At 40.3% G+C, this 115343-nt stretch carries 94 protein-coding genes, 1 tRNA gene and 1 pseudogene (1 of these 96 running past the window's edge); 41 read left to right on the forward strand and 55 right to left on the reverse strand.

Going from position 1 to position 115343, the window contains the following annotated elements; all coding sequences use genetic code 11:
- Positions 1-761: the 5' portion of a DUF3810 domain-containing protein gene (locus BUE31_RS09410; protein WP_073402700.1), read on the reverse strand. The gene continues 331 nt to the left of window position 1, outside the view; only the first 761 of its 1092 coding nucleotides appear in the window; its start codon is at positions 759-761; its stop codon lies beyond the left edge, outside the window.
- A 97-nt stretch (positions 762-858) separates the two neighbouring features.
- Complete coding sequence (locus BUE31_RS09415; RefSeq protein WP_073402701.1) at positions 859-1377, reverse strand: DUF2911 domain-containing protein; 519 nt, start codon at positions 1375-1377, stop codon at positions 859-861.
- Between the two features lie 403 nt (positions 1378-1780).
- On the opposite strand from BUE31_RS09415, the gene BUE31_RS09420 reads away from it, so the two are divergent.
- Positions 1781-3445: an ArnT family glycosyltransferase gene (locus BUE31_RS09420; protein ID WP_073402702.1), complete on the forward strand. Its 1665-nt coding sequence runs from the start codon at positions 1781-1783 to the stop codon at positions 3443-3445.
- Positions 3446-3566: 121 nt separating this feature from the next.
- Here BUE31_RS09420 and BUE31_RS09425 read toward each other — a convergent pair whose 3' ends face one another.
- The 14 genes and pseudogenes from BUE31_RS09425 to BUE31_RS09475 form a co-directional block, all read right to left on the reverse strand.
- The gene (locus BUE31_RS09425; RefSeq protein WP_073403133.1) at positions 3567-4871 is read right to left on the reverse strand and encodes an HlyD family secretion protein; all 1305 of its coding nucleotides are present in this window, start codon (positions 4869-4871) and stop codon (positions 3567-3569) included.
- Between the two features lie 104 nt (positions 4872-4975).
- Positions 4976-7153, reverse strand: coding sequence for a peptidase domain-containing ABC transporter (locus BUE31_RS09430; RefSeq protein ID WP_073402703.1), 2178 nt, complete (start codon positions 7151-7153; stop codon positions 4976-4978).
- A gap of 184 nt (positions 7154-7337) precedes the next feature.
- Positions 7338-7520, reverse strand: a pseudogene (locus BUE31_RS31665) (bacteriocin-like protein); the annotation flags it as partial.
- A 241-nt stretch (positions 7521-7761) separates the two neighbouring features.
- A complete protein-coding gene (locus BUE31_RS30660; protein ID WP_143167070.1) occupies positions 7762-7944 on the reverse strand; it encodes a hypothetical protein in 183 nt (60 codons plus the stop codon).
- Positions 7945-8138: 194 nt separating this feature from the next.
- Positions 8139-8345 (reverse strand): bacteriocin-like protein, encoded by a 207-nt coding sequence (locus tag BUE31_RS30665; RefSeq protein WP_143167071.1) that lies wholly within the window; start codon positions 8343-8345, stop codon positions 8139-8141.
- A gap of 97 nt (positions 8346-8442) precedes the next feature.
- A complete protein-coding gene (locus tag BUE31_RS31670) occupies positions 8443-8658 on the reverse strand; it encodes a hypothetical protein (protein ID WP_073402704.1) in 216 nt (71 codons plus the stop codon).
- A gap of 113 nt (positions 8659-8771) precedes the next feature.
- Positions 8772-10370, reverse strand: coding sequence for a cysteine peptidase family C39 domain-containing protein (locus BUE31_RS09440; RefSeq protein WP_073402705.1), 1599 nt, complete (start codon positions 10368-10370; stop codon positions 8772-8774).
- A 1363-nt stretch (positions 10371-11733) separates the two neighbouring features.
- A complete protein-coding gene (locus BUE31_RS09445; RefSeq protein ID WP_073402707.1) occupies positions 11734-12396 on the reverse strand; it encodes an ATP-binding cassette domain-containing protein in 663 nt (220 codons plus the stop codon).
- The gene (locus tag BUE31_RS31395; RefSeq protein WP_234997781.1) at positions 12393-12578 is read right to left on the reverse strand and encodes a hypothetical protein; all 186 of its coding nucleotides are present in this window, start codon (positions 12576-12578) and stop codon (positions 12393-12395) included. The genes BUE31_RS09445 and BUE31_RS31395 overlap by 4 nt, the downstream gene beginning before the upstream one ends.
- 164 nt (positions 12579-12742) lie before the next feature.
- Entirely contained in the window at positions 12743-13939 is a 1197-nt protein-coding gene (locus BUE31_RS09455; RefSeq protein WP_073402712.1) for an MFS transporter, read from the reverse strand.
- A 318-nt stretch (positions 13940-14257) separates the two neighbouring features.
- The gene (locus BUE31_RS09460) at positions 14258-15292 is read right to left on the reverse strand and encodes a YncE family protein (protein WP_073402719.1); all 1035 of its coding nucleotides are present in this window, start codon (positions 15290-15292) and stop codon (positions 14258-14260) included.
- A 73-nt stretch (positions 15293-15365) separates the two neighbouring features.
- Positions 15366-17846, reverse strand: a complete 2481-nt coding sequence (locus BUE31_RS09465) for a TonB-dependent receptor (RefSeq protein WP_073403135.1) — start codon at positions 17844-17846, stop codon at positions 15366-15368.
- A gap of 155 nt (positions 17847-18001) precedes the next feature.
- Positions 18002-18589 carry a C40 family peptidase gene (locus BUE31_RS09470; protein ID WP_073402721.1) on the reverse strand — a complete coding sequence of 196 codons (588 nt, stop codon included), beginning with the start codon at positions 18587-18589 and terminating at the stop codon, positions 18002-18004.
- Between the two features lie 142 nt (positions 18590-18731).
- Positions 18732-19148 carry an EamA family transporter gene (locus tag BUE31_RS09475; protein ID WP_073402722.1) on the reverse strand — a complete coding sequence of 139 codons (417 nt, stop codon included), beginning with the start codon at positions 19146-19148 and terminating at the stop codon, positions 18732-18734.
- 199 nt (positions 19149-19347) lie between these two features.
- On the opposite strand from BUE31_RS09475, the gene BUE31_RS09480 reads away from it, so the two are divergent.
- Both BUE31_RS09480 and BUE31_RS09485 read left to right on the forward strand, forming a co-directional pair.
- Positions 19348-20025 (forward strand): response regulator transcription factor, encoded by a 678-nt coding sequence (locus tag BUE31_RS09480; protein WP_073402724.1) that lies wholly within the window; start codon positions 19348-19350, stop codon positions 20023-20025.
- Positions 20022-21311, forward strand: coding sequence for a sensor histidine kinase (locus tag BUE31_RS09485; RefSeq protein ID WP_073402726.1), 1290 nt, complete (start codon positions 20022-20024; stop codon positions 21309-21311). The genes BUE31_RS09480 and BUE31_RS09485 overlap by 4 nt, the downstream gene beginning before the upstream one ends.
- A 19-nt stretch (positions 21312-21330) precedes the next feature.
- On the opposite strand, the gene BUE31_RS09490 is transcribed toward BUE31_RS09485, so the two are convergent.
- Both BUE31_RS09490 and BUE31_RS09495 read right to left on the reverse strand, forming a co-directional pair.
- Positions 21331-21687 carry a type II toxin-antitoxin system RelE/ParE family toxin gene (locus BUE31_RS09490; RefSeq protein WP_073402728.1) on the reverse strand — a complete coding sequence of 119 codons (357 nt, stop codon included), beginning with the start codon at positions 21685-21687 and terminating at the stop codon, positions 21331-21333.
- Positions 21680-21895 carry a hypothetical protein gene (locus BUE31_RS09495; protein WP_073402733.1) on the reverse strand — a complete coding sequence of 72 codons (216 nt, stop codon included), beginning with the start codon at positions 21893-21895 and terminating at the stop codon, positions 21680-21682. Before BUE31_RS09495 ends, BUE31_RS09490 begins: the two co-directional genes overlap by 8 nt.
- Before the next feature lie 205 nt (positions 21896-22100).
- On the opposite strand from BUE31_RS09495, the gene BUE31_RS09500 reads away from it, so the two are divergent.
- The 3 genes from BUE31_RS09500 to BUE31_RS09510 are packed head-to-tail and all read left to right on the forward strand — an operon-like array spanning position 22101 to position 27380.
- Positions 22101-23336 carry a TolC family protein gene (locus tag BUE31_RS09500; RefSeq protein WP_073403137.1) on the forward strand — a complete coding sequence of 412 codons (1236 nt, stop codon included), beginning with the start codon at positions 22101-22103 and terminating at the stop codon, positions 23334-23336.
- A 1-nt stretch (position 23337) separates the two neighbouring features.
- Complete coding sequence (locus tag BUE31_RS09505) at positions 23338-24291, forward strand: efflux RND transporter periplasmic adaptor subunit (RefSeq protein ID WP_083619587.1); 954 nt, start codon at positions 23338-23340, stop codon at positions 24289-24291.
- A complete protein-coding gene (locus BUE31_RS09510) occupies positions 24291-27380 on the forward strand; it encodes an efflux RND transporter permease subunit (RefSeq protein ID WP_073402736.1) in 3090 nt (1029 codons plus the stop codon). The genes BUE31_RS09505 and BUE31_RS09510 overlap by 1 nt, the downstream gene beginning before the upstream one ends.
- Positions 27381-27452: 72 nt before the next feature.
- On the opposite strand, the gene BUE31_RS09515 is transcribed toward BUE31_RS09510, so the two are convergent.
- A complete protein-coding gene (locus BUE31_RS09515) occupies positions 27453-28052 on the reverse strand; it encodes a GIN domain-containing protein (RefSeq protein WP_073402738.1) in 600 nt (199 codons plus the stop codon).
- Between the two features lie 250 nt (positions 28053-28302).
- On the opposite strand from BUE31_RS09515, the gene BUE31_RS09520 reads away from it, so the two are divergent.
- A complete protein-coding gene (locus BUE31_RS09520; RefSeq protein WP_073402740.1) occupies positions 28303-29295 on the forward strand; it encodes a YncE family protein in 993 nt (330 codons plus the stop codon).
- Between the two features lie 151 nt (positions 29296-29446).
- Positions 29447-30469, forward strand: a complete 1023-nt coding sequence (locus BUE31_RS09525; RefSeq protein ID WP_073402742.1) for a fatty acid desaturase — start codon at positions 29447-29449, stop codon at positions 30467-30469.
- A gap of 70 nt (positions 30470-30539) precedes the next feature.
- Here BUE31_RS09525 and BUE31_RS09530 read toward each other — a convergent pair whose 3' ends face one another.
- The 4 genes from BUE31_RS09530 to BUE31_RS09545 all read right to left on the reverse strand — a co-directional run bounded on the left by BUE31_RS09530 (position 30540) and on the right by BUE31_RS09545 (position 32540).
- Positions 30540-30908, reverse strand: a complete 369-nt coding sequence (locus BUE31_RS09530; RefSeq protein WP_073402745.1) for a hypothetical protein — start codon at positions 30906-30908, stop codon at positions 30540-30542.
- Between the two features lie 280 nt (positions 30909-31188).
- A complete protein-coding gene (locus BUE31_RS09535) occupies positions 31189-31551 on the reverse strand; it encodes a hypothetical protein (RefSeq protein WP_073402748.1) in 363 nt (120 codons plus the stop codon).
- Between the two features lie 21 nt (positions 31552-31572).
- Entirely contained in the window at positions 31573-31932 is a 360-nt protein-coding gene (locus BUE31_RS09540) for a glycoside hydrolase (protein WP_073402750.1), read from the reverse strand.
- Between the two features lie 242 nt (positions 31933-32174).
- A complete protein-coding gene (locus BUE31_RS09545; RefSeq protein WP_073402751.1) occupies positions 32175-32540 on the reverse strand; it encodes a hypothetical protein in 366 nt (121 codons plus the stop codon).
- Positions 32541-33061: 521 nt separating this feature from the next.
- Here BUE31_RS09545 and BUE31_RS09550 point away from each other — a divergent pair.
- The 6 genes from BUE31_RS09550 to BUE31_RS09575 all read left to right on the forward strand — a co-directional run bounded on the left by BUE31_RS09550 (position 33062) and on the right by BUE31_RS09575 (position 43032).
- On the forward strand, positions 33062-35071 hold the full coding sequence (locus BUE31_RS09550; protein WP_073402753.1) for a glycoside hydrolase family 127 protein: 2010 nt from the start codon (positions 33062-33064) through the stop codon (positions 35069-35071).
- A gap of 81 nt (positions 35072-35152) precedes the next feature.
- Entirely contained in the window at positions 35153-37375 is a 2223-nt protein-coding gene (locus tag BUE31_RS09555) for a putative Ig domain-containing protein (protein ID WP_073402755.1), read from the forward strand.
- Positions 37376-37843: 468 nt separating this feature from the next.
- On the forward strand, positions 37844-38791 hold the full coding sequence (locus BUE31_RS09560) for a dihydrodipicolinate synthase family protein (protein WP_073403141.1): 948 nt from the start codon (positions 37844-37846) through the stop codon (positions 38789-38791).
- Between the two features lie 134 nt (positions 38792-38925).
- Positions 38926-40500 (forward strand): aldehyde dehydrogenase (NADP(+)), encoded by a 1575-nt coding sequence (locus BUE31_RS09565; RefSeq protein ID WP_073402757.1) that lies wholly within the window; start codon positions 38926-38928, stop codon positions 40498-40500.
- Between the two features lie 93 nt (positions 40501-40593).
- A complete protein-coding gene (locus tag BUE31_RS09570; RefSeq protein ID WP_073402759.1) occupies positions 40594-41592 on the forward strand; it encodes a 4-hydroxyproline epimerase in 999 nt (332 codons plus the stop codon).
- 192 nt (positions 41593-41784) lie between these two features.
- Complete coding sequence (locus BUE31_RS09575; RefSeq protein ID WP_073402761.1) at positions 41785-43032, forward strand: NAD(P)/FAD-dependent oxidoreductase; 1248 nt, start codon at positions 41785-41787, stop codon at positions 43030-43032.
- A gap of 125 nt (positions 43033-43157) precedes the next feature.
- Here BUE31_RS09575 and BUE31_RS09580 read toward each other — a convergent pair whose 3' ends face one another.
- Positions 43158-43679 carry an O-acetyl-ADP-ribose deacetylase gene (locus BUE31_RS09580; RefSeq protein ID WP_143167072.1) on the reverse strand — a complete coding sequence of 174 codons (522 nt, stop codon included), beginning with the start codon at positions 43677-43679 and terminating at the stop codon, positions 43158-43160.
- Positions 43680-44010: 331 nt separating this feature from the next.
- Here BUE31_RS09580 and BUE31_RS09585 point away from each other — a divergent pair, with 331 nt between their 5' ends.
- Entirely contained in the window at positions 44011-44889 is an 879-nt protein-coding gene (locus tag BUE31_RS09585) for an AraC family transcriptional regulator (RefSeq protein WP_073402763.1), read from the forward strand.
- Between the two features lie 133 nt (positions 44890-45022).
- On the opposite strand, the gene BUE31_RS09590 is transcribed toward BUE31_RS09585, so the two are convergent.
- Positions 45023-45931, reverse strand: coding sequence for a hypothetical protein (locus tag BUE31_RS09590; protein ID WP_073402764.1), 909 nt, complete (start codon positions 45929-45931; stop codon positions 45023-45025).
- Between the two features lie 166 nt (positions 45932-46097).
- Between BUE31_RS09590 and BUE31_RS09595 the strand changes: the two genes are divergently transcribed.
- The 4 genes from BUE31_RS09595 to BUE31_RS09610 all read left to right on the forward strand — a co-directional run bounded on the left by BUE31_RS09595 (position 46098) and on the right by BUE31_RS09610 (position 52032).
- The gene (locus BUE31_RS09595) at positions 46098-47057 is read left to right on the forward strand and encodes an acyltransferase family protein (RefSeq protein WP_073402766.1); all 960 of its coding nucleotides are present in this window, start codon (positions 46098-46100) and stop codon (positions 47055-47057) included.
- Positions 47058-47262: 205 nt separating this feature from the next.
- Positions 47263-48597, forward strand: a complete 1335-nt coding sequence (locus tag BUE31_RS09600; protein WP_073402768.1) for a M16 family metallopeptidase — start codon at positions 47263-47265, stop codon at positions 48595-48597.
- A 24-nt stretch (positions 48598-48621) separates the two neighbouring features.
- The gene (locus BUE31_RS09605; RefSeq protein WP_073402770.1) at positions 48622-50709 is read left to right on the forward strand and encodes a M16 family metallopeptidase; all 2088 of its coding nucleotides are present in this window, start codon (positions 48622-48624) and stop codon (positions 50707-50709) included.
- A 135-nt stretch (positions 50710-50844) separates the two neighbouring features.
- Positions 50845-52032, forward strand: coding sequence for a threonine aldolase family protein (locus BUE31_RS09610; protein ID WP_073402772.1), 1188 nt, complete (start codon positions 50845-50847; stop codon positions 52030-52032).
- A gap of 199 nt (positions 52033-52231) precedes the next feature.
- Here the strand turns inward: BUE31_RS09610 and BUE31_RS09615 are convergent, their stop codons facing one another.
- Together BUE31_RS09615 and budA are read right to left on the reverse strand one after the other, a co-directional pair.
- Complete coding sequence (locus tag BUE31_RS09615) at positions 52232-53566, reverse strand: outer membrane protein assembly factor BamB family protein (RefSeq protein ID WP_083619592.1); 1335 nt, start codon at positions 53564-53566, stop codon at positions 52232-52234.
- Between the two features lie 620 nt (positions 53567-54186).
- Positions 54187-54996, reverse strand: coding sequence for an acetolactate decarboxylase (gene budA, locus BUE31_RS09620; protein ID WP_073402774.1), 810 nt, complete (start codon positions 54994-54996; stop codon positions 54187-54189).
- An 88-nt stretch (positions 54997-55084) separates the two neighbouring features.
- Between budA and BUE31_RS09625 the strand changes: the two genes are divergently transcribed.
- The 3 genes from BUE31_RS09625 (at position 55085) to BUE31_RS09635 (ending at position 57958) form a co-directional block, all read left to right on the forward strand.
- Positions 55085-55792, forward strand: coding sequence for a DsbA family oxidoreductase (locus tag BUE31_RS09625; protein ID WP_073402776.1), 708 nt, complete (start codon positions 55085-55087; stop codon positions 55790-55792).
- 164 nt (positions 55793-55956) lie between these two features.
- A complete protein-coding gene (locus BUE31_RS30675) occupies positions 55957-56649 on the forward strand; it encodes a hypothetical protein (protein ID WP_143167073.1) in 693 nt (230 codons plus the stop codon).
- Between the two features lie 130 nt (positions 56650-56779).
- A complete protein-coding gene (locus tag BUE31_RS09635; protein ID WP_073402778.1) occupies positions 56780-57958 on the forward strand; it encodes an MFS transporter in 1179 nt (392 codons plus the stop codon).
- 57 nt (positions 57959-58015) lie between these two features.
- Here BUE31_RS09635 and BUE31_RS09640 read toward each other — a convergent pair whose 3' ends face one another.
- Entirely contained in the window at positions 58016-58339 is a 324-nt protein-coding gene (locus tag BUE31_RS09640; RefSeq protein WP_234997783.1) for a hypothetical protein, read from the reverse strand.
- Between the two features lie 62 nt (positions 58340-58401).
- Positions 58402-59637: a cation:proton antiporter gene (locus BUE31_RS09645; RefSeq protein WP_073402782.1), complete on the reverse strand. Its 1236-nt coding sequence runs from the start codon at positions 59635-59637 to the stop codon at positions 58402-58404.
- Positions 59638-59822: 185 nt separating this feature from the next.
- On the opposite strand from BUE31_RS09645, the gene BUE31_RS09650 reads away from it, so the two are divergent.
- Positions 59823-61364, forward strand: a complete 1542-nt coding sequence (locus BUE31_RS09650) for an acyl-CoA carboxylase subunit beta (RefSeq protein WP_073402784.1) — start codon at positions 59823-59825, stop codon at positions 61362-61364.
- A gap of 142 nt (positions 61365-61506) precedes the next feature.
- The gene (locus BUE31_RS09655) at positions 61507-61944 is read left to right on the forward strand and encodes a GNAT family N-acetyltransferase (RefSeq protein WP_073402786.1); all 438 of its coding nucleotides are present in this window, start codon (positions 61507-61509) and stop codon (positions 61942-61944) included.
- Here BUE31_RS09655 and BUE31_RS09660 read toward each other — a convergent pair.
- The gene (locus tag BUE31_RS09660) at positions 61910-62815 is read right to left on the reverse strand and encodes a DUF6340 family protein (RefSeq protein WP_073402787.1); all 906 of its coding nucleotides are present in this window, start codon (positions 62813-62815) and stop codon (positions 61910-61912) included. The genes BUE31_RS09655 and BUE31_RS09660 overlap by 35 nt on opposite strands.
- 277 nt (positions 62816-63092) lie before the next feature.
- Here BUE31_RS09660 and BUE31_RS09665 point away from each other — a divergent pair, with 277 nt between their 5' ends.
- The gene (locus BUE31_RS09665) at positions 63093-63863 is read left to right on the forward strand and encodes a non-homologous end joining protein Ku (protein WP_073402789.1); all 771 of its coding nucleotides are present in this window, start codon (positions 63093-63095) and stop codon (positions 63861-63863) included.
- 84 nt (positions 63864-63947) lie between these two features.
- Here BUE31_RS09665 and BUE31_RS30680 read toward each other — a convergent pair whose 3' ends face one another.
- Complete coding sequence (locus tag BUE31_RS30680) at positions 63948-64103, reverse strand: lmo0937 family membrane protein (protein ID WP_143167075.1); 156 nt, start codon at positions 64101-64103, stop codon at positions 63948-63950.
- A gap of 189 nt (positions 64104-64292) precedes the next feature.
- Entirely contained in the window at positions 64293-66098 is a 1806-nt protein-coding gene (locus tag BUE31_RS09670) for a M61 family metallopeptidase (protein WP_073402791.1), read from the reverse strand.
- 122 nt (positions 66099-66220) lie between these two features.
- Here BUE31_RS09670 and BUE31_RS09675 point away from each other — a divergent pair, with 122 nt between their 5' ends.
- The 6 genes from BUE31_RS09675 to BUE31_RS09700 all read left to right on the forward strand — a co-directional run bounded on the left by BUE31_RS09675 (position 66221) and on the right by BUE31_RS09700 (position 73792).
- Positions 66221-66733 carry a MarR family winged helix-turn-helix transcriptional regulator gene (locus BUE31_RS09675; RefSeq protein WP_234997784.1) on the forward strand — a complete coding sequence of 171 codons (513 nt, stop codon included), beginning with the start codon at positions 66221-66223 and terminating at the stop codon, positions 66731-66733.
- A 14-nt stretch (positions 66734-66747) separates the two neighbouring features.
- The gene (locus BUE31_RS09680) at positions 66748-67824 is read left to right on the forward strand and encodes an efflux RND transporter periplasmic adaptor subunit (RefSeq protein ID WP_073402795.1); all 1077 of its coding nucleotides are present in this window, start codon (positions 66748-66750) and stop codon (positions 67822-67824) included.
- A gap of 9 nt (positions 67825-67833) precedes the next feature.
- Positions 67834-70977, forward strand: coding sequence for an efflux RND transporter permease subunit (locus tag BUE31_RS09685; RefSeq protein WP_073402797.1), 3144 nt, complete (start codon positions 67834-67836; stop codon positions 70975-70977).
- Positions 70978-70983: 6 nt separating this feature from the next.
- Positions 70984-72303: a TolC family protein gene (locus BUE31_RS09690; protein WP_073402799.1), complete on the forward strand. Its 1320-nt coding sequence runs from the start codon at positions 70984-70986 to the stop codon at positions 72301-72303.
- Positions 72304-72563: 260 nt separating this feature from the next.
- Positions 72564-72944, forward strand: coding sequence for a response regulator (locus BUE31_RS09695; protein WP_073402801.1), 381 nt, complete (start codon positions 72564-72566; stop codon positions 72942-72944).
- Entirely contained in the window at positions 72941-73792 is an 852-nt protein-coding gene (locus tag BUE31_RS09700) for an N-acetylglucosamine kinase (protein ID WP_073402803.1), read from the forward strand. The genes BUE31_RS09695 and BUE31_RS09700 overlap by 4 nt, the downstream gene beginning before the upstream one ends.
- A gap of 165 nt (positions 73793-73957) precedes the next feature.
- Here BUE31_RS09700 and lnt read toward each other — a convergent pair whose 3' ends face one another.
- Positions 73958-75568, reverse strand: coding sequence for an apolipoprotein N-acyltransferase (gene lnt, locus BUE31_RS09705; RefSeq protein ID WP_073402805.1), 1611 nt, complete (start codon positions 75566-75568; stop codon positions 73958-73960).
- Between the two features lie 189 nt (positions 75569-75757).
- Complete coding sequence (gene rsmI, locus BUE31_RS09710) at positions 75758-76462, reverse strand: 16S rRNA (cytidine(1402)-2'-O)-methyltransferase (RefSeq protein WP_073402807.1); 705 nt, start codon at positions 76460-76462, stop codon at positions 75758-75760.
- Between the two features lie 165 nt (positions 76463-76627).
- On the opposite strand from rsmI, the gene serS reads away from it, so the two are divergent.
- Entirely contained in the window at positions 76628-77899 is a 1272-nt protein-coding gene (gene serS / locus BUE31_RS09715; protein ID WP_073402809.1) for a serine--tRNA ligase, read from the forward strand.
- A gap of 178 nt (positions 77900-78077) precedes the next feature.
- On the opposite strand, the gene BUE31_RS09720 is transcribed toward serS, so the two are convergent.
- The 4 genes from BUE31_RS09720 to BUE31_RS09735 form a co-directional block, all read right to left on the reverse strand.
- On the reverse strand, positions 78078-78491 hold the full coding sequence (locus tag BUE31_RS09720; RefSeq protein ID WP_073402811.1) for a hypothetical protein: 414 nt from the start codon (positions 78489-78491) through the stop codon (positions 78078-78080).
- 366 nt (positions 78492-78857) lie between these two features.
- A complete protein-coding gene (locus BUE31_RS09725; protein WP_073402812.1) occupies positions 78858-79550 on the reverse strand; it encodes an SIMPL domain-containing protein in 693 nt (230 codons plus the stop codon).
- A 169-nt stretch (positions 79551-79719) separates the two neighbouring features.
- A complete protein-coding gene (locus BUE31_RS09730) occupies positions 79720-80070 on the reverse strand; it encodes a hypothetical protein (RefSeq protein WP_073402814.1) in 351 nt (116 codons plus the stop codon).
- A gap of 198 nt (positions 80071-80268) precedes the next feature.
- Complete coding sequence (locus BUE31_RS09735; protein ID WP_073402815.1) at positions 80269-80979, reverse strand: exonuclease/endonuclease/phosphatase family protein; 711 nt, start codon at positions 80977-80979, stop codon at positions 80269-80271.
- Positions 80980-81250: 271 nt separating this feature from the next.
- Here BUE31_RS09735 and BUE31_RS09740 point away from each other — a divergent pair, with 271 nt between their 5' ends.
- On the forward strand, positions 81251-82891 hold the full coding sequence (locus tag BUE31_RS09740; protein ID WP_073402817.1) for a M28 family metallopeptidase: 1641 nt from the start codon (positions 81251-81253) through the stop codon (positions 82889-82891).
- Positions 82892-83047: 156 nt separating this feature from the next.
- On the opposite strand, the gene BUE31_RS09745 is transcribed toward BUE31_RS09740, so the two are convergent.
- The 3 genes from BUE31_RS09745 to BUE31_RS09755 form a co-directional block, all read right to left on the reverse strand.
- A complete protein-coding gene (locus BUE31_RS09745) occupies positions 83048-83434 on the reverse strand; it encodes a TM2 domain-containing protein (RefSeq protein ID WP_083619596.1) in 387 nt (128 codons plus the stop codon).
- Between the two features lie 279 nt (positions 83435-83713).
- Positions 83714-84616 (reverse strand): nucleotidyltransferase family protein, encoded by a 903-nt coding sequence (locus BUE31_RS09750; protein ID WP_073402819.1) that lies wholly within the window; start codon positions 84614-84616, stop codon positions 83714-83716.
- A gap of 111 nt (positions 84617-84727) precedes the next feature.
- Positions 84728-85852 (reverse strand): M42 family metallopeptidase, encoded by a 1125-nt coding sequence (locus BUE31_RS09755; protein WP_073402822.1) that lies wholly within the window; start codon positions 85850-85852, stop codon positions 84728-84730.
- A 262-nt stretch (positions 85853-86114) separates the two neighbouring features.
- On the opposite strand from BUE31_RS09755, the gene BUE31_RS09760 reads away from it, so the two are divergent.
- The gene (locus tag BUE31_RS09760) at positions 86115-87887 is read left to right on the forward strand and encodes a glycoside hydrolase family 9 protein (RefSeq protein WP_073402824.1); all 1773 of its coding nucleotides are present in this window, start codon (positions 86115-86117) and stop codon (positions 87885-87887) included.
- Between the two features lie 104 nt (positions 87888-87991).
- On the opposite strand, the gene BUE31_RS09765 is transcribed toward BUE31_RS09760, so the two are convergent.
- The 12 genes from BUE31_RS09765 to BUE31_RS30990 all read right to left on the reverse strand — a co-directional run bounded on the left by BUE31_RS09765 (position 87992) and on the right by BUE31_RS30990 (position 103316).
- A complete protein-coding gene (locus tag BUE31_RS09765) occupies positions 87992-89344 on the reverse strand; it encodes a sigma-54-dependent transcriptional regulator (protein WP_073402826.1) in 1353 nt (450 codons plus the stop codon).
- Positions 89345-89555: 211 nt separating this feature from the next.
- The gene (locus BUE31_RS09770) at positions 89556-90245 is read right to left on the reverse strand and encodes a hypothetical protein (RefSeq protein WP_073402828.1); all 690 of its coding nucleotides are present in this window, start codon (positions 90243-90245) and stop codon (positions 89556-89558) included.
- A 218-nt stretch (positions 90246-90463) separates the two neighbouring features.
- The gene (locus BUE31_RS09775) at positions 90464-92482 is read right to left on the reverse strand and encodes a M1 family metallopeptidase (RefSeq protein WP_073402830.1); all 2019 of its coding nucleotides are present in this window, start codon (positions 92480-92482) and stop codon (positions 90464-90466) included.
- A 179-nt stretch (positions 92483-92661) separates the two neighbouring features.
- A complete protein-coding gene (locus BUE31_RS09780; RefSeq protein ID WP_073402832.1) occupies positions 92662-93009 on the reverse strand; it encodes a Spx/MgsR family RNA polymerase-binding regulatory protein in 348 nt (115 codons plus the stop codon).
- Between the two features lie 11 nt (positions 93010-93020).
- Complete coding sequence (locus BUE31_RS09785; protein ID WP_073403149.1) at positions 93021-95453, reverse strand: outer membrane beta-barrel family protein; 2433 nt, start codon at positions 95451-95453, stop codon at positions 93021-93023.
- 145 nt (positions 95454-95598) lie between these two features.
- Positions 95599-98064 (reverse strand): TonB-dependent receptor, encoded by a 2466-nt coding sequence (locus tag BUE31_RS09790; protein WP_073403151.1) that lies wholly within the window; start codon positions 98062-98064, stop codon positions 95599-95601.
- 130 nt (positions 98065-98194) lie between these two features.
- A complete protein-coding gene (gene pth, locus BUE31_RS09795) occupies positions 98195-98755 on the reverse strand; it encodes an aminoacyl-tRNA hydrolase (RefSeq protein ID WP_073402834.1) in 561 nt (186 codons plus the stop codon).
- Between the two features lie 188 nt (positions 98756-98943).
- On the reverse strand, positions 98944-99528 hold the full coding sequence (locus tag BUE31_RS09800) for a 50S ribosomal protein L25/general stress protein Ctc (RefSeq protein WP_073402836.1): 585 nt from the start codon (positions 99526-99528) through the stop codon (positions 98944-98946).
- Between the two features lie 143 nt (positions 99529-99671).
- Positions 99672-100616, reverse strand: a complete 945-nt coding sequence (locus BUE31_RS09805; RefSeq protein ID WP_073402838.1) for a ribose-phosphate pyrophosphokinase — start codon at positions 100614-100616, stop codon at positions 99672-99674.
- 126 nt (positions 100617-100742) lie between these two features.
- A tRNA-Gln gene (locus tag BUE31_RS09810) sits at positions 100743-100813 on the reverse strand.
- A 232-nt stretch (positions 100814-101045) separates the two neighbouring features.
- A complete protein-coding gene (locus BUE31_RS09815) occupies positions 101046-103016 on the reverse strand; it encodes a tetratricopeptide repeat-containing sensor histidine kinase (protein ID WP_073402839.1) in 1971 nt (656 codons plus the stop codon).
- 126 nt (positions 103017-103142) lie between these two features.
- A complete protein-coding gene (locus BUE31_RS30990; protein WP_159440653.1) occupies positions 103143-103316 on the reverse strand; it encodes a hypothetical protein in 174 nt (57 codons plus the stop codon).
- A 561-nt stretch (positions 103317-103877) separates the two neighbouring features.
- Between BUE31_RS30990 and BUE31_RS09820 the strand changes: the two genes are divergently transcribed.
- The 3 genes from BUE31_RS09820 (at position 103878) to BUE31_RS09830 (ending at position 106751) form a co-directional block, all read left to right on the forward strand.
- Entirely contained in the window at positions 103878-104618 is a 741-nt protein-coding gene (locus BUE31_RS09820) for a LytR/AlgR family response regulator transcription factor (protein ID WP_073402841.1), read from the forward strand.
- Between the two features lie 245 nt (positions 104619-104863).
- Positions 104864-106018, forward strand: a complete 1155-nt coding sequence (locus BUE31_RS09825) for a helix-turn-helix domain-containing protein (RefSeq protein WP_073402843.1) — start codon at positions 104864-104866, stop codon at positions 106016-106018.
- A 76-nt stretch (positions 106019-106094) separates the two neighbouring features.
- Positions 106095-106751, forward strand: a complete 657-nt coding sequence (locus BUE31_RS09830; RefSeq protein WP_073402845.1) for a DUF3471 domain-containing protein — start codon at positions 106095-106097, stop codon at positions 106749-106751.
- A 124-nt stretch (positions 106752-106875) separates the two neighbouring features.
- Here BUE31_RS09830 and BUE31_RS09835 read toward each other — a convergent pair whose 3' ends face one another.
- Entirely contained in the window at positions 106876-107241 is a 366-nt protein-coding gene (locus BUE31_RS09835; RefSeq protein ID WP_073402847.1) for a VOC family protein, read from the reverse strand.
- Between the two features lie 678 nt (positions 107242-107919).
- Here BUE31_RS09835 and BUE31_RS09845 point away from each other — a divergent pair.
- From BUE31_RS09845 to BUE31_RS09855, 3 genes are all read left to right on the forward strand, one after another.
- On the forward strand, positions 107920-109017 hold the full coding sequence (locus BUE31_RS09845) for an acyltransferase family protein (RefSeq protein WP_073402851.1): 1098 nt from the start codon (positions 107920-107922) through the stop codon (positions 109015-109017).
- 59 nt (positions 109018-109076) lie between these two features.
- A complete protein-coding gene (locus BUE31_RS09850) occupies positions 109077-109583 on the forward strand; it encodes a hypothetical protein (protein ID WP_073402853.1) in 507 nt (168 codons plus the stop codon).
- Positions 109584-109716: 133 nt separating this feature from the next.
- A complete protein-coding gene (locus BUE31_RS09855) occupies positions 109717-110673 on the forward strand; it encodes an acetyl-CoA carboxylase carboxyltransferase subunit alpha (RefSeq protein ID WP_073402855.1) in 957 nt (318 codons plus the stop codon).
- Positions 110674-110842: 169 nt separating this feature from the next.
- Here BUE31_RS09855 and BUE31_RS09860 read toward each other — a convergent pair whose 3' ends face one another.
- Positions 110843-112309 carry a glycoside hydrolase family 30 protein gene (locus BUE31_RS09860; protein WP_073402856.1) on the reverse strand — a complete coding sequence of 489 codons (1467 nt, stop codon included), beginning with the start codon at positions 112307-112309 and terminating at the stop codon, positions 110843-110845.
- A 535-nt stretch (positions 112310-112844) separates the two neighbouring features.
- Between BUE31_RS09860 and BUE31_RS09865 the strand changes: the two genes are divergently transcribed.
- Positions 112845-115235: an ABC transporter permease gene (locus BUE31_RS09865; protein WP_073402858.1), complete on the forward strand. Its 2391-nt coding sequence runs from the start codon at positions 112845-112847 to the stop codon at positions 115233-115235.
- Positions 115236-115343: the final 108 nt, after the last annotated feature.

The following is a 115343-nucleotide window of genomic DNA, read 5'->3' on the forward strand; positions in this document are numbered from 1 at the left end:
TCGGCCTCATCCTCAGGACCATAGCCCATCTGGTGCGACATTTCATGACAGGCAACTACGGGCCTGTTAAAAACCGGCATCTGGTAATTTATTTGCGCTTCGCCGGTAAACGGATTAAAGTAACCTGAAGTGCCGATATAATTAAGCAGGGGCGTTAATATGGATGGTTTAACCCCCGGATGATAAGTACGAAAATTGACAGAATCATTTGATAATTTGCCAACCGCCAGCATAGCTGTCCGGTATATTACATTGTTGCCCTGCGCCAGGTCGGCCGGGGTTAAACGGGCACGACAGGCGTTGGCGCTATCAATAAGCATAGCTGTAACTGCTTTAAGGTTGGTCGTTGTATAATTGGTATCTCTTAGGTTTAACCGCTCGCCTGCCGACGGGCGGAAGTAATTCATCCCCCAAAACAAATAAAAAACCAATATGGCTGCCTGCACTTTTATTATCATCCCACCCGCTAAAAAAGCGGCTGCTATAAACTCCTTTTTAAAAAGAAGTTTTATAAATCTAAAGAGCGTATAAATAAGGTAGCCAATAGTAAAAATGTATAGTATATCGCCAACACTAAATGGAAAGATATTTAAAACAGGATGCAGCAGGTAGCAAATAACGGGGTAAAAACCTTTAGAAAAATAACGCTCAATGGCTTTTGGATAATCCGCAAATACCATCAGTAAATAAATAGAAACAGCAAGTGCGGCTATGGTTATGGCTTTCACCTTTAATTTTCTTCTGTTGCTTTGGTTTACCATTTGGGGTAAATATAGCAATATGCGGGTATTGGCAAATAAAAAAGCCCCCTGCAAATACAGAAGGCTCTAATTGTAATCAGGTATAAGTGCAGGGCTATTATTTTATAGAAACAGGGATGCTTATTTTATCCCAATCCATGCTGAAACCTTTTTTGGTAATTACATAAGTAAGAGACTCACTCATGGCATGTTTTTTAGGCGTTACCATTACACGTAACTGATCCTGGGCTTCTTTGTATTCAAATGCTCCCCATTGTTCGGCAGTTTTGTTAAAAATAACGGTCCATTGTCCTTTTTCAACAGGGATAACAAAAAATGAATATTTCCCTGCCGGTAATGCTTTGCCTTCAACGGTAATGGCTTTGTCAGTAGTAAATGTAGTTGCAGAGTCTGCACCTGCGCGGTAAACTTTACCATAAGGCTCTAAACCACCCCATATTTTACGGCCTTTTACATAAGGGCTTCCGTAACGGATGCTGATATTGGCGCCAGCTACCGTACCTTTTACGCCTAAGTGCGGGCTTGCCGGTTTCTCTTTTTGTGCCATTAACATTGACGACATTAAAATGGCGTATACAAAAACCGAAAGTGTTTTTAATTGAAATAATGCTTTCATAATAAATATTTTTATTGGTTATAATTATGAGATAAAGATAAACCGAAATTTGGATTTTCACCTCCATAATAACCGTTAATTATTTTTTGGTGATATTCACATATAAACGAGATTAATGCCGCTATAACTTTGCGCTCCTAAATAAGTAAAAGCGCCGTTAAAATAATTTCAATATCCATGCCTTATTATAAAATAAAAAATAACATTGTAACGTTCTAAATATCAGAATCATATTGCAGTTAGGAATTGACCGAAAGGTTAAACAATTGTTGTGATTTTTGGCCTCATGCCGCAAGGTGTGAGGTTTTTTTATTTTGAAAGCCAGTCACTTTGTCCGTTTGCAAATTTATTTAACTGCTTAAGCTATATTTGCCGGTATATTTAAAATTGCTCACACCATTAAATGAAGGATACAAATAAAATATTTTACCTTTTATTATTTGTATTAGCGCTTGCGGTTAACCTTGCAGGGATAAACGTTAAATTTTTTACGGACGACCCTGGCCTGTATGCCTCATTAGCGAAAAACCTGGTTTACAAAAAAGATTTTTTTGAGCTTTTTACCTATACCAATGTCGATTGGCTTGATAAGCCGCATTTTCCTTTTTGGGCTATAATGTTAAGCTTTAAAATGTTTGGCATCTGTACCTGGGCTTACAGGTTGCCAGCATTGATATTCTTCCTTATCAGCCTTTTATACACTTACCTGTTTACCCGGAAATATTATAACCAGGAGATAGCGTTTATAGCGGTATTAATAGTGATGACAGCCCAGCATATACTGCTGTCAAATACTGATCTGCGGGCCGAGCCTTACCTTATGGGTTTAATTATTGGCGCAATCTACCATGTTTCCAGGCTACAGGAACGTTACACAGTTGCCGACCTGCTATTAGCAGCCCTGCTTACCGCATGCGCTATTATGACAAAAGGATTGTTTGTAATAGTTGCCATTGGCGGTGCGTTACTTGGGGAGCTCATCTTTAAAAAAAGGTTTACCGATCTGCTTAAAATTAAATGGTTAGTACTGATAGTACTTACTATTATATTCACGCTGCCCGAGCTTTATGCTTTATACATTCAGTTTGATCTGCATCCCGAAAAAACAGTTTTTGGCATGCATCATGTTTCGGGTATTAAATGGTTTTTGTGGGATAGTCAGTTTGGCCGTTTTATAAATACAGGGCCAATTAATCGTAAGGCGGCATCAGGCAGTATATTTTTTTATATGCATACCCTGCTGTGGGCATTTGCACCTTGGTGCCTGCTGTTTTATTATGCCATATTTAAAAATATAAAAAACATCATTCAGCACAAAAAACTGGCGGAGTATTATTCCTTAAGCGGAGGCTTGTTGTTGTTATTGCTTTTTTCGTTTTCAGGCTTTCAACTTCCTTTTTATACCAATGCAATTTTTCCGCTGTTCGCTATTATTACAGCGCCAATTTGCTTTGATCAATTAAGCCGGTTTGGAACAAAACTGAGGGTTATTTCTCAATGGATCTTTATCATAGCATTGCCGCTTGTTATTGTTGTGCTAAACTATTTTTTGAAGCCGGATAGCAATTTGTTTTTTATTGCTGATTGTTTCCTTTTCGGCATCGTAATCTTGCTTGTAGCATTGCGAGTTAAAGAAGCGCCTAAAAAGCTCTTCTTTTTCAGCTGTGCGGCTGCTTTATTTGTCGGTTTTTACCTCAATACCGTTTTTTTTAAAGTGATCGCAAATTACCAGGGCGAAACTACTGCTGCTGAATACATCAATCAAGAACCATTTGACAGCTTCCCGCTCTATTCGTTAAAAACCGAAAACAATATTTTCCAATTCTATTGCAAAAGGCCGGTTAATTTTTTGCCAATAGAACAGTTCGATAAATTTACATCGCACAAAGCAACTGTATTTTATGTAAACCAGCGCTCAATGGATTACCTCCTACAAAACCATGCAAAATTTACTATTATATGCTCCTTTATAACTTACCCGCAGGAAAACATTATGCCTGCGTTTATAAATAAACCCACCCGGCACAGCGTTTTGGGCTATGTGTATTTAATTACCAAACCACTGTGATAGTCATAAAAAAGAAGCAAGAAGTCAAGAGACAAGAATCAAGATAAGAAGGCGCAAGTAATATATTTCATTCATGTTGCTCTTTCTTGATTCTTGTCTCTTGAAATCTTGTCTCTTGCTTTTACTTATTGCCTACAATTTTGAAAAAGCTCCGGCCAATGCGCTGCAAAATAGTTGCATCCTGCGTAATGATCTCGGCATCGGCCATCATACCTTGTTTCAGATGGATAGGCTTTTTAAGATCAGATGAGTTCATGATCTTAAAATCCACCTTCGAAATAAAAACGCTGTCTTTATAGGGCACATCGGCAATGTATCTTATCCTTCCGCGGATCATTCCATATTCTTCAAAAGGGTAGCTTCTGAGCTTTACCAGCACCTGCTGCCCTTCTTTTACCTTGCCCATGTTGTTTTGCGATATGGTCATCTCCCCAAAAAAAGCTTCATTACCCGGATCTATGTAAAATACCTCCTGGTTTGGTGCAAGCACCTGGTTTTGCTGGATAATACCGGCATATGAAAGCTTACCTGCTTGCGATGCGCTCAGTATATATTTACTTTTCCAATCTTCGGCAGTACTTATCAGGCTGTTAAGCGCCTGCAAAAATTTCGACCGCTCTTCCTGCACCTGGTTATCCAGCTCCAGGATCTCTTTTTGCTTGGCTGCATAATTATTATCACCGGTTATTAATGCCGATTCTGTTTGTAAAAGAGTGGTTTTTTTTGCCAGGTATTTGCTTTCCTCCTGCCTGAACTCAGCCTTGGTTTCCACTTTTTGCGATGCCAGCTTTTTATGCATTTCATATTCCTCATCTGCCAGCGAAAAGTCGTTTTGCTCAATGGCTTTTTCTGCCTTAAGCTGCTGCTGCTGTTTAGTTAAATCGGTAAGGTCTCTTTGCAGGTAGGTCTTCTTTTTTACCAAAAAACCATTAGCCACGGTTGACCTGTATAGCAAATATTCCTGGAAAAATACCTGGTAACCTGCCTGCAGCTCACCAAATTGTATATTATCAGCCTGGTTAAAAAGCGCTCCGTTTAAAGGTTTATTTTGCAGTACCTGCTGCTGCAATTCTTTCAGATTTGCGATAAGCGCCAGCACTTTAGTGTGGCTGGCGGTGCTTTCCAAATAGGCTAAGGGCTCATTTGCCTTAACAGTTTCATTTTCTTTCACCAACAGCTGAACTAATTTCCCTGATATTTTTGACACAACCGGTTTTGGCGAGTTTGGCGAATCTATTTTTAATTGGGCATTTACAATATCAGGATACCTTATCAATGCTGCCAACGCCACAATCAAAACCAGGATCCCAAAAAAGAGGGAAATCCCCCACCGTAATAACCACCCAGGCACTGCGGTAATAATATCCTGCATGTCGTCTGTATGGCGGGTTTCTGTGTTATTGTTATTAGCGTATATTGTAGGCATGATCACTGATTTAAATGATTTTATGATTTCGCAGATTTCTTTTTTAATCTGCATTACAAAATATGATGAAACTAATCTCTAACCTCTGGTCTCTAATCACTAAACTACGTTCCCAGCTCCAATTGATTTTTTACAAGCTTGTAATAATCTCCCTTAAGCGCAGTTAATTCGTGGTGAGTGCCCTGCTCAATAATATGCCCTTTATCAAGTAAAATAATATTGTCGGCATTACTTACCGTGCTTAACCTGTGCGCAACGATAACTACTGTGCGTCCTTTAAAAAATTCGGCCAGGTTATCCATTATTACCCTTTCGTTATTAGCGTCAAGTGCATTGGTAGCTTCATCAAAAAATATGTATTGCGGGTTTTTATAAACCGCACGGGCTATCAGCATGCGCTGGCGCTGGCCCTGGCTTATTCCGTTTCCTTCTGCCCCTATTTTGGTATTTAATCCTAGTGGCAGGCCGTCAATAAAATCCTGTATATTGGCTACTTTAATGGCGTGCCGCAGTTTTTCCTTATCCGGGTAATCATCGCCAACGGCTATATTTCTTTCTATTGAGTCTGAAAAAATAAAACCATCCTGCATTACCACCCCACACTGACCCCGCCAGGTTTTAAAGCCAATGTTATGGATGGATTGGTCACCTACTTTTATCTCTCCCTTTTGAGGTTCGTAAAACCTGAGCAAAAGTTTCAAAATAGTGGTCTTCCCGCTGCCGCTCATCCCTACTATTGCTGTGGTTTTTCCCTGGGGTATGTTCAGGTCTATATTTTCCAATACCGGCTCATTGCCTGCGCCGGGATAGCGGAAGGTAAGCTTATTAAGGCTAAGGCTTTTATCTTCGGGAAGGTTATGGTTCCATTCTTTAGTTACCGGTTCTTCGTCTTCCATCTGGTGAATTTCGTTCAGCCTCTCCAAACTGATCTTTGCATCCTGGAAACCCTGCATAAAGCCAAGCAATTGCTCAATGGGGCTGCTTAGCTGGCCAACAATATATTGCACCGCAACCATGGCACCTAAAGTTAAATTACCGTTTATAACAGCCTGGGCGCTTAAAAATGTGATCAGGATATTTTTACCCTCGTTTATAAAAGTGGCGCCGCCCTGCTGATACTGGCTAAGCGCAAGGCTTTTTACATTAAATTTAAATAGGCGCGCCTGGATATGTTCCCACTCCCAGCGCTTTTGCTGCTCGCAGTTGTTAAGTTTTATTTCCTGCATCCCCCCTATCAGCTGCACTATGCTGCTTTGGTTTTTTGCCGAAACTTCAAAGCTTTTATAGTTTAATACCCGGCGCTGTTTTAAAAAGATCACTATCCAGGCAATGTACAAAGCGCTGCTTACTGCAAATACAAAAAATACACCTGTGTTGTAATAAGCCAGCACTACCGAAAAAACCAGCAGGTTAAACATAGAGAATACAGTGCTCAGCGTTGACCCGGTTAAAAATGTTTGAATATTTTTTTGATCGTTCATGCGCTGCATTATATCGCCCGTCATTTTGGTATCGAAGAAGCTCATGGGCAGCTTCATCAGCTTGATCAAAAAGTCCGTAAGGATAGAAATATTTATGCGGGTACTGATGTGCAACAAGATCCATGATCGGATAAATTCCACACTTACCCGTCCAATTATTAACGCGGTTTGGGCAATAAGGATAATGTAGATAAAGTTAAGGTTGCGGGTATTGATCCCTATATCAACTACTGATTGTGTTAAAAAAGGTGTGATCAGCTGTAATAAACTGCCTATCCCTAAACCGAAAAGCAACTGTATGATTAGCTTACGATAGGCTATCAGGTAACGAAACAAAAACGACCAGCTAATTCCGCTGCCTTTTTCATCATCCTGCTCATAAAACTGAGGAGTGGGGGATATAAGCAAGGCAATGCCTTCAAAGTTTTCTGTATCGCTGAGCCAGCTGCGGGTAAAATCAGCTTCACTAAGGGTTACCAACCCGGCAGCGGGATCAGCCAGGTAATATTTGTGATTTTTTATTTTATACAGCACCACAAAATGGTTTTGCCGCCAGTGCAAAATACAAGGCAACTCGGCTTCTTTTAACTGTTGCGGATTAAGCTTAACGCCCAAAGAGCGAAAGCCTATTTTCTCTGAAGCGTCGCTGATGCCCAGCAAAGAAACACCTTCCCGGTTTATTTCGCAAAATTTGCGGAGCGTTTGAACCGTAAAATTACGTCCATAATGCTTTGCCACCATGCGCAGGCAGGTGGGGCCGCAGTCCATTTGATCAGGTTGTTTATAGTGGGTGAAGGGCATAGGTAATAATTTTTTAACTTATACAACAAGTATACTTATTTTCATGAATAAACACTGGTGTCCCTTCCACATTTATTATTTTACATTCTCACTGTGCATGAGTAAACTATTGAGCCTCCGGCGTAAAATTTAATACTTATCCCGGTATAAAGTATATGCCGGGATAAATAGGGTTTTAAACTAATTATGTGCAATATGCATAAGTAGGATAATAGCCACTAGCATGGCATAGTGCAAGCCCGCCGTCAGCGGGGCAGATATCGGCTCCTACAATGTGATCGTCAGGAGGAGTAACACAATGTACTCTATGACCAACGATACCACCGGTTACATTTTTCATCTCGTCTTTGCTTAACTTTTTAAAGTTTTACATAAAATCTATTTATTTAATTGTTTGGTTGCCGTATTCCGCTCCGGCGTTTAGGCTTGCATGTATTTTAAAGGGCATGCCATTAAATAAAATAAAAAATCAATTTCAATCGCTACTAATATTAAAGCTGATTATCATGTAAATTGCCGGTTAGCAATTATTAAATTGATAACCAGCAATTAGAATAAATTGTACAGGGGCTTTAAATCCAAATTTATGATTTAAGTTTTAAAGCCGCTTAAGAATCACAGGTGGTTGAGCAAGTGCTGCTAATAAAACCTCCGGTAGTACAATGCGGGCATGGGTAGCAGGAAACAAGTTCCTGTTTTATAGTCCCATTTACATTGCACTGTGACCAGCCATAATCCGGCGGGATTCCACCAGTTACATTTTTCATTTCCTCTCTTTTTAACTTTTCCATGATTTTCATTTTTAGCTTTTCCCATAATCGCTATGGTCTACGGCATGTTTTAAAAAGTGCATGCTCCTTTACTTTTTTTGTGAAGGCGGCCTATTGTTTTAGCAGCATCACTTACCGGTTGATATTCAAAACAACTCATTGAGGTATATTGGCAGTTAGTAAATACTAATTGCCAGTATTGTAGAAGGCCTGATTTATAACAGGCAAGGACAACGGGTCTCATCTCCTGAATAGGCATATCTTACGAAAGTACCTGTTGTGCAATAAGGGCATGGGGCGCACGGACTTAATTCCTGGGTTTGAGTACCATTTACATTACAAATAACCCAAACCTGGTCCTGCCTGATCCCGCCTGTAACGTTTTTCATTTCATCTCTGCTTAATCTTTGTTGCTTTTTCATATAAGAATATTTTAGTTTTTACCAGTAACACCCCGGCTGGTGGCATGTACTTTAAAGGGCATGCTCTTTTACTTTTGTGCACAAAGTATGATGATACTTAATCAGGCAAATTACGGTCATAGTCACAGGTTGCTCCAGTTGTGTAACCTGAAGGACAGCCGTAACTCGGCGAAGTAAAGCAATATGTACATGGCTGAAATGGAATCACCAGCAACTGCCCCCCTGGTCCGGGACATTGGTAAGTACAGGTAGCGAAGTCCCCGCCTGTCACATTTCTCATCTCAGCTCTGCTGAGTTTGTTAAACTTTGACATAAACTTAAATTATTATAATTTGATTAATTATACCGAATCCACGCCCCGGTATTCAGGCTGCATGTATTGTAAAGTGCATGCTCCTTTACTTTTCGGGAAGTATCTTTATATGCCTATTCAAGCATGTATTTTAAATCGGGGAGCTGGTACAGATCTGGCAGGCGGTAACCGTTAAGCAGCATCGTTGGCGTAAAGGTTACCTCTGCCATTTCACACCATGTTTTTTGTTTATCAAGTTTGTGAAAATCAGCCTCAACTAATTGTACGGGGTAAACCTTTGCCCAGGCTTCGTAGCTCTTTTGTTTTTGTTCGTACCAATCGTGCAGGGCTTGTTTTACTATTGTTTTATCAGGGTTTGCATTTAAGGCCATCAGGTGGCGGCTTACCGGCGTTTTTATATCTTCATCCGTATTATTGGCAGTAAAAACTATGCGGGCCTGTATATCATCGCGGTGCTCCAGCAATTCAGCCAGTTCATTATGAGCCTTTGCACATGGCCCGCAATAGGGATTACTTACCATGGTAATAATATTTTCAGCCTCAACGTTGCCTAAAACAATGCTCCACGCATCATCGGGCTGGGCGTACTTGGGTTGTGCTGTTAATGTATTATTAAACAGGTCGGTATTATATTTAAATTTACGCAGTTGCTGTTTTAAAGGCTGCAATTGCTGTAGTTTTAAGAACAGGGGCTTTAAAAGCAACCATAAAATAACAGGGATAAGGAGGCAGATAATCATTGTACTTATGGCCGCAACTAATGAAGCCTCGCCCCCGCCCTCTCCGGGAGAGAGTGTGTTAAAAAGTAATGGAATAAACTCCAGCCATAATAATGCCTGTACAGTACAGCATAGCACGCACCATTGTTTTGCTACCCGGGCCTGGTAGTAAATTGAATAAAAAGTATATGGCAAGCTTATAACGTTTAAAATTGCCAGTGCCCACCAAATAGTTACTGAACCACCGCCAAATAACAACAGCAGCCATGTACCTGCAAAATAAAAAAAGCCTACCTCGCTCCAGGTAAGCCCTTCAAATACTTTTGCCGCTTTTGATGATAATATGGCGTTACAATTGGTTTTGCTACCACCCCGACACAGCTTTTGCACCAGCGGATTGTTACTATCAATTGATTGTATCAGTAATAATATGGATGTGATTAACCCGGCTGTTTTAAAAACAGTTAAGAGCAGTGTTTGCCAGTTTAGGTTTGTAAAATAACCACTAACAAAAACCGCTGATGCAAAGATCAATAATAACCCTGCTGCTATTGCCGGAGTTTTTATTGCGGCTAATGTTGTTGAAAGCGTTTTAGTGGTTTTAAAATCGTCAGATGGTTCGGCGGTTAAAACTATGCCTTTGAATAATTTTTTAAATTCATCAAGGCTCAGTTTATGGTTGTTCCATTTTTCGCTGGATACGGTAACCTTATCGTCATCCATTTTATTTACCACTAAAAAATCACCGGCATTAATATTTGTGTGGGCAATAAAGGGGCAGGGTACATTTGCCAGGTTTTCGAGATCTACCCTGTAAGCGGCATTTTCAATATTAAATGCACTTAGTACATCACTTATTGCCAGCAGACTTGGGTAATCGGGATGTTTTTCTAACTCGGCATTGATAGTTTCCGCATCAATTGTTATCGAAAGTTCTTTTAATAACTTATTAACGGCAGCATCGGGATTTTGTAATCTGGAGAATAACAACATAGGTATAGGATAAAAAACAAGTTAAGGTTAAAAAATAAATATTAAGCCAATTTAAAATAAACTTTAGAGAAAATCAACATGTATCGGTAACCCCTGCTTTTTGTACGTTACATGATTTGAGAATCAGCAAATTGACAGGATCTGGCTTTGCACCTGATTGGTGGTTGATAGTTGCAGAATCAGCTATGTGAAATAAGTATTGTAATGATCTTTTTATTGAATTATCGGAATTTTGAGGTCTGTTATGTGATAGCATGCGGTCAGGTTAATATTTATTTATTGCCTTAAAGATATATCTCTTAAAGCAATAAATAAAAATTATTGATAAATTATTGGTATTAATTATGTCGTAAGAGCAATTTTCAGAATAATATTTTTCGTTTAACCCTATTCCACCTTATATCTGAATAACTGCCTGCCTAAATCAGCGTCAATATTATCAATAGCTACCCAATAAGACACTTTATATTTATCTGGCCTGTTACAGCTAAGGGTAGTAAAATAATTATTGGAGAAATGCTTTGAAAATAAGCAAACCAGGTTAGTTCTTTATTTAATAATTAATCAAACCCAACTATAATTAAGCCGGGTTTGACAGTATTATTATGCTGCTGGATTGCAGGTACATGTGGCACTAGTAGTACCATGATCTTTGTAAATTGCTTGACATTGCACCACTGGGTCTGGATTGCAGCTTGCTGTATAAAACTGATCAATTATCACTCCTGATGCCGAACAAACTATATGACAATTTGGGTTTTGATACCCGCCTGTTACATTTTTCATTTCAGCTCTGCTGAGCTTGTTAAATTTAGACATAAATCATTTATTAAATAATAGTTAATTTCACCGGCTCCAAGCCCCAGTATTTAGGCTGCATGTATTTTAAAAGTGCATGCTCCTTTACTTTCTCGAGAAGTATCTTTAAATGCTTTATTCAAGCATGTATTTTAAAACCGGTGGCCGGTGTAATTCCGGCAGGTGGTAACCGTCAAGCAGCAACTGTTGGCGTAGCGGTAATCCCTGCTATTTTTTTAATATGATTTGATAACCGGTAGATTGATAGCATCCGGATTTATCCCCGGTTCAGCGCTGATGGTTGCAGAATCAATCCTAATAAATAAGTATTGTAATGATCTTTTTAATGAATTATCGGAATTTTGACATCTGTTGCGCGATAACATGCGGTCAGGTTAATATTTTTTTATTGCATTAAGGATATATCCCCTAAAGCAATAAATAAAGATAGTAAATAAATTGTTTGCATTAATTATGCAATAAAAACAATTTTCAGAATAATATTTCTCGTTTAAGCAACTCCACCTTATACCTGTACACCTGTCTGCCCAAATTACCATCAGCGTCAATGCCCTATCCTTATATACCCCAGTTCTTCCAAATCTTCAACTGTTTTGGTGAGATGAGTGCGGCCATCTTTTAATAAATACACCGTATTGCTTATATCAAGCAGGTGGGTATACATGTGGTCGGTTATTAAAAAGCCTTTGTTTGCTTTTTCTTCCAGTAAAAACGCCTTTATATTTTCTATCTGGATAGGGTTCAGGTGCGTAAAAGGCTCATCCAGCATGGCAAACAGCGATGGTGTTTTTACTATAATGTACAGCTCCAGTGTGCGCCACTGGCCCCCGGAGAGCTGGTTTACTTTCAAATCACATCTTCCCTTAAACTCGGGGAAACGGGTTTCCAGGTCGGCGTTAGATAGTTCAAAATCGTCCAGTACTTTTTTAACGGTAAGCTCTTTTGGGATAAAATTAAATTGGGGGAGGTATAATAACAAGTCGGGGCGTTTGCTAACCTTACGGATCACATTCCCATCAAACCTGATCGAATTGCTGGATGAGTTTAGTGTACCCAATATAATATTCATTAAACAAGTTTTACCCTGCCCGTTGCGACCCAGCAGACCGGATATTTTACCGGTTTCGCACTTTAAATAAACATCAGACAGGATACGCCTCATGCCGAAATCAAGCTGGATGCCATCTGCTTCAAGGGTGTGGATCATCGGTAAGCATTTATAATTATAAAAAGCCAAAGCAAAAAATCAAACAATGAGGTTGTAACACCCAGCTTAAGCTTTGATACACCCAGGTTTTGGTAGTAATACATTTCCTTTTTTTGATAATAAATGGCTGTTGAAAATATCATGCCTATGGTAATAACCTTAAACCAAAATAAGAATCCCATTAGTTTATGAGCGTGGGTGCCATAATAGCTTATAATACCTATGCAACTAAGGGTAACCAAAAAGTTAGCTAAAAATACTCCGCGGTAAAACCTTGCGATAAGTTTAAGGGTGCGCATAAGGTGTGATAACGCAATAAATTTGAATAACTTATAATTTAGTTAAACTAATTTTCTGGTAAATAGGCTGATGCTTCTTCCTGTTGACTGCTGTCTTCTTTTATTTTTGATACCAGTAACACTATCATTGCGCCAAACAAAGCTATGATGCCAAACGACCAGCGGATACTTGAAGCGTGGGCAATATAACCCACAAACGGCGGTACAAGCAAAAAACCAATATAGCCAATAGTTGAAATTGAAGCCAAAGCGGATGAACTGCTCATACTTGTTGATTTACCTGCCAGGCTGAATATCATAGGTACAACGCAGGATACTCCAAGCCCTACCAGTATAAAGCCCAGCATAGCAGTAACGGTGTATGGCAATATTACGGCCAGCAGCAATCCGCAAAAAATAAAGATGCCGCTAAACCTTAGCACCGTTTTTATGCCCAGGCGGGTAACCAGCTTATCGCCCACAAAACGGCCTGTAGTCATGGCTACCATGTAAATTACAAAGGCTGCGGTGGCGGTGGCTTTTTCAGCGTGAACGGCTTTTTGAAAATAGATGGCGCTCCAATCGTACATGGCATTTTCGCAGGCCATGCTGGCAAAACAGATGAGCGAAAATTTGAGGAGGTATTTATCGGGTAAGGAGAATATGGGCCTACGGCTTTGCGGGATCGGTTTTTGATCAATAGTATCTTTAATAAAATAAAACGTAACCACAAAAAGGGCAATACTAACAAACAAAAAATGGTATGGCACCCCTATATTAAAGTACACCATTAAATAGCCAACAGCGGCGCCAGCAAACCCTGCCAAACTCCAGATACCGTGAAAAGTTGCCATTATAGACTTTGTATAAAGCTGTTGCACAGCAACGCCCTGTGTGTTTATTGAAAGCGTCATGAGGTTACGTGCCGAGCCAAAGAAAAACAGCACTACTATTAACTGCCACATATTACTTGTGATACCTATCAAAGCAAGCAGCACGCATAAAAATACCGAGCCAAAAAGCATAACGCTCCTGCTGGTGTATTTGCGTAATAAGGCATTGGTAACCGGCATGGTTAACATAAGCCCAACCGGTAAGGCAAACAATACGGTACCTAATTGTGCTTCGTTTAAATTTAGCTGATGCTTTATGGTTGGGATGCGCGATGCCCAGGTTGAATATCCAATTCCCGAAATAAAATAAAATATGGCACACCCAATCCGTAATTGCGCAGGTGTTTTTATGTTGATAGGTTGTTCGTCCACTTAAATATTTAGCAGGAGCTAAAATACAAGTTTGGTTTTATAGATAATTGAAAATGCAGATTATTAAAAAGAAACAAAGTCAATTGATACCCGGAGTTTAAATCTGGCGGTTCCCTGTCCTACGACGGGCTGTGAGGACACAGCTCGCGGAGAGTCTTTTGATCCCGGAGTTTAAATCCGGCGGTTCCATGTCCTATAGCGGGCTGTGTGGACACAGCCCGCGGGGAGTCTTTTGATACCCGGAGTTTAAATCCAGTGGTTCCATGTCCTTTAGCGGGCTGTGTGGACACAGCCCGCAGAGGGAGTCTTTTTTAAAGGTTATTTTCCAACCACAACTATATGAAAAGTACCCGGAATTTGCTGCGGTCTTGGATGCGCATTATCAGCTGTTGGCTCAACAGGTTTCGTTTGGGCTGTAGGTAAATATAGCTTATGGGTAAGTATATCAATACCAATTGTCCTTGCCCCTCTTTCAGTTGGAATATTCTCAACAAACTCAAATTTATCGGCGCTTAACTCCCGGATCACAGATATAGTACCCTCGCCGTTTGAGGCATAAGCTTGTTTTAATTCAGGGTCAAAGGCAACGCCATCACAACCGCCAATAGGGAATTTTCCTAGTATTTTACCATTGGTTGCATCCAGCACAATCATGGTTTTATTACCGCCGCAGCCTATAAAAAGACGGCTTGTTTTGCGGTCCATTGCCAGGCCTGAAGGCTCTTCACCGCCGTCAAGTTTCCATCTGTTTAATATTTTAAAGGTTGTGGCGTCAATTTCAACCTCTTCATTGGTATCTTCAATATTAACAAAAACCTTTCCCTTACCGTCAGATACACCCGTCTCCGGCTTTCCGCCTAAAGGGATAGTTGCAACCACTATATCACTTGCAGCGTCAATTACTGTAGCGTCTTTACTACGGCCATTAAAGGCATAAACTTTCCTGGAAAACTCGTCATAAAAAATAGCATCAGGATTAGTTCCTGCAGCAATTTGTTTTAAAACCTGGTTGGTTTTCAAATCAAAAACAGTAACTGTGTTTGCTCTGCCATTGCTTGTATAACCTTTATTCAGGTCTGAAGCTAAGGCTATCCCGTGTACGCCTTTAGTATCTGGGATCACACCAACAGAATCGCCTGTTGCTACATCTAAAATATTAACCTGCATACCATGCGATACATAAATACGCTTACTTGCACCATCAACGGTAATATAATCCCAGCCGCCGGTGCTTTTGATGGGAAAATCATTTAGAACTTTAAACCCGGTTTTCTTTTGGGCAAACAGATGAATTGGGGTGCCTATTGCCATGCTAATTAATAGCATGCAAAACGGTTTAAGGATTGGTTTCATAATAGTGCTTTTTAAATATGATTAATTAAAGGTTCTATATAAATCTGGTATAAAAATAAATAATCAGATGCCATTATTTACCCCCGCCACTACCTCCACCACCATCATCCGGCACATTATTATCATCTTTTTTATCCTTTTTAAATTCAAGTTTGCCAAATTTGTAACTAAAGGTAATGCCGAATGAACGGAACGGAATTTGCCTCATACTTGTCTGGTTAAATAAAGCGCCTGAGGTTGTTGAGGTTAAATTAACGTATGAGGTAAACGGATCGGCAGCAGTTAAGCCTAAGCTTAGCTTTTTATCCATAAATTGCTTACGCACAGCCAGGTTATAAAATACAAATGCAGGCCTGGTACCCTGTATAGTTCTTTGTGAGGAATTATAATTTCCAAATACTTCAGCAGTAAAGTCATGACCGAATTCGTAAGAAGCATTTAAATTGATACGGTAAGTAAAGCCACTAACAGTGGGATTACCCGGGTTGGTAGTTATCCTGTCGCCCAGCATTACATTTGAACGCAGGTTTAGTTTTTCAGTAACAGGTACCGAACCAAATAGGCTAATGCCCTCAGTAACCTCTGTTCCAATGTTAAAGCGTTGATTTAAATAAACATTTGAATATTTGGTACCCTGTATGGTTAAGGAATCATAGTACGTAGTGTAGGATTGCAGATCATTGGTGTTGTAACGGTAGAACGCAGCTACATACAAACTGCCTCCCTTTGCAAATGATTTGTTATAACCAAGCTCATAATTGTGGCCAACCTCGGGCCTTAAGTTAGGATTTCCGTTACTTATGTTATGAGGGTCACTTATATTATAAAATGGATTCAGATCACCGTAGTCCGGCCGTTCGATGCGATAGGTGTAGCTTAGCTTAACAGATTGTGTTTTATCAATTTTATGAGACAGCACAGCCGAAGGCGCGAGAATATTATAGCCGGGAATTTTAGCGCCCGGAAAGTTTGCAGTAGTTGAAGTGTACTCATCTCTAAGGCCTGCTTTACCGTCAATAAACTTATTGAATAAAGAGAATGACGCTGAAAGGTAATAGGCGTAAACTTTACGGTTATAGTTAAAACCGTAGGTTTGGTTTGCATTCGGTACAAAAACTCCGTTTGAAAGCGTATCTGTAACCACCGTATTATTAATATTTTCAAGCACGGCTTTTGCCCCGGTTTCTATTGTAAAATCTTCGCTCACAGGCTGGGTGTAATCAATAGAGATATCTGTTTCATGATCTTTCCCGGGGTTATTTCCACGGGATCCTGATGAAGGCTGCCCGTTCTGAAAATCCTGTCTTTGAAAAAACGTTGAACTGTTATTTCCATAACTTGATGTGAATAATATATCCAGTTCCTGGTTTTCTTTATTAAAGGTTTTTTTATAATCAACACTGTAATCAAAGTATTTTCCGCTAAAACGGCTATCTGAATTCCGGGTGCTAAGAAGATTAGATACTACGCTGTTGGTACTCAGCGCGGTTATGGTTTGGTCCTGGTTGGTGATCCCGCTATTATGGTTAGCAAAATGATTATACCCAAATGAGGCGGTCAATTCATCTTTTTGGGTAATGCTCCAGTTAAAGCTTAAGCCCGATCTGTAGCCCCCCCTTGTAAAAGCGCTTCTACCTGTTTGAAGTAAATGATTGGAAGTATCACGGGTTTTATTGTAGGATAGGTTATCATTAGTATTAATTGTAGTACTATTGATCTGGTCGTTGCCGCTAAAAGATGCGTTAACGCCAAAATTACCTTTACGGATGTTTAAATTAACTGAACCATTCTCACGGCGGGTTCCTGCTGAAAGATTAACAGTTCCATTTACACCCTGTACTTTACTGTCCTTTAAAATAATATTGATAATTCCTCCTGTACCGTTAGCATCATACTTTGCACCCGGACTGGTAATCACTTCAATGCTTTTAATCTCGCTGGCCGGAATCGTTTGCAGTGCATCTGTTAAACTTGCTCCAAACACGCTTGATGGTTTTCCGTTAATTAAAAACCGAATATTTGCATTTCCCTGCAACTCTACATTACCATCAATATCAACGGTTACCATTGGTACTTTTCTTAATACATCAACAGCTACACCACCCTGTGCGGTCAAATCATTTGCAGGGTTATAAACCAGCTTATCAATTTTATTTTCAACAGTTGGGGCACTGGCGCTAATAACCACACCCTTTAACTGGCTTTGAACCGGTGAAATAATAATATTGCCCAATGTTAAACTCTTAGCTGTGCTACTAATAACAAGATGTTCAATAGTAAGCTGTTTATAACCTAAAAAATCAACCTTAATGGTATATTCTCCTGGTGAGATATTGTCAATTCTAAAATTTCCCTTTGTATCTGTACTTGCTCCGTTAAATGGTGAAGTGCTGCCTTGTTTATAAATACCAACAGTAGCATAATCAACCACAGCTTTTGTAACTGCATCTGTTACCTTGCCACTTATTTTACCCTTATCATTTGAGCCGCCATTTTGGGCATTAACAGCTAACGAGCAAATAATCAGCAACAAAAACAGTACAAAATTTTTCATTAAGCGCATCCAATAATTCATATTGGCAAAATTGTACGGTAACTTTGTATTAATACTGAATTTTGAAATCAGGTATCATATTTATTACAATAGGTAATAATTAAAGGCAGGGATCGGCATTACGCTGCGCCTAAATTAAAAGCTTTGGAAATGATCTATTGGCTTGCCAGCATCACATCATTTTGTTTAAGCAAGCGCACTACTTGCACAAAACGGCGTTTGTAGGTTGCATCCATGGCGGTTATGGTAACGCCATGCTCTTTACCAGATGTGGAATGGATAAATTTAAATTCGTCGACGGCGTTGCTTAATACAATGCCAACATGCCCGATTCTATGCCTGTGTGTGGGGCTGGTGAATATGATAATATCGCCGGGGCGAGCATCTTCAAGGCTCACTTTTTCGCCTACATTTATAAATTCGCAGGATGAGCGGGGTACATTAAAATTGAAATTCTTAAAAACATAGCTAACAAAGCCCGAGCAATCAAAGCCGCGCAACGGATCGGATGTTGCAGAGCGGTAACGGGTTCCAATTAAACTCTGAGCAAAATTTAAAAGGGTATCTGCTGTAACACTATCCGTACCGAAAGAAGATTGGTAAACGGGTTTATAGAACGTTTCGCGAGCTATTTTGTGGTGATTAACCTTATGGTTTCTGTTAGATTTTTTGGCGCGCGCAGCACAAGGCAGCGCTGCAGTTAAAGATAAAAGGATAATTAGGGTCGATAAATTTTTCCTCATTTAATGAGGGGCAAGATATCTTTTTTATTTACATATGTCAACCTTTTGTCAGAAATGAAACACAATAGTTTTAAACTTTTGTTAAAAAGCCCTTTTAGCCAGTGTATTGCAAAAAAGAATGCACAGTGCAATTCCACCTGGCTTAGGCAAATATCAGCACTACGCTTCCGCCTATGATCATCAAAGCGCCAATAGCCTGTGGAATACTGACTGTTTCTTTTAAAAACACAACCGCCAATATAATGGCAAGTGCCACGCTTAGCTTATCAATAGGTGCAACCTGCGATACCTTTCCCAATTGCAGCGCCTTAAAATAGCAGATCCATGACAAGCCCGTAGCACAGCCTGAAAGCACCAGGAAGGTCCAGTTTTGGCGGGTTAATCCCCCAATTGAACTTGCGCCTCCTTTAAAAATTACTATTGCCCATGCAATTAGTAAAATTACCACAGTACGAATGGCAGTTGCCAGGTCGGTATCAACTCCTTTAATACCAACTTTTGCAAATATTGCAGTAAGGGCTGCAAAAAACGCGGAGAGTAATGCATAGATCCACCACATAGAACACGATTTAAGGATTTTAATGATTATCAGGATTAAAGTTCGTCAATATAATTGCATCAGCGAAATCACAATTATCAGGCCTGATTAGATGCGAAACTAATTACTAAACCTGTACAAAAATTGGCTCGAAGTAAAAAAAATCAACGAAATCCAACAATCATCCAAAATCAGCGGTTAACTTTAACAAAAAAACGTTTTGAAAATACTGGTAATTGAAGATGAAGAAGGCCTGCGGGAAAGTATTGAAGAATATTTTACTGAAGCAGGCAATATTTGCGAAACTGCAAGCAGCTATCAAAGTGCATTAAGTAAGGTAAGCCTTTACAGGTATGATTGTATCCTGCTGGATATTACGCTGCCCGGTGGTAACGGCATCGACATTTTAAAAAGCTTAAAGGAAAACAGCCACCCGGATGGTGTACTTATTATCTCTGCCAAAAACTCACTGGATGACCGCCTGGAAGGATTAAACATTGGCGCAGATGACTACCTGGTAAAGCCATTTCATTTATCAGAATTAAAAGCACGGGTTTCGGCAATCATCAGGCGTAAAAGCTATAATGGCAGTAACTTACTTGTATTTAACGAGATCACTATTGATCTGCTGGCTAAAGATGTAAAGGTGGGTACAACATCTGTAAAATTAACCCGTAAAGAATATGCCTTGTTGCTTTATTTTATAGCCAACAAAGGCAAAGTAGTTTCAAAAAATGCCATTGCCGAGCATTTATGGGGCGATGGTATTGATATGGCCAATAACTTTGATTTTATTTATTCGCACATTAAAAATATCCGTAAAAAATTAATGGAGGCTGGTTGTAATGATTACATACAGGCTGCATATGGTATGGGTTATAAGTTTACCGCTCAATGAAGCTTTTAGCCAAATATAACCGGGTAAATTTGATCACCATAATAATAGTAATGCTAATAACCGGCATTATTTATTACCAGGCCATCAGCTATATCCTTACCGGACAAAAAGATACCGACCTGGTGGTTGAAGAGCAGGAGATATTCGATTACGTAAAATTGAACCACCATTTACCGCAAACCTTTGAATCAAACGATCAGCAGATCTCTTTTACACCTGCCAGTCCTGGGTCAGTAAAAAGAGAGTTTATAAATACAATGTATTTTAAACAATGGGGGCAGGATGAGAAGCATAAAAAACACAAACACAGGCGCGAAGGGGAATATGAATCAGCCAGGGGTTTAATAAGTTCTGTTACGGTTGGTGATAAATATTACAAAATACTCATTGTAGAGTCGAAGGTGGAAACTGAAGATCTGATCCGCTTTATTTTCTTGATCACTATTGGCGTAATCCTGCTTTTATTACTGGTTTTAGTGGTAACCAACCGCTTAATTTTAAATCGGCTGTGGCAACCTTTTTATAATATAATGAGCGAATTGCGGCTTTTTAATATTGCTGACAGTAAGCAAATTCCAAAACTGGATAATAATATTGATGAGTTTAAAGAGCTGAATAATGCTGTAATTGATATGGCGGCAAGAGCTAAAAATGATTACCAGGACCTTAAAGTATTTACTGAAAACGCCTCGCACGAACTGCTTACCCCTATTGCTGTTATTAACTCAAAGCTGGATACCCTGATCCAAACTGAAAACTTTAGCGACAGGCAAAGTAAGCTTTTGAATGACCTGTATAGCGCCGTGTCAAGGCTGAACCGCTTAAATCAATCGTTATTATTGCTTGTGAAAATTGAAAACCGCCTGGTGCATGATAAACAGCAAATGAACCTGCGGGAACTGGTTGATGAAATGATCATTCAGTTTGAAGAGATCTTTAATGATAAGGACTTAAAGCTAACTTATGAGCTTGATGATAAAGAAATTTATGCCAGCCGGTATTTGGTCGAGATCTTGCTAAGTAACCTAATCAGTAATGCAATAAGGCATAATCAGCACGGAGGCAGCATCATTATCAATTTAAATGCGGAAAGCCTTATCATTAAAAATACAGGTGATAATGCGTCTCTACCAGATGAAAAGATCTTTACCCGCTTTCATAAGTCATCGGGATCTGAAGGCAGCGGACTGGGATTGACTATTTCGAGGCAGATCTGCGAGAACTTTGGGTTTAAGCTGGAGTACTTGTTTGAAGGGTCTTTCCACACCTTTATTGTAAAATTTTGATTATGTAGTGATTTTACAACTATTTTCTTTGTCTATATTCTTTTACAATATCTTCCAATTGTTTTACAACGTCAACTTTTTTGATGTTACCAATATCAGATTTATTATAGATGTTAGTTAATAATATAGTGATCCCTTCAGTTGTTTTTTCCAAATGATAATATAATACTCTAAATCCTCCACTTTTGCCTGACCCTTTACTTTCATCAGCCAGTCTAACCTTGTAAACATTACCACCGTATGAAACCCCCAGGTATGGGTTTTCTAGTAATTTTTCCTGAAGTTCGTTTAATGATTTTTTTAGTGAGTGATACTTTTTAGCCAGTGGCTTTATATCTCTTTTAAATTCAGGAGATACTTCAACGATGTTAGTCATTCCAAAGTTCAGAAAAGGGAATAGATTTGACTTTACCTTCTTTTATGGACAAGGCTTCTTTTAACCCTCTTTTTAAAAGTTCAACCTCATTTTCTGATAAATCTTCATCGTCATTGTGAATACTAAGAATATTACCTCCTTTTGCCTTTACCAAATTCGAAATATCATCAGTGGCACTTTCCGGTATTTCCAAAGTTATAGTTGTCATTATGTTATAATAATAAAAGTACATATCAAATTTAAGGAATTTTATTTAAATCAAGCTTTCAATATTGTCAATATTCCATTATCCGGCGAGTGCTCCTTTTTTAATAAATCAGCGAAATCCATCAATCAATTTAAAACAATGGTCCCAAATTAATTCAGAATTATATTATAATTTAGCTACTTCAAAGGCATTATTTAATTACCGGATGAGATTATTTTTCAGCATTGTTTTATTCACATTTACTTGTTCTGTTTCGCTTGCACAAACCTATACGCTCGATCATTATTTGGAAACAGCAAAAAGCAATAGTCCACTGTTAAAAGATCTTCATAACCAGGTTGCCTCCAATCAAATTGATAGCTTACGCTTGCGTGCCGGCCTTAAACCGCAAATCAATTTAAATAGCGGCGGCTTATATGCACCCAGCATTGATGGTTATGCTTATGCAGGCGCTATTACAAACGTGCATACATTCAATGCTTTAATGAGTGCAAACCAGGCCATCATCAGCAAAAAAAATGTAAATGCGCAGATTGAAACGATTAATTTATTATCCCAATCTGTTGGCAATTCCGCTAAAATATCCGAACAGGACCTTAAGAAAGCGGTTACTGCCCAATATATTACTGCTTATGGCAGCTTACAGCAAGTAAAGTTTAGCCAGGAAGTTGTTGACTTATTAACTAAAGAGGAAGATTTGCTTAAAAAGCTTACGCGTAACAATGTTTATCGCCAAAGCGACTACCTTACCTTTTTAGTTACCTTAAAGCAGCAGCAGCTACAGCTGTCGCAATCAAGGTTGCAATATAAAAACGATTATAGCACCCTTAATTATTTAGCAGGTATTGCTGATACCAGCATGATCGAGTTGCAGGATCCTGATATTCAGCGTGCTGTACTGCCTGATATAAGTAACAGCATATTTTTCAAACAATATAAACTTGACAGCCTTAAACTGATCAATAGTCGCCAACTGATTGATTTTAGCTATAAACCCAAAGTAAACATTTTAGCTGATGGCGGGTATAATTCTGACTTTATGGGGCAGGCTTATAAAAACTTCGGTGTTAGCGCAGGCTTTAGTTTTACAATGCCTATTTATGATGGCGGCCAACGAAAGATGCAGTATCGCAAACTATCTCTTGAAGAAGAAACACGAAAAAGCTACAAGGCATTTTTTAATACGCAATACTATCAGCAAATAGCCCAGCTTAAACAGCAGATCAGCGAAAATGAAAATCTGCTCGCCCAGATAGACGAACAAATAAAATATTCAGAAAGTTTGATTAAGGTTGATAACCAGCTTTTACAAACCGGCGATCTGCGTATTGCCGACCTAATACTGGCTGTTAACAATTATCTAACCATAAAAAATCTGCGTACCACAACTACTATTAATAAAATGCAGCTTATTAATCAATTAAACTACTGGAATAAATAACATGAAAGATCTGTATACATCCTATTCCCGTTTCAAAAATATCTTGTGTTTTGCAGCAATTGCTTTGGTATATGTATCATGCAAAAGCGGTGCAGCACCCGCAGCTGATGACGCGGCAGCGCCGACGGCTACAGAAACTCCGGTTAAAGTAACCACAATTGATGAGAGCGCTCTTGTAAATTATACCGAGCTTAATGCCACTTCATCATTTCTGCAAAAAAACTTTGTAAAGGCAAATGCAATAGGATATTTACAAACAGTTAATGCCAAAATTGGGCATTATGTAAATAAAGGCGAAGTACTTTTCACCATTAAAACCAAGGAAGCCCAAAGCATTGGCAACAGCATAAATGTGCTTGATACCACGTTCAAATTCTCGGGTGTAAATAAAATCAAAGCGTCGGAACATGGCTATATTACCCAGCTGAGTCACCAGGCCGGCGATTATGTACAGGATGGTGAACAATTAGCGATAATAAGTGACAGATCGAGCTTTGCATTTATAATGCAGCTGCCTTATGAAATGCGCGGCAATGTAAAAAGCAACCAGGACGTACAGCTTACCCTTCCTGACGGAACAAAACTAACCGGCCGCGTGGCTTCTTTTATGCCAACGGTCGACACCCTTTCGCAAACACAGGGGGTGATTTTAAAGGTAAATTCAACTGCGCCCATCCCTGAAAATCTGGTTGCCAGGGCACGTATAATTAAATCAGCCAAATCAAATACAATATCGCTGCCCAAATCTGCACTGTTATCAAACGAAACACAAACTGAATTTTGGGTAATGAAGTTGATAAATGCGACAACGGCGGTTAAAACACTAGTAACAAAAGGCATTGAAAGCGGTGACAGGGTTGAAATATTGTCGCCTAAATTTTCAAGCCAGGATAAGATAGTTATAAGCGGAAATTACGGTTTAGCAGATACTGCTAAAGTTAAAATTGTGCAATAATGGGTAAAACAGTAGATAAGGTAGAGAACTTTTTTATCTTTTACAGAAAACCGCTCATGATGGTATTATCGCTCATTTTAATGGGCGGAATATTTTCTTATACCAAACTCCAAACATCACTTTTTCCGGAGATAACTTTTCCCAAAATAAAGGTTATTGCTGATGCGGGCCTGCAGCCTGTTAACAAAATGATGATAACGGTAACCAAACCGTTAGAAAATGCCATAAAGCAGGTACCCGACTTACAAATGGTACGCAGCACTACCAGCCGCGGAAGTGCCGAGATCTCTGCTTATATGAATTGGAGCGCTGATATAGACCTGAGCAAACAACAGATAGAATCACAGATCAGCAAAATACAAAACAGCTTGCCGCCTGATGTAAACATATCTGTTGAGAAGATGAATCCCTCTATACTACCAGTTAGCGGGTACACGCTCGAAAGCCATGAACGCTCTCCTATCGAGTTAAAACAACTGGCAACTTTTACGGTAAAGCCATTCCTTTCGCAGGTAAGCGGTGTTTCTGAAATAAGGATCATTGGCGGTAAAACCAAGGAATACTGGCTGGTGCTTAACCAGGTTAAGATGACTTCGCTCTCCTTAACGCCTGATATGATCAGCAATGCTCTTAGCCAAACAAACTTCATAAAATCAGAGGGCTACCTGTCTGACTATAAAATGCTTTATCTTACCGTAACTGATGCTACTGTAAGCGCTAAGGATCAGCTGGAAAATATAGTAGTGAGCAATAACAGCAAAAGGGTTATCCAGTTAAAAGATATTGCTGCAATACAGATAAATGAAGGTATAGAGTACACCAAAATTAACGCCAACGGGCATGATGGCGTGTTGGTAGCAGTTATTAAACAACCCAATGCTAATTTAATAACCCTGTCTACAGACATTACAGCAAAAGTAGCTGCCCTGCAAAAAATATTGCCTAAAGACGTAACCATAAAGCCTTATTATGTACAGGCAGACTTTGTTAACGACTCGGTTAAAAGTGTTACCGATAGTGTTTGGATAGGTTTATTGCTGGCCATTATTGTAGCTATAATTTTCCTCCGCTCATTAAAGGCAAGTGCTACTATACTGATCACTATACCGGTAACACTGGGGCTTACCCTTATTGTACTTTATATAATCGGGTATTCATTCAACATCATGACACTGGGCGCAATAGCTGCAGCAATAGGTTTAATTATTGATGATGCCATTGTAGTTGTTGAGCAAATACACCGTACACACGAAGAACACCCCACCGAACCAACCAGCAGGCTTTTAAAAAAGGCTATTGATTATCTTTTCCCGGCCATGGTAGGGTCGTCTGTAAGTACAATTGTAATATTTGTACCCTTTTTACTGATGACAGGTGTTGCAGGGGCTTATTTTAAAGTAATGACCAATACCATGATCATTACACTTATCTGCTCGTTTATTGTAACATGGATAGGTTTACCGGTAATATACCTGTTTCTTACACGCAACCACCACAATAACTCAACAGATGTAAAGGAAGAAACACATGAGGTAAAAAGGCAAGGATGGGTTTCGTTTTTTATACTGCGCCCATTTATAAGCATTGTTATAATGCTGGCCTTAATTGCAATCATTGTTTTTATACCATCAAATCTAAAAACCGGCTTTTTGCCTGATATGGACGAAGGAAGCATAGTGCTGGATTACAGTTCGCCTCCAGGCACCTCACTTCAGGAAACAGACAGGATGCTGCGCGAAGTGGAAAAAACCATTAGCAAGCATCCGGATGTGGCAACATACTCGCGCAGAACCGGCACCCAAATGGGCTTCTTTATAACGGAACCAAATACCGGTGATTACCTGATCCAGCTAAAAAAGAATCGTGCAAAAACAACCGAAGAAGTAACCAGCGATATAAGGGCCGAAATAGAAAAAACGCAGCCCGCTTTAAGAGTTGATTTTGGACAGGTAATAACCGATATGCTTGGCGACCTGATGAGCTCGACCCAGCCAATTGAGATCAAAGTATTTGGTGACGACCAGCAAACGCTGCAACAACTTTCAAAACAAGTTGCTGCTGAAGTTACTGCTGTTAAAGGCACTGCTGATGTTTTTGACGGCATTGTAATTGCAGGCCCTTCAGTTAGTATTTTACCCAATTTTACAAAGCTTGCACAGTATGGCGTTACCCCTAACAACCTTCAATTTCAGGCCCAAACCGCTTTGGATGGCAATGTTGTTGGAAACCTGTATGAACCCCTACAGCTATCGCCGATCCGCATGGTTTACCCTGGTAACAGGTATTTAAATATAACAGCTATAAAAAACCTGAATATATTTTTAAATAACGGACGGCTGGTACCTATAAGCCAGTTGGCCACAGTTGATATAAAACCAGGTGACGCCGAAATAAATCGCCAGGATCTGCAATCAATGGGGGTAATTACCGCCCGTTTGGAAAATAGCGATCTGGGCACAGTTATACCGGCCATTCAGAAAAATATCTCTCAAAAAATAATTTTGCCAAGAGGCTACCACATTGAATATGGTGGCGCTTATGCCGAGCAACAACAATCGTTCAAAGAACTCCTGATCATACTTATTACATCAAGCTTACTGGTATTTGGCGTTATCCTCTTCCTGTTCAAACAGTTCAGAATAGCATTTTTGATCCTGGTAATGGCTGTTTTGGGCATTGCAGGCAGTTTTCTGGCTTTATATTTAACCAATACACCACTTAATGTAGGCAGCTACACCGGGTTGATAATGATTGTTGGGATAATTGGCGAGAATGCCATATTTACCTTTTTACAATTCAGGGAAAGCGCACGCGAAAAAACTGTGGATGAAGCGATTATCTATTCCATTTCAACCCGTCTGCGCCCCAAGCTGATGACAGCTTTAGGGGCCATTATAGCATTAACTCCACTTGCTTTGGGCATTGGAGCAGGCGCACAACTGCACCAGCCCTTGGCCATTGCGGTAATTGGCGGTTTTTTAGTAGCGCTGCCATTATTGCTTATTGTATTACCAAGCATGATGCGTATTTTTTACAAATCAGGGCATTTTCATGATAGTGTTCATTCAGAGCCAGGAACTGAAAGTTAGAATACTAACGTTTTTACAATAAAAAACCGGCCCTGCAAAATATGCGGGCCGGTGAGCGGTATAGGTATTTAATTATAGTGAAACAAAATCTGCTGAGCCATCCTTGGCATCAACATCCGTTTTCTTCATATTTTCAGTAACAAGGTTTACAGTATTTAAAACTGAGGTTCTGTTATATTTAATTTCGCCAAGGCTGATGTATCCTGAAAGTTTTGCTTTGGCGTTATCATTTAAGGTAATGTTTGCCTGGAACGCATCAACGTTTAACTGTACTGATGCAGTGTTGTATAAGTCTACATTAATGTCAATTAAAGAAAGCGTTCCGAATGATTTTACCTGTGCATTGTCATAAACAGCCAGGCTGCGTAAATCACTTGCGGTAACCCAAACTACCAGTTTTTCTGTTTTGTATGATGAGATGCATAGCGTACCATTTTGGTTCTGTACCAATGCGCTTTCTTTATAGTATTGGTTATAAACCTTTATTTGATCAGTTGCCCCGTCAGAAACGTAAAGCTCAACATTGCCGTGCACTTCAATTTTATTGATGGTGCTTACATCGGTTAAAACAGTGTATGCCTGACTGTCTTTAGCGGTTGCGGCATAGGTGGATTGATTTATGCCGAATACTGTTACCAGTAATAATGCGGTGATTAAAATTATAGTTTTCATTGTTATATTTTTTAATGATGATTATTTATTATTTTACTAACCCATGCCAATATTGATACCCTATTTATAAAAATCTCATTATCAAGTAAATAAGTTTTATTTTTATTTAAAAAGTGTTCGATAGCGTACGCTTCCTGCGCGAAGGCGTACGTTTTTCGTCCGCCGGAAAGTTTTTTCAACCGGGCATTTGCCCAAATTTCCTACAGAATTAATTTCCATATTTATAGATAAATCAAATTACCCTTTTAATATGAAAAAGACATTATTAACCGCCCTATGCGGCGTGTTTATTACCTTATCACTACATGCGCAAACCTATGTATTAGATAAATCCATCGCTTTGCCTGGTGATGCAGGATATGATTATCTTTCAATAGATAATGTGAACCATCGCCTGTATGTATCACATGGTACAACGGTAAACGTTATAGATCTGCAAACTGAGCAACCGATTGGTGTTATTGCGGATATGAAAGGGGTACATGGTATAGCTATTGCTAATAAAGCAAACCGTGGCTTCATTAGCGACGGCCGTGCAAATGCAGTGGTTGCGTTCGACCTAAAAACATTAAAAATCATAGCCACCATCCCGGTTGATGCAAAAGGACCTGATGCTATTATGTACGACCCATTTTCTGACCGTATATTCAGCTTTAATGGCGATAGCAATAACACATCAGTAGTTGACCCTAATACACTTAAACAAGTTGGTACCATTGCCCTTGGTGGTGGCCCCGAGTTTGCTGTAGCTGATGGAAAGGGTTTGATCTATAACAATCTTGAGGATAAAAACAGTCTGAACGTTATCAACAGTAAAACCTTAAAAGTTATAAGAAACTACCCTTTGGCGCCATGCGGAGGCCCTACAGGTTTAGCGCTTGATAATGTAAACCACCGCCTGTTTACCGCATGCCGCGAAAATAAAGGAATGAGCGTGCTTGACGCAAATAGCGGTAAGGTTATTACCACCCTGCCTATTGGCGCAGGAGTTGATGCAGTAGCTTACGACCCTGAAACAAAATTGATATTTTGCTCATGCGGCGACGGTACCACTACCATTATTAAACAACAAAGTGCAGATAGCTACAGCGTAGTGCAAACCCTTAAAACGCCGGTGCGTGCCAAAACGCTTGCTCTTGACACCCGTACCCACAAGATCTATTTAAGTGTTGCCGAATTTGAGCCCGGTACCCGTAAGGCATTACCCAATACTTTTAAGGTAATAGTATATAAACAACAATAAGCTTTTTATATTTATAATAATTTGTCTGAAATTTTCGTTTATCGTATAAAAATAAATTATTAATTTAATTTAGGAGAATAAAAACTTACAATAAAATTATATTTCTGCATCATATTATTATCTTTACCCCTGATACCCCCAAAACAAACTAATGATTAAAAGAACTGATTTCGTTTACTCACAGGAGTCTGAGCCGCATCGTATAAGAACTAAGAAAATCCTAAAACAATTTCCTCATTTAAGGCAACTGATAGGGAAAAATCCTATGACCATTTTTGCTATTATAGGCCTGGTTGCTTTCCAGGTTGTTTTGGCCTGGTTTGTTCGCGATCAGTCATGGTGGATAATTTTTGGTGCTGCTTACCTTTTGGGAGCATTTGCTGATCATGCTCTTTTTGTGATGATCCATGAGTGTACGCATAAGCTGTTGTTTAAAAATAGCAATGCAAACCGCTGGGCATCTATGTTCTCAAACCTCCCTCAGATATTGCCAAGTGCGATTTCGTTCGAAAAATATCATATCAAACACCACTCTTTCCAGGGTGTGCATGAGCTTGACGCTGATCTTCCAAACAGATGGGAAGCAAAACTTATCAGCAATTCATTTTTTGGTAAAGCTTTATGGCTGTTGTTTTTCCCTATATTCCAGATCTTCCGTTTATCGAGACTGAAAGAAATTCACCCTGTTGATGGCTGGATTATTACCAACTTTGTTTTACAGGCAGCATTTACCACAGCAATATGGTACTTTATGGGATGGCCCGCAGTAGCATTCTTATTGCTGAGCTTCTCGTTTTCAGTTGGCCTGCACCCGCTTGGTGCCCGCTGGATCCAGGAGCACTACCTTACCCACAGTGTTGAACAGGAAACCTATAGCTATTATGGTCCGTTAAATACAGTTGCTTTTAACGTAGGCTTCCATAACGAGCATCATGATTTTCCTTCTATCCCATGGAACAAGCTTCCGCAAATAAGGAAAACAGCACCTGAGTATTACGATACGCTATACTATCATACCTCATGGACCAAATTGTTCTTACAGTTTTTGTTTGACAGGGAGATTTCATTGTTTAACAGGATCCTGAGGAAAGAGCGTGGACGCGTAGCACTTACCGATGTTTCAAAACCTGATGCTGAAATGAGCATTAAAATAGTGGAACCAGCAGTAGTTTAAAAAAATAACAGACTTACGAAGTTTAAAAAACTTCGTAAGTCTTACTATTCTCTATGATAATGTAGAGCTATTACTTAACCCTTTTAAGCGTTGTATGAAGCTTTGCACCTTTATAATCTATATTCATACTTATAGAGTCGGCCTCGGGGTAAAACTTACCTGTATGAGGGATAACATCACCTTCGCTGGTGGTAACCTTAAAAGTGATGTCATTACCGTCTATCTTACCATCATCAATATTAACCGTATTCCCGTTTGATTCCCCCGTACCGGTAAGCTTATTACCATCAATCTTAAACACGTAGGTGAGTACAACTTCTTCGCCTTCCGGAGATTTTACCGGTCCGCTCCATTTGCCATTCAGATCAGCTACTGCAGCAGCCAGGCAGATCATAAAGCAGCATACCAATGCCGCAGTTGTAAATAGTTTCTTGGTCATAATTTTAAGTTTTGTACATATATGATGCTGCAAGTCAGTATTATGTTGCAGAATTTTAAGAAAGAGAAGCAAGAAGTCAAGAATCAGGAATTAAGACAGGAAGAGAATATAAGAGAGGCAAGAAGTCAAGAATCAGGAATCAAGAGAAAAAGAGAATGCTATTGATATATTTTATGCGTATTCCTTTCTTGATTCTTGACTTCTTGTCTCTCTTCTCTCCGGACGCAAAAAAACCCTGCCATACGGCAAGGTCTCTGTATAAAATTTTAATAAGGATAAATTATTTGTCGCGTTTAAGCGTAGCATGCATCAGCATGCCATTATAATCTATATTCAAGCCGCATGAATCTGCTTCGGCATAAAGCTTGCCTGTATTTTTAACAGCAACGCCGCCTACATCAATAGTAAAAGAAAAATCGGTACCGTTTATTTTTCCATCGGTAATTGGTGTTGAGCCTTGCGGAGATTCACCGGTACCAGTAAGCTTATCGCCGTCAACCTTAAAATCATACTTTAAAGGGTAATCATTGCCATCAGGTGCATGCAGTGATCCGCTCCATTTGCCGTTCAGGTCGGCCACTACAGCGAAACAAACCATAAAGCAGCAAACTAGTGCTATGGTAGTAAAAATCTTTGTTTTCATGTGTTAGGGTTTAAAGGGTTGCTATTTATTATCTTTCTTAACAATAAAGTGAACTTTTTGTCCGCCAAAATCTAAATCCATTGCCAATGAATCTGTATAGATCTTGCCAGTGTGCGGGTAATCAGCGCCCGATACAGTAACCTTAAATGAAAACTTATCGCCATCAATTTTTCCGTCATCAATTGGTACTGATCCCTGCGGTGAATCTGCAGTTCCGGTTAGTTTTTCACCGTCAACCTTAAAGTTGTATGTTACCGGGATATCCTGCCCATCAGGAGTAACAATGGTACCCGTCCATTTGCCGGTAATGTCTGCAACTATAGCGAAGCAAACCATAAAGCAGCATATCAATGCTGTAGTTGTAAAAAATTTCTTTTTCATAATTCAGTTTTAGTTTTTTGTAAGATGCTCAAGTAGTTATAAATGTTACATTAAAGATATAATTAATACCCGGGAATTTCCGGTGACTATTATCTCCTTAAAAATAAATTTTTTAATAATAGAGTGTATGGGTGAACGAAAATATTTTATAGGGAACAGCTATTATTAATGGATAGCGGATAGAAACTCACCCTTCCCGGCACAGGAAAGAAAATCTGACACCAAACTCCCTGTTTAGTGGGTCAGGGGGCTGTAGCTTTTACCAGCGTAGCGTGCGACTTTACATCGCCCAAACTAATATCCACACCTACCGAATCACCATAAAACTTGCCGCTGTGGTCAATTTCCATATTGTTTACCACCACATTAAAAGTAAAATTGTTGCCGGTTACTTTGCCATCATTTATGGGCATGTCACCTTTGGGAGTTCTTGCAGTTCCGGTTAATTGGTTGCCGTCGATCTTAAAATTATACATCAGTGGGTACTCATTGCCCTGATCGGTTTTTAAAAGACCGGTCCACCGGCCGTTTAAGCTTTCAATGGTCGCAAATCCTGTAAAAAAGCAACACATTAACAACGCAGTAAAAATGATTTTTGGGGTTTTCATGATCAAAATTTTGTTTGGTATGTTATTGTTTTTTAATTACACTCAAGCATGTTGGTTTTCACTAACAAAAGTATGATCGGCATTAAATGCTATGATGAACAATATGTTAAGTTTATTTACATAAAGATTATAAGACTACTGATTTATTAACATTGGAGAGCTTATTAACACATTATTTGTCTGAACCATGATTTTTCACTGTTGTTTGTTTTTAAAGGTGTTCAAGAGTGCTACGCAGTTTACCTGATTTAAGGATCAAAGGATTACTTTCAGGCTAAGAATCTGCGTTATTTATTATGCTGATCCATAAATTCTACAATCATCGCTCAAACAATCTTCCTCTATCCTACCTCAACAACTTGATTAAAATTATAAAACAGGTTAAAATATGGTTATAATCAGGTAAAAATCCTCTATTATAAACTTTTAAAGTACTTACTTTTGAATAGTGATTGATTAACCCGCTTAGTCAACTAATCAACCACTCACTTAAACAACTCAATCAACTAACTTAAAAGGTTATGATTAAAAAACTAAGCTTACTTGCCATCACCTGCTGCTGGCTCACTGTTAATGCACAAAAACAGGATTATCCTATCCAGCCGGTGCCATTTACCAGTGTGAAGCTTACAGACCATTTCTGGACATCGCGGATTGAAACTAATCGTACAGTTACCATCCCGGCATCATTTACCCGTTGCGACAGTACTGGCAGGATCAAAAACTTTGTGATGGCTGCCGAGCATAAGGGCAAGTTTTGCACCACCTATCCTTTTGACGATACCGATATTTATAAAACTATTGAAGGCGCTTCATATTCGTTAGCCGTTCATCCCGATCCGAAATTAGCCGCCTATATCGATTCGCTGATAACCATTGTGGGCAAAGCCCAGGAACCGGATGGCTATTTATATACCGCCCGCAGCATTGACCCGGTACATCCGCAATCATGGGCAGGGCCTGAGCGCTGGGTAAATGAGTCGAAGATGAGTCATGAGCTATACAATTGCGGCCATATGTACGAAGCTGCCGCCGCTCATTTTATGGCAACCGGCAAACGCAACTTTCTTAACATCGCCCTAAAAAATGCCGACTTGCTGGTACGCACTTTCGGACCGGATAAAAAACACGTTGCCCCAGGCCATGAAATTGTAGAGATGGGATTAGTAAGGCTTTACAGGATTACCGGAAAAACGGATTATTTGAACCTTGCTAAGTTCTTTATTGATCAGCGCGGAATAAAAAAATATAACGATAAGAGTAAAAACGTTTACGAAAACGGCACCTATTTTCAGGATAATGAGCCGGTTACTGCACAGGATGAAGCCGAGGGCCATGCCGTACGCGCCATGTATCTTTATTCGGGAATGACAGACGTTGCAGCCTTAACCGGCGATACCACTTACATAAAAGCTATTGACAAGATCTGGAACAACATGGTCACCAAAAAAATGTACGTTCAGGGTAGCATAGGCGCTGTTGGCGATGGTGAACGTTTTGGCGATAACTATGAGCTGCCAAATACTACTGCCTATAACGAAACCTGTGCAGCCATCGGCAGCGTTTTCTGGAACCAAAGAATGTTCCTGTTACACGGCGATTCCAAATATATTGATGTAATGGAAAAGACGCTTTATAATGGGTTGATCTCAGGAGTGGGGCTTGATGGAAAATCATTTTTTTACACCAATGCCATGCAGGTAAGCGACAGCTTTAATCACCCCGACCTGGAGCGCGGACGCTCCGGCTGGTTTGTATGCTCCTGCTGCCCCACCAATGTAGTAAGGCTTATCCCTTCCATCCCGGGCTACATTTATGCACAAAACGGTAACGATGTTTATGTAAACCTGTTTATAAGCGGTACCGGGAATTTGAAGGTGAATAATAAAGATTTAAAAATAACCCAGCAAAATAATTACCCGTGGGATGGTGGTTTAACTTTTATCATTGACCCGTCATCAGTAATGGACATGAACCTGAAGATCCGTATCCCGGGTTGGGCGCAAAACCAGGCTATCCCGTCAACGCTTTATTCGTACGAGCAATCATCGGCACAAAAAATAGAAATAAAGATTAATGGCAATGCGGTTGATTATCAAATAAAAAACGGCTACGCTGTTCTCAGCAAAAAATGGAAAAAAAATGATAAGGTTGAATTAACCCTGCCAATGGATGTGCAGCGCGTTGTTGCCAATACCAGCCTGGTTGATGATAACGGCAAGGTGGCCCTGCAGCGCGGCCCAATTATGTACTGTGCTGAGTGGAAAGATAATAATGGCAAGGCAAGCAATATCCTCGTTCCAAAAAACACAGTTTTTACAACAACTTATGAGCCGGATCTGTTAAATGGTATAACTGTTTTAAAAGCGGATATAAAAAGCGTTAATGTTAATGAAACAGCACAAACCATCACTACCGAAAATAAAACCATGACTGCAATTCCTTATTACTCATGGGCTAATCGGGGTAAAGGCGAAATGACAGTGTGGTTTCCTGAACAAGTAAAATATATTGAATTGATAACAAAATAATTTATAAACCGTAGTTTTGACAGTATTAAACCCAAATACCACCGTTTCTACGGTTAAACCAATTATCAAATCAATATTAAAATGATGAGAAAACTATTTTTATTGACCTGCATGGCTGCAGCCCTTACACTTAGGGTTGCCGCACAGGAAATTTCAATCGCTAAAGGATGGAAATTTGCAATCGGTGATTCAACCCAATGGGCATCGCCAACTTATAACGATCAAAACTGGAAACCCATTAGCCTGGCGCACAGCTGGGAGAGCCAGGGCTATAAGGGTGAGGATGGTTTTGGCTGGTACAGGCTGCATGTGGTTATCCCATCGTCAATAAAAGAAAAAGCATATTTAAAAGACAGCGTGTGCATTTATCTGGATGCGGTTGACGATAATGATGAGGTTTACCTTAATGGAAAGCTGGTAGCCAAATATGGTGGTAAAGGCAGCGATATAAAAACCGGTAATTACGGACCACGCAGCTACACCATTGCAGCCAATAATCCCGCTATTTTGTGGGACAAAGAAAATGTGCTGGCTATCCGCATATTTGATACAGGTGGTGATGGCGGCATATATGGTAATAAATTTACCATAGGCATGGCTGACCTGATGGACCCGGTAAGTATTAATAATGACGCTGAGTTTAGCTATGGCGATAACAACAGCTTAAACAAAGCCATTAAACTAACCACAACAAGCAATTATGTCTATAAAGGGAAATTAGCTTTTAAAGTAACTGACCCGGAGAACAACAGCGTTATTTATGATAAAACAAATGATGTTCAATTTACAGCTGGCAAGCCATTCACTTATACCTTCAACATAGCCCGGCTCGAGAAAAGATCATATCGCGTTAGCTATACTTTTACCGAGGAGAAATCGGGTAAATCAATAACCAAAACCGATGGCACACCTTATGTGCTTACCCCCTATCCAAGCTCAAAACCACAAATAAACGGGCCTGATGTTTATGGCGCCCGTCCTGGCAATCCGTTTTTATACCTGATCCCTGCCGGTGGTAAAAGGCCATTGATTTATGCAGCAGAAGGCTTGCCTGATGGCTTAAAGCTTGATGTTAATACAGGGATAATAACAGGCGTGGTTAATCAAAAAGGAGATTACCCGGTAACCCTTACCGTAAAGAATAACCTGGGCGCCAATACAAAGAAATTCATCATTAAAATTGGCGACGTAATAGGCCTTACTCCTGCCCTTGGCTGGAACAGCTGGAACGCGTTCGGCCTTAGTGTTAACGACGAAAAAGTCCGTGTTGCGGCAAAGACCATGATTGAAAAGCTGAGCGCTCATGGCTGGAACTTTGTTAATATTGATGATGGATGGGAAGCGGAACAACGTGCTGCAAGCGGCGAGATTGTAACTAACCAGAAGTTCCCGGACATGAAAGCCACAACCGATTTTGTGCATAGCCTGGGTTTGAAAATGGGCATTTATTCATCGCCTGGTCCGCGTACCTGCGGTGGTTATTTAGGCAGCTGGCAACATGAAGATCAGGATGCCAAAACATATGGCGACTGGGGTATTGACTACCTGAAATACGACTGGTGTTCATACAGTGAGGTAACGGCTAAAATCCCTAACCTTGATGACATGAAAAAGCCTTACCAGGTAATGCGGGCTTCATTAGATAAAATTCATCGTGATATTATGTTCAGCTTTTGCCAGTATGGTATGGGTGATGTTTGGAAATGGGGAGCAGAAGTGGGTGGTAACAGCTGGCGCTCCACAGGCGATATTACCGATACCTGGAAAAGCATGAGTGATATTGGCTTTAACCAAATTGCAGATGGTCCTTATGCACAGCCCGGCCATTTTAATGATCCGGATATGCTAGTGGTTGGTAAAGTTGGTTGGGGCGATAATCAGCATAATACTCATTTAACACCTGATGAACAATACACACACATCAGCTTATGGAGCTTGTTATCATCGCCTTTATTAATAGGTTGCGATATGGGCAAGCTGGACAGGTTTACATTAGGCCTGCTAACCAATGACGAAGTGCTGGCAATTGACCAGGATGCTTTGGGTAAATCGGCAAAACAAGCTATAAAAACCGACAATTACCAGGTTTGGATAAAAGATTTGGCCGATGGCGGCAAAGCAGTAGGCTTGTTCAATATATCAGACCAATATCAAACCATCACCCTTAACCGTGATGAAAATGATTTAAAGGGGCTGACTAAGATCCGTGATGTGTGGCAGCAAAAATATTTAATAACAAGTGGCAATACTTATACAGCCAAAGTAGCACCGCATGGCGTGATGCTGGTGAAGCTGAGTAAGTAAGGGCTGTACGATTCTCTCCTTGGGGAGGGCAGAATGCCATTAAGTTAAGAGAACGTTGGTTATAACTAACCACATAACAACATCCAGTAGCCCCACCTAAATCCTCCCCGGTAGGGAGGACTTAAAAAAAGCGCGAAGCTGAAGTCTCCCCTACCGGGGGAGATTTAGAGGGGGCTACTAAGTTTTGGGGGAGAATCACGTTTGTGTTATCCCTTAACTTAACGTGAGCTCGATATAAAGATTGGTGGCATAGTGGCTGATTATCAGCAACTTACAAACATTAAGCTATTGGAACAAAGTGAAAGACACTGATAATCAGCATATTTCACTTTGTTCCAGGTGTTCCGCTTGTAAAAATGGAACACTTTGCCGGGTGTGGATACACAAACTTATGTCGAACTCACCTTAATAACATTAAGCCCCCTCCGGGGAGGGGAACTGAAAAGCAATAGATTAAAAAATAATAATATGAGCGTAATTTGGAAAGGGGTATTCCCGGCGGTAACTACAAAATTCAATGATAATGATGAAATGGATTTTGAAGCATTCGATAAAAATATCGAGGCACAACTGGAGGCAGGTGCTAAAGGGATCATCATTGGTGGTTCATTAGGCGAGGCCAGCGTATTAACAGATGCTGAAAAGATAGCGCTGTTAAAACAAACGGTTAAAACAGTTAATAAACGTGCTTATGTAATATTAAACATTGCAGAGCAAACCACCAAAGCAGCACTGTTATGTGCCGAAAATGCCTTAAAATACGGCGCTGATGGTTTAATGATGTTACCGCCATTGCGCTATCTTGCTGATAAGCATGAAACACTTGAATACTTTGCTACAGTTGCAAAAAGCACGCCGCTGCCAATCATGATCTACAATAACCCTTATGATTATAAGATAGAGGTTACTTTGGATATGTTTGAGGAGCTTTCAAAATACGAAAACATCCAGGCGGTAAAAGAATCAACCCGCGATGTAAGCAATGTAACAAGAATGATAAACCGTTTTGGCGATAGGTTTAAACTATTGTGCGGTGTTGATACGTTAGCATTGGAAAGTATTTTTATGGGATGCGATGGATGGGTTGCCGGTTTGGTTGATGCTTTCCCAAGGGAAACTGTTGCTATCTTTAACTTAGCAAAGCAAGGCCGTAACGAAGAAGCGTTAAAAATTTACAGATGGTTTTTACCTGTACTTGAACTGGATATTCATCCTAAGCTGGTACAATATATTAAACTGGCAGAAAAACAAACAGGCTTAGGTACCGAAAATGTAAGAGCGCCACGGTTAGCACTTGTTGGTGAAGAGCGTGCAAGAATTTTATCAATAATTGATAAAGCCATTGCCAACCGTCCTGAATTACCTGCTGGCAGCTGGGGTATTGAGGCTGAAGTAGCGGTTACAGGGGTTAATTAAAAACCCTCCACTTTGTCATTGCGAGGAACGAAGCAATCGCGAACGATGCAAGACCGCCCGCTCAAGAGCCCTCGCAAAAGACTTACGAAGTTTTAAAAACTTCGTAAGTCTGGTTCCTTTATAATAAATATACTATGGAAACAAGAAACTTAATAGGGTACAACTACCAGCCCGAACAAGGCAATAAATTTAAAGCTGTCGATCCTGCTTTAGGGATAGATCTGCCCGGGGAATTTTATGCAGCTAATATTGCAGAAGCTGATGCAGCTATGAAATTAGCCGACAAAGCTTTTGCTGTATTTCGCAGTATTGGCAATACTAAGAAGGCTGCTTTTTTACGCAGCATAGCTGATGAAGTTATTGCTATTGGCGCACCGCTGATAGAACGCGCTATGGCCGAAAGCGGTTTGCCTGAGGCCCGTCTGCAAGGCGAACGCGGACGTACCACCAACCAACTTAAAATGTTTGCCGATCTGCTGGAAGAAGGCTCATGGGTTGAGGCTATTATTGATACCGCTATCCCTGACCGCCAGCCTTTGCCACGTATTGATATTCGCAAAATGATGGTGCCGCTTGGCCCATGTGTGGTATTTGGCGCAAGTAATTTCCCCATGGCGTTTTCGGTTGCCGGTGGCGATACTGCTGCCGCACTGGCTGCAGGTTGTCCGGTTGTAGTAAAGGCTCACCCCGCTCATCCCGGTACAAGTGCGCTGGTTGGCGAAGCAATTAAAAAAGCTGCTGAAAAAACCGGCATGCCCGAAGGCGTATTCTCCATTTTGTATGACGATGGCTATGCAATTGGCGAAGCATTGGTAAAGCATCCAAAAACTAAAATTGTAACCTTTACCGGCTCATTTAAAGGCGGTATGGCATTGGTAAAAATGGCACGTGAACGCGATGAGCCTATCCCGGTATTTGCCGAAATGGGCAGCACTAACCCCATTATATTATTACCAAAAGCTTTGGAGAACCGGGCCGAAGAACTGGCAAAACTATCTGCCTCAATAACCGGAAACGCAGGTCAGTTTTGTACGCAGCCTGGCTTACTGTTGGCTGTTAAGTCTGATAGTTTGGAGAAATTCAAAAAAGCGCTTGGCATCGCGATAGCTGATGTAAATTCGGCTACCATGCTAACACCCGGCATTTGTGCTAACTTTAATAAATTATCAGGCGGAATGCTGGCTGACAAAGCTGTTTCGGTAATAGCAAAATCAGATAAAGTAAATACAGCGCAAATAAACCAGGGGGTGGCCGTTGTTACTGAAATAACAGCAGCAGCGTTTTTGGCTGATGAAAAGTTTAAGGAAGAAGTTTTCGGGCCATATTCCATGCTGGTTGTTGCTGATGATATAGCACAACTGGAACAGGTAATAGCTTCACTGCATGGCCAATTAACCGTAACTGTAATGGCCGAAAATGAGGAATTGCCAAACTATACAAGCATAACTGATAAGCTGGCTAATTTAGCCGGAAGGGTGATCCTGAATGGACCACCAACAGGTGTTGAAGTAGGTAATGCCATCCATCATGGCGGACCGTTCCCGTCAACATCCGATAGCCGTTTTACATCGGTAGGCACATCATCCATCAAACGTTTCGTTAGGCCGGTATGCTGGCAAAATTGGAGTGATGATTTGCTGCCCGATGAACTAAAAACAGACAATCCGCTAAAGATCTGGCGGTTGTTTAATAATGAATGGACTAAATAGTCATTGGTCAGTGGTCATTAGTCAGTGGTGAAAAATCTTAACCATGCTAATACCAATGACTAATGACATAATGACTAATGACTAAATGACTAAATGACTAAAACATTTTTCTGTATAGATGCGCACACCTGTGGTAACCCGGTAAGGCTGGTAGCTGGTGGCGGGCCAAACCTGCAGGGCAATAACATGAGCGAAAAGCGCCAGCATTTTTTAAAAGAATATGACTGGATCCGCAAGGGGCTGATGTTTGAGCCAAGGGGACATGATATGATGTCGGGCAGTATTCTTTACCCTCCTCATGACCCGGCAAACGATGTGGCTGTACTGTTTATTGAAACCAGCGGCTGCCTGCCCATGTGCGGGCATGGTACTATCGGTACCATTACTATTGCCATTGAGGAAGGTTTGATCATTCCAAAAACGCCGGGGATAGTACGCATGGAAGCGCCTGCCGGTTTGGTTTTAATTGAATACAAGCAGGAAGGCAGCAAAGTAAAATCGGTAAAACTGACCAATGTAGCTTCTTACCTGGCTGCTGAAAACCTGCAAGTTGAATGCCCCGATCTGGGGATGCTAACCATTGATGTAAGCTATGGTGGTAACTACTACGCCATTGTTGATCCGCAGCCAAACTTTAAAGGCCTGGAAGATTATACTGCCGATCAGCTGATCTCGTGGAGCAGGGTTTTAAGGCAAAGGATCAATGAAAAATACACCTTTATTCATCCGCAAAATCCAACTATAAACGGTTGTTCGCACATTCTTTGGGCTGGCAAAACTATCTCGCCTGAAGCCACCGCACGCAACGCTGTTTTTTATGGTGATAAGGCAATTGACCGCTCACCTTGCGGAACTGGTACTTCTGCACGCATGGCGCAATGGCATGCAAAGGGAAAGTTAAAAAAAGGTGATAAATTTATTCATGAAAGCATCATCGGCAGCCAGTTTATCGGCACCGTTGAAGATGAAGTGATGATAGGAGATAAACCTGCAATAATCCCCGGCATTGAAGGCTGGGCAAGGGTTTATGGGTATAATACTATCAAAATAGATGATGAGGACCCATATGCGTTTGGGTTCCAGGTGATATAGAAGAAATAATTAACCGCGCGTCATTGCGAGGAACGAAGCAAACTTTGCACACGCAAATCATAGCGAATTAAGCAATGTGACGACCAAATAGCCACATGCTTTATGGTTCAAAAGAAGCATCAAGGTTCCTGATTGTCCTAAGCTGAGATTGCTTCGTTCCTCGCAAGGACGTGTGGAATTGATAATAATAATATGAGCAAAGCAATAATAATTGGAGGCGGTGTTATAGGTTTATTTTCAGCTTACTACCTGCATAAATCAGGTTGGGAAGTTGATATTTTAGAACAGGGTGACCTGTCTGATAATTGCTCATTCGGCAATGCGGGGATGATTACACCAAGTCATTTTGTGCCGCTGGCATCGCCGGGTATAGTTGAGCAGGGTATAAGGTGGATGTTTAACAGCAAAAGCCCTTTTTATGTAAAGCCATCCTTAAACAGGGAATTGATAGGCTGGGGTATAAAGTTTGTAAAAAGCGCCACCAAAAAGCATGTGGAACGCTCTGCAGGAGGCTTACGGGACATATCATTATTAAGCAGGAATTTATACCATGAGTTTGAAAAGGATTCGGGCATTGATTTTGGGTTGGAAGATAAGGGCATCCTGATGCTGTTTAAATCGCCAAAGGTTGAGGAGGAAGAAATTCACATGGTTGAAAAAGCTACTAATCTTGGTTTGGACGCGCAGTATTTAACGCCCGAAGAAACCCGCAAATTACAACCGGATCTTGAGTTGGATATACTTGGCGCGGTCCATTATCATTGCGATTCGCACATGTCGCCGAATAAGCTGATGCAGGGCTTGGTAAAATACTTGGAAACCGAAGGTGTGCGCATCCACCGCAATACCGAAGTTCTTAGCATTAGCCAGGACGGCGGTAAGATCACATCAGTAAATACTAAAGACACAGCATACACCGGTGATAGTTATTTGATTGCAGGTGGCTCATGGTCGCCCGGGATAGCAAAGCTGGCGGGGTTAAATATTCCGATGATGCCGGGCAAAGGCTATTCTTTTATGGTGAATGACCCGGTTAAAAAAATCACCATCCCATCTATCCTCTGCGAAGCCAGGGTAGCTATAACGCCTATGAATGGCGGCATCCGTTTTGGGGGAACTATGGAGATCGGCAAGATCAATAAACAGGTAAATATGAACCGGGTAAAGGGTATTGTAGAATCTGTCCCCAAATACTTCCCTGATTTTAAATTAACGGTGCCTGATCAAAAAGATGTTTGGTTTGGTTTCAGGCCATGCTCTCCGGATGGATTACCGTATATCGGCATGTCTGCCAAATACAAAAACCTGGCCATTGCCACCGGGCATGCCATGATAGGTTTGAGCCTGGCTCCGGCTACCGGCAAACTGATTGCCGATGCTTTTAATGGAGAAAAACCAGTTATTAATGCGGGGTTGTTTGATGCGAACCGGTATCAGTAAACCCTTATTGTCATTGCGAGGTACGAAGCAATCGCGAACTATACAGAGCGGTTAGAATGGTTTAAACTTTTATGGCGGACCTGCATACTTGCGATTGCTTCGTACCTCGCAATGACAATTAGCGGTTAAATGAGTGTTTCATACAACCCATAATTCTCCTCGTCAAAACAAACAAATATTACCTTTTCTATCTGATTTGTTTCAGATAGAAAATCTTTAACCGTATCAACAGCAATCCGGGCTGCTTCCTTTTTTGGGAACCTGTAAACCCCGGTACTGATATTAGGAAATGCAATAGTTTTGCAATTATTATTAACAGCTAACCACAAGGAATTTTTATAACAATTGGCAAGCTTTTCCTCCTCCTGGTATTTTCCGTCGTTCCAAACCGGACCAACAGTATGGATCACATATTTTGCAGGCAACCGTCCGGCAGTAGTTATTACGGCTTCGCCAGTTTTGCAGCCACCTTGCCTGGCAACTATTTTGCGGCATTCTTCTAAAATGTCAGGTCCGCCCGCACGGTGTATGGCGCCATCAACACCACCGCCGCCTAAAAGAGAAGTATTGGCAGCGTTTACTATGGCATCGGCTTTTATTTTGGTAATGTCGGCTTTAAGGAGTTCAATTTTATTTTCAATACTCATAATTATAGGCTTTGAACAAATGGCGGCATCAAAAGTGAAAGTATAAAAGCTTGTGCAAAATTTAATTTGGAGCATAGAAAAACCCGCGTACTCCGTGCCTTCTTCGCGCCCTTTGTGGTTGAAAAATTAACCACGGAGACCACTAAGAAGACGCTGTGATCGCAGAGATTAAATATTATTTTAAGTACTTTTTAGATTTTAGTCTTTTGATATAGCCTCTAACTTAATTAAATAAACAATAAATGTTCCAAAATCTTAACCAACTTAATCAGCCCAATCAACTTATTCGCCCCAATCAACTTAATCAACCTATTTAACTAAATTTACATCCATGAAAGTGCTGCCCTTCACCATTCCTGTTCCGCATGATCATTCCATCATTGTGCAGGAAGAAGTGCTGCCGCATTTTTACACCTACCTGCACCGTCATGCCGAAACGCAGATCACCTGGATCCAAAAGGGTGAGGGTACTTTATTGGCCGGTAACAACATGCATGTTTTTCGGGAAGGGGAAATTTATGTAATTGGCGCCAACCTCCCCCATTTATTTAAAAGCGATCCTGCTTATTTTCTGCCTGATAGTGATAAAGAAGTGCGTACGGTTACCATTTTCTTCAATCCATCCGGTAAATTATCAGCCTTATTTAATCTGCCCGAAATGAAAGCCATTAAAGCATTCATCACCCAAAATCCAAGCGGGTTTAAGGTGCCGGATAGTATGTACACAACTATGGCTGGCAGATTGACTACCATTCAACAAACTAATAGTGCGGAACAATTATATAGTTTTATTGAGCTGCTAAATATTTTAAGCACAACTAATAACCTGCAACCTCTTTCGTCCGGCAGCTATGCATTTTCCATGACTGATCCTGAAGGGATGCGCATAGCATCGGTTTATAATTATATTATGCAAAACTTCAGCAGTGCCTTAACGTTGGAGGATGTTGCCCTGCAGGCCCACCTTACGCCTACTGCCTTTTGCAGGTATTTTAAAAAACACACCCGGCATACACTGGTGAATTTTGTAAATAAAGTACGGGTAAATGAAGCCTGTAAAATGCTGGTTAACGGCTCCGCTAAAAGTATTGCTACCATTGCTTACAGTTGCGGTTTTAACAGCATCACCAATTTTAATTACGTGTTTAAAAGCATCACCGGCGTATCCCCGCGCGATTATGTGAATAACTATTCAAATACAATAGAATAGATTTTAGAGTCAGGAAGCAAGACACAAGATTCAAAAATAAAACCCTCATCTATTACCCGGAAACGTGATTTAATCAGTTACCCCATTCCTTGTTTAATCTTGATTCTTGTTTCTTAATTCTTAACTCTTCTGCCTATGGTGTTTTGTAAAAATAAATTGGCGAATACACCCCTTCACTGGTAGTGTAATACCCTTTACCATCAGGTGTAAAGCCTATTGCTTCGCCTTGCTTTTCAGGCACATACAATGGCTCTTCGGGTTTTGTTTGCATGGTTTTCCAAACAGGCTCCTTACCTTTTCGTTTCCAGTAGTAAACCTTTTCATAGTTTTTCAATACTATTTCTGAGCCATCTTTTGATATATCCCCGGCAGTTATCCATTTAAATACTTTAAGGCCTGCAAAAAACAATTTGCAGCGCCTGGTTAATATAACGGTATCATTGGGCTTATAACTTAGCGGGGTTGTATATACTGATACTGAGTCCTGCCGTTTTGATACAATATAGATTAGCTTTTCAATGGGGTCAATCATTAAAGTTTCGGCATCCCTTGGGCCATCAGGGTATTTTAATTGAAGCGGAACCGCATTGGCAGTGGCAATTGCACTATTTAGCCATGCCGCTTTTTCATCCATCCGGTAAATGGTTAAATAATGCCGTACCGCATTATTATCTCCAATATCACCCAAATAAACATAGCTTTCATTTTTAAGCGGACCAGGACCAACGGCAATATCCTCACAATCATACACACCAAGGTGTTTCTTGAGTTTTGGATCTCCCGGGTAATAAATAGTCGATTTTAATTTTCCATCGGGCGATATGGCAAAAAAACGGCTGGTATCGCCGCTATCATTATGCACATAATAAATACCGGGCATTATACCCGAAGCTGCAATTCCGGAGATCTCGTTCATCTCTTTACTACTTAGCTTCCCTGCTATATCAATTTCACGGTTAAAATGCTTGTGCCGCCCATAAGCACCCAAAAAAAGGATAATTACCAGCGGTATAAGGATCTTAATTTTAGTAGCGCGTTTCATTTAATGCCGTTCTCTGTATAAAACATATAATAACGCAAATAAACGCTTTTAGTGTGAAGATTTGGTTAAGAGCATTTTGTCGGGAGGTGGAAAAAGTCATTAAGGTATAGAAGATGAACAGGATTTAATTTAACTACGCTAATAAAGAGTTTTATATATTGCACACATGAACAATTCTAAAATTATCAGCATTATGTTATTGCGTGCAATTGCGGCCTTATCTGTATGTATTGTTCATATTCAAATGATTTGCAATCTTCATATAAATTCCCTTATCGACTACTTAACCAACCTCGGCCAGCAAGGCGTTGTCATATTTTTTGTTATATCAGGTTTTATTTTACCTTATTCGCTCTATCAGAAAAATTATGTATTGAAAGACTTTTTTTCCTTTTTACTTAGGCGAAGTATCAGGATCGACCCGCCTTATTGGTGCATTATTGCCTTGTCTTTTGTTCTTGGTGCTGTACCCGTTTCGTTGCTAAACTTAAACTCGGCCTTGTTACATTTTTTTTACCTGGTACCATTTGTAAAGGGAGCAAATTGGTTTTTAGGTATTTTCTGGACGCTTTCAATTGAATTTCAGTTTTATTTGCTCTTAGGCATATTCTTCCCTTTTTTAATGCGGATTAAAGCTAACCTATCAATACTTATATTAATAGGCCTAAGCATAACTTGCATTTTAAGTCGGCTATACTATCATGGTGTTATTATTGAACAAATGCCTGATTTTGTGATAGGATTTATAGCCTTTATGGCTTATGTTAAAAAAATTAGCCTAACCAAAGGTTTATTGATACTGTTTGCGTTTTCGGCTTATCTAATGATTTTTGTTTCCATTAAAACCGGCGCTATCCCATTATTGACGGCTCTCTTTATTTTATTGTATAAAAGTCAAAAGGAGATCCAGCCACTTTACTTTCTAGGTAAAATTTCATACTCCCTGTACCTGATACATTATCCCTTAACGCTTTTTTTGGTTGGAAAATTCAGTTTGTATACTACCAATAAATACGTATTGTTTTTTGGGTGCATACTTTTAAGTATCCTGGGTGCATACATTTTTTATTTACTGGTTGAAAGATATGCCTTAAAACTCTCAAAAGTAATTAGGTTATCCAGGTAATCAGGTCCATTTTACATTTTGAATCTCATTTCAAAATTCCTTAACGCAATCACTAAAGATTCAACTTGGGTTTGACTTTTTGTAGAAATGTTTTTTTGTAACATTTCAGCATTACAATTATCAAATAAATTAACTAACAAGATAGTTTATATAGTCCTGATGTAAAAACAATTTAATACATTTATCAATAAATCAAATTCACAATATGCAGTTAAAAAAAAACGTTTTTTGTGCACTCGCAGCAGTATCCCTTTTGGGCTTACAGGCTAAAGCGCAAAAAGTAGAATTTACAGAATACGATCTGCCTAATGGCTTGCATGTAGTTCTGCACAATGATAGTAAAGCGCCTGTGGTGGCTGTTACTGTTATGTATCATGTTGGATCAAAAAATGAGTCAGTGGGCCGCACAGGCTTCGCGCACTTTTTTGAACACCTGTTATTTGAAGGCAGCGAAAATATTAAGCGTGGCGAATTCATGAAGGTAGTATCGGCCAACGGCGGTCAGAATAATGCCAACACCACGCAGGACAGAACCTTTTATTACGAGGTATTCCCGTCAAACCAGCTGGAAACAGGCATGTGGTTGGAAAGTGAGCGCATGATGCACCCGGTTATAAATGAAGTTGGCGTAAAAACCCAGAACGAAGTAGTAAAAGAAGAAAAGCGTCAAAGCCTTGATAATCGCCCTTACGGCAATTTAATTACTTATATAAGCGAAGGCCTGTTCCCTACACACCCATATCACAATGGGGTAATTGGCTCAATGAAGGATCTGGATGCAGCTAAGCTGGATGAATTTAAAGAGTTTTTTAAAAAATACTATGTGCCTAACAATGCGGTATTAACCATTGCCGGTGATATTAATATTGATAAAACAAAAGAACTGGTTAAGGCTTATTTTGGCGATATTCCGCGTGGAGCAGATGTTGTTTACAAAAAAGTTGAAGAGGCCCCAATAACCAAACAGGTTACTGATACCGCCTATGATGCCAACATCCAGATCCCTTTTATGATCGAAGCTTACCGTGTACCTGGTCGTGATAGCCATGATTCAAAAGTAATGCAGATGATCTCGTCTGTACTTTCAGGCGGTGCAAGCTCAAGGATGTACAAAAAAATGGTTGATGAGAAAAAGAATGCCTTACAGGTGGTTGCTTTTAACTATGCACTTGAAGATTACGGCATGTATATTCTTGGCGCGCTGCCAAACGGCGGAGCCGACCCGGCAAGCTTACTGCCAGACATGGATGAGGAAATTAAAAAGCTGCAAACCGACCTGATAAGTCCTGAAGAATATCAGAAATTACAAAACCAGTTTGAAAACAACTTTGTGAGCGCCAATACGCAAATGAGAGGCCTTGCCGAAAACCTGAGCAACGGATATACTTTTTACCATAAAGATACCGGCCACGTTAATGAGGAATTAAGAGAAATAAGGTCGATAAGCAGGGAAGAGATAAGGGATGCGGCAAAGAAGTACCTTAATCCTAACCAGCGCCTGGTATTGTATTATTTGCCCGGAAAAGGTAAAGCTCAATAATTAATTTATAGCACGAAAAAGATCATGAAGAAATATATAATGATAGCTGCCGGAGTATTATTAATGCAATATGCGCAGGCACAAACACCAATTGACCGTACCAAACAACCTAAACCAGGCCCGGCGCCCGTTTTAACTATTAAAGATCCGGTAAAATACATATTGCCAAACGGCATTACGCTTTTGGTTGTTGAAAATCATAGTTTGCCAAAGGTATCAGCCAGTTATTTGATTGATGCCGGCCCGATAACTGAAGGCAGCAAGGCAGGTGTGATGAGCCTGATGGGCCAGATGCTGAACGAAGGCACCAAAACAATGCCTAAAGCAGTATTTGATGAGTCGGTTGAAAAGCTGGGCGCAGATGTGGGCCTAAGCTCTGCAGGCGGATCTGCATCTGCATTAACCCGTTATTTTAAAGATGCATTTACCCTTATGGGCATCGCCCTAAAAGAACCTGCATTTACACAGGAATCTTTCGATAAATTAAAAAGCCAGACAATTACCGGCTTAAAATCAAATGCAAAAAGTGCAAAAGCCATTGCTGGCAGGGTTGATAATGCACTTGCTTATGGCAAAACACACCCTAACGGCGAATTTGAAACCGAAGAAGGCATCCAGGCACTTACCCTGCAGGATGTTAAAGAGGCTTACAGCAAGTACATTACACCGTCAAGGGGATATTTAACCATTATTGGCGATATTAAGCCTGCTGAAGCTAAAGCTTTGGCTACCGAAGTATTGGGCAACTGGAAAGGTGTAACGCTTACTTTACCTAAGCTAACAGAAGTAGCTAACCCGGCCAAAACTGAAATTGACGTGATTGATGTGCCAAGCGCCGTACAATCAGAGATCAACGTGATTAACCTGGTTGATCTCAAGAAAAATAACCCTGACTATTTCCCGGCTATACTGGCCAGCTACATTTTAGGCGGCGGTGCAGACAGTCGCTTGTTTATGAGCCTACGCGAAAAGTATAAGTTTACTTACGGCGCTTATTCGCAACTAGCTTCTGGAAGGTACCAGGAAACATTTGATGCTTCAGGCGCCGTAAGGAACGCCAAAGTTGACAGTGCCGTTACCGTATTTTTAAGCGAGATAAAACGCATCCGTACTGAAAAGGTATCGGACGAAGAACTGAGTACAGCCAAAGCATTATACAATGGCTCGTTTGCCCTTGGTTTGGAAGATCCGGCACGCATGGCAACATTTGCCAGCAATATCCTCATTAACGATTTACCCGCAGATTTTTACAAAACTTACCTGCAAAAAGTAAATGCGGTAACCGCTGATGATATTTTGCGTGTGGCCCAAAAATATTTCAATTACGATAATACCCGTGTAGTGGTAGTTGGCGGAGCTGCCCAGATGCTTGACGGGCTTAAGAAAAGCGGCTATCCTGTTAAGTTATATGATAAATATGCTAACCCAGTAACAGAAGGCGCGCAAACTGCCGCAGTGCCTGATGTAAAGGCCGCTGATATAATTAAAGCTTATATTAACGCCGTTGGCGGGGCCGATGAATTGAAAAAAGTAACCTCATGCGTTACTACCATGGACATGAGCATGCAGGGCATGAAGTTAAGTGTATTGCAAAAGAAAATGGCGCCAAACAAAGAAACCATGTCTGTTAGCATGGGTGGCAACACGGTTATGAAAGAAGCATTTGATGGCGAGAAAGGCTACCAGCAACAAATGGGTAACAAAAAAGATATGACAGTTGATGAAGTTTCTCAAAAGAAAGTGTTTACCTCATTAACTGAGCAGCTTGATTACTTAAGCAATCCGGCATTTAAGCTGGCAGTAAAAGGTATCCAGAAAATAAACGGTGCTGATGCTTACCAGGTTAGCGTTACCGACCCAACCGGCAAAACATCAACCGAATATTATGATGTTAAAAGCAAACTGCTGGTGAAAAACGAAAGCACTACGGTAACTAACAATGTAAGCGTAAATGCTACGGTTGATTTTGCCGATTACCGCAAAGTTGGTAATGTAATGTTCCCGTACAAACAAACTATCACTCAGTCTGCCGGTGGTCAGGATCAAACTTTTGAGATGACCGTTACAGATGTAAAAATAAATACGGGCGTAACTGCTGACGATTTTAAATAGATCTATCCAGCGCAGGAACCTTTATGAGATGCCCTGCCAAAACAGAAATTATTGAAAGAGCTTGCCGCTGGCAGGCTCTTTTTTTATGAAATAAATACTACCTTAGAACAACTATAACCGAAAAAATCACCAAAAATGAAAGAAATAAAAAGAAGGAACTTCCTGAAACTTTCAGGCCTTTCACTACTCCCCGCTTTGTTGCCACCTCTTGCTTCAAATGCGCATTCAGCTACGGTAAAAAATGATGTCCCCACAAACACTTACATTTCTTTTACTGATGACGGAGTGCACTATGCCCCGGCTGATTATGTAGCAAAGTTGCAGGAGATCAACCAAAAAGACCCCATTAAAGCTGACGTATATGGACAAGGCGGAGCGCTTGCAAGGCTTACCAAACGATTTGCAGAAATTACCGGTAAAGAGGCTGCTACATATATGCCTACCGGTACCATGGCCAATCAACTGGCCATATCGGTGCTAAGCGGCGAAAACACCAAGATATTTGTGCAGGATACAAGTCACATTTACCGCGACGAGGCCGATGCAGCACAATCTGTTTTCAGTAAAAGATTGATGCCATTGGCCCCGGGCGCAGCCTATTTCACGCTGGAAGACCTTAAAGCAGGTATCAACTATGTTAACGATGGCGAGGTTTTTAAAAGCGGCATTGGCGCGGTAGCTATTGAAAATCCGGTACGGCGTTGTGATGGCCAGCAGGTGCCGATAGAAGAGATCAGGAAGATCTCGGCCTTTTGTCGCAGTAATGGCTACAAGCTTCACATGGATGGCGCGCGAATTTACCTGGCCGCAATGATTAGTGGTGTTTCTATTGCCGAATACGCTTCAAATTTCGATACGGTTTATATCTCCCTCTATAAATACCTCGGTGCTGATGGAGGCGCAATACTTTGTGGCGATAAGGCGGTGATTGATAAAATGGAACATTTGATAAAGATCCACGGTGGCACTATTTATAGTAACTGGAGCAAGGCTGCAATGGCACTGTATCACCTTGACGGACTGGAAGACCGCCTTAAGAAAACCGCAGCGCAGGCAACTGATCTTTTTGAAAAGCTGAACAAATTGCCCGGCATCAGCATTAACCCTATAAAAAACGGCTCAAATATTTTTGACTTTAAGTTAGCGGCAGGTACCGATATTAAAAAGTTCCGCCAGGCATTGTATGAAAAACACAAGGTGATGGTAAGAAACGCTAACCACGACGGCATTATCAAGCTGCAAATAAATGAAACGCTGCTTAAAACGGATAATCAATCGTTAGTAGCAGCTTTTACCGATGCGCTTGCTGTGGCAAAAGCATAAAGAGGCTATATCAAAAGATTTAAATCTAAAAAACACTCAAAATAATATTTGGTCTCTGTGATCTCCCTGTCTTCTTTGTGATCACTGCGGTAAAAATTAACCGCAAAGTACGCGAAGAAAACACAGAGCAGCACAGAGTTTTTTATTGCCCAAAATTTCCTATTGCTCGGCATCTTAAAATTTCACTTTTGATACAGCGTTACTTTAACCCCAATGCATACAAATACCCATCGGCACTGCCAAAATAAATTATGCCATTGCTGATAACCGGGGATGAAACTATTGGTCCAAGCGTATACAATTGATCCATAACTTTTACTGAGGTGGAATAAAGCTCGTTATCCTGTCCTGTTGAAATGTAGCCGTAATCAAGGGTGTCTTTCTTTAATAGTTTTGCAGCATTCTTATTCCTTCCGTCTGTAGTAAAATAACCGTTTGGCTTACCTGTTTTAAGGTTGATAGCCGAAAGCTTCCCCGTAAAATCACCAAAGTAAGCCGTACTTCCGGCTATTGCAGGTGAGGAATAAAGATAGCCATTACCTTTATAGTTAAATTTCCGTTTCCCTGTTTTGGCATCTAAAGCTGCAAAAATATAAGTATCAGATGTTGAAGTATAAACTACGCCATTTTGTATGGCAGGTGTTGTTAGAATCCATGAACCATTGGCGCTATATTTCCAAACCATTTTACCGGTGTTAGCATTAAGCGCATATAAATAACTATCCCTTGCCCCAAAGTAAACCATACCATTACTGCAAGCGGCTGAGCCCTGGATGCCTTCCAGTAAATGCACAACAGGCTGGTCACCTGTTTTAAACTTCCAAAGCTGTCGGCCGGTGTTTGCATCAAGTGCATAAAAATAGGTATCCCAGCTGCCAAAATACAGCTTACCGCTATACAAAGACGGTGTGGTATGGATAAGTCCTTTTGTTTTAAAAGTCCATTTTAGTTTACCGGTAGCCGCGTTTAATGCATACATATTACCATCGCTGCTGCCGAAATATACAGTTGTATTATCGTTATTAAATACTGGCGACGAGAGAAAAAAATCATACAGATCATTCATATACTGATCATGCGGTTTCATCGTCCATAAGCTTTTAGCACCAACAAGTTTCTCGCCAACGGTTTTAAATTTCCATATTAAAGTTCCTGTTTTAGCATTAAGCGCATAATAATAGCCATCAAAGCTGCCAAAGCATACAGTGTTGCCATTTACTGCGGGTGAGGAATGAACCGCCCCACCTGTCGTAAATTTCCAGATCTGCTTGCCTGTTTTTACATCAATGGCATAAAGATTATGGTCGGCACTGCCAATGTAGACTATACTGTTTGAGATAGCCGGGGATGAAAATATTTTACCCTGTGATTTGAATTTCCATTTTAAGCTTCCAATTGTGTTATAACTTTCAGCAGGATAAACACCGGTATGCGCTGCGCCACCATGAAAAACTGAGGTAACTGAATTTGAATTGCTTTGGCCGAATGCAATATTCATCCAGCAAAAAATAAAAACCAAAAGGTATTTAGGCATTAATTTAGGGATAAGTGGTTGATTATAAATGCGGGGCAGGCAAATATGGTAAAAAATGCGGATTAACTTTGCAAAGTTTTAGCGCTCGCAACGTAATCCTCATGTACCGTCAATTCAAAGGTGCGTGTTTACGTTCTTTCTGCCAATTAATTTAACATTCGATATAAGGGTTAGTAGTATAACATTTGATTATCAGCGTTTTACAATTATTTATCCACCTACAAAAGTGAAACACTCTTATAATCAGCATGTTTCACAGCGTTCCGGGTGTTCCATGTGCAAAAATGGAACGCTTTTTACTATTATTCACCCACCGATAAAAGTGTAATACTCTTATAATCAGCATGTTTTACAGCGTTCCGGGTGTTCCATGTGCAAAAATGGAACGCTTTTTACAATTATTCGCCCACCGACAAAAGTGTAATGCTCTTATAATCAGCATGTTTCACAGCGTCCCAGGCGTTCCATGTGCAAAAATGGAACGCTTTTTATAATTATTCGCCCACCGACAAAAGTATAATACTCTTATAATCAACATGTTTCATAGCGTTCCGGGTGTTCCGCGTAAAAAAATGGAACGCTGGAACGCTTGTCTCGACGGTATTTGAAAAGAGACTTCTTTACTGCTTCTTCCCGTTCTCTACGCTTTTAATTTCCTCCTTACGGTCTTTTTTAAAGTCAAAACTATTAAAATCAGGTGTTTGCGGTAGTTGCATGGTATAGCTGTCGAGGATATCAACTTCAATAGTTATATCATCCGTCAATAAATCAATTATATGCCCACCGGAAGTTTTATCCACAGATAAAAAATGAAAATGATAGCCGCTGATATGCGGGCCTTCCATAAATACGGGTAATTTATAACCTACCAGGTCGCCTTTTATGGTGTTAAACTCAAAAAAGTGTTGCCTGTCAAGCATAGCGGCAAGCGGCAAATATGGTTTCTGCTGCACCGGCGGAAATGCCCTTGTTTTTACATATTTAAAATTGCCGTTAATATGGATGGCGTAGATCCCGTTTTGATTGGTAAGCACACTATCAAGGTATTTAAAGAGCGTGGCCTTGTTCAATCCTTTTCCCGGCTTATAAACTTTGGCGGCATGAAAAAAGCACACCACGGCATAAGGCGTTTTATCGGCATCGCTTACCGGGATTGTTTTACCCGTATATTGTGTTTTGTAAAATTTGCCATTCAGCATAATCAGCTCCCCATCAAGCAAGGCTGGTGCGCCCAGGCCAAAATCACCATGCTGGTGCAGACTTTTGTATGGGTACCAGGCATCGTACAAACCGCCAATAAATGCTGAGGCATAGCCGGCACTGTATAAATTGCTACCACTAGTTATGTTCTTTTGCTGCGCGATACCGCTGAAATTCAAACTAAAAACGAATAGAATAGCTGTATAAAAATATTTAATGGTTGATCTCATAGTTGACGTTAATGATGATAAAGTTTTACTTTCCTCTTACGGTGATGTTAATATATGGATTTAACTTTGCTTAATTAAAGTCAAAGATATGAAAGTTGAAATATGGAGCGATGTAATGTGCCCTTTTTGTTATATAGGCAAACGCAGGTTTGAAGATGCTTTGCAACATTTTGAGCACAAAGACAAAATTGAAATAGAGTGGAAAAGCTTTCAGCTAAATCCCGACCTGGAAACAGATCCAACTACTAATATTGATCAATACCTTGCTGATAAAAAGGGCTGGACAATTGACCATGCCCAACAGATGAACGCTCACGTAACCCAAATGGCTGCCGAAGCCGGTTTAACCTATAACCTTGATAAAGCAGTTGTTGCCAATAGCTTTAAGGCACACAGGTTTAGTCACCTTGCTAAAAAGCATGGTTTAGGCGTTGAAGCGGAAGAGCAATTATTTAAAGCTTATTTTACCGATAGCAAAAACATTGACGACAACGAAACATTGATTGCATTAGGTAAGCAAATAGGCCTTGATGCTACCGAAATAAAACAGGTTTTGGAGAGTGACGCTTATGCCGATGATGTTAAACATGACATTGATACCGCACAGTATCTTGGCATACAGGGCGTACCATTTTTTGTATTGAATAATAAATACGCAGTATCAGGTGCGCAGGCCGTCCCTGTATTTGAGCAAACGCTGCAGAAAGCATTTGGCGAGTGGCAGATAGAAAATTCAAAACCCAAATTAGAAATTATTGAGGGCGAATCATGCAGTCCCGATGGTGACTGTGGCTAATTTGCAGGAATCAAAAAAATTAGCTCCACTTTTGTAACTTAACACAGACGAATTACGTATGCGCTGTGGATAACTTATCCTATAAATTATTTATTCACATGCATTTAACCGGCAGATAAATAATTTATATTTATGCTTGTAAATCGTATCACAAAAACGGCACAATGAGAAAACTATACTATAAAGTTTTTACTTCCCTATTTATAATTGCAGGTTTAACTGGTTGTAAGCTGGATGCACCGGTTTATCCTTCCGGTACAGGCAACATCGCCACTGGAACTGGAACGGGTACAGGCACTGGAACTGGAACAGGCACTGGAACTGGAACGGGTACAGGCACTGGAACTGGAACGGGTACCGGAACAGGAACAGGAACAGGAACAGGTACAGGTACAGGCACTGGAACTGGAACGGGAACGGGTACAGGTACTGGAACTGGAACAGATGTTAATGATGGCAATGGACTGGCAATAGCAGGCGCCAATAATATAAAAATACAAATAGGCAGTAATACTTATACATATACACAAACTGCTTCATTTGGCAGCTTTCAACCAGGTTCGCCGGAAGCGTTGGCAATTTCTTCGCCCACAGGTACAACATCCCTGCTTGCCAGCGGCGCCAGCCTTACTGACCTGGCTACTATTTCATTCGATAACTGTACAACGGGTACCTTTGAGATTTTCAATCTTAGCGCCGGTACTTACGGCAATGACCAGTCAACAATAGGGCGAATAAAGGTTACCGTACTTACTGCTCATAACATTCAGGGCACATTTAGCGTAGATATGGTTGATCAAAATGACAATACAAAAGTTTTTAAGCATTGCCTGGGATCATTTAATATTAACAAGTAGTTTTATAAAGCTATAACTACATTGATATCTAATCTATTAGTAAAGATTAAAACTACCCTTCCAACTTTACTGAAAATCAGTTACATTTGCGTTAAAATACAAAGTGTAAATAATACACTAACATATTGCAATGACAGATACAATTACCGCAATAAAACCATCCGTTACCAGGAAAACGCTCCGCATTGCGGTAGGCGTTTTATTCTTTATGGCCGGTTTGTGTTTTTCAAGCTGGGCTTCGCGGATAGCAACAATTCAACAAACCATGGGTTTAACGGATGCAGCCCTGGGTGCGGTACTTTTCTCGCTTCCGGTTGGTTTAATGCTATCATTGCCATTTTCAGGTTGGATCATCACTAAAATAGGAAGCAAAAAATTATTGCTCGGCGCTATATTGGTTTATGGCATTTGTCTGATAAGCCTTGGCCTTGCTCAAAACACATTTCAACTGATCATTTGCCTGGTTTGCTTTGGGTTTTCAAGCAATGCGGTTAATATTGCTGTTAATACACAGGCCGTTGCTGCGGAAGGGATGTATGACAAGCCAATTATGGCATCGTTCCATGGTTTATGGAGCCTGGCGGGGTTTACCGGGGCCGGGATAGGCACCGTGATGATAGCCAACAGGATTGATCCTTTTCATCACTTTATTTTAGTGCTCGTTATTCTGGCCATTGGTGTTGCGATAGCCTCCAGGTATTTGCATAATGATGCCGGTGCACTTAAAAATAAAGAAGCGGCTTCAGTTTCTCTCCGCGAAAAATTAAGATTGATGGTTCCGTTACTAACATTGGGCAGCATTGCCTTTTGTTCTATGATCTGTGAAGGGGCTATGTTCGACTGGAGCGTTATCTATTTTAAAAAAGTGGTGGCCGCTCCTATTGCTTTACAGGGCGCAGGCTTTACCGCATTTATGCTTACCATGGCCGGCGGCAGGTTTATTGCCGACTGGTTTGCACACCGTTTCGGCTTAAAACGCACCCTGCAGGTAAGCGGTTCGTTAACGGCATCAGGTTTATTGGTGGCCATTATATTCCCATATTTCTATACCGCGATGGCAGGCTTCCTGTTGGTTGGAGCAGGCGTGTCATCAGTAGTGCCTATGGTTTACAGCGCAGCAGGGAGATCAAAAACCATGTCGGCAGGGGTTGCGCTGGCAGCTGTTTCAACCATTGGCTTTATAGGCTTTTTGGTTGGCCCACCGGTTATAGGGTTTATAGCAGGACTAGCTACCTTAAGGGCCTCATTTGCATTTATAGCAGTGATGGGCATCAGCGTAGTAGTATTATCAACGCGTGCTAAGTTGTAATTACACAAATTTTTATCTTCCGGACTTTACTGACTTTCCGACTTTCGGACTTCCTCCCTACTCACCATCCAAATCTTTCTCGTTGGGGTTCAAAGTGTAGTCAAAATTCTCATAGCCATTGTGTAATATAAATTTGAGGCGCTTTTTGGGTTCATGAATATCCAACGACATTAGCCCAAGGGTTTCAGGCAGGTTATCATGAATTAATTTCAGATCGGTAACATGCGGCATCTCGATATAAATATCGTCACCCTGCACTTCAATTTTCCAATTCGGGACGCGGGCATTTGTCAAAACTTCTATCCACTTTTGCTGGTATGGGTTCATAATGATAAGTGTTACCATTATAAAAGCAATGAGATGAATAATAGTTTTGACCATTGATTTATTTTTGATTGCAATAATTCCAATGATTATTTGAAAAGAGCCTAAGAATAATTGATTCAAGCCTCAGACTTTTTTGCCAACGGCCCAATGGTAAGTCCCTGAACTATTATGGAGAAAACTACAATTATATAGGTGATCAAAACAAACTCGTCCCTGTGCATAGCTTCGGGAATAGATAGCGCCATGGCTACAGATAGCCCGCCTCTCAGGCCACCCCAGGTTAACATCAGTATCGCGTTTTTTTCAAACTTTATCCAGATCCTTAAAAACATAACCGGAAATGCTACGCAGATTAAACGTGCCAGCAATACTACCACTATCATTATCCCCCCAAGTAGCAAAACAGTTGGATTAACCTTTATGATCAGCATTTCAAGGCCTATCAGCAGAAAAAGTATTGCATTAAAGATCTCATCCGTAAGGTCCCAGAATTTGCCAAGGTAATCACGGGAGATTTCCGATAAACCTTCTGTCTTTCCTTTTGTACCCATTATTATGCCCGCTATAATAATGGCCAGCGGACCGGATAAATGGAAATGATCGGCCATAGAATAGCCGCACATAACAACCGTTAAAGTTATTAAAACCTCAACCCGGTAATTATCAATTGATTTTATCAGGAGGTGTGCAAGGTACCCCAATATCGCCCCAAATAAAATTCCTCCTCCGGCTTCTTTTAAAAACAAAATAGCAGTGTCGCCAATTGAAAATTTGTCCGTACCATTTACCGCTACTTCAAATATCGTCAGGAACACAACTACGCCTACCCCATCATTAAAAAGCGATTCGCCTGCTATTTTCATTTCCAGCGTTTTGGGGATGCCGGCTTGTTTTAAAATACCCATAACGGCAATAGGATCGGTGGGGGAAATAAGCGCACCAAACAGCAGGCAATAAATGTAGGGTATTTGTAAACCAAAAAGCACAAACAGGTAATAAGCCATTACGCTTACTAAAAAGGTGGAGATAAATGTGCCCGCAGTAGCCATTAGCATTACAGGCCAAAATTCCTTTTTAAGCCGGTTGGCATCAATATGTAAAGCCCCGGCAAATAGCAGGAAGCTTAGCATTATTTTCATCAGTACCTGCTCAAAATTAATATTTGAAACCAGCAGCAATGCTTTTGATGAGATCTCCGGAATTAAATTACCCAAAATGGCGAGCAGGATTGATGACAGCAATGCAATTACCATAATCCCTATAGTTGGTGGCCACTTTATCCAGCGGTCATTCACATAGGCAAAAACTGCCGTTAGAAATATGAGAATGGATATAATATGGTAAGTTGCCATCAGGAACGAAAATACTGATTATAAGCCGCTGATTTGTTATGATTTTTTCGATTTCGCCGATTATTTATTGGCTGAATTACGGGTATTCCAATCAGTTTTTTTAAATTCAACTTTCGTTCTATACGATTAATCTATATCTTTCGGACTTCCGGTCTTTCCGACTTCCGGACTAATAAACCGATACTGTGGATAATAAGATAAAATTATTAAATAAGAAACGCGAAGAGGCCCTTTTAGGTGGTGGCAAGGCGCGTATTGAGAGTCAGCATAAAAAAGGAAAGCTTACTGCACGTGAGCGTTTACATTTTTTGATGGATGAGGGGTCTTTCCAGGAAATAGGCATGTTTGTATCCCACCGCTCAACCGATTTTGGGATGGAAAAGGAAAAGTACCCGGGAGATGGCGTAATAACCGGCTATGGCACCGTGAATGGAAGACTCGTATACGTTTTTTCGCAGGATTTTACCGTTTTTGGCGGCTCACTTTCAGAAACTCATGCCGAAAAGATCTGCAAGGTAATGGACCTGGCTATGAAGAACGGCGCACCTTTTGTTGGGCTGAATGACTCGGGCGGCGCGCGCATCCAGGAAGGCGTAGTATCATTAGGGGGCTATGCCGATATATTTTATCGCAATACCATGGCATCAGGCGTGATCCCGCAAATCTCGGCTATCCTTGGGCCCTGTGCCGGTGGCGCGGTTTACTCCCCTGCTATAACAGATTTTATTTTGATGGTTGAAAATACCAGCTATATGTTTGTTACCGGCCCAAACGTGGTAAAAACGGTAACTCATGAAGTGGTTACTTCCGAAGAACTGGGCGGAGCAACTACCCATGCCACCAAATCCGGCGTTACACATTTTGCCTGCGCCAATGAGATAGAGGCCATTCAAAATGTGAAGAAACTGCTGAGCTATATGCCGCAAAATTGTGAGGATACAGCGCCATCGTTTCCATACGAGATTAAAAATGAACTTAGGGCAGAGCTTAACACCATTATGCCCGAAAACGCTTCGCAGCCTTATGATATCAGGGAAGTGATTGACCATGTGATTGACGAGGGATCGTTTTTAGAGGTACATAAAGATTTTGCAGAAAATATTGTTGTGGGGTTTGCCCGGCTGGCAGGCCGCAGCATTGGGATAGTGGCTAATCAACCCGCGTTTTTAGCAGGTGTGCTTGACATCAATTCATCTACCAAGGGTGCCCGGTTTGTACGTTTTTGCGATAGCTTTAATATCCCGCTGCTGGTATTTGAAGATGTACCGGGATTTTTGCCGGGCACCGACCAGGAATGGAACGCCATCATCACCAACGGAGCAAAACTGCTTTACTCGTTCTGTGAGGCTACTGTCCCACGCATTACCGTAATAACCCGTAAAGCCTATGGCGGTGCCTATGATGTAATGAACTCCAAACACATCGGCGCCGATATGAACTTTGCCTGGCCTACTGCAGAGATAGCTGTAATGGGCGCCAAAGGCGCTGCAGAAATTATCTTTAAGCGAGAGATCAGCACCGCAGAAGATAAAGAAGCCAAATGGAAAGAAATGGAATTGCAGTATTCAGACATCTTCGCAAACCCTTATCGCGCTGCCGAACGTGGCTTTATTGATGAAGTAATAGAGCCTGCAGAAACCCGTTTAAAGCTGATCCACGCCTTTAAAATGCTGGAAAATAAAGTAGTAAATAACCCAAGGAAAAAGCATGGGAATATTCCTTTGTAAGGAGAGGTGAAAGGATAAAGGTTAAAGGCGAAAGGTAGAAGGTAGAAGGTAGAAGGTAGAAGGTAGAAAATTATCAAATAATGAACACTAAGCATTTTATATACCCATCAAATCCAGGCCTTTCACCCTTAACCTTTCGCCTTTGACCTCTATCGAACAAATAAGGCCCGAACATACCTGGCAATTGCGCAGGGATGTTTTGTATCCCAGTAAAACGAAGCATGAAATGGAGATGCCGGAGGACGTAGATGGCATTCATTTTGGCGCGTTTACAGATAATAAACTTGCAGGTGTGGTTTCATTATTTCAAAAAGGAACTTCGTTTCAATTTCGTAAGCTGGCAGTTGATGCTGCTATGCAAAAAGCCGGGATAGGCAGCAGCCTATTAGCTTACATCACAAAATACACTGAGGAAAATGGTGGAACCCGTATTTGGTGTAATGCCCGCACAGATGCTATTGGGTTTTACCTAAAGCTCGAATTTGTTGAAACGGAAGATGTATTTTCCAAAAACGGGATAGATTACGTGATCATGGAAAAAATGCTTACTCCTCCTTTAACTCTGCAAGAATCGCGGTAGCAAATTCATTCCGGTATTTGTCTGATGATTGCTGAGCCAGGTCAATAGCGGCATCAATATCCCCTTCCGACTCATACACTACTGCCAGGTTATAAGCTGCCTTGCTTGCAATCTGTGGGACTTTATCCTGTAAAAATGGCTGCAGCAGGCTATCGGCTTTATCCAGGTTACCTGCCTGAATCTCCTTTATAGCAGGCAGAAAAATGGCATCGTTATACAGCGGCCTGTTATGGGTAATGGTATAAGGAAAATAATCCTGTAAAGCATTTTCCGTGGCATGTTCTGCCGAAGTTTTAATAGATTGCTTGTTTCCCTTTACAGTTGGGTGGATCAGTAAAGTCGGCAGCAAGCCGAAGTATGGTTGTTCAGACTGCGCATCAACAGCGGTACCCTTTAAATCCCTGTGATAAATACCGTTGCTTTCATATAAAACAAAATCAACAGCAGTATTGGTGTTATAGTAGGATGTATAGTTTGCAATTTCAGATAAGCCTATATCTGCAGTAAAGTTTTTTAAAGCCAGCACATAATTTGCCTTGTATTTTAATGCCGTAAGCTTTACAGAATCGGTATTTAAGGCAAGGCCTGCTGAATCAACCAGGTTGATCACTTTAACATGAGGCAATTGGCCCAGTTCAAGCCCGGCATAATTAATAGCGGCAATAGCGCCTGCCTTAATTACATTAAGTTTTTTCAAATTGGTGATCTTTGCCTGGCTTAAATCAAATTGATTGATCAGTACAATAGTAGTTGAATCGGGCCTGAGGTTAAGTTTCGCAGTATAATCAACCGGAACAGCAACATACAGCGGCACAGTGCAGGCGCTAAAAAATAATAACAGGATAATGCAGGCTAATTTTAATAGTTTCATACCATAGATAGGGGCAATCAAAAATACCCTTTTAAGATGAAATAGGGATGAAAAAAATCAGCCTGTTACTAGCAGGCTGATCTAACTAACTAAACTGATCTTATCTTAAAAAATTTACTCGTCGCAAAGGAACAGTTGCTATGTAAAGCTGGTGTTAAGGCATTAATAAATGTTGGTTTTTTATTTACATAACCTTATTACTTTTTAAGTATAGCTGTTTTATATAAAACCCTTTCACCATCCCGATGGTTATATCAGTTCATTAAATCAATTGATTATGAGATCTATCTGGAAAGGCTCACTTGGTTTTGGACTGGTAAGCATCCCTGTAAAATTGTATTCGGCTATTGAAAGCAGCAGTATCGACCTGGATATGCTGGACAGCCGTGATCACGCCCGCATCCGTTATCAGCGGGTAAATGAACATACCCATAAAGAGGTGCCTTACGGCAAAATTGTAAAGGGCTATAAAATAAATGACGATTATATTATAGTTGAGGAACAGGATTTTGAAGCTGCCGCTCCGGAAAAAAGCAAGGTTATTGAAATTGAAAGCTTTGTGGATATTGCAGATGTGAACCCCATGTTTTACGAAACATCCTATTACACCGAGCCGGATACAAAAAACAATAAGGCTTATGCCCTGCTGATTCAGGCCCTCATCAAATCGAAAAAAGCCGGACTGGCACGTTTTGTTTTGCGCAATACCGAGTCACTTTGTATTGTTCACCCGGTTGAAAAGGTGCTGGTAATAACCCGCATTCGCTTTGGGCAGGAGATCCGCAGTACCGAAGACCTGGAAATTGCAGATGATGTAACGGTAAGTAAAAAGGAGCTTGATGTTGGCCTGGCCCTTATTAACCAATACGCTGAAAAGTTTGACGTATCAAAATTCAAGGATGAGTATAACGATGAACTATTAAAGATCATTCATGCAAAAGCAAAAGGCAAACACGCCACTATTAAAAAACTAAAACCGAAAAAGGCTACCGGCGATGACCTGTATGAACAGCTGATGCAAAGTTTGAATGCGAAGAAGGGAGCGTAAATTTTGAACCATGGTTCAGACCCAAAAAAGGTCCGGTTAAAATAACCGGACCTTTTCCCAATTGTAGTGTTTTTGATTAAGATTTTATATGGCTGTTGGCCTGCGGGTAATTCCAAGAATGAAGGCAATAACGGCTATAACTAATAATACGTGGATCAAACTACCTACAGCGGTAAAAAAGAATCCAATTGCCCAGCCAATAATAAGTATAACTGCAATAATGTATAATAATGAGTTCATAATTGTGTTGTTTTAGTTAATGATTTCATAGATATACTATAAAATATTAAAAACGGACAGAATGTTTTTATTTAAATGAAATAAATTTCATTTAGAAGTCCGAAAGTCAGTAAAGTCCGGAAGACCGAAAGAAACAGTTTGATTCCTTTTCCATTTACAACTTTTACAACAACTCCAACCCTTGCAACCTCAATCAACCAACCCCAGCCATTTCTTCCTGACTACCATTTGCCCGGGAGTAACACCCGGCAATGAATCGACTTTGTATTTAAAACGATTGTTTCTCAGCAGGGTAACAGGCAGGGCAACTGCCAGTCCGTCACGTAAAACAGATACTGAAATTTGATCACCCGGTTTTTTACCGTTTAACATAGTCGCAACATCCGTAATGGGGGTGCCATCTATTGCTACAAGCTCGTCATTAACGTTTATGCCATCAACCCAACCGGCACCGCCGCGTTGTACTACTGTAACAAACTTTTTGCCATTAGATTCTGTAGTTGCTATACCCAGGCTCGGGTCATTGCTGTTTGCAGCATCGTCTGTAGCTTTGTAGCCTGCATAAGCCAGGTATTTATTATAATCAAGCGGCGTTAGGCCGTAAACATAATTTTTGTAAAACTCATCCAGGTTTTTACCTGCAAATTTTTCAAGGCCCTGTTTAAATTCCTCATCGGTGTAACCGCGCTTTTTCTGCTTGTAATAAGTATCGTACATGTATTTCATTACATCATCAAGCGAGTTTTTTCCTTTGGTATCATTAATGATCTCCAGGTCGAGCAACATAGCAACAGCTGCCCCTTTATCGTAATAGGAAATGCCGGTGTTTGAAGAGTTCTCGTTCGGGCGGTATGATTTTATCCATGCATCAAAGCTTGCTTCGGCCAGCGGCTGAATTTTAGCCCCGGGCTGATTTTCAATAATATTAATCTCCCCTGTTATTGCACTTAAATAGGTTTCGGGGTCCATAATCTGGGCATGACGTAAAATCAGGTTCTGGTAATAAGCTGTAAACCCTTCGGCAATCCAAAGATCTGTAGTATAGTTTTCATTATCATAATCAAACGGGCCAAGCACAATAGGGCGCAGGCGCTTTACATTCCAAAGGTGAAAATGTTCATGGGCAACCAAACTCAAAAAGTTACGATAGCCGCTTGCGTTACTATAGTTATCGCGCGATGCGCCTAAAGTAGTCGAGCTTAAATGTTCCAGGCCACCGCCGTTACGCTGGCGGTTATGCACTATAAAAACATAATGTTTATTAGGGTTTTCGCCAAAAACAGCCGTTTCCTGTTCAGCAATTTTGGCCATATCTTTCTTTAGCTGCTCCTTATCATAGTTGCCACCGCCAACCATACAAACTTCATACTTAACCCCTGCAGCATCAAACCCAAATACATCCTGGGTACCAACTTCAATTGGCGAATCAAATAAAATATCAAAGTTAGGGGAATGGCGGATAAACTGATCTCCGTTTACGGCATCTAAACTGGTTGAAACGGTTGTCCATCCCTTGTAAGGAATAATCTTTATGGTTGATGGTGTGTTCAGCATTTTATCGGGATAGATAAATAAGCCCGAAGTAGATAAAAAACCATGCGAAGCATCAACAAAGCTGGTACGCACCGATATTTCGAAACAATACACGCGGTATTTAATGGTTACCGATGATAAGCCGGCTGTATTTATATGCCAGGTATTTTTATTGATCTTGGGTGATGGGATTGTTTTATTATTAGCTGCAGCACTGAACGATTCTACATTTTTTGCAAACTCCCTAACCAGGTATGATCCCGGTGTCCATACGGGCATTTTAAGGTCTAAAGTATTTTGATCCAGGCCTGATATGTTCATTTCAATATCAGCATAATGCGCCTGCGCCTCTGGAAAAGTAACGGTATACAAAATTTTAACAGCGCCTGCTGCATTAGTTGGGGATGAATTCATAAAAAATAATATTACAAAAAGGAAGGCGGTCAGCTTAATGGTTTTCATTAGAGGGGCTTTAGCGGCAATAATTTATCAACAGTATAAAATCTTAATAATTTGTGTAATTATTTGAGGTGCAATTTATAATTTTTTTTAATGCATGTATAGTATGTTTAGTTGTAAAATGGTTGATACATACAACTATTATGGGTTATAACCAATTACTTTTGGCCCCGATGGATGTGAAATTGATTGAACCTATATCCCGTAAGTTAAATAACCTGGGAAGGGCTTATTTAAGCCTGTTGGCAAAACAAGTGGAGAGTTTGGGGATAAGCAGGTATTACTATGCTTTAACATATATATGCCATCATGATGGTAAGCTAACGCAAAAAGCGCTGGCCAGTGAGCTGGGTAAAGATAAATCGATAATTGTAACCATTATAGATACTTTGAGCGAACAGGGTTTTGTTTACCGGGAAATTAACCCCGCCGACAGGCGCGAGCATCTTTTAAGAGTAACCGAAAAAGCTAAAAAGGCAGTGCCTAAGATAACTGAAGCCTTTGAAACACTTAACAAAAGCATAACTGAACACATCTCTGACGAGGAAATGAAAATATTTAACACCGTGCTAACAAAAATGGGGACTAATATAAAGCCATTAACAGCACCGGAAACCAACAACGAAACAAAACCCTAACAGATTACCCTGATATGAGAACAAGGTATATTATATACATAGCGCTGGCGCTGCTTATTGGCTTTTTAATTTACAATAAGTTTTTTAGTGTAAAAGGCAAAGAGGCCATGGCCCAAAACGCCGGTAAAGGCGCCAAAAAGAAAACCGGCCCTGTACCTGTTAACATAATGATTGTTAAGGATACCGCTGTTGATAACACTATTGATGTTACCGGAACTATTGATGCCAATGAAAAAGTAAACCTGGTAAGCGAAACTGCAGGCAACATTACCGGCATTTTTTTTAATGAAGGCAGCCATGTAGAAAAAGGACAGTTATTGGTTAAGGTTTACAACCAGGATATTGTAGCATCATTAAAACAGAATGATTACCAGGTGGCGCTTGCTAAACAAAATGAGTACCGCAATGGTATTTTATTACAAAAAGAAGCTATTAGCCAGCAGGAGTATGACACTTCATTAACCTCATTAAACACGCTAAAAGCGCAAAGTGATGTGTTAAAAGCCCAGATAGCTAAAACAGAGATAAGGGCGCCGTTTTCGGGCACAATCGGGTTAAGGAATATCAGCCCTGGTGGTTATCTTTCACCATCAACTTCAATTGCTTCACTGGTGAACATTGACCCTGCAAAGGTTACCTTTTCAGTACCTGAAAGATACCTGCCTTTAATAAAGCCCGGCACCAAGATCAATTTCACTATTGAAAGCTCAAGGAATAACTTCTCGGCAGTGGTTTACGCAATTGAACCTGCAATTGATCTGAGCTCGCGCACCATAACGGTACGGGCCCGGTCTGCCAACCCGGATAATCTGTTAAAAGCCGGGGCGTTTGCAAAAATCAACTTAAAACTGGATCAGATCCCCAAAACCATTATGGTGCCAACCCAATGCGTAATACCTGACTTAAAGGATAACAAGGTATTTATTTATCATAATGGCATTGCTGAATCAAAAACAGTAAAAACAGATTTACGTACAGACACGAGAATTGAGATAATAAGCGGTTTAAAAGCTGGTGATAGTCTAGTTGTTTCGGGCCTGATCCAGATCCGTAATAAGATTCCATTAAAAATTTTAAAAGTTGTTAAGTAAACCATATTTATGAGTTTAGCATCAATAAGTATAAAAAGGCCTGTATTGGCTACGGTAATGTCTATCGTTATTGTAGTATTCGGAGTTATGGGCTATAAGTTTTTAGGGATCCGTGATTTCCCCTCGGTCGACCCGCCTATTATTACCGTAACTACCAGTTATTCGGGCGCTAATGCCGATGTAATTGAATCGCAGATAACTGAACCCCTTGAAAAAAGTATAAATGGCGTACCAGGGATCCGTAATATATCATCAACAAGCTCGGTAGGCTCAAGCCGTATAACGGTTGAATTTAATCTTGATGCCGACCTTGAAACCGCTGCAAATGACGTGCGCGATAAAGTAAGCCAGGCACAAAGGCAGCTTCCGCAGGATATTGATGCGCCGCCCGTGGTTACAAAGGCTGATGCTAATGCCGATAATATACTTACAGTTACCTGTAGCAGTAATACCCGAAATATCAATCAGCTTGATGATTATGCAGAAAATGTATTGCAGGAAGGTTTGCAAACAATACCGGGTGTTAGCCAGATAAACATTTTTGGACAGCGCCAGTATGCCATGCGGTTGTGGATTGATCCGGGCAAACTCTCAGCCTTAGGTTTAACGGCTACTGACATAGGCAATGCCCTTAATGCAGAAAACGTTGAGCTGCCTGCCGGTAAAATTGAAGGTAACAATACCGAAGTTGTGGTAAGGGCCGTAGGTAAATTATCAACCGAAAAGGAGTTTAATGACCTTATAATCCGTGCCGATAGCAACCGCGTGGTTCATTTCAGGGATATTGGATACGCTATATTGGGTTCGGCTAATGAGGAAACAGCTTTAAAGGAATCGGGTGTACCGATGATAGGGCTGGCAATTATTCCGCAACCAGGTGCAAATTATGTACAAATAGCCGAAGACTTCTACAAACGACTTGACCAGATAAAAAAGGACCTTCCCCCAGATATACAGGTTAAGGTAATAACAGACAATACCGTATTTATCAAAAAGTCTATAAGTGAAGTTGAGGAAACATTACTTATTTCGTTTATACTGGTGGTAATTATTATTTACCTGTTCTTCCGCGACTGGCTCATTGCTTTTAGGCCGCTGATAGATATCCCCGTATCATTAATAGGCGCATTCTTTATTATGTACGTTTTTGGGTTCTCTATAAATATATTAACGCTGCTGGCTATTGTGCTTGCAACAGGGCTGGTAGTTGATGATGGTATAGTGGTAACGGAAAATATTTACAAAAAAGTTGAAGGGGGCATGCCGGTGCGAAGAGCGGCGTTTGAAGGTTCGGCCGAAATATTATTCGCGGTAATTTCAACCTCAATCACGTTGGCTGCAGTGTTTCTGCCTATTGTATTTATGCAGGGCTTTACAGGCAGGCTTTTCCGGGAGTTTGCTGTTGTAGTAGCAGGCGCTGTATTGATCTCAGCATTTGTTTCGCTTTCATTAACCCCAATGCTTAATGTTAAGCTGATCCGTAAGAGCTCAAAAAAATCAAAATTCTATGAAAGGACCGAGCCTTTCTTTGTAAACATGACCAACTCTTACAAAGAGACATTGGTTAAGTTTATGAAGGTGAAATGGGTATCATTTATCATATTGGCTATTTCGTTGGTTATAACCGGGATCTTATATTTTGCTACCCCTTATGAACTTGCACCATTAGACGACCGCAGCATGTTAAGATATGCAGTTACTGGCTCGGAAGGCGCCAGTTATGAATTTATGGCCAGGTATATGGATAAAGTGTCAGACCTGGTTGCTGACTCAATACCCGAACAAAATGTAAACCTTGAAGTTGTTTCGCCCGGAAGTGGCGGTGGTGGTTCAGCAAACTCAGGGTTTGGCCGCGTTGGTTTGGTGGCCCCCGATCAGCGCAACCGTACACAGCAACAATTGGCCGATTATTTAAGTAAAAAACTAAGCCGCTTTTCTGATGCACGTGCACTGGTAGTACAGGAGCAAACCATTAGCGGTGGAGGTAGCGGGTCAAAAACATCTTTACCCATTCAATTTGTAATTCAAAACCAGGATTTTGAGAAGATAAGAAAGGTTTTGCCTGAATTTTTTGCCGAAGTTTCCAAAAGCCCCGTTTTTCAGGGTACAGACGTTGACCTGAAATTCACAAAGCCTGAGCTGCGCGTTACCACAGATCGTGACCGCGCGCGCGACCTTGGGGTTTCGGTTGCGGATATTGCTGCAACTTTGCAACTCTATTATAGTAACGGACGCCTGGCCTACTTCCTGATCAATGGAAAGCAGTACCAGGTAATTGCCCAGGTTAACCGGGCAAACCGCGACCAGCCGCTCGATTTAAAGTCTGTTTATGTACGCAATTCAAAAGGTGGGCTTGTACAACTTGATAACGTTGTAAAAGTTAGTGAGGATGCAACGCCGCCTGCCATATATCACTTTAACAGGTATAAATCTGCGACTATCCAGTGCGGTTTAGCTCCAGGCCGAACTGTTGGCGATGGCATAGTGGAGATGAACAGGATTGCAAAAAGTTTACTTGACGATACATACAGCACGGCTTTAAGCGGGGCCTCGCGTGATGCGGCCGAAAGCGGATCGAGCCTGATTTTTGCATTTGCATTTGCCTTATTATTAATTTACCTGGTACTTGCAGCGCAATTTGAAAGCTTTATTGACCCTTTTATTGTTATGCTTACCGTTCCGCTGGCTATTGCAGGAGCATTCCTGTCGTTATGGTTATTTAACCAAACGCTTAATATTTTCAGCGAGATTGGGATGATAACGCTTGTAGGCCTGGTAACCAAAAACGGCATTTTGATAGTGGAATTTGCCAACCAGCAAATGGAACATGGCCTTGCTAAATACGAGGCTGTAGTTGAAGCGGCCACAGCCCGTTTACGACCAATATTAATGACCAGCTTAGCTGTTGTGCTGGGCTCGGTACCAATTGCTTTTGCATTAGGCGCAGGTGCAAAAAGCCGTGTATCATTAGGGATAGTTATTATGGGCGGGGTATTGTTTTCGCTGGTGTTAACACTCTACATTATACCTATGATGTATTTAATATTTGCTTCAAAAACACGTAAAGACCCGGATGCGGAAGACCCTGATGATGTGAAAAAAGTCAGGAAAACAAGAACTCAAAAACTGATAGATAAATTAGATAAAGAATAAGCGATTATGACCATTAAAAAATTAGGTTGCCTTGTTTTTTGCTTAATAGCATTTACTGCAGGTGTTAAGGCGCAAACCGATACCGTGCTTACCTTAAAGGATGCCGTTGAAATAGCATTAAAAAACAACTATCATATTTTGCTGTCAAAAAACAATGCTACAGTTGCGCAAAATAACGTTACTATAGGCAATGCCGGCTTTTTACCACAGGTTAACGGTGCTTTTACCACTACCCGCAGCATCCAAAACACCAAACAAACCCGCAGCGATCACTCGGTAAATAACATTAGCGGGGCACACAACGCGTCAACATCGTACGGGCCGGCCCTTAACTGGACCATTTTTAACGGCTTTGGTATGTTTGCCAATTATGATGAGCTAAAGCAGCTAAACCAGCTGGGCGACATCCAATCCCGCGATACCATACAAAATACCCTTGCCAGCGTAATAGGCACATATTATAATTTAATAAACCTTAACGAAGGCTTAAAGGCACTAAAGGGAGCAATAGCCATATCAAGGATACAGTTACGCTATGCCAATGATAAATTCCAGGTTGGCAGGGCATCTAAGTTAGATGTACTGAATGCACAGGTAAACCTTAATACCGATACCGCAAATTATCTGAACCAAGTACAACAGTTTAAATCGGCAAAGATCCAGATGAACCAGTTACTGGTGCGTAATCTGCAAACAGATTTTGCCGTTGGCGATACTATTGTGGTTGATGACAAACTTGTTTTAGGTGATATTTTATCAAAAGCCGAAAACCAAAATCCGGCCATCCTATCTGCACAGATAAATAAGCGGATCTCTGAGATCAACCTTAAACAGGTTAGGGCCAGCCGTTATCCGCAGGTTGCTGTTAATTCAGGATATACAATAAGTAACAGCCAAACTCCGGCAGGCTTTACCCTGTCGCAAAATACAAAGGGTTTTAATTATGGCCTTACCGCCTCCATAAATATCTTTAACGGCTTTAATCAAAACCGGCTGGAGCGCAACGCCAAAATTGGCATTGACAATGCCAACATTAGCTTTAAGCAGATAACACTTAACGTTCAGGCCCAAATCAGCAATTTATACGTAAGCTATTTATCAGGCCTTGATTTGATGAAACTTGGCGAATCAAATGTTGAAGTAGCAAAAAAGAACCTTGAAATCTCTCTTGAAAAATACAAATTAGGTAACATTACTCCGTTAGAAATCAGGGAAGCACAGCGGAATTATTTGGATGCACAGTCAAAATTCTTTACGGCGCAATACCAGTCAAAAAGCGCAGAAATTATGTTGAAGGAGATTACAGGGAGTATAAATATTCAGTAAAAAACAATCTAAAATATGTCATTGCGAGCGAAGCGCGGCAATCGCGAACTATGCATTTACACTTTGCTCGTAGTTCACTATTCTACTGCTCTGTAGAGTTCGCGATTGCTTCGTACCTCGCAATGACATATGGCTATTTGTTTGGATTAAAATGCCCCTTGTACGCCGGATTCCTTTATCAAGAGGGGAATTAAAAATCAATAACATTTTTTTCAAAAACTATATTTTTTAATTGGTTTAAAAAGCTATTTTTGAACTAAATGGCTATGTGTTTTAAAACCTGTTTGTTAATTGATGACAATTACATTGATAATTTTGTCACACGTAAAATAATAGAGGGCAGTAACTTTGCTGAATCTATTGTAGTTGTCCGTTCGGCAACTGAAGCCATTAATTCTTTAAGAGATGGGCTGATAAAACCTGATGTCATTTTTTTAGATGTGCGGATGCCTTTAATGAGCGGTTTTGAATTTTTAGACGAATACGATAAGATCGACATCGATAAGGAAAATATAAAGATCTTTATGCTGTCGTCATCACTTGATCCATTGGACCTGCGTAAATCTACAGACAATAAATACATCACGCAGTTTATCCATAAACCACTTACTCAAAAAGCACTCGAAGAACTTTGTCCATGATCCTTGTGGCTGATAGCGGGTCGACAAAGACCGATTGGTTGCTTACACTTAAGGATGGTGAAGTAAAGCAATTCAGAACGGCCGGACTTAACCCATATTTTTTATCGGAAAAAGAGATTGTAAAAATACTGCAGGAACAGGCTGTTGATATGATTGCCTTTGCTGCCAATATTGATGAGATCTACTTTTTTGGCGCAGGCTGCTCAAGCCCCGACAGGCACGAGATAGTTTCAAATGCCATAAGCCAGTTGTTTACCAAATCATACATCAGTGTCGACAGTGACCTGCTGGGATGCGCCTATGCTACCTGCGGCCACGAAAAAGGCCTGTGCTGCGTATTGGGAACAGGGTCAAATATTTCTTTTTTTGATGGCGAAGAGATCCATTCCGGCAAACATGGTCTTGGCTTTGTTTTGGGCGATGAAGGAGCCGGTACCTGGTTTGGCAAAAACCTGGTAACCGATTTTTTATATGGTAACATGCCCCATGATATCAGCATGAAATTTAACGAAGCCTATCAGCTTGATAAAGAAAAGGTAATAAAGTACGTTTATCAAACACCAAATGCTAATTCATACCTGGCAACTTTCACCAGGTTTATAAGCGAAATAAGGCAAACCGAATACGCTCAAAAACTGCTACACAGGGGGCTGCTTGAATTTATCGAAACCAACATAAAATCGTACCCGCAATATCACCGCTACAAATGCCATTTTGTGGGTTCAATTGCCTATGTTTTTACTGATGAGCTTACCGAAGTTTGCAAAGCAAATGGCATCCATATCGGCAAGATCATCAAACAACCCATCCATGACCTGATGGCGTTTATTTTAAGCCGCGAGAACTAAAAGGGCGTCATTGCGAGGTACGAAGCAAACTCTTCAAAGGACAATCACGAACCTTGATATCTCAGCAAACCTTAAAGCCGCTGTTTGGTACCCACAATATTTTCGTTCCATGATTAGCAGGTGCAGGGTTTGCTTCATTCCTCGCAATGACGCATGGAGAAAATTTCATTTCCTCAATATCCTCTTCACCACAATAAACCCTACTCCCAACAAAGCCAAAACACTCCCAAGCATGGCCAGGTAATCGCCATGCAGCACATAAAAAGTAAGATCAGAATTCAGGTTGATGTCTTGTTTTAAGGCTGTTTTAACCCACCATTTACTTTGCTGTACCACATCGCCCCGCTGGTTAACAAATGCGGAGATGCCTGTATTGGCTGACCGGCACACCCATCTGCGGGTTTCAATGGCACGCAGCTTGGCATAGTCAATATGCTGATCCTTACCACTTGTATTTTCCCACCAGCCGTCGTTGGTTATAATGGCAATAAACTGTGCCCCCTTACGTACGGACTCTGCTACCCAGCCTCCCCAGATAGACTCAAAACAAATAACAGGATCAACACCTATCCCGCTTTGCGAATAAAATACGTCTGGGTGTTCTTGTCCGCCATAGGTACCCGTTGCCCCACCCAAATGCGCAAACACGGGTTTTAGAAATGACAAGGCTGATGGAAATGGCAATGATTCGGCGCCTGGTACCAATTTCGATTTATGATAAAACTGTACCTCGGCAGAGTTTTCAATATTTACCGCCGCATTAAAATTATCATAATATAGCCTCGCTTGCGGATCGTAAATCTCTGTTTTGGTAGTATGCTTATTGTAGAGCCTGAAAGTTTCGGCCCCGGTAATCAGGTTTCCGTTTTTATATTTATTTAAAAAGCGTTGCGCCTGTAAAAAGTATGGACTGGTACGGATTGTTTCTTCGTTTACCTGGTCGGGTATTGCCGTTTCCGGCCATAGAAAAAACTCCGTATTAGCTTGCCCAATTGAATCTGACAGATGGGTCATTATACTCAATTGCTGGTAAGCAGGCATGGAGCTTTCCTTCGCATAGGGATCAATGTTGGGCTGCACAACCACAATGTTTGATGGATTAGGCTGCTCCTGGTAGCTGTAATACCTATATAGCGAAAAGCTCAGCGGCACAACCAGCACAATAACAAATGCCGAAATAAGTTTTAATCTTAATTTTTTATCTGGCGCTTCGCGCAAGCCAATGTAAATTAAAAACAACAGGATATTTAAAGTCCATACCCATACGGTACCGCCATATACACCGGTGTACTCATACCATTGCACCCATTGATGGGTCACAGCAAAGCCATTCCCCAGCGTCATCCACGGGAAAGACAAGTCCCAGCTTTGGTGCAGGTACTCATATCCTATCCAAAAACAAACTAAACCAGCCAGGCCCCAGCCACGATTAGTTGCCATCCTTAAACGATAATAGAACAAACAGGCTATTGCCATTAATAGTGGCCCTAAAGAATACGGGATAATGGATATTGGCAGCGCCACAATCTCACCAACCATTTTCAGCGCATTATAAACCCAGTAGATTGATAAGGTGTTCCATACAAAGAAGCCGAGAAAAGCAGTGCCGAAGATCTTTTTGCCTTTTTTAGCATAATCTGATTGGATGATATTTTCAATTGCTATCAGCATCGGCACAAAACCAACAAATAGTAAAAAGGTTGAATATGGCGTTGGCGGCCAAGCTATCCAAAGCAATAGACCTGAAAGAATGGCTAGCAGGATGTTTTTTTTCATTTATATATATACTATCAAAATCAAAGCGTCATTGCGAGGAACGAAGCAACCTCTGCGCAGGACAATCACGGACCAAAATGACACGGCGACCTTACAGCCGCTGAATGATCACCACAATTTTATTACTCCCTGATCTGCAAAGCTCAAAGTTTGCTTCGTTCCTCGCAATGACGTGTTTTAGTTAATTTTTTACTCTTTGTCCTTAGTAGAGGATTTAGTCGCGGCTCCTGACACGCAGATCACAAATTCCCCTTTCGCAGGGTGTGTTTCAAAATAGGTTTTCACCTCTTCAACCGTTCCCCTAACTGTTTCTTCAAACATTTTTGTCAGCTCGCGCGACACGGAGATCTGCCGGTCTGTGCCGAAATAGGCAGCCATTTCATCCAGCGTCTTTACAAAACGGTGCGGCGATTCATATAATATAATGGTGCGTTCCTCAGTCGCCAGGGTTTTATACCGGGTTTGACGGCCTTTTTTTAAAGGTAAAAATCCCTCAAAACAAAAACGGTCTGTCGGAAAACCAGAATTAACCAGGGCAGGTACAAAGGCGGTTGCTCCGGGCAGGCACTCTACCGCAATTTCATTTTTAATGGCCTCGCGTACCAGGTAAAAACCAGGATCGGATATTGCTGGTGTACCGGCATCCGAGATCAAGGCTATATTTTTCCCTTCCTTTAAAAACCGGATGATCTCGTTTGATGACTGGTGTTCGTTATGCTGGTGATGTGAAAACACCTTTTGATGGATCTCAAAATGCTTTAACAGGGGGGCTGAAGTACGCGTATCTTCCGCCAATATCAAATCTGCCTCCTTTAAAACACGGATGGCCCTGAAGGTTATATCTTCCAGGTTGCCTATTGGGGTGGGGACTAAGTATAGTTTACCTTGGTTCATGGTTCATAGTTGATAGTTCATGGTAGCTGCGTGGCAGTTCATGGTTCATGGTTGATAGATCATAGTAGCAGCACTGTCAATGATCTATTAATTTTTCCAAAAATGGCTATGAACCATGAACCATAAACTATGAACTAATTATATCTTTGCCTAAAAAATAAAATAATGCTGCAAGTTAGTTATATCCGCGATAACAGGGAACAGGTTTTAGAACGTTTAGCTGTAAAAAATTTTAAACAGGTTAATTTGGTTAGTGAAGTTATTGAATTAGATGACAAACGCCGTTCAACTCAAACCAGTTTGGATAATACTTCGGCCGAGGCTAATGCTGCAGCAAAACAAATTGGCGAGCTGATGCGTGCCGGTAAAAAGGACGAGGCAGAAGGCCTTAAAGCTAAAACGGGCACTTGGAAAGAGGATATAAAAAGGTTAGGCGATCAGTTAGCTACTATTGAAGAAGAATTGTACCAAAAGCTGGTGCTGCTTCCCAACCTTCCGCATAGCTCAGTACCTAAAGGTTTAACACCCGAAGAAAATGAGGTGGTACTTGAAAATGGCGCTAAGCCAAATTTGCCCGAAAGCGCATTGCCACACTGGGAGCTTGCCGCTAAATACAGCCTGATAGATTTTGAGCTGGGGGTTAAAATAACCGGTGCAGGCTTCCCCGTATATAAAAATAAAGGCGCCAAATTACAACGCGCGCTCATTAATTACTTTATTGATGAGGCCGAAAAAGCAGGCTACAGCGAAGTAATGGTACCCCTGATGGTAAATGAAGCTTCCGGGTTTGGAACAAGTCAGCTGCCTGATAAGGAGGGACAGATGTATTTTGTGAACGAGGATAACCTGTACCTTATCCCTACTGCCGAGGTGCCTATTACCAATATGTACCGCGATGTAATATTAAAAGGAGAAGATCTGCCGATGAAAAATTGTGGTCATACGCCATGTTTCCGTCGCGAGGCCGGCTCTTACGGCGCACATGTACGCGGCTTAAACCGTTTGCATCAATTTGACAAAATAGAGATCGTGCAGGTTGCGCATCCGGATAAATCATACGAAGTGCTGGAACAAATGAGTTTGCATGTGCAGGGGCTTTTACAGAATTTAGGTCTGCCCTACCGTGTGCTCCGCTTATGCGGTGGCGATATGGGTTTTGGCTCTGCCCTAACTTATGATATGGAAACCTGGAGTGCAGCACAACAGCGCTGGCTGGAAGTATCATCCGTATCAAACTTTGAAAGCTTTCAGAGCAACCGCTTAAAGCTGCGTTTCCGCAATGCTGAGGGTAAAACCCAACTGGCACACACCCTTAATGGCAGCGCCCTTGCTTTACCGCGTATTGTAGCAACCCTGCTTGAGAATAATCAAACAGAAAGAGGCATTAAGATCCCTGAAGTGCTGGTGCCTTATACTAAGTTTGAGTGGATTGATTAGATTGCTTTTTATATAGCTTGATATAGCTTCGGACAACATCCGGAGCTATATATGCGACCTATTTGCTTAAGCCGATCTCCCCTGGCCCTGAAAGGGTCTAATATGCCAGCGAAGGGCATCGCCCTTCGACAATAAAAATGTTATTTGAGAAACAACGTCCGTTTAAGAAAATAATCTTCTACTGTGTAACATTGATCACCCATTTCACAATGGAAGCATCGATCACGGAGTTAAAAGTATTTAATAAAGATTTGCTTTTTGTTGTTTGTGAAAGGTCTTCCCGGTATATCAGGTGGTCAACGCCAAGAACTTTCAGAAAGCTATCCGTATTTTCATTCACCGAGTTCTTGAAGCAACAAATTTTTACCTTATTGTAAAATTTATTAACCTTTATCCGGCGAAGGGTTTTTTCCATGTCCTTACCCATAAACTCGTAATCAAAAACAATTACATCCGGGCTCATTTCATAAATAGACGGAAAAATACTGCTTGTGGCAGAAATATGCTTTACATTGGTATAATCAGTTAATAACTGATTGGGGAAAATTTCAGGTGCAACCAATAGTACCTTCTTGAAGCGTGTACGGATCATGCTTAGTGAAAAATTAGGGTGTATAAATATAAATTGTAAAATTCACATTGTCAAGTGTTTATTACACGCCTAATTCTAAAAAAGTGTACCAATTATTTTAATATTAGAAATTTCATGCGGTGATTCTGGCAAGTTCAGGGACAATATTTCTCTATAGTTAATTTTCATATATCTAAACCTCCTATTTATCAGTAAAACATTCCCGACCCCTCTAATTGTAACATTTTCATTACAACTTATAGGAATACTTTATTTCGTGAAAATTTTTATTTTTTTATAAAAATGGGGCCATTTTTATAATTATTGTAATGAGGCAAGCAGGCAAATCAGGAGAATATTAAATATACGCTCCTGATTTTTTAACAATTATTTTACAATTTCAAAAACTGCGTTGATCTGAAAATTCAGTTTTATTGTTTTAAAAGTAATATCTGATTCGGCCGGAGATGCATTTACATCGGCTGCCATTGATTTGAACATCATTGGCCTTGGCGCGGTATAGTTTCCGTTATCAACCTCGGTGATACTGATGGCGTCCCCTACTTTATCATTAATACTGCTTAATAAATAGGCTGCTTTTTCTTTCGCAGCTAACAATGCCTTTATCTTAAGATCGCGTTTCAAATCCTCAACCTTTGAATAATCATAACTGTCAATATTAGTTGACTGGATCCCTTTGGGGTCTATCTTATTCAGGATCTGGTTATACTTGTTCAAATCGCGAAACTTAATGCTGTATTGTTTGCTTGCTAAAAAATCAGGCGTTTTTTTCTTGTTATAAGTATTGTTCCAGCCGGATACGTTGTTAACAGTAAAATCCTCCTTAGCTATTCCGGCTTCTTTTACTGCATTTTCCAATTGATTCTCCAACTGATCAATAGTGATCTTCTTTTTACCGTCGAGGTATTCCTGTAACGATATAGAAACGTTAATAATATCAGGGGTAACCTCCTTTTCGGCTGTTCCGCTAACTTCAATTCTGCGACGCAGATCCACACTTTGTGCAAACGCGCTCCCGGTAAATGTAACCAGGGCAATTAAAATAAATAATTTTTTCATGGTTGTTATTTTATAAATAGACTATACCTGCAAAGGTAGGTTTAATTGGGATAGTCAGGAAGTCCGGAAGCCGAAAGTCAGTAAAGTCCGAAAGACGGGAAAGACAGAAAGTTCGGAGGTGGAAGTCAAGAGCCTCGATATGTTTAACAAATTATAAATGATAATATCTTTATAAAACGGCAACATCACTTTTAACAATTACCAGTATCCCACTTTTTACAAGGAATGTAAAAAAAATACGATCGATAATGGCTTTTAGTCTGCTTAATAAACTTTGATGCTGTACTGGTTTTATAATATCACTCCCGGGCTTATTATACTGTTCATCCTGATCATTACTGTCACTTATGAACAGGTTTTCAATCAATACTTTTTCACGGATTGAGGGATCACGGTTTACTATCTCATCCAGCTCGGTTAGCTCGTTAAAAGTAGCCTTACCGCTTTTTTGCCTTTTTATCAAAATTTCATAACGGTCCTGCGAAAAGGTGCGCCGTTCCAATGGTTTGCGGTGGCTCATTTTACTATGTTTATTAATCAGATAGTAATGCTCAAACCGCGTGCCGTTGTTGTAATTTATTGATTGATAAACAGTTGTATAAATGCTAATTATTCGCTTGCACTATTTTGATACAATCGGCTGTTCGTTTTCGTGCAGGTACCAGGATAGTATCCAGTTTGTAAAGAAATATATTAACGTGCGGATTGGAAATTTATTTTATCTGAATTCAATTATAAGCGGACAATGATCGCTGTAAGTGTTCCACTCTTCCCAGTTTCCTACTTCTACCGACACAAGGCCCTCCATAAGATCTGCCGATGCAAAGCAGTAATCCAAATGATAAGGTTTGTCTTTATGGCGATATAATAAAAAGGTGGGATGTTCCTCTTTGCTTTGCGATAGGTTGAAATAATGATGGTAGGTACTTTGAATCCCTTTGGCTGCAAGTTTTTCAACAACGGTGGAATGATTGCCTTCCCTTCGCGGCTTATCCCAAATGGTATTACTGTTAAAATCGCCTGCCAGCATCACCGATGCCTTATTTAACAGACCTTCATAGCACTGTAAAGCTTTCCAAACCTGGCCAATGTATTGGTTAGGCTTATCAGCAGGATTATTGGCCCAGATGCCGAAAAGTGTAAATTCTTTTTCGCCCTCTGATACTGTTATAGGCAAAATGGTGCGAAAGCTGTCGTTATGTTCATCCATCAACTTTAACCTGTAATTACCAAACGATATTACTGCCAATCCTTTGTTTATATTATTACCGTACCAAATTATATCGGTTGGAATAATTTCTGTTGACGGGAATTTTAGCCGCTCTGGATTTTCACATTCCGGAATAATAAGTATATCAGGTTTATATCGCATCAGCAGGTGCGCCTTTTTCCTGAAAGCCATATTTGCATTCCATGTAATTAGCTTCATAGCGTAAGAGTCAAGAATCAAGAGAGCAAGAATCAAGAAGTGGTAATGATAGGGAAAATTCCTATTGCCTCAAATAAAATTAACATCATAAAAGAGATTCAAGAGATCAAGAGTCAGGAATCAAGAAGGGACAATGACAGGGAAAATTCCTATCGCCTCAAATAAAATTAAAAACCATGTCTCTTTGTATTCTTTTATCTTGACTCTTGCTCTCTTGATTCTTTCCCCCCTGACTCTTTTTACCTACATTTGGTTTAAACAACCCCTTAATATGAAGATAAACTATACCCACGTTTTATGCCTTGCAGCAGTTGCATTTTTAGCCGGCTGCAAGCAGGATAAAGAAACCACAAGCGTAATAACCGGTGATGAAATAAAGAGCCATATTGCTGTACTGGCAGATGATTCATTAATGGGCCGCAAGCCCTTTACCGCCGGCGAAACAAAGGCCATTGCCTATATTTCATCGCAATTTAAAAAAGAAGGACTTGAGCCGGGTAACAATGGCAGCTATTTCCAGGATGTGCCCATGGTTGAAGTTACCAGCACGCCATCTGCTACTATGGATCTAAGCGGCCCAAAAGGCAAGATCAGCTTAAATTATTTAACCGACTTTGTAGCCTCGACCCGCCAGGAAGTTCCCGAGGTGCAATTAACAAACTCGCCGCTGGTGTTTGCCGGCTATGGTGTTGTTGCACCGGAGTATCATTGGAACGATTACGCAGGGCTTGATGTTAAAGGAAAAACAGTAGTAGTGCTGGTAAATGACCCGGGCTTTAAATCGGGTGATTCTAAATTATTTAAAGGCGATACAATGACCTATTATGGCCGCTGGACTTACAAATACGAAGAAGCTGCACGCCAGGGCGCTGCGGGGATCATCATAGTTCATCAAACTGAACCTGCCAGCTATGGCTGGAGTGTGGTGGCTAATAGTTTTACCGGCGCCAAGCTTTATTTGCAGCAACAGGATAAACATATGTCGCGTTGTAAGGTTGAGGGCTGGATAACCGAGGACGCTGCCAAAAAACTGTTTGCATCAGCAGGAATAACCGGGGATTTCAGGGCGCTTGCCCGCAAAAAGGATTTTAAAGCAATCCCGCTAAATCAGAGTATTACGTTAACTGTTAAAACCAAATTAAAATATTCAACCTCGCATAATGTGATAGCTGTTTTAAAAGGCAGCACAACGCCTGGCGAGTACATATTGTATACCGCTCATTGGGATCACCTGGGCATTGGCAAGCCTGATGCAAAAGGCGACAGTATTTATAATGGCGCTGTTGATAATGCCAGCGGCGTAGCAGCAGTATTAAACGTTGCTAAAGCTTTTGCACAGCTAAAAGAAAAGCCAAAACGTTCTATCGTATTTTTAGCGGTAACCGCCGAAGAGCAGGGTTTGCTGGGCTCTGAATATTATGCCTCACACCCTATTTATCCGCTTAACAAAACCGTGGCAGATTTAAACATGGATGCCTTAGGCAATTATGGCGAAACAAATGATTTTGCAATAACCGGCAAAGGCCAGAATGACCTGGAAGATTATGTAGCTGAATTTACCAAAGTAGATGGCAAAAAGATAACCGGCGATAAAAACCCTGGTGCTGGGGGCTATTACCGGTCAGACCATTTTAATTTTGCTAAAGTAGGCGTACCAGCATTGGATATAAACAACGGTGCCGAAAGTACTGCGCATGGCGAAGCATACGGCAAACAAAAACAAAAGGAATATGGCGAGCAGCATTATCACCAGCCATCAGACAATTATACAGCTGATATGGATGCTAACGGAATGGCACAGGTAGCCAACCTCCTATTTAAAGTTGGAAATAAACTTGCCAATGAAACTACATTCCCCGGATGGAAAAATGGTTCGGAATTTAAGGCAGTTAGGGAAAAAGCTCTGAAGTAGTGATTAGAGGCTAGAGATCAGAGATTAGTAAAAAAAAATAAACTGTTATCACTAAAAGCAAAAACTCCATTCGTTTAAACGAATGGAGCTTTTGCTTTACATATATGATGGAGTAAGGGAGTTTTTCAGTTATTATTCATTGCGCTCCCCCGTTGTTTAGCTATTCATTTTGGCTATCTGGTAACAATCGTAAGCCAGGTGCCTGTTATAATCATTAGCGATGCTTTTGTAGCTAAAGGCATCTATCAATGTTCCTATCCCAAAGAAACCGCCCGTTAATAAAAAGAGTACGCCTAACAGTATTTGGTTGGTCATAAATCTTTGTACGCCTGCAAGGCCCAAAAAGCCAAACAAGGTTGCAACAAGTATATCGGTAGGGTTCTTTCTGCGACTATTGTAAACAGCCATGAAAGTTGTCATTTGGTTTTGAGTTAAACCTGCAGATGCATGATGAAGAAAACTATATTCATCCATAGTCATGCCCTGGAATGCTGTGTATGAGTTTTGATAAGTGTTCATTTCCGTATCAGATTTGGTTTTCATTATAAATTCTGACGTAAAACTATATCCCAAACCCAAAATTGGCAATCTGAATTAGGTTAGTGGCAAAAAGAAATCGGTAAAAGGAGGTTTTTGGGCGGTGAAAATTTTCACGGGAGCTAGCGGTTGATCCCTGTACTGTTTTATCCAGCTAAATTTTAAAGTATTTAACCAGAGAGCTTACCGAATTTAAAAAACAGTTCTTATATATTTTCTAAATAAATAGTCTAAAACAAAAAATCCCGCCGTTAAGCAGGATTTTAATATCAAATATAAATAAATTTAGTCCCAAAGATTAGCCGGATAAGTACCGTTATCCACCAGCTCAGAGATACATTTTTGTACAATAGGTTTATCTTCCTTATAAGTAACACCAAACCATTTTGATGCAGTTGGGATCACTTTAAAACTTGCTTCCCCGCTTTTAATTAATGCATCTGCCACTATAGGGATAAAAAACTCAGACTTTGGATTGTTTTCATTAGCTTCAACAAAGGCTTTAAATAAAGCTTCACTTTGTTTAAACACAGCCGGGGTAAATCCCCAAAAATTCATTGATACGCGGGTATCGCTGCTTAGGTCATGCTCGCCGGCAGCATCCCTGTAAGCTACGCTTCCGTCTTCCTTAAAGTAAACTTCGGTACGCTCATTTATTTCAACCATGTTGCCATTGTCATCTACCTTGCAAACCCCGCGTGATACGGTTCCGTAATCTGATAAAGTCCTGTCAATCTGGTACCCAATAATTGAATACTTATCATCAGCCACTTCAGTAGTTAAGAATTTAGCCATTTTTTCAAATGAATCATAACCATAAAAGTCATCCGCATTAATTACACAAAAAGGCTCGTGAATTTGGTTGCGTGCGGCTAATACAGCGTGTGCCGTACCCCATGGTTTAGCGCGTTCAATTTCTTTATCAATGCCAAAAGGCTTTAGGTCAAAGCTTTGAAAAACATAATCAGTTTCAATACGGCCTTTTAGCTTTGGCTCAAAAATAGCTTTGAACGGCTCCGCAAACTCCTCACGGATAATGAAGCTTATTTTTCCGAATCCGGCTTTAATAGCATCATAAATGGAGTAATCAATTATGGTTTCGCCATTAGGACCAAAACCATCAATTTGTTTCATGCTTCCGTAGCGGCTGGCCATACCTGCGGCCAGGATCAGTAGTGTGGGTTTCATATGTTTTTCAGATGTATTATATTAAATGTAAATATGACATTTTTATTTAAATTATTATTGTGTAATAATATATAAAGTGATAAAATGTTTTTCTTTTTAATGGGAGGCAGATTATTTAATATACCTAAAATCCTGTCCGGCCTTTATATTTAATAAAGCTTCATAAATCAAACGGATCACATTATCAACATCCTCTTTATGGATCATCTCAACTGTAGTATGCATATAACGCAGCGGCAATGAGATCAATGCTGAAGGTACCCCGTCATTTGAGTATGCAAAGGCATCCGTATCAGTACCTGTTGAACGTGATGAAGCCTGGCGCTGAAAAGGAATTTTAGCTTTTTCGGCAGTTTCAATCAGTAATTTGTTCAGGTTGTTTTGTACCGCAGGTGCGTATGATACTACCGGACCACGACCGCAAGCCAAATCGCCCTGGGTTATCTTGTTGATCATTGGGGTTTGGGTATCATGTGTAACATCCGTAACAATAGCTACGTTTGGTTTAATATGGTGCGCTATCATTTCGGCGCCGCGCAAACCTATTTCTTCCTGTACTGCATTTACTATGTATAAGCCAAATGGCAGCTTCACCTTGTTTTCTTTAAGCAAACGGGCTACTTCGGCAATCATAAATCCACCCGCACGATTATCCAGTGCACGGCCAACATAATAACGGTCATTAAGCACCATAAATTCATCTTCATAGGTAATAACACAACCTACATGGATGCCGAGTTTTTCAACTTCGTCTTTTGAAGTACAGCCGCAGTCTAAAAAGATATTTTTCAGGGTCGGGGCCTCTTCTTTTTCGCCGGCTGTGCGCGTATGAATAGCGGGCCATCCAAACACAGCTTTTACTATTCCTTTATCGGTATGGATGTTTACCCTTTTTGAAGGCGCTATCTGGTGATCAGAACCGCCGTTACGGATAACATATATCAATCCATCGCTTGTAATATAGTTCACAAACCACGAGATCTCATCGGCATGGGCCTCAATAACCACTTTGTATTCCGCTTTTTTATTGATGATACCTACTGCAGTTCCATAGTTATCTACATAATAATCGTCAATGTATGGCTTCAAATAGTCAAGCCATAATTCCTGGCCTTTCCATTCAAAACCGGTAGGTGAAGGATTATTTATATATTTTTCGAAAAATGATAGTGATTTATCATTTACAACAGCAATATGCTTAGGGGTATCGGGAGTATCAGATTTTTTCTTAGCCATATTTTTAAAATGCCTCTGTTAGAAGATGTGGCAAATATAATGATATTGCCGAAAGGCAGAAATAGAATTTGGCTAAGCCCTTAATTGTTAAGTACCTGAACTTAAATCATACATCAAACCAAAACGAGCATAAGCACACCCGGTTAGTTTTCACGAGCAACATGATATAAATATTTGTCCCCCTACAATTCTACTACTATAGCAATAACTGCACATTTTTTATAAAATAGCCCTTATCTTTCGCTATAAATCCAAGTAAGCCATGAAGTTTCCTGCTATTCTATTATCTGTTGCGTTTTCTATTCTGTCATTTATGGGTATTGCTCAACCCGTTATTTATGCCAACCAAATAGGTTTTGATACAAAAGGCTCCAAAATAGCGGTAGTAAGCGTGGATACTAAACTTACCAAAAAAACCGTATTTAACCTGGTAAATGCGGTAACCAATAAGGCTGAGTTTACTGGTGTTCTAAGTGGTCCGCAAAACATTGATGAGTGGACACCCGGAAAAACATATTACCAGGCAAATTTTTCCTCATTTAAAAATACAGGAAAATACAGCGTCCAGGTAATTATTGCGGGTAAAGCGTACAAATCATTTCCTTTTAAAATTGATGAGGATGCATTGGCAAAGCTCACCCTTTCATCTATAATCCATTATTACAATAAACAACGCGCCAACACTCCTCAGGAATTGGCAGCCGATGAGCATATGCGCTTGCAGGGTGGCGGAGATAAAACGGTTGATATGCGCGGCGGCTGGTGCGATGCATCGGGCGATGTAAGCAAGTACTTTTCACACCTGGCTTATGCCAATTTTATGTCGCCGCAGCAAACGCCATTGGTTACATGGTCAATGGTGAGCGCATCTGAAGCGATCCCCGGGTTATTAAAAAAATGGAATATTAAAGATTCATTGGACAACGAGGCCTTGTACGGTGCTGATTATATGATGCGCGCGCTATCAAAGGACGATTATTTTTATATGATAGTTTTTAGCTATTTTAATAAAGATCCAAATGCCCGCAGAATAGTTGGGCTTCGGGCTAATAGTGTTACTACCGATGAATACCAATGTGCTTTTAGGGAGGGCGGAGGTATGGCTATTGCCGCGCTGGCGCGAATCTCTCGATGGAAAAAAAACGGTGGATACACCTCACAACAATACCTTGACGGGGCCAAACGCGCATTTGCACACCTGCTGATAAACAATACCAAATATGACGATGATGGAAAGGAAAACATCATTGATGATTACTGTGCGTTGATGGCTGCAACCGAGCTATGGATAGCTACCGATAGTCCGCTTTACAGGGATGAGGCCCGGAAACGTGCTCAAAACCTCAATAAAAGAATGAGCGCCGAAGGTTATTTTATTGCCAACGATGCTAACCGCCCATACTGGCATGCAAGCGATGCCGGTTTACCCGTGGTGGCCTTATCCCGCTATTTAACAAAGGAAAAAGATGAAGCGCAGCGGACCGCAGCCTTAAGTACTATAAAAAAAGCGCTGGATTATAACCTTGCCGTAACCAGTAAAGTAAGCAACCCTTTTGGCTATGCACGGCAATCATTTTTGTATAAAGGGGCGGTTAAGGATGGCTTTTTTATTCCGCATGATAACGAAACCGGCTGGTGGTGGCAGGGCGAAGATGCCCGTTTAAGCTCACTTGCTACTGCTGCATTAGTTGGTGGTAAACTGGTTTACCCTGATAAGGGCAACTGGGGTGTAAAAGATCAGCTGGCAGTTTTTGCTTCGCAACAGTTATCGTGGACTCTTGGTTGTAACCCTTATTCCATGTGTTTTATGTATGGCTTCGGAAAAAACAATGTGCCTTATATGCATTCAAACTTTGGCCATGGATCTGAAAAAGGTGGCATCTCAAACGGGATAACCGGCAAAAAAGATAACGGCGATGGCAGTGGTATAGATTATAAAACCGAAGATAACGGCAACGAATGGCGATGGACAGAACAGTGGATCCCCCATGCAGCATGGTTTCTACAAGCGATCTCTGCGATGGCGGAGAAGTGATGTGCGGATGCGTGGATATGCAAATGTGCGGATGATTGAATTTTATTTTTGGAACATCTGCATTCATTAAAATAAATCCGAAATCGAACATCCGAATTCCGAAATTATTCTAATCCGTAATCTTTCAGTTTGCGGTATAAAGTGGCTATGCCTATATTAAGCAGGCGGGCTGCTTCGGCACGGTTGCCGTGGGTATGGTTGAGCACCCGTTGAATATGCAGCTTTTCGACCGATGAAAGGTCAAATGACGATGGTGACGAATTGCCTGCCTGTGCCGTTTGTGGGCCCTGCATTTCATAAGGGAGCAGTGTTTCGTCTAAAACATTATCATCAGCTAAAATAACGGCGCGTTCAATAATATTTTTCAGCTCGCGAATGTTACCGGGCCAGTTATAGGCCTCCAACTTTTCTGTAAGCTTATCGCTCAGGCCAGCAAACTGTTTCTTAACCTTTATACCAAAATAGCCCATAAAATATTCGGCCAGCAGTTTGATATCCTTTTTACGATCACGCAGGGCAGGCAGGGTGATCTGAAACACAGATAAGCGGTAATATAGATCAGACCGGAAACCTTCTTTACTAACCTCAGCCTGTAAATTGCGATTGGTGGCAGCCAGAATGCGCACATTAACCTGGGTTGGTTTGGTATCGCCAACCTTTATAAATGATTGTGATTCCAGCACCCTCAGCAGCTTAGCCTGCAGGTCATGATCCAACTCCCCTATCTCGTCTAAAAAAATAGTGCCGCCATTCGCTTCCTCAAAAAGCCCTTTTTTATCTTTTACAGCCCCGGTAAATGAGCCTGCCTTGTGGCCAAACAACTCACTTTCCAACAACTCTTTTGTAAAGGCGCTACAATTTACCGCCACAAATGATTTGGCATTGCGCGGACTTGCCTGGTGGATAGCTTCGGCAAAGATCTCCTTTCCGGTACCAGTTTCGCCCAATAATAAAACGGTAGTATCGGTTAGCGCTACCTTTTGCGCAAGTTTTATAACATTTGTAATAGCTACAGATTTGCCGATAAGTCTTTCGAAACCAAATTTACTGTTCAGCTTTTTTTCGAGCTCCAAAACTTTTTGCTGCAAAAGCGCTTTATCCATCGCCTTACTAACCAGCGGAATTATCTTTTCATTATCATCCCCTTTGGTAATGTAATCAAACGCACCGCCTTTTATGGCTTTAACACCATCATTTATAGTACCAAAAGCAGTTAACACAATAATTTCTGTAGCAGGCCAGCTGGCTTTAATTTGCGATGTAAGCTCAATTCCGTTAACATCAGGCAATTTTACATCACTGATAACAACGGGTATTACTTCCTGCTGTAACTTTTTTATAGCCTCTTTTCCGTTTGACGCCACCAGCACATCATAACCTTCCAGCTGAAGAATCCGGGCCAGCAGGCTACGCAGGCGTTCTTCATCATCAATAATTAAAAGCTTATCTTTTTGCATGATATGAAGCAAAAATGAGTTATTATTTCGAATTTTTCACTTATTGTTTGTTTTTAATGGAGTTCAAGAGTGCTTCGCAGTTTCGAGTGTTCAATTGCGGATTCTTTATCTGAACCTGAATTTGTTGGCATCAGCTTAACATAATGTGCTACTGCCTACTGCCTACTGCCTACTGCCTACTGACTAATGACTAATGACTACTGCCTAATGACTAATTCCCACCAGTAAGGCTTTGCGGTTTACGCTTATCAGGGGGTAATGCCTGGTATTTTTTATAGCTATCGTTAATATAAACCGCGAGGGATACATTATTATTGCCTTTTATAAAGGCATAGGTAGGCCGGTACATCAGCATAAAATCATCTAGTTCAGTATCTTTTAACGGCACAATACTGCCCACATAAGCCCTTGTAAAAACCGCGTCAATTTGCCGCTCCTCTGCTTCCCGTTTAAAATAGCGTTTAAGCCGGCGCGCATCCGTAGCTTCTTTACCAAACCAGGTGGTTGGCGATAACACGTAAAGCTTACTTTTTGTATATATTTCAGGGTATTCTTTATGCGGATCAAACGCCTGGCGGCTCGAGCTGATCTTCACCTCGCGCAGTGCTATTGTTTTGGTGGTCAACTCAATTTTTTTAGGCGACAGATCGACCAGGTACAAGGTATCGGACATATACCCCGGCGAATCAAATATCAGCAAGTTCCCTGTTTCGGCCTTTATACTAAAATTACCATCTTTATCAGTAAGCGCCAATTGCTTATTGTTGGTGTTCCTGATAAAAACATCAGGTAGTTTATTACCGCTTGCACTTTCATGCACAGTGCCTTTTAAAAGCCCTTGTGCATTTACAGATCCTGCTATTAAACCTAACAGCACAATCAAAATATATCTTATTTGCATGGCAGATGAATTACATTGTTAATATAAACCTATTTTTTAGGATAAAAGTTTTCTACCTAAACATTTTACAAAACACTGTATCAACCTGTTTTATTTTATGCCCAAAAACAACTTAAAAAATAAAGACCCGGCAAAAACCGGGTCCTTTTTATCAAATTTCTTATCACGCTAAAGGAGGCCTTCGGACTAATCTTTTTCTCCTGGTCTCTAACCACTAACTATTGTTTCTTCCAAACATTATTAGCCTCGTTATAATCAGGCAATACTTTATCCGGATCATAGGTTACAGATTCAATAGCTTCGGTTGATGGATATTTAAATTTCCAGCTGCTGTTACGCTCCCAGATCTCTACAGGCAATTTAATACGGTCGGTTTTACCGCTAACGGTTTTAATTTCTAATATTACCGGCATGGCCATTTTTTCAAGGTTATCAATGGTGATAAAAGCACCCTTTGTAGGGTCATTGTCAACATAATCAACGCTGCGCACGGCAACATCTAAACGCCAGTTGTTAATGAACCAGCCTCTCCAAAACCATTGCAGGTTTTCGCCACCGGCATTTTCAATAGTGCGGAAAAAGTCATCAGGTGTTGGGTGTTTAAAGGCCCACTTTGCAATGTAAGTTCTAAAGGCAAAATCAAAACGTTCAGGGCCTAGGATCTGCTCGCGCAGCAAGGTAAGTCCGGCTCCGGGTTTTGAATATAATAAAGTACCGGTATTTCTTTCTTTAAGGTTAGCGGGCTGGCTCAACATAGTTTCCAAGCCGGGTGCGGTAAATGCAGCACCGGCAATATGCATATTACCGGGTTTCCTTTTGTATTCGCCGTTATTAAAATCGGCGGTCGAAAGGGTATTAATAAAAGTATTAAAGCCTTCATCCATCCATCCGTACATGCGTTCGTTCGAGCCTACGATCATCGGGAACCAGGTATGGCCAAACTCGTGGTCATTAACACCCCAAAGTTGTCCTTTTTTTGCACCTGACCCACAAAAAACAATCCCCGGATATTCCATACCGCCTACTATACCTGCAACCGCAGTAGCCGCCGGGTAAGGAAACTCAAACCATTGTTTTGAATTGTATTCAATTGATTTTTTTACATATTCTGTTGAACGTGCCCATGCATCAACGCCATCGCTTTCAACCGGGTAGGCTGATATGGCGATTGATTTTTTTCCGCTTGGAAGATCCATTTTGGCAGCATCAACAATAAATGCCGCTGATGATCCCCATGAAGCATCACGGGCATTCTTTATTTTAAAGTGCCAGGTTAAAGTTTTTTTACCTGCCGGGCGTGATGCCGGATCGGTTACTTCACTTGCTGAGCGGATAACAACAGTTTTCTCGCTTTTTTCAGCCTCAGCCCAGCGTTTTAATTGTGTTGGGGTATAAACTTCCTGCGGATTTAGCAACTCGCCCGATGCAACTACAATATGATTAGCCGGGGCGGTAATGCTCAGGTCAAAATCACCATACTCCAAATAAAACTCTCCGGGACCTGAATAAGGGATAGTATTCCATCCGTACACGTCGTCATAAACACACATCCTTGGGTACCATTGTGCTATTGTAAAGATCTTTCCGTTTTTAGTATCCTGGATCCCCATGCGGTCTGATCCGTAATTTGGCGAAATAAATGAGTATTCGATCTTTAATTTTACCTGGCCACCGGCAGCAGCAACTTCCGCAGGTAAATAAACCTGCATCCGGGTATCCGAAACCAGGAATTTCACCTCAGTTGTGGCACCTTTAAGGCCAATTACTTTTATTGATTTTATTTTAAAGCCGGCATCAAAATCCTGACCACGGCCCCAGTTACGGCTAATTTGCTTTGGTGGAGTGCCTACCCATGGAACAATAGCTGTTCCCCTTGAATCAAGCTTAAAAAGATTTTGTTCCAAATTCATCCATAAATAGCCAAGCTTCTGCGGACTGTTATTGGTATAAGTTAAGATCTCTGATCCGGTAATCTCATTGGTTTGGTCATTCAGCGATGCTGCCAATTGGTAATCAGCACGGTTTTGCCAGTACTTTGGCCCGGGTTCACCGTTGGCAGCGCGATATTCTGATCCGTTCTTTCCGTAAAAATACGGACCAAAAGCTTCATGATAATCATAGTTTGTGGCCGGTGGGGCTGCCGGTGTAGTTTGTGCGGCAGGAGCTTGCTGCGCACGGCTAACGCTTGTTACAGCAATAAAAGCCAGTGCAAAACCGGCTAACAGTTTTAATTTCATTTTGAGGTCAGTTTGTAATCTACAGCAATTATACTACAAATTCAGGAATGACGCCATACGTAAAATGATTGTTACCATTATGTTAGTTGATTGGGTTGACTAAGTTGGGTTGAGTTGATTGAGTTAAAAAGATAAATTGAAAAGGATTTGTCCTTAACCTAATCAACTCAATCAACCATTCACCTAATCAACTTATCCTCATACACCCCTTCGTCAAACCCAAAAAATAAAAAGTCGCCATCTTCAATAACGGGACGTTTTATCATGCTGGTTTTTTGCTGCAGCAGCTTTAAAGCATCGGCATTGGTTTTTATACTTTCTTTTACCTGCGGATCAAGCTGTTTCCAGGTAAGGCCCTGTTTGTTCATAAACTTTTCATAACCGGCCTTTGCATCCCATTCTTTTAACTTTTCTTCGGTTACGCCAAGTTTTTTAAAATCCTGAAATTCATAAGCTACATTGTGGCCCTTTAGCCAGTCGAGCGCTTTTTTTACCGTATTGCAATTGGTTATTCCGTATACTTTCATGGCGCAATATATTAATTTCCGGTGGCAGGTTTAGCAGCACCTTTGGTATCATCATTATCAATACCACGCTGATTCTTTTTAATATCGGCCTTAAGCTTACCAAAACGATAATTAAAGCCTACGTTAAATGAGCGGATAGGGTTAAGCGATGTATTGCTTTGATAAAAATTTGGATCGTGCATGTAATTTTTAAATGTCCGGTACTGGCTGAAAGGGTTGTTTACGTTAAAAAATATCGAGCCCTTCTTATTCAGCACATCTTTCGATGTACTAACTGAAGTAAATACGTTTGAGCTTGATTTACCCTGTAGTGAAACGTTTGCGCTTTGAAAACCAACGTTTGCTCCGGCGCGCCAGGTATCGGTAATTTTATATCCTATGTAAGTAAAGCCATACCCAGCTATTCCTTTATTACTGTAAAGCTGCCCGTTGTAATATCCTTTTAACCAAATGTTCGATAGCCTGGTGTTCAGGTTAAAACTTAGCTTTTTGGTTATCGGGTAGCTTATGCTGGCATTCAGTCCCAGGTTTTTACTAGACCCAAGGTTTTGGTAAGTAGTATAAGTTACCGTATCCTGGAGCCGGGTAACATTCTGAATAGTATTATTTGAGAACGCATAAGACAACCCGATATTAAATGAACCCTTAGAAAACTTGCTGAAATTTAATTCGAGACTATGGTTAACTACCGGGACCAGATCAGGATTACCGGTGCTGATAAACTTTGGATTGGTTCTGTTTACAAAAGGGTTAAGCAAGCCAATATCCGGCCGCTGGATCCTGTTTGTAAAGCCAAAAGTAAAGCTTGCCCCATTTTTTAGCTTCCGTTGAATTGAAATTGACGGTACAAAATTGTTATAGCTCCTGTCAAGATCGGTTGCCTGCGAAATAAAATGGGCTTTTATATCTGTACCTTCAAACCTTGCCCCTGCCTTAATGCCCCAATTATTTAAATTATATTGGTAAGTATTATAAATGCTGTACACATCCTGGTTATAGGTAAAGTTATCGGTGTTTTTCGGATCCGGAATATAGGTTTGGGTAGAATCAATAAAATTGTTGTTTTCAAAATCGCTGGAGTTATCCCTTAAAATTGCTTTTACCCCGCCTTCAATAGTAATATTTTTTAGCGGATGAACATAATCCGCCTGTACTGTTTGCTCACGTGTTCCGGTATTGTTTTGCTGCAGGTAACTTGGCAAAGCATAATTAAACCTGTCAAAAATAGTATTGGTATTAGTGCTGTTACCGGGAGCGTTTGAGTATTTATAGCTTAAGGTAAGCAAACGATTCTTATTGCTTTTAAAGCCTAACTGGTAGTTTACACCGAAATCAAGACCGTGATATTTTGACCGGCCCGTGTTGGTGAGCTTGTAGCTTTGAATGAGTGCATTATTGGCATCAAATTCATTTGAAAACTGGTCATTCTCGTTGGTATTCCGGCTATTGTTATAATCAAACATCCCGGTTATTAAGTTAAGGCTATCTATTTCATAGCTTAACTCAGTGCTGGTGTAAATGTAACGGCCAGAGTTAACATTGGTTGAGTTTTGCTTTAACAGCGTTGGATCATTGGTTAATGTTTGCAGGTCAGATTCAGACGAGCCGTGGCGTTTTACCTGGTAGCCATAACCGGTATAGTTCGAGATGCCCAGCTTTCCTTGCTTTACGGTTAGGTTTATACCTCCGCCCGGGCCATAAAGACTATTCTCCCGCATGTTAATGCTGCCATTATATCCCTGGTCTATTTTTTTATTGGTGATGATGTTAATTATCCCGGCCAAACCTTCTGCATCGTATTTTGCAGGTGGGGTTGTAATAATTTCTATCTTCTGGATACTGCTTGCCGGCATAGATTTAAACACATCCGAAGGGTTATGTGCAACCAGTGATGATGGCTTACCGTTTATCAGAATTTTATAGTTGCTCTCTCCTTTTAACTGGATGTTATCGCTCGCATCAACAGTAACCAACGGCACTTTGCGCAGCATATCCAAAACGTTTTGTGTTTTGGTTTCAGGGTCGGCCTGCACATCATAGCTTATCCTGTCAATCTCCTGCTTAACTATTGGCCTTACCGCTGTTACTGAAACCTCTTTCAACTGATTTTTTGCAGGAGACAATACAATATTCCCGATATTTATCTCGGCATCACTCCCTGTTATTTTAATAATTTTGCCCTTATAACCTACTGATGCAAGGGTTAGCTGGTACGCTTTTCCAGTTACGGTTTTTAATTCAAAAGTACCATCATCCTTTGTTAACCCACCTCTTACTGATTTTTTGGTTATTACCTCTTCAAGCACAACGGTAGCATAGCCCACCGGTTTATTAGTTATAGAATCAACAACCGTTCCTTTAACAGTTAATGCTTGTGGTGCAGGTTGCGCAAATACTGTGGCCGACAGGCAGCAGCACAGTGCTATTAATAAAAGTTGTTTCATTTGGTTTTTTGGATATTGCCGCGAAGATATTAACCTGATCCGCGCAAAAAAAATGATTTGCCTGAAATTAACTATCATTTTAGTTACGTAACGCTAATGTTACTTTGTTGCAATAAATAGTGTCACGTTATTGTCTTTTTGGCCATTATGAGCCGCCACCGGTATTATTGCCACCACCGCCTTTGGTATCGTCGTTGCTAATTCCGTGCTGGTTTTTCTTTATTTCGCTATTTAGTTTTCCAAACCGGTAACTAAACCTTACTGCATAATTACGATACGGGTTTTCGAAAAAAGATGTTTGCGAAAACTGCGGCGTATTGGTAGTTGAAGTGTATTTGCGGTATTTGCTGTACGGGTTATTTGTTACTAATGATATGGTGGCTTTTTTATTTAAAAACTCTTTGGTAAGCACGTACGAGTTAAATATGAAATTGCTCGATTTTCCCTGGAGGTTTACATCACCGCTAAAAAATCCGGCATCAAAACCAAACCTGTATCCGCCATCAAACTTATAGCCCAGGCTGCCAAATGCCTCGCCCCTGAAACCCGAATTTTTATAAAACTCACCATTATAAGTGCCTTTTAACCAGATATAAGAAACCTCTGAATTTAGGTTAAGTGTAATCCTTTTTGTTATAGACATATTGGTATTTAAGTTAAGGCCCAGGCTGCGGTTACTTCCTAAATTCTGATAGGTTGTTGTGGTAACCGTGTCGAGGATATTATCAGGATTTTTATCAATTCTTAAATTGGTAACATTTTGAATAGAGTTATTTGAAAAAGCATAACTAAGGCCTGCATTAAAAGAGTTTTTTGAAAAATTACTGTAAGTAAATTCAAACGTATTATTCAGTTCCGGCCGTAAATTGGGGTTACCTGTACTTATAAATTGCGGGTTTGAATTATCAACAAAAGGGTTTAACTGGTAAATGCCCGGGCGTTGGATCCGTTGGGTAAAGCCGAAATTTATGCTGCTTGTTTTAAAGCTGCGCTGTACGGAGATTGACGGGATAAGGTTATTGTAATTTTGATTAACCTTTGCGTTAACCGACGAAAAATCCGCATCTATGCCGGTATGCTCAATCCGTAACCCAGCCTTGGCAGTAAACTTATCCAGCTTTACCTGGTACGAGTTGTAAAGACTATAAATATCCTGGTGGTAATTAAAGTTATCGGTAAAAAGCGGGTTGGGATTATATTGATTGGTGGCAGAATCACGGTCAGACCTGTTAAAGTTACTGAAGTTATTCCTTAATATGGCTTTCCCTCCTACCTCAAGGGTAACTACTTTAAAAGGTTCGGCATAATCTACCTGCACCGTATGCTCCCTGCCACCTGCTTTATTATACTGGTTAAAATCGGGTTGTTGTGAATGATAAATATTCACCAGGCTGGTAAAGGCTTCGTTATTAAATTGCGAGTTTGGCGAATAGCTGTATTTGTAAGATATAGTTAGCAAACGCTCCTTTTTTTGTTTAAAACCAAGCTGGTAGTTAATGGCAGCATCCGTGCCCTGCCAGTTATTATACCCGTTCGAGAGCTGGCTGTATTGCTGCGCCACCGAACCATCTGCATTCAGGCTGTTAGTGAACTGGTTGCTGTTTTGCTGATTACTGCCTTTAAAAAATTCAACCGAACCTGTTAGTAAATTAAGGCTGTCAATCTCGTAGCTCAATTCAAAATTTCCATAACGGTTGTTGCCTCTCCGCGAGTTAGCCCCGCTTTGTGTGATAGATGCTCCGTTTGTAAACAGTTGCGAATTCCCGGAGTTTGATTCATTGGTGTTGCGCCTGTTTGTACCAAAAAACATGGTAACTCCCAGTTTCCCCTGTTTTGCATTGGCGCTAATATTTATGCCCGGCCCCCAAATACTATTATACCGGCCATTTATATTGGCGTTATAGCCCTGGTCTGCATTTTTTTTGGTGATGATATTGATAATACCCGATAATCCCTCGGCATCATATTTTGCCGGTGGGGTGGTAATTACCTCTATCTTCTCGATATTGGTTGCAGGCATCGCCCTTAAAACATCCGACGGATTTTTTGCTACCAATGCCGACTCTTTTCCATTGATCAGGATCTTATAATTACCGCTGCCTTTAAGCTTAATATTATCATCGGCATCAACTGATAACAGCGGAACCTTGCGCATCATATCTAATGCGGTTATAGCTTTGCTTTCAGGGTCGGCCTGCACATCATAGCTTATGCGGTCAACCTCCTGTTTCATTATAGGCCTTACGGCGGTTATTGCAACTTCTTTTAACTGGTTGCTGGCAGGTAATAATAAAACATTGCCAACATTTACATCAGCAGCAGTTCCGGTTATTTTTATTGTTTTGTTTTTATAGCCAACGGATGCAAATGTTAGCTGGTATTCTTTAAGCGTTAGATTTTTAAATTCAAATGTACCATCATCTTTACTTAAACCACCTTTTACCGATTGCTGTGTTTTTGCATCAAGCAATACAACGGTAACATAACCCAATGGCTTATTGCTTACTGAGTCAATAGTAGTTCCTTTAACTGTTAGTGTTTGCGGAGCGGGTTGAGCCATTACCGTGGCCGACAGGTACCAGCAAAATGCCAGCAGTAAAAGTTTTTTCATATTGTTTTTTATTTCTTTGATTCCACTGATTTTGGGCTGATCATCAAACAAGTCTAAAGGACGCGCAGGGCCATGATCCGTTACAGGAATATTTTGGATTTAACAGAATTTAACGTTTTTTAACAATTGCCTACTTGTTGTACCGTGTCATGGTAAGTTCGGTACCTATTGTGGCAAAGCTCTTTATCATTTCGATAGAGCGGTCAATCAGTGCAGGGAGTTCGGGAATTTCATCTCTATCAAAGCCATCAAGCACATAATCAACCTGGCGGCCTTTGGGAAAATTGTCACTCACACCAAAACGCAGGCGCGCATAATTGTTATGGCCAAACGTAGCCTCTACATGCTTTAAGCCATTATGCCCGGCAGCGCTGCCCTTGGGTTTTAAGCGTAAAGTGCCGAAGGGCAGGGCAATATCATCAACTATTATCAACACGTTTTCAATAGGGATCTTTAGCTCCTTCATCCAATGGTTAACGGCTTTGCCGCTAAGGTTCATATAGGTGGTTGGCTTTATAAGGTGCAGGGTACGTGCTTTGTGGCTTATTTCGGTATAGTAAGCCAGGCGCATATTGTAAAATTTGGCATTTTCCTGTTTTGCCAATTCATCCAATATCATAAAACCTATATTATGCCGGGTATCGGCATATTCAGGCCCTATGTTTCCTAAACCTACTATTAAATATTTCATGATTAGTTCATAGTTGATGGTTCATAGCCAAAAAAGTTCGGAATGTCATTTATAACCATCTCCTAATTAAAAAGCGAAGATATTATTTTTAAACAAAAACAGCGACAAGTCTAAACTCATCGCTGTTAATCTATGAAATCACAAAATCAATCAGTGTAATCACTCATTAATCGGTGAAATCACCTTAATTATTTTTTACCAGAAGCAGCTTCCTGCTCAGCCTGGCGTAATGCACGTGAAGTAGTTACAGAAACTATTGTATCTTCTTTTGCATTCATGATAGTTAACTTACTAAGTTCAATATCACTAACCTTTACTGATTTGCCAACTTCTAAAGTCTCGATGCTTACTTCAATAGCGTCTAAATGATCTTTAGGTAAAGCTTTAATGCGTAATTTTCTTAATTTTTGTACAAGCTTACCACCTGTTTTAACACCTGGAGAAGTTCCAGTCAATTTAACAGGGATCTCGATAGTGATAGGTTTTTTCTCGTCTAAAAGTAAAAAATCTACGTGGATGATCTGTTCAGTTAACGGGTGAAACTGAAGATCTTTAATGATAGCCTGTGATTTTGTACCGGCAATATCTAAGTCGATGAAATGAACAACCGGTGTATAAACTACGGCTTTCAAATCACTTGCGGACACTGAAAAGTGGGTTTGGGTAGTCCCACCGTAAAGTACTGCAGGCACCAGGCTCTGGTAACGCAGTTCTTTAGCGTCTCTTTTCCCTACGTTCTCTCTTGGAGAACCGCTAATAGCAATTGATTTCATTTTTTGTTATTTATTTATTTTTAAGTTCATAGTTGATGGTTCATAGTGAAACTATTTGCATCTTCTATTTTATCTTTAAGTTCCGGCTAACAACCACGCTTCATTTCTACTATGAACCATGATCTATGAACCATGAACTATATTTAATCTACTTTAAACAACTGGCTTATTGAGCCGTGTTCGTTTACATTCATTATTGCGCTGGCAAACAAATTTGCCGTGGTTAAAACCTTTATTTTACTGCTTTGATGCTTAAGCGGGATAGTATCGGTAACTATCAATTCTGTTAAAACCGAATTCTCGATAGTTTCATATGCTTTGCCTGATAATACGGGGTGTGTACAAACCGCGCGTACGCTGCGTGCACCACGCTCCATAATTAACCCTGCTGCTTTTGCCAACGTACCGGCAGTATCGCATATATCGTCAATCAGTACTATATCCTGGTCAGTAACATCACCAATAAGCGTCATGGCCTCAATTTCATTGGCGCGTTTACGGCGTTTATCGCAAATTACCACTTCAGCGTTAAAGAATTTGGCAAAAGTACGCGCCCTGTATGAGCCGCCCATATCCGGCGAGGCAATAGTTAAATTACCCAAACCAAGGCTTTTTATATAAGGCACAAAAATTATAGAAGCGTCAAGGTGGTCAACCGGGATATCAAAAAAACCCTGGATCTGTGCTGCGTGCAGGTCCATGGTCATAATGCGGTTTATGCCTGCTGCTACCAATAAATTGGCAACCAGTTTTGCGCCTATAGCAACACGCGGCTTATCTTTCCTGTCCTGCCGTGCCAATCCGAAATAGGGAATAACGGCGGTTACATAATGTGAGGATGCACGGCGTGCGGCATCTGTCATCATCAGTAATTCCATCAGGTTATCAGTTGGAGGATTGGTGCTCTGGATCAAAAACACATCACAGCCACGTACCGATTCATTAAAATGGGGTTGGAATTCGCCATCGCTAAAACGCGAAATATCCATATCGCCTAACTCGCGACCATAAGAAGCCGCAATATTTTCTGCCAGACTTTGTGTGGCAGAACCTGCGAATAATTTAACCGGGTTAAATTGTAATGGCATGTTTTGATTTCGGAAGTCGGATTTACGATTTCGGAATTTTTATTAACGTCCTTATAAAAATTTCGGATTTCGATATTCTTCAGAAATAAATCCGAAATTGAACATCCGAAATCCGAAATACTATTGTTGCCCGACCAGGATTCGAACCTAGACAAACGGTACCAAAAACCGTCGTACTACCTTTATACTATCAGGCAATCTCCTTAGGTTTGTTATCCATTCCAAAAAGGAATGCAAATATAGGAGGTTTTTTCTGTTCTCAAAACCCTTTTTTAAAAAAGATTTCGGGAAAGAGAAAAGAAACAAGACAACAAGAGTCAAGAATCAGGATATAAAGCGCTTTAAACGAAAATAGGTCACAGCATTTATATCCTGATCCCTAACCCTTACTTTCTTGATTCTTGGCATCTCGATTCCTGACTCTTCTTCTTAAATGTTTATTTCCATTTGATAGAAAACCCCGGGGTTGCTTTTGGTAATAAGTGTTGAATTTAACTGCCGCGCCATCAAATTCACCAATCTTAAACCAAAAGAAGGGGCCTTATCCTTGTTGTCTTCTTTTAAACCTACGCCGTTATCGCAAAGGGTTAATAACAGTTTCGATTTTTCAATTAATTTAAGGCCAAGGTGTATTTCGCCCCCGGTTTCTGTAAATGCATATTTAAAAGCATTTGTAGCCAACTCATTGGCTATCAATCCAATTGCCACCGCCTTATCAGCTTCAAGCATTATATTACTTACCTCTATCCTCAAATTAATTTCACTTTGCTTATAGCCTACAAAAGAGTCTTTTATATGATTTAACAACTTGGTTAAATAATCATTCATTTCAATTTTTGTGGTGGTATTGTCCAGGTATAATTTATTGTGGATCAAATTCATGGAGGTTAACCTGGCTTCGTTTTCGCGCAGGGCGATCTTTGTATTTTCATCGCTCAGGTTTTCAATCTGCATAGTGAAAAGACCGGAAAGGATCTGCAGGTTATTTTTAACACGGTGATGAAGATCACGCATCAGGGTTTGGATCCGCTGATTAGCTTTATTTTTCACTCTGAAGCTATTATAAGCTATAGCGAAGAGGAGTAATAATAAAACAGCAGCAATTACCAGTACAATAATTGACAGCCTTTGTTGCTTCACAATTTTTTGGTCCAGGCTGCTTTTTAAACTAAGCGCTGCTATATCTTTTACTTTTTGGTCGGTTTGATATTTAATTTCAAGTTCATTAATCGTTCTATTCTTTGCAACAGAGAAAAGGCTGTCTTTCAGGTCGGTCTTTTTATTTGCATATAATAGTGCATTCTTATAATCACCTGCATGGTTATATAAATTATATTTAATCCCATAGGCTTCCATTAATAACTCGGGGAGCTTAAGCTTTTGAGATGTGCCAATGGTAATATTAATTGCAGTTAATGCCGGCCCGTATTTTTTCTGCTGAGTGTAAACTTCTGCCAGGTCGGCATTTCCCCTGGCAATTTCCTCTGTCATGCCATAATTTGCTGCTATATGCAATGATCTTACAACATAGTTCTCAGCTTTTTCCAAATTCCCCTTCATTTTCCAGGAAGAACCCAGATTTTGTAAAGTGAGCACTATTTCACTTGAATCGCTACCGGCCTTATACATTGCCAAAGACTTATTAAGGTAATATATAGCAGAGTCTGGTTGCATGTATTGTTTAAATGTAAACCCGATATTATTTAATGATTGTGCAATTGCTTGCCTGTCATTTAACTTCTGTCTTATTTCCAGGGCCTTCTTATTGTATTCCAGTGCTTTTGGGTAATTATTTAATTCAACAAAACATAAAGCGATGGAATTAAAAGTATGGGATAAGTTTTCCTCATTTTTTAAGCTTTCAAAAATCGCAGATGATAATAAGTAATAATTAATAGATTCTGAATATAGTGAAAGCTTCCGCTCGCAAATGCCAATATTCAAATAAACAGCAGCTAAACCAGATAATTGATTTGTGTTCTTAAAAATAATTGCTGCCTTTTTATATTCAGCAATAGCTTGCTTAAAGGCCCCTATTCCATAATCTGCCATACCTAAATAAAGCCATGAATCGCCACTTAACGAGTCTGTGTGATAACCCTCAGCAATAGATAATGCATTTTTAGCCGTTATTTTTCCATTACGATAATCCCTTAAATCGTAGTAATATCCGGCTATTATGTTTAAACTTTTAATGACAATTCTTTTGTCCTTTTTTAATTCGGCTATCTTATAAGCTTGCTTAGCTAAATTAATACCTATTAAGGGCTCTTTAGCTGAATTAGCTTTTTTAAGTAAAGTATCTGGGTTCTGATTATTATTGTCAAAAAAGGGATAAGCATTATTTAATACTATAAAAAAGCTGATAAATACTAACAAACTTTTTTTCAATAAAATCATTTATTTTTTGTTTGATAAGGGATGATAAAATACAAACTTAAGTATCAAATTATAAACTTAAAATTTGCTGATTTAAAATTAATAAAAAAAGGCTGCATAATTGCAGCCTTTAATATTAATTAGGTATCAATGCTTGACTGGTCCATCACCTCCCCCGGAAAGGTTTGTAGAATCAATAGTTGACAATTTTATTGTCGATTGTTTTTTTGTCGGTGCCACAGATGAATCTTTTTTACACCCGCTAGTTGCGATTGAAGCCATAACTATTATAGCTGCAATAATTAGTTGTTTAGTTTTCATTTTCCCTTTTTTTTAATAATTAAAAATAAGGGCATGACTTTTCCAGGGCAGAGGCAATGCCCGTTACCCGCTTTCCCGAAAAAGACTTTTTACAATTTTGGATATCCTATATCAGCATGTAGCACGATATTTCTTTTTGAAATACTTTACGGAGGCTCAATAAATTATAGGTAATGATGCGACTCGTACGTATGTTCAGACTTCATACGTGATAAGGTTTAGGCTTACTTTTTAAATATCTTTAGTTTGAACCAGGCTGTTTTAATGACCGGCAACTATAATATTCTATTGTTTTTTGTTCGATTTTTCCTTGTTAAAACCAGGCATCTTTTTTACATTCTGAATTAAACTGGGTTAAAGGGTTTGGGCTAGGTTTATATCCTAGTTATCAAACGATTGAAATTAGATCATTTGATTAACAACTCAACTAATAAGTTTGTGAACTTGCCATTTTACCTTGTGAACAGGCTATTTTAGTGCAGGAACAAAAATTACAATAGGCACAAAAATTGATGTCTGATAATATGTATTACCATCATTTGTTATTATAACTTTGAAAATATGTTAGGTAAAGTTAAGATCCTGGTTGTTGAGGATGAAATATTGATTGCTGAGTCGTTAAGAATGATGCTTGAAGGACTTGGCTATGAAGTGCCGGCAATTTTTAATTCGGGGTTGGAGGCAATTAAAAACTTCAGGCCCGGCTTTGCCGATATTGTAATTATGGACATTGAGCTGGCCGATAATACAAATGGCATTGACACCGCAATTGAGTTAAAAAAAATCAGCGATCCGCCTATAATTTTTATTACCAATAATACGGATGAACGCATTCGTAAAAGGGCTATTTATGAAACAAACGCATTGCATTATGTTTCTAAACCCTTCACCAGGCTTGATATTAGCATAGCGATAGACCTTACGCTTAAATTAGCAGGAGATAAAGAAATTGCCTCAAAAAAAGCCAACGAGTTTTCTTATTTAATGAACGATTCCATATTTGTTAAAGATGAAGGCAGCTTCAAAAAAATAATGGTCAATGATATTCGTTTTTTGAAAGCGGACGGAAGTTATTGCAACTTTCATCTTAAAAATGACAGTATACTTTTTTGTGAGAACCTAAGCTTTTTAGAAGAGAAACTTTCCTTTGCCAAAAACCTGGTGCGCGTTCACCGCTCCTACCTGGTAAACATTAACTACATAACCAAAATACAGGATAACAGGCTTTGGATAGAGGATGAAGAGATCCCTATCGGAGCAACCTATAAAAAAGAATTAGGTGATTTAATCAGGTTTATTTGAGGGAGTTCATAGTTGATGGTTCATAGCCGAAACTTTTTCTCAACTAATCTCTGGTCTCTAACCACTAATCACTGATTTTTAGTTCATAGCCGAAGCTTTTTCTCAACTAATCTCTGGCCTCTAACCTCTAATCACTGATTTTCAGTTCATTGTTCATAGAAGCTGCAATTTTATGGAGGTTAAAGTTTAGCCGCTGTTAAACTATCTTTCAAAAAAACTGTCAAACCGACCGGAAAACCTTATTTATGAATATCCAATTCAACCTGTTTAACATTATAGTTCTGTTAGGATCATTGCAGGGTTTAATTTTAAGCCTTATGCTCTTGTTTTCCGGCAATGATAAGCGCCAAAACAAGTATTTCCTGGCAGCCTTTATGCTGATGCTGGTTTATGATAGTTTCGGAACCTTCTGCTGGAGTTCAGGGTTTAGCACCGGCTGGCTTGGCATTTTCGATCAGATTTTCCCATATACTATTATTTTAACGGCAGGGCCAAGCCTGTACCTGTATATTCAAACCACTATTCAGCCCGACAAAATCCCATCCAACATAATTTTAAAAACCTATTTACCCGCAATAGTTGATTTTGCTTTCCGTTTTTGTTTACTCATCTACGCGTTGCTGGCCAAAAGTGGGGTAGTATTCCCTGTAAAGGCAGGCAACATCGACGCCTTATACCAGCCGGTTGCAGAAATGTTGATGGTAGTTATTTTCTGGTTTTATTTAGTTTCTGCTATCCGTCAATTTAAAAAATGGCAACCTGAAACATCGGGAGCTGATGTATCAATACTTACAGAGCAAAATTTGATCAGTAAATGGACCAAAGCTTTACTTACCACTATGGTATTAATAGCCCTAGTATGGGCAGCCACAATTTTTGGATCTTTACTTTTTAATATTGAGGCATTAGCCTATTTCTCTCCTATCGAAATAATCCTGGTTATATTCACTTATTGGATAGGTCTGAAAGGCTATCAGCATACCCGTGTAGTTTATATCAGCGATCAAAAAGCTGCCAAAACCTATGCCGATATGTTGCCGGCCGGGGAGGCTGAGGCATGTATAGGCATCCTGAAAAAAGCCATGGAGACCCAAAAGCTCTACCTCGACCCTACCCTTACCGTAAACAAGCTTGCCGAAAAACTTAACCTTAACCCCAGAACGATATCCGCCGTTTTAAACCGCGAGCTAAAAAAGGGATTCAGTGAATTTGTAAATGAATATCGTATCAACGAGGTGAAGCTAAAAATGCTGCAACCAGAAAATAAACACATCACCATAGCAGGTATCGCCTTCGATTCCGGGTTTAACTCTGTAGCTACCTTTCAGCGTACATTTAAAAGTGCAGAAAGCATCACTCCTAAACAATTCCTATTAAACTATAAAACAGGGGTAAAATAATGCTCAAAACATGATTTGAGCATTTTCGAATAATATTGTTCGGTAGTATTGCTCAAAAATTATAACATTTAAAATCATGAAAAAGATCATTACACTGGTGCTTATATTATTTACCGCAATAAATACCCATGCACAACTGGCCAATACCAAATGGAAGGGCACACTTAAAATTGAAGAAGATGTTCCCGCTTTTTTTGATTTTGGAAGTGACACCTTAAAAATTACCCGCTTTGCCAATAACGCTCCTATAGAAAATATGGTTTATACCATAACCGACTCAATCCTTACGCTGAAAAAAACGGAAGGCCAAAGCGACTGCGACAATGAAGTTAGAGGCAAATATAAAATTGGGATAAAGGGCGATGACTTATCCCTTAAGCTTTTGAGCGACGCCTGCGAAGATAGGTCATCCGTGCTGAACAACATTAACCTCGCAAAATTCTCATACCCTGCTGAAGTAAAAGTGGATGAGGCTGTACTGAAACAATATGCAGGTATTTATGCGATGAACGAGCAGCATAAAATAACCATCAGCGTTGAGAATGGCAGGTTAATGGCCGATTCAAAAACCAACTTAGCAGCAAAAACTGCGCTATATACCCTCAGCGAACACAAATTTTCTTTTCATATAGGCGAAATCACAATGGAATTTAAAAAAGGGCCTGGTGGTATCGTGAGTAAATTTATTGTACACGAGAATGGGAAAGATTATGATTGGATTAAAGAAAAATGATTTCACCGATTATTGATGATTTCATCATGACGGGTTATAATTGAGTTTGCTTTGGGGTGTCATCCTATGTTTGTCGAACCACGACAGCCCTCCTTGTTATTCACTCTACGGATTCTGTAGTATTTTAACGGGCATCAGCTATAGCACTGCCAAAAACAAGGGTATTACCGTCTTGATCGTTAACAGCAAAATCGCGAATGCCATAAAATCTGTCAGCCGGTCGTACGGCTATTAGGGCGCCTTTTTTTGAGATTGCATCAAAGTAAGCATCCACCTCATCACAGTCGACACAAAAATGTGCATTGCCGGGTGTTTTTTTTATACCCGGATTGGTTGGCCCGCTTAAATGGATAGAAACATTATCCATAATTAATCCGGCATAATCTGCAAGCTTAAAATCTTCAGTAAAGCCTAAAATGTTTGTATAGTAATTTAATGCGCGTTCAAAATCAGAAACGTGGATAACAACAGCGGTGCTTAGTGTTTTCATAGTCAGAAAAGGTATTGCATAAACCTGACAAACTCTGCGTGTAAAGGGATTTGGCAACCCCATCGGGTTGCCAAATCTAAATAACAAAAAAATGCACTATCTATCAAGGGCAATAACCGTAAATACACGTATTCCCAACGCATGTATATCCTTTGATAAGATTTGGATCGGCCTGGCAGGCACTCGGGCAATTTAAGTTATTCCCATAGCACGGTCCTGGCATACCACCCATCACTGATTTCATTTCATTTCTGTTTAGGCTTTTCCCTAAATTTTTAGGTTGCTTCATTTTTTGAAATTTAAATTGGTTAATCTGCTTACTCTCTTCTAAAGGTTTTCGGCACTCCCCTTTTTCTTTGGCCAAAAGAAATTCTTAATAAAATATATTTCAATTTTCTCTATTCAGAGATATGATGCGTTAATCGTTTTTTTATGTTCAACCAGGCTTTATTGTATATCTAATCCATTAACACTAAATAGCATAGGTATTACACTTGCCTTAATGGCAACACCTTAATTATATTTCTGCACGCTTTGATTAAAAATAGTGTGATTAAGTTTTAGGGTTATTTATTTAAATGTACAAATACATTTAATTGTTTGTCAACTTTCAAAATTATTTATTTTTATTTTTAAAGGATATTAGGAGATTCCCTAACTGGACAATCAAAACCACTCATGCCTTTAACAAAAAACGTTAACCCAATTTCCACCCGTCTCCTCTCCCTCGATTTTCTTCGCGGTTTTATCATGGTATTGCTCGCTATTGAATCAACCGGGATCTATGATTATTTGTATGAGCATACGCATGGGCGTTTCATTGAACAATTTACCCATCACCCGTGGCACGGCCTTCATTTCTGGGATTTAGTGCAACCAGCCTTTATGTTTATGGCGGGTGTGGCTATGGCTTTTTCATTAAACAAGCAATGGAGTAACGGCGTTACCTGGAACCAAACCTTTAAAAAAACATTAAAGCGCTGCGGCTGGCTGTTCTTTTGGGGGGTGCTTGATTATGCCGTCCGTCCGAAAGGTTTATCGTTTGAATTGTGGGATGTTTTAACCCAGCTTTCGTTTACAACTTTGGTAGCTTTCCTTATCTTCAGGTGGAACTCAATTGCTCAAATAGCAGTATGTATAGGGTTGTTACTTTTTAGCGAAGTTCTGTACCGGTTTACCCATGTCCCTGGCTTTGACCAGCCCTTTACTGATCAGCATAACTTTGGCAATTATATTGATCTGCTGTTGATGAACAAGATAAATCCAGGAGGCTGGGTGGCTATAAATTGTATCCCTACTGCTGTGCATACTATTGCCGGGGCTTTGGCAGGCAAGCTGTTGTTAAATGGTAATAATAAATTAAGGCAATTGATACTTTGGGGCCTTGTCTGCCTGTTTATTGGCTATGGCCTTGATGCACTAAATATAACCCCGATAATTAAACGTATTGCTACCACCTCGTTCACCATAGCCTCGTTAGGCTGGTGCCTGTGGTTTTTGGCCATTAGCTATTGGTGGGTTGATGTGCTGGGACATCGTAAATATTTAACCTTCTTTACCATTGTGGGCATGAACTCTATTTTCATTTACCTGTTTTTTGAAATTGTTGGCGCCAGATGGTTCAATGGTTATATAAGCAGTATTTCAAATGGCGTTTTAAGCTGGTTTAATGCAGGGGAATTGCCGAAAGTTATTGTTGGGGCTATCTGTATTTTTGGGCTTGAGTGGTTGCTTTGTTATTTTTTGTATAAGAAAAAGGTGTTTTTTAAGCTGTAACTGAACAATCTTTGTTTTATTTAGTTGATTAAGTTGAACCCGGATACTGACTGCAATCTATGAAGAACATTCTACTTTTATTTATAATCCTGTTACTGTTTAGTAAAGCAAATGCCCAATCTATCGTGGATAGCGCCATCATCAAAAAATCAACCCTAAAAACTTTAACTGATGAAGAATATACGGCCTTGTTAAATGGGGATGATTTATACCATATGTCATTAGCTGCTGAATTAAATCATTTTCCTTCGCCGGAAAAAGCGCTGCAATATAAAAAGGAATTAGACCTTAGTCCGCAGCAAACAACTAAACTAAATGCCATTGTAAAGGAATTACATCGTAAAAAACTGGAGATGGGGCTGATAATTATCCGCAATGAGCGTACACTCGACAGCATTTTTAAATATAACCGGCTGGATAATGGCTCGCTGATATTTTACGCAAACCGTTATGGTTTATACCAGGGCGAGCTTAGGAATGTTATTTTACAATCGTACCTGGTTACCAAAAACTTATTAACGCCACAACAGGCACTAAAAATTGAGTTATTAGAAAAACGTAATTAACTGAAATACCATTAGATTTATTTAATTTAGCGCCCCCTAATTAAGTGTAAAACATTTTATGTTTTGTAACACAAAACGGGTGTGAATTTGATTTATATAGAAAGTTCATCTCACTAATAATAAAAATTGTTGAATGAAAATAACTTTTGACTTTGAAAAACCGCTTGCCGAGCTGCAACAGCAGATTGAAAAGGTAAGGCAGGTTGAAGATAAAAACAAGCTGGATATGTCGGCAACGATAGCAGAGCTTGAAGGCAAACTAGAAACCGCCAAAAAAGAGATCTACGCCAATCTTACCGGCTGGCAAAAAGTACAGATCTCACGGCATCCCGAAAGGCCTTACTCATTACAATATCTTGAATTGATGTGTGATGATTTTATTGAGCTGCACGGCGACCGTACCGTTGGTGATGATAAAGCGATCATAGGCGGTTTTGGAACCATCGGCGGACAAACAGCTATGTTCATCGGTCACCAAAAGGGCCGAAATACCAAGGAGCGTCAAATGCGCAACTTCGGTATGGCTAATCCCGAAGGTTACCGCAAAGCATTAAGGCTGATGAAACTGGCCGAAAAATTCAACAAACCGGTTATAACACTGATAGACACCCCGGGAGCGTTCCCAGGTCTTGAAGCAGAAGAACGCGGACAAGGCGAAGCCATAGCGCGCAACCTACTGGAAATGTCGATATTAAAAGTTCCTATTATTTGTGTTGTTATAGGCGAAGGCGCATCAGGCGGGGCATTGGGAATAGGTATTGGCGATAGGGTATTGATGCTTGATAATTCATGGTATTCAGTGATCTCTCCCGAAAACTGCTCAACTATCCTGTTCAAAACCTGGGAACACAAAGAAAGAGCAGCAGAAATGCTGAAGCTTACCAGCACCGAAATGCTGAAAAACAAACTGATTGATGGCGTTATTAAAGAACCCCTTGGCGGCGCCCATCAGGACCCGGTTGCTATGGCTGCCATTTTAAAGAAACAGCTTTTAAAAGACCTTAAAGTATTAAAAGAACGCAATATTGATGAACTGGTTACCGAACGTATTGATAAGTTCTGTAACATGGGTGTGGTGATAGAAGATTAATACATACGTCATATAACAAAAAAGCGGCTGATGGCCGCTTTTTTTGTTATATCCAATGTAATGTCGTGCTGAATTTATTTCAGCACCCCACCTGCTAAGTGTACACCATGCAAGTGGGAATGTCCTGTGGGGTGCCGAAATAAATTCGGCATTACATAGGAGAAGGAACCTATTCTACCACCAATGTTGCAATCGAATGCGCTAAAGCAGTTGTTTTTGCAGCCTTGCCTTTTATCCATAATGAATAATCTATATTCTCATCACCACGGTTCATCACTATAACAGCCAGCTTGCCATCTGGGTTAATATAAGCGGTGGTTAAAAGCTTATCCCTGCTTGCAGAGCTTACTATGCGTTTAGCCCCCGGGTGAATAAATTTAGAAAAATGCCCCATGTAATAATATGAGTTTGTATAGATCAAACTTCCATTGCGGGTATCGGCATGGATAGGTGCAAAGCAAAAGTTGCCTACGTGGTTTGGTCCGCCTTTTTCATCAAGCAGGATGTTCCAGTCTGTCCAGCCTACGGTTCCGGCGTTAAAATCATTCATCATTGAAAGGCCGTAGCGTTCGCCAAGCGCCCAATCATTAAGCCTGTTAAAATCAAATTTCTCCACACAGCCTTCGGTAAATATCAGTTTTTTATCCGGGAAGGCCTTGGCAACCAAACGGGTGTTTTCAAAGTTCATGCCTGCACCTGTCCAGGTCTCGTACCAGTGAAAGCCTATGCCCCAAACATATTTTGCTGCTTCAGGGTCTTCCAGTATGGTGCTGGCACGCTGATACATTAAATCGCGGTTATGATCCCATGCAATCAATTTTTTACCGGCCATGCCAGCTTTATATAAAGTTGGGCCTAAAAAGTTCTTTATAAAATCGCGCTCATCTTCTGCTGTGTAAAGGCATGATTCCCATGTTTGGGTTGCCATAGGCTCATTCTGAACGGACAGGCCCCAGATAGGGATGCCCAGTTTTTCGTAAGTCTGGATAAATTTTACATAAAAATTTGCCCATGACTGGTCGTATTTAGGCAATAGCTTACCACCATGTAAAACATCGCCGTTAGTTTTCATCCATCCCGGCGGGCTCCATGGACTGGCAAACAAGGTGAGCTTACCACCTGCAGCAGCAGTAACCTCCTTTATGAAGGGAATGCGGTATTTTTTATCATGACTTACATCAAATGATTTTAAGCTTATATCATTGTTCTTAACATAACTATAGCTTTCGCTCGAAAAATCACTACTTTGAATACTGGTGCGGCCCAGCGTATATCCTATCCCCTTATCCTTATCAAAATAAGCGGTCAGGAACTCCTTTTGCTTGTCCTTGGGTAATTTATAAAATGTTTCGGCGGCAGCATCTGTTAATGCCCCTCCAATACCCAGCATAGTTTGGAATGTTTTTGAGGGATCAACAAATATAGCAACCTCCGTTTCAACCGGCTGTGGGTTGCTGGTAAATGTAAGGGTTGCGGTTTGTTTAAGCCTGTCGTCAGTGCCTTTAGCCGTTACATAAACTTTTACCGTTTTATTGGCCGCCGAATATGGCTGAGCCTTTTGTGCATTGGCAAGGTTAACGGTAACTAAAGCCGTTAAAACAAAGCCAATGGAAAGTTTAAGAGATCTTCTTTTCATAATGGATTAAAAATGGAATAATGAGAATGCTTACAAGCAGGGTTATAACAACCAAATCTATTAAAGATAATTTAAATGAAGGCACAAATATTTTATAAATAATTGATTTATAGCAGCTTGATTAATTAGTAATACGCTTTAATACCAATCAATTTTCTCATAAATAATTCTCATAATCAACCAATTCCGTACATCAGCCTAAAAAATGAGATTGATTTTTAATACGGCAGCATTTTTATCTAAATAATGCGGCATTTACCTTATTTTAAATGGACAAATATATCAGTATATTAAAGTACTTATAACTAAGCTATTATACTGTAACAAAACCGGACACTTACCGTACGGATATGCAACAAACGTACACCTTAATAAAATATATCAATTAATTGATTATCAATAATTTAAATTATCGGCATGATGTTAATGATAGAGATTAGAGATCGGAGGTTAGAGATTAGTTTGAAAAACTAAGAAAATCAATAACCATCATTCCACCAATGAACTAATGAGCCATTGAACTAATGAACTAGCCATGATAAAGAACTATTTAAAAATCGCCTGGAGAAACCTGAACAAGCATCGGTTCTTTTCATTAGTGAACATTTGCGGATTAGCCATTGGTGTAGCAGCTTTCTGGATTATTGCATTATATGTAACTGATGAATGGAGCTATGATCGCTATAATGAAAAATCGGACCGTATTTTCCGTGTGGCTCAGCATGGCAAATGGGGCAATGGTGGTTTTAACCTGGCTATTACTTCTATCCCTTATGCCCCGGCTTTAAAAGCAGATTATCCCGAAGTTGAGGAAGCCATCCGTATTGATGGGGAAGGCGGTGGTAAAATTATTTATGGAGATAAGCAGATCACAGCCAATGATATTGCATTTACCGATAATGCCATATTCAACATATTCACTTATCATTTTCTATCCGGCAATCCGGAAAGTGCCTTGTCAAAACCTCATGCTATCGTTTTAACAAAAACTCTTGCAGAAAAGATCTTTGGCGACGCTTCAACAGCCATGGATAAAACAGTTTTTTTTGACAGTAATGATGGACAGGTAGTTACCGGCGTAATTGATGATGTACCGGCAAATTCCACTTTTAAATTTAGTGCGCTACGGTCTTTTAATGCAAACCTAACTGGCAGATGGGGCAACGCCGGCGTCTTTACATTTGTTTTACTAAAAAACCACGATGATTATAAGAAGATTGAGGCGCACTCTGATGATTTCTTTAATAAACATTTAAAAACTGATTTCGCCGGGGTAAAATACAAAATGGAACTGCAGCCATTAACATCCATCCACCTGCATTCAAACCTTGACTATGAAATGAGTAATAATGGCAACATTGCCTATGTATATGTTTTCAGCATTGTTGGTTTGTTAATACTGGCAATCGCAATAATAAATTATGTTAATCTTACCACAGCCCGCTCATCAGTAAGGATTAAAGAGATCGGCATCCGTAAAGTTATTGGTTCAGGCAGAAGCCAATTACTTTACATGTTCTTTTCCGAATCTGTTTTGTTAGCCGTATTGGCCACCATTGCAGGGATGGTTTTAATCCAGGCAGCCATACCATACTTCAATCATCTTTCAGGCAAATCATTAGATATCTGGTATTTTGGTGCAGTCAAGTCGCTGGTGATATTTGCGCTGTTTGCTTTGCTAACAGGTATTATCAGTGGTATTTACCCTGCATTGTTCCTGTCCGGCTTTAATACAATCCCTGCTATGAAAGGACAGTTGGGTAACCAGTCATCCACCATTCTTTTTCGGAAAGGGCTGGTTATCTTCCAGTTTGTTATAACCATTGTGATGATTGTTGGCTCATGCGTAATTTACCAGCAGCTGCATTATGTATTAAATAAAGATCTCGGTTTTAACAAATCGCAGATGCTAACCTTCCATATCCATAATAAGGGAGCCCGTGCAAAAACTGAAGAAATTAAGGCCCAACTACTCCAAAGTACATTGATTCAAAGTGTTGCCGTTGCAGGAAACCCTATTGGCAATAATGATATAGGCTCAAACGATTTTAACATTGGCCCTGATGGCAACAATGCGCCTGATACCAAAATGGTAGAATCGTTAATAATTGACGAGGATTTTATCCCTGCCATGCAAATAAAAATGGTCACCGGCCGCAATTTTATAAAAGGCGTTTCAGATACTGCAAACCATTCCATTATAGTTAATGAAACATTGATAAAAGAGCTTGGCTGGAAAAACCCAATCGGCAGGCGTGTACGCACAGGCGTTGCCCATGGTATTATCACTTATTCAACCATTGTTGGTGTGGTGACAGACTTTAACACTTATTCGCTTCAGCACAAAATTTCGCCAATGGTATTAAACTTACCGGCAGTTGCCAATGATAAGGATAACCTATATGTGCGTTTAAGCAAAAACAATATCCCTGCCGCGCTAAACTATCTGCAACAGGTTTATGCCAGGTTTGATCCTGAAAACAAGGTTGATTATAATTTTCTTGATCAAAATTTTGCCAATCAGTATCAATCGGAACAAAAGCAAGGTAACCTGCTGCTTATTTTCACAGTGCTTGCCATAAGCATTGCCTGTTTGGGCTTATTTGGCCTGGTTACCTTCACTGCTGAACAGCGTGTAAAAGAGATAGGCATCCGTAAAGTATTGGGTGCAGGCATCCATCACATAGTAAATATGCTGGCTAAAGAACTGGTGTTGCTGGTATTTGTTGCTGCAATTGTAGCCACGCCTATTGCCTGGCTGGCGGCAAGTAAATGGCTGCAAAGTTTTGAATACCGCACAAATATCCATTGGTGGGTATTTGCTGCAGCAGGTTTAACTGCCATGCTGTTGGCTTTTATAACCATAAGCGTACGCTCGGTTAAGGCCGCAATGGCTAACCCGGCTAAGAGCCTGAAAAGTGAGTGAGTTTAATCATTGGTCATTGTGTCATTAGTCATTGGGTTAGCGCCGAATGACTTTATCTGTTTACGCAAAACGAAAACAGACCACACACAACCAATGACTAATGACCAA

The sequence above is a fragment of the Mucilaginibacter sp. OK098 genome, from assembly GCF_900142915.1.
Lineage (GTDB): Bacteria > Bacteroidota > Bacteroidia > Sphingobacteriales > Sphingobacteriaceae > Mucilaginibacter.

What these genes read in the sequence shown, in the direction of transcription:
- BUE31_RS09415 (WP_073402701.1), bottom strand. Translation starts at nt 1,377, where the DNA reads ATGAAAGCATTATTTCAATTAAAAACACTTTCGGTTTTTGTATACGCC.
- BUE31_RS09420 (WP_073402702.1), top strand. Translation starts at nt 1,781, where the DNA reads ATGAAGGATACAAATAAAATATTTTACCTTTTATTATTTGTATTAGCG.
- BUE31_RS09425 (WP_073403133.1), bottom strand. Translation starts at nt 4,871, where the DNA reads ATGCCTACAATATACGCTAATAACAATAACACAGAAACCCGCCATACA.
- BUE31_RS09430 (WP_073402703.1), bottom strand. Translation starts at nt 7,153, where the DNA reads ATGCCCTTCACCCACTATAAACAACCTGATCAAATGGACTGCGGCCCC.
- BUE31_RS30660 (WP_143167070.1), bottom strand. Translation starts at nt 7,944, where the DNA reads ATGGAAAAGTTAAAAAGAGAGGAAATGAAAAATGTAACTGGTGGAATC.
- BUE31_RS30665 (WP_143167071.1), bottom strand. Translation starts at nt 8,345, where the DNA reads ATGAAAAAGCAACAAAGATTAAGCAGAGATGAAATGAAAAACGTTACA.
- BUE31_RS31670 (WP_073402704.1), bottom strand. Translation starts at nt 8,658, where the DNA reads ATGTCAAAGTTTAACAAACTCAGCAGAGCTGAGATGAGAAATGTGACA.
- BUE31_RS09440 (WP_073402705.1), bottom strand. Translation starts at nt 10,370, where the DNA reads ATGTTGTTATTCTCCAGATTACAAAATCCCGATGCTGCCGTTAATAAG.
- BUE31_RS09445 (WP_073402707.1), bottom strand. Translation starts at nt 12,396, where the DNA reads ATGATCCACACCCTTGAAGCAGATGGCATCCAGCTTGATTTCGGCATG.
- BUE31_RS31395 (WP_234997781.1), bottom strand. Translation starts at nt 12,578, where the DNA reads ATGGGATTCTTATTTTGGTTTAAGGTTATTACCATAGGCATGATATTT.
- BUE31_RS09460 (WP_073402719.1), bottom strand. Translation starts at nt 15,292, where the DNA reads ATGAAACCAATCCTTAAACCGTTTTGCATGCTATTAATTAGCATGGCA.
- BUE31_RS09465 (WP_073403135.1), bottom strand. Translation starts at nt 17,846, where the DNA reads ATGAAAAATTTTGTACTGTTTTTGTTGCTGATTATTTGCTCGTTAGCT.
- BUE31_RS09470 (WP_073402721.1), bottom strand. Translation starts at nt 18,589, where the DNA reads ATGAGGAAAAATTTATCGACCCTAATTATCCTTTTATCTTTAACTGCA.
- BUE31_RS09475 (WP_073402722.1), bottom strand. Translation starts at nt 19,148, where the DNA reads ATGTGGTGGATCTATGCATTACTCTCCGCGTTTTTTGCAGCCCTTACT.
- BUE31_RS09485 (WP_073402726.1), top strand. Translation starts at nt 20,022, where the DNA reads ATGAAGCTTTTAGCCAAATATAACCGGGTAAATTTGATCACCATAATA.
- BUE31_RS09490 (WP_073402728.1), bottom strand. Translation starts at nt 21,687, where the DNA reads ATGACTAACATCGTTGAAGTATCTCCTGAATTTAAAAGAGATATAAAG.
- BUE31_RS09495 (WP_073402733.1), bottom strand. Translation starts at nt 21,895, where the DNA reads ATGACAACTATAACTTTGGAAATACCGGAAAGTGCCACTGATGATATT.
- BUE31_RS09500 (WP_073403137.1), top strand. Translation starts at nt 22,101, where the DNA reads ATGAGATTATTTTTCAGCATTGTTTTATTCACATTTACTTGTTCTGTT.
- BUE31_RS09505 (WP_083619587.1), top strand. Translation starts at nt 23,338, where the DNA reads ATGAAAGATCTGTATACATCCTATTCCCGTTTCAAAAATATCTTGTGT.
- BUE31_RS09510 (WP_073402736.1), top strand. Translation starts at nt 24,291, where the DNA reads ATGGGTAAAACAGTAGATAAGGTAGAGAACTTTTTTATCTTTTACAGA.
- BUE31_RS09515 (WP_073402738.1), bottom strand. Translation starts at nt 28,052, where the DNA reads ATGAAAACTATAATTTTAATCACCGCATTATTACTGGTAACAGTATTC.
- BUE31_RS09520 (WP_073402740.1), top strand. Translation starts at nt 28,303, where the DNA reads ATGAAAAAGACATTATTAACCGCCCTATGCGGCGTGTTTATTACCTTA.
- BUE31_RS09525 (WP_073402742.1), top strand. Translation starts at nt 29,447, where the DNA reads ATGATTAAAAGAACTGATTTCGTTTACTCACAGGAGTCTGAGCCGCAT.
- BUE31_RS09530 (WP_073402745.1), bottom strand. Translation starts at nt 30,908, where the DNA reads ATGACCAAGAAACTATTTACAACTGCGGCATTGGTATGCTGCTTTATG.
- BUE31_RS09535 (WP_073402748.1), bottom strand. Translation starts at nt 31,551, where the DNA reads ATGAAAACAAAGATTTTTACTACCATAGCACTAGTTTGCTGCTTTATG.
- BUE31_RS09540 (WP_073402750.1), bottom strand. Translation starts at nt 31,932, where the DNA reads ATGAAAAAGAAATTTTTTACAACTACAGCATTGATATGCTGCTTTATG.
- BUE31_RS09545 (WP_073402751.1), bottom strand. Translation starts at nt 32,540, where the DNA reads ATGAAAACCCCAAAAATCATTTTTACTGCGTTGTTAATGTGTTGCTTT.
- BUE31_RS09550 (WP_073402753.1), top strand. Translation starts at nt 33,062, where the DNA reads ATGATTAAAAAACTAAGCTTACTTGCCATCACCTGCTGCTGGCTCACT.
- BUE31_RS09555 (WP_073402755.1), top strand. Translation starts at nt 35,153, where the DNA reads ATGATGAGAAAACTATTTTTATTGACCTGCATGGCTGCAGCCCTTACA.
- BUE31_RS09560 (WP_073403141.1), top strand. Translation starts at nt 37,844, where the DNA reads ATGAGCGTAATTTGGAAAGGGGTATTCCCGGCGGTAACTACAAAATTC.
- BUE31_RS09565 (WP_073402757.1), top strand. Translation starts at nt 38,926, where the DNA reads ATGGAAACAAGAAACTTAATAGGGTACAACTACCAGCCCGAACAAGGC.
- BUE31_RS09570 (WP_073402759.1), top strand. Translation starts at nt 40,594, where the DNA reads ATGACTAAAACATTTTTCTGTATAGATGCGCACACCTGTGGTAACCCG.
- BUE31_RS09575 (WP_073402761.1), top strand. Translation starts at nt 41,785, where the DNA reads ATGAGCAAAGCAATAATAATTGGAGGCGGTGTTATAGGTTTATTTTCA.
- BUE31_RS09580 (WP_143167072.1), bottom strand. Translation starts at nt 43,679, where the DNA reads ATGAGTATTGAAAATAAAATTGAACTCCTTAAAGCCGACATTACCAAA.
- BUE31_RS09585 (WP_073402763.1), top strand. Translation starts at nt 44,011, where the DNA reads ATGAAAGTGCTGCCCTTCACCATTCCTGTTCCGCATGATCATTCCATC.
- BUE31_RS09590 (WP_073402764.1), bottom strand. Translation starts at nt 45,931, where the DNA reads ATGAAACGCGCTACTAAAATTAAGATCCTTATACCGCTGGTAATTATC.
- BUE31_RS09595 (WP_073402766.1), top strand. Translation starts at nt 46,098, where the DNA reads ATGAACAATTCTAAAATTATCAGCATTATGTTATTGCGTGCAATTGCG.
- BUE31_RS09600 (WP_073402768.1), top strand. Translation starts at nt 47,263, where the DNA reads ATGCAGTTAAAAAAAAACGTTTTTTGTGCACTCGCAGCAGTATCCCTT.
- BUE31_RS09605 (WP_073402770.1), top strand. Translation starts at nt 48,622, where the DNA reads ATGAAGAAATATATAATGATAGCTGCCGGAGTATTATTAATGCAATAT.
- BUE31_RS09610 (WP_073402772.1), top strand. Translation starts at nt 50,845, where the DNA reads ATGAAAGAAATAAAAAGAAGGAACTTCCTGAAACTTTCAGGCCTTTCA.
- BUE31_RS09615 (WP_083619592.1), bottom strand. Translation starts at nt 53,566, where the DNA reads ATGCCTAAATACCTTTTGGTTTTTATTTTTTGCTGGATGAATATTGCA.
- budA (WP_073402774.1), bottom strand. Translation starts at nt 54,996, where the DNA reads ATGAGATCAACCATTAAATATTTTTATACAGCTATTCTATTCGTTTTT.
- BUE31_RS09625 (WP_073402776.1), top strand. Translation starts at nt 55,085, where the DNA reads ATGAAAGTTGAAATATGGAGCGATGTAATGTGCCCTTTTTGTTATATA.
- BUE31_RS30675 (WP_143167073.1), top strand. Translation starts at nt 55,957, where the DNA reads ATGAGAAAACTATACTATAAAGTTTTTACTTCCCTATTTATAATTGCA.
- BUE31_RS09635 (WP_073402778.1), top strand. Translation starts at nt 56,780, where the DNA reads ATGACAGATACAATTACCGCAATAAAACCATCCGTTACCAGGAAAACG.
- BUE31_RS09640 (WP_234997783.1), bottom strand. Translation starts at nt 58,339, where the DNA reads ATGGTCAAAACTATTATTCATCTCATTGCTTTTATAATGGTAACACTT.
- BUE31_RS09645 (WP_073402782.1), bottom strand. Translation starts at nt 59,637, where the DNA reads ATGGCAACTTACCATATTATATCCATTCTCATATTTCTAACGGCAGTT.
- BUE31_RS09660 (WP_073402787.1), bottom strand. Translation starts at nt 62,815, where the DNA reads ATGAAACTATTAAAATTAGCCTGCATTATCCTGTTATTATTTTTTAGC.
- BUE31_RS09665 (WP_073402789.1), top strand. Translation starts at nt 63,093, where the DNA reads ATGAGATCTATCTGGAAAGGCTCACTTGGTTTTGGACTGGTAAGCATC.
- BUE31_RS30680 (WP_143167075.1), bottom strand. Translation starts at nt 64,103, where the DNA reads ATGAACTCATTATTATACATTATTGCAGTTATACTTATTATTGGCTGG.
- BUE31_RS09670 (WP_073402791.1), bottom strand. Translation starts at nt 66,098, where the DNA reads ATGAAAACCATTAAGCTGACCGCCTTCCTTTTTGTAATATTATTTTTT.
- BUE31_RS09680 (WP_073402795.1), top strand. Translation starts at nt 66,748, where the DNA reads ATGAGAACAAGGTATATTATATACATAGCGCTGGCGCTGCTTATTGGC.
- BUE31_RS09685 (WP_073402797.1), top strand. Translation starts at nt 67,834, where the DNA reads ATGAGTTTAGCATCAATAAGTATAAAAAGGCCTGTATTGGCTACGGTA.
- BUE31_RS09690 (WP_073402799.1), top strand. Translation starts at nt 70,984, where the DNA reads ATGACCATTAAAAAATTAGGTTGCCTTGTTTTTTGCTTAATAGCATTT.
- BUE31_RS09695 (WP_073402801.1), top strand. Translation starts at nt 72,564, where the DNA reads ATGGCTATGTGTTTTAAAACCTGTTTGTTAATTGATGACAATTACATT.
- BUE31_RS09700 (WP_073402803.1), top strand. Translation starts at nt 72,941, where the DNA reads ATGATCCTTGTGGCTGATAGCGGGTCGACAAAGACCGATTGGTTGCTT.
- lnt (WP_073402805.1), bottom strand. Translation starts at nt 75,568, where the DNA reads ATGAAAAAAAACATCCTGCTAGCCATTCTTTCAGGTCTATTGCTTTGG.
- rsmI (WP_073402807.1), bottom strand. Translation starts at nt 76,462, where the DNA reads ATGAACCAAGGTAAACTATACTTAGTCCCCACCCCAATAGGCAACCTG.
- serS (WP_073402809.1), top strand. Translation starts at nt 76,628, where the DNA reads ATGCTGCAAGTTAGTTATATCCGCGATAACAGGGAACAGGTTTTAGAA.
- BUE31_RS09720 (WP_073402811.1), bottom strand. Translation starts at nt 78,491, where the DNA reads ATGATCCGTACACGCTTCAAGAAGGTACTATTGGTTGCACCTGAAATT.
- BUE31_RS09725 (WP_073402812.1), bottom strand. Translation starts at nt 79,550, where the DNA reads ATGAAAAAATTATTTATTTTAATTGCCCTGGTTACATTTACCGGGAGC.
- BUE31_RS09730 (WP_073402814.1), bottom strand. Translation starts at nt 80,070, where the DNA reads ATGAGCCACCGCAAACCATTGGAACGGCGCACCTTTTCGCAGGACCGT.
- BUE31_RS09735 (WP_073402815.1), bottom strand. Translation starts at nt 80,979, where the DNA reads ATGAAGCTAATTACATGGAATGCAAATATGGCTTTCAGGAAAAAGGCG.
- BUE31_RS09740 (WP_073402817.1), top strand. Translation starts at nt 81,251, where the DNA reads ATGAAGATAAACTATACCCACGTTTTATGCCTTGCAGCAGTTGCATTT.
- BUE31_RS09745 (WP_083619596.1), bottom strand. Translation starts at nt 83,434, where the DNA reads ATGAAAACCAAATCTGATACGGAAATGAACACTTATCAAAACTCATAC.
- BUE31_RS09750 (WP_073402819.1), bottom strand. Translation starts at nt 84,616, where the DNA reads ATGAAACCCACACTACTGATCCTGGCCGCAGGTATGGCCAGCCGCTAC.
- BUE31_RS09755 (WP_073402822.1), bottom strand. Translation starts at nt 85,852, where the DNA reads ATGGCTAAGAAAAAATCTGATACTCCCGATACCCCTAAGCATATTGCT.
- BUE31_RS09760 (WP_073402824.1), top strand. Translation starts at nt 86,115, where the DNA reads ATGAAGTTTCCTGCTATTCTATTATCTGTTGCGTTTTCTATTCTGTCA.
- BUE31_RS09765 (WP_073402826.1), bottom strand. Translation starts at nt 89,344, where the DNA reads ATGCAAAAAGATAAGCTTTTAATTATTGATGATGAAGAACGCCTGCGT.
- BUE31_RS09770 (WP_073402828.1), bottom strand. Translation starts at nt 90,245, where the DNA reads ATGCAAATAAGATATATTTTGATTGTGCTGTTAGGTTTAATAGCAGGA.
- BUE31_RS09775 (WP_073402830.1), bottom strand. Translation starts at nt 92,482, where the DNA reads ATGAAATTAAAACTGTTAGCCGGTTTTGCACTGGCTTTTATTGCTGTA.
- BUE31_RS09780 (WP_073402832.1), bottom strand. Translation starts at nt 93,009, where the DNA reads ATGAAAGTATACGGAATAACCAATTGCAATACGGTAAAAAAAGCGCTC.
- BUE31_RS09785 (WP_073403149.1), bottom strand. Translation starts at nt 95,453, where the DNA reads ATGAAACAACTTTTATTAATAGCACTGTGCTGCTGCCTGTCGGCCACA.
- BUE31_RS09790 (WP_073403151.1), bottom strand. Translation starts at nt 98,064, where the DNA reads ATGAAAAAACTTTTACTGCTGGCATTTTGCTGGTACCTGTCGGCCACG.
- pth (WP_073402834.1), bottom strand. Translation starts at nt 98,755, where the DNA reads ATGAAATATTTAATAGTAGGTTTAGGAAACATAGGGCCTGAATATGCC.
- BUE31_RS09800 (WP_073402836.1), bottom strand. Translation starts at nt 99,528, where the DNA reads ATGAAATCAATTGCTATTAGCGGTTCTCCAAGAGAGAACGTAGGGAAA.
- BUE31_RS09805 (WP_073402838.1), bottom strand. Translation starts at nt 100,616, where the DNA reads ATGCCATTACAATTTAACCCGGTTAAATTATTCGCAGGTTCTGCCACA.
- BUE31_RS09815 (WP_073402839.1), bottom strand. Translation starts at nt 103,016, where the DNA reads ATGATTTTATTGAAAAAAAGTTTGTTAGTATTTATCAGCTTTTTTATA.
- BUE31_RS30990 (WP_159440653.1), bottom strand. Translation starts at nt 103,316, where the DNA reads ATGAAAACTAAACAACTAATTATTGCAGCTATAATAGTTATGGCTTCA.
- BUE31_RS09820 (WP_073402841.1), top strand. Translation starts at nt 103,878, where the DNA reads ATGTTAGGTAAAGTTAAGATCCTGGTTGTTGAGGATGAAATATTGATT.
- BUE31_RS09825 (WP_073402843.1), top strand. Translation starts at nt 104,864, where the DNA reads ATGAATATCCAATTCAACCTGTTTAACATTATAGTTCTGTTAGGATCA.
- BUE31_RS09830 (WP_073402845.1), top strand. Translation starts at nt 106,095, where the DNA reads ATGAAAAAGATCATTACACTGGTGCTTATATTATTTACCGCAATAAAT.
- BUE31_RS09835 (WP_073402847.1), bottom strand. Translation starts at nt 107,241, where the DNA reads ATGAAAACACTAAGCACCGCTGTTGTTATCCACGTTTCTGATTTTGAA.
- BUE31_RS09845 (WP_073402851.1), top strand. Translation starts at nt 107,920, where the DNA reads ATGCCTTTAACAAAAAACGTTAACCCAATTTCCACCCGTCTCCTCTCC.
- BUE31_RS09850 (WP_073402853.1), top strand. Translation starts at nt 109,077, where the DNA reads ATGAAGAACATTCTACTTTTATTTATAATCCTGTTACTGTTTAGTAAA.
- BUE31_RS09855 (WP_073402855.1), top strand. Translation starts at nt 109,717, where the DNA reads ATGAAAATAACTTTTGACTTTGAAAAACCGCTTGCCGAGCTGCAACAG.
- BUE31_RS09860 (WP_073402856.1), bottom strand. Translation starts at nt 112,309, where the DNA reads ATGAAAAGAAGATCTCTTAAACTTTCCATTGGCTTTGTTTTAACGGCT.
- BUE31_RS09865 (WP_073402858.1), top strand. Translation starts at nt 112,845, where the DNA reads ATGATAAAGAACTATTTAAAAATCGCCTGGAGAAACCTGAACAAGCAT.